Annotated in this window: 111 protein-coding genes and 2 pseudogenes (1 of these 113 cut by a window edge); 55 read left to right on the top strand and 58 right to left on the bottom strand. The window is 59.7% G+C overall.

What is annotated here, in order from left to right:
• Positions 1-318, bottom strand: the 5' portion of a protein-coding gene (locus tag AC07O1_RS13885; protein WP_495089097.1) for a DUF2796 domain-containing protein. The gene continues 288 nt to the left of window position 1, outside the view; the window shows 318 of its 606 coding nt (coding positions 1-318); the start codon lies at positions 316-318; its stop codon lies off the left edge, out of view.
• A 133-nt stretch (positions 319-451) separates the two neighbouring features.
• Between AC07O1_RS13885 and AC07O1_RS13880 the strand changes: the two genes are divergently transcribed.
• On the top strand, positions 452-799 hold the full coding sequence (locus AC07O1_RS13880; RefSeq protein ID WP_495012474.1) for a hypothetical protein: 348 nt from the start codon (positions 452-454) through the stop codon (positions 797-799).
• Between the two features lie 61 nt (positions 800-860).
• Here AC07O1_RS13880 and trxA read toward each other — a convergent pair whose 3' ends face one another.
• The 3 genes from trxA to AC07O1_RS13865 form a co-directional block, all read right to left on the bottom strand.
• Complete coding sequence (gene trxA, locus AC07O1_RS13875) at positions 861-1,733, bottom strand: thioredoxin (RefSeq protein ID WP_495012475.1); 873 nt, start codon at positions 1,731-1,733, stop codon at positions 861-863.
• A gap of 103 nt (positions 1,734-1,836) precedes the next feature.
• The gene (locus AC07O1_RS13870; protein ID WP_494994989.1) at positions 1,837-2,493 is read right to left on the bottom strand and encodes a class I SAM-dependent methyltransferase; all 657 of its coding nucleotides are present in this window, start codon (positions 2,491-2,493) and stop codon (positions 1,837-1,839) included.
• Positions 2,490-2,951 carry a hypothetical protein gene (locus AC07O1_RS13865; protein WP_495089096.1) on the bottom strand — a complete coding sequence of 154 codons (462 nt, stop codon included), beginning with the start codon at positions 2,949-2,951 and terminating at the stop codon, positions 2,490-2,492. Before AC07O1_RS13865 ends, AC07O1_RS13870 begins: the two co-directional genes overlap by 4 nt.
• 128 nt (positions 2,952-3,079) lie before the next feature.
• On the opposite strand from AC07O1_RS13865, the gene nrdR reads away from it, so the two are divergent.
• The 12 genes from nrdR (at position 3,080) to AC07O1_RS13805 (ending at position 11,921) form a co-directional block, all read left to right on the top strand.
• The gene (gene nrdR / locus AC07O1_RS13860) at positions 3,080-3,544 is read left to right on the top strand and encodes a transcriptional regulator NrdR (protein WP_489375050.1); all 465 of its coding nucleotides are present in this window, start codon (positions 3,080-3,082) and stop codon (positions 3,542-3,544) included.
• Entirely contained in the window at positions 3,541-4,674 is a 1,134-nt protein-coding gene (gene ribD / locus AC07O1_RS13855) for a bifunctional diaminohydroxyphosphoribosylaminopyrimidine deaminase/5-amino-6-(5-phosphoribosylamino)uracil reductase RibD (protein WP_495089095.1), read from the top strand. Before nrdR ends, ribD begins: the two co-directional genes overlap by 4 nt.
• Positions 4,675-4,720: 46 nt before the next feature.
• The gene (locus AC07O1_RS13850; protein WP_494994992.1) at positions 4,721-5,383 is read left to right on the top strand and encodes a riboflavin synthase; all 663 of its coding nucleotides are present in this window, start codon (positions 4,721-4,723) and stop codon (positions 5,381-5,383) included.
• Positions 5,384-5,399: 16 nt separating this feature from the next.
• Positions 5,400-6,491 (top strand): bifunctional 3,4-dihydroxy-2-butanone-4-phosphate synthase/GTP cyclohydrolase II, encoded by a 1,092-nt coding sequence (gene ribBA, locus AC07O1_RS13845; RefSeq protein ID WP_494994993.1) that lies wholly within the window; start codon positions 5,400-5,402, stop codon positions 6,489-6,491.
• A gap of 90 nt (positions 6,492-6,581) precedes the next feature.
• Positions 6,582-7,058 carry a 6,7-dimethyl-8-ribityllumazine synthase gene (ribH, locus tag AC07O1_RS13840; protein ID WP_028944446.1) on the top strand — a complete coding sequence of 159 codons (477 nt, stop codon included), beginning with the start codon at positions 6,582-6,584 and terminating at the stop codon, positions 7,056-7,058.
• Positions 7,055-7,555, top strand: a complete 501-nt coding sequence (gene nusB / locus AC07O1_RS13835; RefSeq protein ID WP_489073749.1) for a transcription antitermination factor NusB — start codon at positions 7,055-7,057, stop codon at positions 7,553-7,555. The genes ribH and nusB overlap by 4 nt, the downstream gene beginning before the upstream one ends.
• 175 nt (positions 7,556-7,730) lie before the next feature.
• Positions 7,731-8,696: a thiamine-phosphate kinase gene (thiL, locus tag AC07O1_RS13830; RefSeq protein WP_495089094.1), complete on the top strand. Its 966-nt coding sequence runs from the start codon at positions 7,731-7,733 to the stop codon at positions 8,694-8,696.
• Entirely contained in the window at positions 8,693-9,196 is a 504-nt protein-coding gene (locus tag AC07O1_RS13825) for a phosphatidylglycerophosphatase A family protein (protein ID WP_495089093.1), read from the top strand. The genes thiL and AC07O1_RS13825 overlap by 4 nt, the downstream gene beginning before the upstream one ends.
• Positions 9,197-9,206: 10 nt before the next feature.
• Positions 9,207-9,944: a substrate-binding periplasmic protein gene (locus AC07O1_RS13820; RefSeq protein WP_495089092.1), complete on the top strand. Its 738-nt coding sequence runs from the start codon at positions 9,207-9,209 to the stop codon at positions 9,942-9,944.
• 146 nt (positions 9,945-10,090) lie between these two features.
• Positions 10,091-10,708: a GTP cyclohydrolase II gene (gene ribA / locus AC07O1_RS13815; protein ID WP_494994997.1), complete on the top strand. Its 618-nt coding sequence runs from the start codon at positions 10,091-10,093 to the stop codon at positions 10,706-10,708.
• On the top strand, positions 10,705-11,124 hold the full coding sequence (locus AC07O1_RS13810; protein ID WP_495089091.1) for an MFS transporter: 420 nt from the start codon (positions 10,705-10,707) through the stop codon (positions 11,122-11,124). Before ribA ends, AC07O1_RS13810 begins: the two co-directional genes overlap by 4 nt.
• Positions 11,124-11,921: a cobalamin-binding protein gene (locus AC07O1_RS13805; RefSeq protein WP_495089090.1), complete on the top strand. Its 798-nt coding sequence runs from the start codon at positions 11,124-11,126 to the stop codon at positions 11,919-11,921. The genes AC07O1_RS13810 and AC07O1_RS13805 overlap by 1 nt, the downstream gene beginning before the upstream one ends.
• A 75-nt stretch (positions 11,922-11,996) precedes the next feature.
• Here the strand turns inward: AC07O1_RS13805 and AC07O1_RS13800 are convergent, their stop codons facing one another.
• The 5 genes and pseudogenes from AC07O1_RS13800 to AC07O1_RS13780 all read right to left on the bottom strand — a co-directional run.
• Complete coding sequence (locus AC07O1_RS13800) at positions 11,997-13,880, bottom strand: TonB-dependent receptor domain-containing protein (protein WP_495089089.1); 1,884 nt, start codon at positions 13,878-13,880, stop codon at positions 11,997-11,999.
• A gap of 170 nt (positions 13,881-14,050) precedes the next feature.
• Positions 14,051-15,949 (bottom strand): 1-deoxy-D-xylulose-5-phosphate synthase, encoded by a 1,899-nt coding sequence (gene dxs / locus AC07O1_RS13795; RefSeq protein WP_495089088.1) that lies wholly within the window; start codon positions 15,947-15,949, stop codon positions 14,051-14,053.
• A gap of 111 nt (positions 15,950-16,060) precedes the next feature.
• Positions 16,061-16,948 carry a (2E,6E)-farnesyl diphosphate synthase gene (ispA, locus tag AC07O1_RS13790; protein WP_495089087.1) on the bottom strand — a complete coding sequence of 296 codons (888 nt, stop codon included), beginning with the start codon at positions 16,946-16,948 and terminating at the stop codon, positions 16,061-16,063.
• Complete coding sequence (locus tag AC07O1_RS13785; protein WP_419116615.1) at positions 16,945-17,187, bottom strand: exodeoxyribonuclease VII small subunit; 243 nt, start codon at positions 17,185-17,187, stop codon at positions 16,945-16,947. Before AC07O1_RS13785 ends, ispA begins: the two co-directional genes overlap by 4 nt.
• 85 nt (positions 17,188-17,272) lie before the next feature.
• A pseudogene (locus AC07O1_RS13780) lies at positions 17,273-17,590 on the bottom strand (DUF4172 domain-containing protein); the annotation flags it as partial.
• A 249-nt stretch (positions 17,591-17,839) separates the two neighbouring features.
• Here AC07O1_RS13780 and AC07O1_RS13775 point away from each other — a divergent pair.
• Positions 17,840-18,210, top strand: a pseudogene (locus tag AC07O1_RS13775) (MFS transporter); the annotation flags it as partial.
• A gap of 320 nt (positions 18,211-18,530) precedes the next feature.
• Here the strand turns inward: AC07O1_RS13775 and AC07O1_RS13770 are convergent.
• The 9 genes from AC07O1_RS13770 to exaC all read right to left on the bottom strand — a co-directional run bounded on the left by AC07O1_RS13770 (position 18,531) and on the right by exaC (position 28,081).
• The gene (locus AC07O1_RS13770) at positions 18,531-19,277 is read right to left on the bottom strand and encodes a S24 family peptidase (RefSeq protein ID WP_494995082.1); all 747 of its coding nucleotides are present in this window, start codon (positions 19,275-19,277) and stop codon (positions 18,531-18,533) included.
• Positions 19,278-19,504: 227 nt separating this feature from the next.
• Positions 19,505-20,032 (bottom strand): inorganic diphosphatase, encoded by a 528-nt coding sequence (ppa, locus tag AC07O1_RS13765; protein WP_123423475.1) that lies wholly within the window; start codon positions 20,030-20,032, stop codon positions 19,505-19,507.
• A gap of 111 nt (positions 20,033-20,143) precedes the next feature.
• The gene (locus AC07O1_RS13760; RefSeq protein ID WP_494995004.1) at positions 20,144-20,956 is read right to left on the bottom strand and encodes a M90 family metallopeptidase; all 813 of its coding nucleotides are present in this window, start codon (positions 20,954-20,956) and stop codon (positions 20,144-20,146) included.
• Positions 20,957-20,962: 6 nt separating this feature from the next.
• Entirely contained in the window at positions 20,963-21,619 is a 657-nt protein-coding gene (locus tag AC07O1_RS13755) for a DedA family protein (protein WP_494995005.1), read from the bottom strand.
• A 365-nt stretch (positions 21,620-21,984) separates the two neighbouring features.
• Positions 21,985-22,443: a GNAT family N-acetyltransferase gene (locus AC07O1_RS13750; RefSeq protein WP_495012483.1), complete on the bottom strand. Its 459-nt coding sequence runs from the start codon at positions 22,441-22,443 to the stop codon at positions 21,985-21,987.
• 107 nt (positions 22,444-22,550) lie between these two features.
• Entirely contained in the window at positions 22,551-23,372 is an 822-nt protein-coding gene (gene eutC, locus AC07O1_RS13745; protein WP_495089123.1) for an ethanolamine ammonia-lyase subunit EutC, read from the bottom strand.
• An 11-nt stretch (positions 23,373-23,383) separates the two neighbouring features.
• Positions 23,384-24,778: an ethanolamine ammonia-lyase subunit EutB gene (locus AC07O1_RS13740; RefSeq protein ID WP_494995007.1), complete on the bottom strand. Its 1,395-nt coding sequence runs from the start codon at positions 24,776-24,778 to the stop codon at positions 23,384-23,386.
• A 164-nt stretch (positions 24,779-24,942) separates the two neighbouring features.
• Positions 24,943-26,313 (bottom strand): ethanolamine permease, encoded by a 1,371-nt coding sequence (eat, locus tag AC07O1_RS13735; RefSeq protein WP_495089086.1) that lies wholly within the window; start codon positions 26,311-26,313, stop codon positions 24,943-24,945.
• Positions 26,314-26,560: 247 nt separating this feature from the next.
• Positions 26,561-28,081 (bottom strand): acetaldehyde dehydrogenase ExaC, encoded by a 1,521-nt coding sequence (gene exaC / locus AC07O1_RS13730; protein WP_494995009.1) that lies wholly within the window; start codon positions 28,079-28,081, stop codon positions 26,561-26,563.
• A 346-nt stretch (positions 28,082-28,427) separates the two neighbouring features.
• Here exaC and AC07O1_RS13725 point away from each other — a divergent pair, with 346 nt between their 5' ends.
• The 4 genes from AC07O1_RS13725 to AC07O1_RS13710 all read left to right on the top strand — a co-directional run bounded on the left by AC07O1_RS13725 (position 28,428) and on the right by AC07O1_RS13710 (position 32,816).
• Positions 28,428-30,344: a sigma-54-dependent Fis family transcriptional regulator gene (locus tag AC07O1_RS13725; RefSeq protein ID WP_495012484.1), complete on the top strand. Its 1,917-nt coding sequence runs from the start codon at positions 28,428-28,430 to the stop codon at positions 30,342-30,344.
• Positions 30,345-30,560: 216 nt separating this feature from the next.
• Positions 30,561-31,910 (top strand): UDP-N-acetylmuramate:L-alanyl-gamma-D-glutamyl-meso-diaminopimelate ligase, encoded by a 1,350-nt coding sequence (mpl, locus tag AC07O1_RS13720; protein WP_495089085.1) that lies wholly within the window; start codon positions 30,561-30,563, stop codon positions 31,908-31,910.
• The gene (ubiX, locus tag AC07O1_RS13715; protein ID WP_495089084.1) at positions 31,907-32,539 is read left to right on the top strand and encodes a flavin prenyltransferase UbiX; all 633 of its coding nucleotides are present in this window, start codon (positions 31,907-31,909) and stop codon (positions 32,537-32,539) included. The genes mpl and ubiX overlap by 4 nt, the downstream gene beginning before the upstream one ends.
• Positions 32,532-32,816 carry a YceK/YidQ family lipoprotein gene (locus AC07O1_RS13710; RefSeq protein WP_494995013.1) on the top strand — a complete coding sequence of 95 codons (285 nt, stop codon included), beginning with the start codon at positions 32,532-32,534 and terminating at the stop codon, positions 32,814-32,816. Before ubiX ends, AC07O1_RS13710 begins: the two co-directional genes overlap by 8 nt.
• 64 nt (positions 32,817-32,880) lie before the next feature.
• Here the strand turns inward: AC07O1_RS13710 and AC07O1_RS13705 are convergent, their stop codons facing one another.
• The 3 genes from AC07O1_RS13705 to AC07O1_RS13695 form a co-directional block, all read right to left on the bottom strand.
• Complete coding sequence (locus AC07O1_RS13705; protein WP_494995014.1) at positions 32,881-33,522, bottom strand: oxidoreductase; 642 nt, start codon at positions 33,520-33,522, stop codon at positions 32,881-32,883.
• Positions 33,523-33,550: 28 nt separating this feature from the next.
• On the bottom strand, positions 33,551-35,269 hold the full coding sequence (locus AC07O1_RS13700) for a C13 family peptidase (protein ID WP_495089083.1): 1,719 nt from the start codon (positions 35,267-35,269) through the stop codon (positions 33,551-33,553).
• Between the two features lie 103 nt (positions 35,270-35,372).
• Positions 35,373-35,828, bottom strand: a complete 456-nt coding sequence (locus AC07O1_RS13695; protein ID WP_495012487.1) for a MaoC family dehydratase — start codon at positions 35,826-35,828, stop codon at positions 35,373-35,375.
• A 182-nt stretch (positions 35,829-36,010) separates the two neighbouring features.
• Between AC07O1_RS13695 and AC07O1_RS13690 the strand changes: the two genes are divergently transcribed.
• The 3 genes from AC07O1_RS13690 to AC07O1_RS13680 are packed head-to-tail and all read left to right on the top strand — an operon-like array spanning position 36,011 to position 37,687.
• Positions 36,011-36,373, top strand: a complete 363-nt coding sequence (locus AC07O1_RS13690; protein ID WP_494995017.1) for a CidA/LrgA family protein — start codon at positions 36,011-36,013, stop codon at positions 36,371-36,373.
• Positions 36,370-37,086: an LrgB family protein gene (locus tag AC07O1_RS13685; RefSeq protein WP_494995018.1), complete on the top strand. Its 717-nt coding sequence runs from the start codon at positions 36,370-36,372 to the stop codon at positions 37,084-37,086. The genes AC07O1_RS13690 and AC07O1_RS13685 overlap by 4 nt, the downstream gene beginning before the upstream one ends.
• A 10-nt stretch (positions 37,087-37,096) precedes the next feature.
• Positions 37,097-37,687, top strand: coding sequence for an LON peptidase substrate-binding domain-containing protein (locus AC07O1_RS13680; protein ID WP_494995019.1), 591 nt, complete (start codon positions 37,097-37,099; stop codon positions 37,685-37,687).
• A gap of 357 nt (positions 37,688-38,044) precedes the next feature.
• Here the strand turns inward: AC07O1_RS13680 and AC07O1_RS13675 are convergent, their stop codons facing one another.
• The gene (locus AC07O1_RS13675; protein ID WP_495089082.1) at positions 38,045-39,361 is read right to left on the bottom strand and encodes a bifunctional DedA family/phosphatase PAP2 family protein; all 1,317 of its coding nucleotides are present in this window, start codon (positions 39,359-39,361) and stop codon (positions 38,045-38,047) included.
• A gap of 116 nt (positions 39,362-39,477) precedes the next feature.
• On the bottom strand, positions 39,478-40,161 hold the full coding sequence (locus AC07O1_RS13670) for a DNA-3-methyladenine glycosylase (RefSeq protein WP_494995021.1): 684 nt from the start codon (positions 40,159-40,161) through the stop codon (positions 39,478-39,480).
• 175 nt (positions 40,162-40,336) lie between these two features.
• On the opposite strand from AC07O1_RS13670, the gene AC07O1_RS13665 reads away from it, so the two are divergent.
• The 13 genes from AC07O1_RS13665 (at position 40,337) to AC07O1_RS13605 (ending at position 52,846) form a co-directional block, all read left to right on the top strand.
• Positions 40,337-41,608, top strand: coding sequence for a glutamate-5-semialdehyde dehydrogenase (locus tag AC07O1_RS13665; RefSeq protein WP_495089081.1), 1,272 nt, complete (start codon positions 40,337-40,339; stop codon positions 41,606-41,608).
• 46 nt (positions 41,609-41,654) lie between these two features.
• Complete coding sequence (gene nadD, locus AC07O1_RS13660; protein WP_495089122.1) at positions 41,655-42,299, top strand: nicotinate-nucleotide adenylyltransferase; 645 nt, start codon at positions 41,655-41,657, stop codon at positions 42,297-42,299.
• 70 nt (positions 42,300-42,369) lie between these two features.
• Positions 42,370-42,795, top strand: a complete 426-nt coding sequence (gene rsfS / locus AC07O1_RS13655; protein WP_494995023.1) for a ribosome silencing factor — start codon at positions 42,370-42,372, stop codon at positions 42,793-42,795.
• A 9-nt stretch (positions 42,796-42,804) separates the two neighbouring features.
• A complete protein-coding gene (rlmH, locus tag AC07O1_RS13650; protein ID WP_007937439.1) occupies positions 42,805-43,272 on the top strand; it encodes a 23S rRNA (pseudouridine(1915)-N(3))-methyltransferase RlmH in 468 nt (155 codons plus the stop codon).
• 12 nt (positions 43,273-43,284) lie between these two features.
• Positions 43,285-45,180 (top strand): penicillin-binding protein 2, encoded by a 1,896-nt coding sequence (mrdA, locus tag AC07O1_RS13645; RefSeq protein ID WP_494995024.1) that lies wholly within the window; start codon positions 43,285-43,287, stop codon positions 45,178-45,180.
• A gap of 31 nt (positions 45,181-45,211) precedes the next feature.
• The gene (gene rodA / locus AC07O1_RS13640; protein WP_494995085.1) at positions 45,212-46,315 is read left to right on the top strand and encodes a rod shape-determining protein RodA; all 1,104 of its coding nucleotides are present in this window, start codon (positions 45,212-45,214) and stop codon (positions 46,313-46,315) included.
• Between the two features lie 17 nt (positions 46,316-46,332).
• Positions 46,333-47,343: a lytic murein transglycosylase B gene (gene mltB, locus AC07O1_RS13635; RefSeq protein ID WP_495089080.1), complete on the top strand. Its 1,011-nt coding sequence runs from the start codon at positions 46,333-46,335 to the stop codon at positions 47,341-47,343.
• A complete protein-coding gene (locus AC07O1_RS13630; protein ID WP_495012491.1) occupies positions 47,343-48,353 on the top strand; it encodes a septal ring lytic transglycosylase RlpA family protein in 1,011 nt (336 codons plus the stop codon). The genes mltB and AC07O1_RS13630 overlap by 1 nt, the downstream gene beginning before the upstream one ends.
• A 179-nt stretch (positions 48,354-48,532) precedes the next feature.
• Positions 48,533-49,690: a D-alanyl-D-alanine carboxypeptidase family protein gene (locus tag AC07O1_RS13625; protein ID WP_495012492.1), complete on the top strand. Its 1,158-nt coding sequence runs from the start codon at positions 48,533-48,535 to the stop codon at positions 49,688-49,690.
• Positions 49,691-49,769: 79 nt separating this feature from the next.
• On the top strand, positions 49,770-50,045 hold the full coding sequence (locus tag AC07O1_RS13620; RefSeq protein ID WP_495089079.1) for a DUF493 domain-containing protein: 276 nt from the start codon (positions 49,770-49,772) through the stop codon (positions 50,043-50,045).
• On the top strand, positions 50,045-50,692 hold the full coding sequence (gene lipB / locus AC07O1_RS13615) for a lipoyl(octanoyl) transferase LipB (RefSeq protein ID WP_054594204.1): 648 nt from the start codon (positions 50,045-50,047) through the stop codon (positions 50,690-50,692). Before AC07O1_RS13620 ends, lipB begins: the two co-directional genes overlap by 1 nt.
• 31 nt (positions 50,693-50,723) lie before the next feature.
• A complete protein-coding gene (gene lipA / locus AC07O1_RS13610; protein WP_495089121.1) occupies positions 50,724-51,722 on the top strand; it encodes a lipoyl synthase in 999 nt (332 codons plus the stop codon).
• A gap of 173 nt (positions 51,723-51,895) precedes the next feature.
• Entirely contained in the window at positions 51,896-52,846 is a 951-nt protein-coding gene (locus AC07O1_RS13605; RefSeq protein WP_495089078.1) for a S66 peptidase family protein, read from the top strand.
• Between the two features lie 125 nt (positions 52,847-52,971).
• Here AC07O1_RS13605 and AC07O1_RS13600 read toward each other — a convergent pair whose 3' ends face one another.
• The 5 genes from AC07O1_RS13600 to leuS all read right to left on the bottom strand — a co-directional run bounded on the left by AC07O1_RS13600 (position 52,972) and on the right by leuS (position 59,047).
• A complete protein-coding gene (locus AC07O1_RS13600) occupies positions 52,972-54,294 on the bottom strand; it encodes a lytic murein transglycosylase (protein ID WP_495089077.1) in 1,323 nt (440 codons plus the stop codon).
• Between the two features lie 61 nt (positions 54,295-54,355).
• A complete protein-coding gene (gene arfA / locus AC07O1_RS13595) occupies positions 54,356-54,517 on the bottom strand; it encodes an alternative ribosome rescue factor ArfA (protein ID WP_494995030.1) in 162 nt (53 codons plus the stop codon).
• Between the two features lie 150 nt (positions 54,518-54,667).
• Positions 54,668-55,705, bottom strand: coding sequence for a DNA polymerase III subunit delta (holA, locus tag AC07O1_RS13590; RefSeq protein WP_495089076.1), 1,038 nt, complete (start codon positions 55,703-55,705; stop codon positions 54,668-54,670).
• A gap of 39 nt (positions 55,706-55,744) precedes the next feature.
• The gene (locus AC07O1_RS13585; protein ID WP_495089075.1) at positions 55,745-56,350 is read right to left on the bottom strand and encodes an LPS-assembly lipoprotein LptE; all 606 of its coding nucleotides are present in this window, start codon (positions 56,348-56,350) and stop codon (positions 55,745-55,747) included.
• Between the two features lie 90 nt (positions 56,351-56,440).
• Positions 56,441-59,047 carry a leucine--tRNA ligase gene (gene leuS, locus AC07O1_RS13580; RefSeq protein ID WP_494995033.1) on the bottom strand — a complete coding sequence of 869 codons (2,607 nt, stop codon included), beginning with the start codon at positions 59,045-59,047 and terminating at the stop codon, positions 56,441-56,443.
• A gap of 270 nt (positions 59,048-59,317) precedes the next feature.
• Between leuS and AC07O1_RS13575 the strand changes: the two genes are divergently transcribed.
• Both AC07O1_RS13575 and AC07O1_RS13570 read left to right on the top strand, forming a co-directional pair.
• Entirely contained in the window at positions 59,318-59,638 is a 321-nt protein-coding gene (locus AC07O1_RS13575) for a hypothetical protein (RefSeq protein WP_494995034.1), read from the top strand.
• Positions 59,639-59,767: 129 nt separating this feature from the next.
• Positions 59,768-60,529: a YdcF family protein gene (locus AC07O1_RS13570; protein WP_495012496.1), complete on the top strand. Its 762-nt coding sequence runs from the start codon at positions 59,768-59,770 to the stop codon at positions 60,527-60,529.
• A 62-nt stretch (positions 60,530-60,591) separates the two neighbouring features.
• Here AC07O1_RS13570 and lnt read toward each other — a convergent pair whose 3' ends face one another.
• The 5 genes from lnt to miaB all read right to left on the bottom strand — a co-directional run bounded on the left by lnt (position 60,592) and on the right by miaB (position 66,031).
• Positions 60,592-62,115 (bottom strand): apolipoprotein N-acyltransferase, encoded by a 1,524-nt coding sequence (gene lnt, locus AC07O1_RS13565; RefSeq protein ID WP_495089074.1) that lies wholly within the window; start codon positions 62,113-62,115, stop codon positions 60,592-60,594.
• A gap of 8 nt (positions 62,116-62,123) precedes the next feature.
• Complete coding sequence (locus tag AC07O1_RS13560) at positions 62,124-62,963, bottom strand: CorC family transporter (RefSeq protein WP_494995037.1); 840 nt, start codon at positions 62,961-62,963, stop codon at positions 62,124-62,126.
• A gap of 5 nt (positions 62,964-62,968) precedes the next feature.
• A complete protein-coding gene (ybeY, locus tag AC07O1_RS13555) occupies positions 62,969-63,463 on the bottom strand; it encodes an rRNA maturation RNase YbeY (protein ID WP_494995038.1) in 495 nt (164 codons plus the stop codon).
• Positions 63,456-64,475 (bottom strand): PhoH family protein, encoded by a 1,020-nt coding sequence (locus AC07O1_RS13550; protein WP_495089073.1) that lies wholly within the window; start codon positions 64,473-64,475, stop codon positions 63,456-63,458. Before AC07O1_RS13550 ends, ybeY begins: the two co-directional genes overlap by 8 nt.
• A 227-nt stretch (positions 64,476-64,702) precedes the next feature.
• The gene (gene miaB / locus AC07O1_RS13545; protein ID WP_495089072.1) at positions 64,703-66,031 is read right to left on the bottom strand and encodes a tRNA (N6-isopentenyl adenosine(37)-C2)-methylthiotransferase MiaB; all 1,329 of its coding nucleotides are present in this window, start codon (positions 66,029-66,031) and stop codon (positions 64,703-64,705) included.
• A 133-nt stretch (positions 66,032-66,164) separates the two neighbouring features.
• On the opposite strand from miaB, the gene AC07O1_RS13540 reads away from it, so the two are divergent.
• A complete protein-coding gene (locus AC07O1_RS13540; protein WP_419116665.1) occupies positions 66,165-66,491 on the top strand; it encodes a DUF1820 family protein in 327 nt (108 codons plus the stop codon).
• 110 nt (positions 66,492-66,601) lie between these two features.
• Here AC07O1_RS13540 and AC07O1_RS13535 read toward each other — a convergent pair whose 3' ends face one another.
• From AC07O1_RS13535 to AC07O1_RS13520, 4 genes are all read right to left on the bottom strand, one after another.
• Positions 66,602-67,156: a tetratricopeptide repeat protein gene (locus tag AC07O1_RS13535; protein WP_494995041.1), complete on the bottom strand. Its 555-nt coding sequence runs from the start codon at positions 67,154-67,156 to the stop codon at positions 66,602-66,604.
• A gap of 232 nt (positions 67,157-67,388) precedes the next feature.
• On the bottom strand, positions 67,389-68,672 hold the full coding sequence (gene hemL, locus AC07O1_RS13530; protein ID WP_495089071.1) for a glutamate-1-semialdehyde 2,1-aminomutase: 1,284 nt from the start codon (positions 68,670-68,672) through the stop codon (positions 67,389-67,391).
• Between the two features lie 31 nt (positions 68,673-68,703).
• Positions 68,704-69,327: a thiamine phosphate synthase gene (gene thiE, locus AC07O1_RS13525; RefSeq protein WP_494995043.1), complete on the bottom strand. Its 624-nt coding sequence runs from the start codon at positions 69,325-69,327 to the stop codon at positions 68,704-68,706.
• A gap of 17 nt (positions 69,328-69,344) precedes the next feature.
• Positions 69,345-70,142, bottom strand: coding sequence for a hydroxymethylpyrimidine/phosphomethylpyrimidine kinase (locus tag AC07O1_RS13520; protein ID WP_495089070.1), 798 nt, complete (start codon positions 70,140-70,142; stop codon positions 69,345-69,347).
• A gap of 452 nt (positions 70,143-70,594) precedes the next feature.
• Between AC07O1_RS13520 and AC07O1_RS13515 the strand changes: the two genes are divergently transcribed.
• The 4 genes from AC07O1_RS13515 (at position 70,595) to AC07O1_RS13500 (ending at position 76,943) form a co-directional block, all read left to right on the top strand.
• Positions 70,595-72,985 carry a hybrid sensor histidine kinase/response regulator gene (locus AC07O1_RS13515; RefSeq protein WP_495089069.1) on the top strand — a complete coding sequence of 797 codons (2,391 nt, stop codon included), beginning with the start codon at positions 70,595-70,597 and terminating at the stop codon, positions 72,983-72,985.
• Between the two features lie 74 nt (positions 72,986-73,059).
• Positions 73,060-74,709 carry an acyl-CoA dehydrogenase family protein gene (locus AC07O1_RS13510; RefSeq protein ID WP_494995046.1) on the top strand — a complete coding sequence of 550 codons (1,650 nt, stop codon included), beginning with the start codon at positions 73,060-73,062 and terminating at the stop codon, positions 74,707-74,709.
• 21 nt (positions 74,710-74,730) lie between these two features.
• Entirely contained in the window at positions 74,731-76,230 is a 1,500-nt protein-coding gene (gene amn / locus AC07O1_RS13505) for an AMP nucleosidase (protein ID WP_494995047.1), read from the top strand.
• A 71-nt stretch (positions 76,231-76,301) separates the two neighbouring features.
• Positions 76,302-76,943, top strand: a complete 642-nt coding sequence (locus AC07O1_RS13500) for a pseudouridine synthase (RefSeq protein WP_495024830.1) — start codon at positions 76,302-76,304, stop codon at positions 76,941-76,943.
• Here AC07O1_RS13500 and AC07O1_RS13495 read toward each other — a convergent pair.
• Positions 76,938-77,147 (bottom strand): DUF2788 domain-containing protein, encoded by a 210-nt coding sequence (locus tag AC07O1_RS13495; RefSeq protein WP_494995049.1) that lies wholly within the window; start codon positions 77,145-77,147, stop codon positions 76,938-76,940. The two genes, AC07O1_RS13500 and AC07O1_RS13495, sit on opposite strands and share 6 nt — an antisense overlap.
• 232 nt (positions 77,148-77,379) lie before the next feature.
• A complete protein-coding gene (locus AC07O1_RS13490) occupies positions 77,380-77,859 on the bottom strand; it encodes an Lrp/AsnC family transcriptional regulator (protein WP_040071220.1) in 480 nt (159 codons plus the stop codon).
• 414 nt (positions 77,860-78,273) lie between these two features.
• On the opposite strand from AC07O1_RS13490, the gene AC07O1_RS13485 reads away from it, so the two are divergent.
• On the top strand, positions 78,274-79,446 hold the full coding sequence (locus AC07O1_RS13485) for a DUF6515 family protein (protein WP_495089068.1): 1,173 nt from the start codon (positions 78,274-78,276) through the stop codon (positions 79,444-79,446).
• Between the two features lie 10 nt (positions 79,447-79,456).
• Here AC07O1_RS13485 and AC07O1_RS13480 read toward each other — a convergent pair whose 3' ends face one another.
• Complete coding sequence (locus AC07O1_RS13480) at positions 79,457-80,350, bottom strand: cation diffusion facilitator family transporter (RefSeq protein ID WP_495089067.1); 894 nt, start codon at positions 80,348-80,350, stop codon at positions 79,457-79,459.
• A gap of 30 nt (positions 80,351-80,380) precedes the next feature.
• Complete coding sequence (gene pmcY, locus AC07O1_RS13475; RefSeq protein ID WP_495089066.1) at positions 80,381-80,800, bottom strand: periplasmic Zn2+ metallochaperone PmcY; 420 nt, start codon at positions 80,798-80,800, stop codon at positions 80,381-80,383.
• Positions 80,801-80,919: 119 nt separating this feature from the next.
• On the opposite strand from pmcY, the gene hrpB reads away from it, so the two are divergent.
• Positions 80,920-83,451, top strand: a complete 2,532-nt coding sequence (gene hrpB, locus AC07O1_RS13470) for an ATP-dependent helicase HrpB (RefSeq protein ID WP_495089065.1) — start codon at positions 80,920-80,922, stop codon at positions 83,449-83,451.
• Positions 83,452-83,546: 95 nt separating this feature from the next.
• Here the strand turns inward: hrpB and AC07O1_RS13465 are convergent, their stop codons facing one another.
• The gene (locus AC07O1_RS13465) at positions 83,547-84,626 is read right to left on the bottom strand and encodes an endonuclease/exonuclease/phosphatase family protein (RefSeq protein ID WP_495089064.1); all 1,080 of its coding nucleotides are present in this window, start codon (positions 84,624-84,626) and stop codon (positions 83,547-83,549) included.
• A gap of 84 nt (positions 84,627-84,710) precedes the next feature.
• The gene (locus tag AC07O1_RS13460; protein ID WP_494995055.1) at positions 84,711-85,376 is read right to left on the bottom strand and encodes a YciC family protein; all 666 of its coding nucleotides are present in this window, start codon (positions 85,374-85,376) and stop codon (positions 84,711-84,713) included.
• Positions 85,377-85,553: 177 nt separating this feature from the next.
• On the opposite strand from AC07O1_RS13460, the gene AC07O1_RS13455 reads away from it, so the two are divergent.
• The 3 genes from AC07O1_RS13455 to AC07O1_RS13445 all read left to right on the top strand — a co-directional run bounded on the left by AC07O1_RS13455 (position 85,554) and on the right by AC07O1_RS13445 (position 87,596).
• Positions 85,554-86,333, top strand: a complete 780-nt coding sequence (locus tag AC07O1_RS13455; RefSeq protein ID WP_495089063.1) for a DUF2076 domain-containing protein — start codon at positions 85,554-85,556, stop codon at positions 86,331-86,333.
• Positions 86,334-86,471: 138 nt separating this feature from the next.
• Positions 86,472-86,951: a LabA-like NYN domain-containing protein gene (locus tag AC07O1_RS13450; protein WP_494995057.1), complete on the top strand. Its 480-nt coding sequence runs from the start codon at positions 86,472-86,474 to the stop codon at positions 86,949-86,951.
• Between the two features lie 33 nt (positions 86,952-86,984).
• Positions 86,985-87,596: a 3'-5' exonuclease gene (locus AC07O1_RS13445; protein WP_495089062.1), complete on the top strand. Its 612-nt coding sequence runs from the start codon at positions 86,985-86,987 to the stop codon at positions 87,594-87,596.
• 43 nt (positions 87,597-87,639) lie between these two features.
• On the opposite strand, the gene AC07O1_RS13440 is transcribed toward AC07O1_RS13445, so the two are convergent.
• Complete coding sequence (locus AC07O1_RS13440) at positions 87,640-88,101, bottom strand: Lrp/AsnC family transcriptional regulator (RefSeq protein WP_494995059.1); 462 nt, start codon at positions 88,099-88,101, stop codon at positions 87,640-87,642.
• A 181-nt stretch (positions 88,102-88,282) separates the two neighbouring features.
• On the opposite strand from AC07O1_RS13440, the gene yedA reads away from it, so the two are divergent.
• Together yedA and rhlE1 are read left to right on the top strand one after the other, a co-directional pair.
• Positions 88,283-89,173, top strand: a complete 891-nt coding sequence (gene yedA / locus AC07O1_RS13435) for a drug/metabolite exporter YedA (RefSeq protein WP_494995087.1) — start codon at positions 88,283-88,285, stop codon at positions 89,171-89,173.
• A gap of 59 nt (positions 89,174-89,232) precedes the next feature.
• Positions 89,233-90,567, top strand: a complete 1,335-nt coding sequence (gene rhlE1, locus AC07O1_RS13430; RefSeq protein WP_494995060.1) for an RNA helicase RhlE1 — start codon at positions 89,233-89,235, stop codon at positions 90,565-90,567.
• 104 nt (positions 90,568-90,671) lie between these two features.
• Here the strand turns inward: rhlE1 and AC07O1_RS13425 are convergent, their stop codons facing one another.
• On the bottom strand, positions 90,672-91,925 hold the full coding sequence (locus AC07O1_RS13425) for a TIGR03862 family flavoprotein (protein WP_495089061.1): 1,254 nt from the start codon (positions 91,923-91,925) through the stop codon (positions 90,672-90,674).
• Between the two features lie 189 nt (positions 91,926-92,114).
• A complete protein-coding gene (locus tag AC07O1_RS13420; RefSeq protein WP_495089060.1) occupies positions 92,115-93,035 on the bottom strand; it encodes a histone deacetylase family protein in 921 nt (306 codons plus the stop codon).
• 86 nt (positions 93,036-93,121) lie between these two features.
• Here AC07O1_RS13420 and AC07O1_RS13415 point away from each other — a divergent pair, with 86 nt between their 5' ends.
• From AC07O1_RS13415 to AC07O1_RS13405, 3 genes are all read left to right on the top strand, one after another.
• A complete protein-coding gene (locus AC07O1_RS13415; protein WP_495089120.1) occupies positions 93,122-93,691 on the top strand; it encodes a GNAT family N-acetyltransferase in 570 nt (189 codons plus the stop codon).
• Between the two features lie 106 nt (positions 93,692-93,797).
• A complete protein-coding gene (gene tesB / locus AC07O1_RS13410) occupies positions 93,798-94,667 on the top strand; it encodes an acyl-CoA thioesterase II (protein ID WP_494995064.1) in 870 nt (289 codons plus the stop codon).
• Positions 94,664-95,257, top strand: a complete 594-nt coding sequence (locus AC07O1_RS13405) for an HAD family hydrolase (RefSeq protein ID WP_494995065.1) — start codon at positions 94,664-94,666, stop codon at positions 95,255-95,257. Before tesB ends, AC07O1_RS13405 begins: the two co-directional genes overlap by 4 nt.
• Before the next feature lie 103 nt (positions 95,258-95,360).
• On the opposite strand, the gene AC07O1_RS13400 is transcribed toward AC07O1_RS13405, so the two are convergent.
• From AC07O1_RS13400 to AC07O1_RS13375, 6 genes are all read right to left on the bottom strand, one after another.
• A complete protein-coding gene (locus tag AC07O1_RS13400) occupies positions 95,361-96,314 on the bottom strand; it encodes an adenosine deaminase (RefSeq protein WP_494995066.1) in 954 nt (317 codons plus the stop codon).
• Positions 96,315-96,395: 81 nt separating this feature from the next.
• Positions 96,396-97,361: a 2-oxoglutarate and iron-dependent oxygenase domain-containing protein gene (locus tag AC07O1_RS13395; RefSeq protein WP_495089059.1), complete on the bottom strand. Its 966-nt coding sequence runs from the start codon at positions 97,359-97,361 to the stop codon at positions 96,396-96,398.
• A 172-nt stretch (positions 97,362-97,533) separates the two neighbouring features.
• Positions 97,534-98,616, bottom strand: a complete 1,083-nt coding sequence (locus AC07O1_RS13390; RefSeq protein ID WP_495013476.1) for a BMP family ABC transporter substrate-binding protein — start codon at positions 98,614-98,616, stop codon at positions 97,534-97,536.
• 287 nt (positions 98,617-98,903) lie between these two features.
• Entirely contained in the window at positions 98,904-100,262 is a 1,359-nt protein-coding gene (locus AC07O1_RS13385) for an 8-oxoguanine deaminase (protein WP_495089058.1), read from the bottom strand.
• Positions 100,263-100,405: 143 nt separating this feature from the next.
• A complete protein-coding gene (locus tag AC07O1_RS13380) occupies positions 100,406-101,092 on the bottom strand; it encodes an SDR family oxidoreductase (protein ID WP_495089057.1) in 687 nt (228 codons plus the stop codon).
• A gap of 26 nt (positions 101,093-101,118) precedes the next feature.
• Positions 101,119-101,469: a MerR family transcriptional regulator gene (locus AC07O1_RS13375; protein ID WP_495089119.1), complete on the bottom strand. Its 351-nt coding sequence runs from the start codon at positions 101,467-101,469 to the stop codon at positions 101,119-101,121.
• Positions 101,470-101,551: 82 nt separating this feature from the next.
• Between AC07O1_RS13375 and AC07O1_RS13370 the strand changes: the two genes are divergently transcribed.
• On the top strand, positions 101,552-102,094 hold the full coding sequence (locus AC07O1_RS13370) for a hypothetical protein (protein ID WP_495089056.1): 543 nt from the start codon (positions 101,552-101,554) through the stop codon (positions 102,092-102,094).
• Here the strand turns inward: AC07O1_RS13370 and AC07O1_RS13365 are convergent.
• Genes AC07O1_RS13365 through AC07O1_RS13355 form a run of 3 tightly spaced genes read right to left on the bottom strand, consistent with a single transcriptional unit; the run spans position 101,984 to position 105,593 of the window.
• Positions 101,984-102,910, bottom strand: a complete 927-nt coding sequence (locus tag AC07O1_RS13365) for an ABC transporter permease (RefSeq protein WP_494995073.1) — start codon at positions 102,908-102,910, stop codon at positions 101,984-101,986. The two genes, AC07O1_RS13370 and AC07O1_RS13365, sit on opposite strands and share 111 nt — an antisense overlap.
• Positions 102,910-104,016, bottom strand: coding sequence for an ABC transporter permease (locus tag AC07O1_RS13360; RefSeq protein WP_495089055.1), 1,107 nt, complete (start codon positions 104,014-104,016; stop codon positions 102,910-102,912). Before AC07O1_RS13360 ends, AC07O1_RS13365 begins: the two co-directional genes overlap by 1 nt.
• 11 nt (positions 104,017-104,027) lie before the next feature.
• Complete coding sequence (locus tag AC07O1_RS13355; protein WP_495089054.1) at positions 104,028-105,593, bottom strand: ABC transporter ATP-binding protein; 1,566 nt, start codon at positions 105,591-105,593, stop codon at positions 104,028-104,030.
• 30 nt (positions 105,594-105,623) lie between these two features.
• Here AC07O1_RS13355 and AC07O1_RS13350 point away from each other — a divergent pair, with 30 nt between their 5' ends.
• Positions 105,624-105,899, top strand: coding sequence for a hypothetical protein (locus tag AC07O1_RS13350; protein ID WP_494995076.1), 276 nt, complete (start codon positions 105,624-105,626; stop codon positions 105,897-105,899).
• Positions 105,900-106,130: 231 nt separating this feature from the next.
• On the opposite strand, the gene AC07O1_RS13345 is transcribed toward AC07O1_RS13350, so the two are convergent.
• The 3 genes from AC07O1_RS13345 to AC07O1_RS13335 all read right to left on the bottom strand — a co-directional run bounded on the left by AC07O1_RS13345 (position 106,131) and on the right by AC07O1_RS13335 (position 108,399).
• Positions 106,131-106,712 carry an IMPACT family protein gene (locus AC07O1_RS13345; protein WP_495089053.1) on the bottom strand — a complete coding sequence of 194 codons (582 nt, stop codon included), beginning with the start codon at positions 106,710-106,712 and terminating at the stop codon, positions 106,131-106,133.
• Positions 106,713-106,725: 13 nt separating this feature from the next.
• A complete protein-coding gene (locus AC07O1_RS13340) occupies positions 106,726-107,376 on the bottom strand; it encodes a TetR/AcrR family transcriptional regulator (RefSeq protein ID WP_495089052.1) in 651 nt (216 codons plus the stop codon).
• Positions 107,377-107,478: 102 nt separating this feature from the next.
• Positions 107,479-108,399: a LysR family transcriptional regulator gene (locus AC07O1_RS13335; protein ID WP_495089051.1), complete on the bottom strand. Its 921-nt coding sequence runs from the start codon at positions 108,397-108,399 to the stop codon at positions 107,479-107,481.
• A gap of 124 nt (positions 108,400-108,523) precedes the next feature.
• Here AC07O1_RS13335 and aptA point away from each other — a divergent pair, with 124 nt between their 5' ends.
• Positions 108,524-109,873: an omega-aminotransferase AptA gene (aptA, locus tag AC07O1_RS13330; RefSeq protein WP_494995080.1), complete on the top strand. Its 1,350-nt coding sequence runs from the start codon at positions 108,524-108,526 to the stop codon at positions 109,871-109,873.
• Between the two features lie 140 nt (positions 109,874-110,013).
• On the top strand, positions 110,014-111,507 hold the full coding sequence (locus AC07O1_RS13325; RefSeq protein ID WP_494995081.1) for a CoA-acylating methylmalonate-semialdehyde dehydrogenase: 1,494 nt from the start codon (positions 110,014-110,016) through the stop codon (positions 111,505-111,507).
• The last annotated feature ends 178 nt before the right edge of the window (positions 111,508-111,685 follow it).

Below are 111,685 nucleotides of genomic sequence, written 5' to 3'. Positions count from 1 at the left end.
CAGTTCCTGCTTGGCAACCACGCAGCCGGCGGCTTTTGGCAGGCTGAACAGTACCAATGGTTTCTCAAGCTGGGCACGCACAGCGATGACTTTGGCTTTGTCCTCATCAGTGCTGGCGACGTGTTCGAAACCCACCAGGTTCATCGCCGGGCTTTCCAGTTCCAGCTCCAGATTCTGACCATCCAGCGCCGCGTTCAAGCGCCCGACGCCATGTTCGTGGGCGCCGAGGCTGCCGTGTTCATGCTCATGGACCTCGGCGGCATGAGCGATGGCCAGCGGCAGCAGGGCAAACGGCAAGGCGAGAAGCAGACGGCGCATAGCAAGTCTCCGGGAAAGAAGATGAATGTTTTGTTATGTGATCTTATAACAATAGTGGCGGGAGTTTGACCGCCTGCTTGGCGTTGCGCAAGACGCGTGGGAGCATGTTCGTCAGAAACTTGAGGGAAAACCTATGGTGCGGATACGTGGAAGCATCGGCGACTGGCCGGTGGACTTGACCCTGGAGCTGGACGAGGGCGATTGGGCGCAGTTAGGGGCGCAGTTGCAGGTGACCAGGCCCGAGAGCAATACCCCGCAGGCCAAACCAGTGAATCAGGACGATGCACTGTGGCAGATCGCCAAGGATCTGCTGCGCAAGGCAGGGCAGATGAGCGGGCCGGATTTGCTGGAGCAACTGGAAGGACTGACAGGAAGCGCGGCGTCGGGCAAACGCCTGTTGGTGCGCTTGCGCCATTGCGCGGATGTGAAAGTGGTGAGCGGCGGGGATACGCCGCTCTATAGCTGGGTTGACCCCGCGTAGGAGCACAGCTTGCTCGCGATGGCGATCTCAAGAATGCCATCGCCGGCAGCCGTGCTCCTGCTTAATACAACGCAGCAAACATCTTGCGGCGGTACGTGGTCACCAGCGGGTGATCGTTGCCCAGCAATTCGAACACCTGCAGCAAGGTCTTGTGCGGCAGGCCTTCGCTGTAGCTGCGGTTGCGGATGAACAACTTCAGCAACGAATCCAGCGCCGCGTCGTATTGCTGGCGAGCCAGTTGCTGAATCGCCAGTTGATAGACCGCTTCATCGTCCTGCGGGTTTTTCGCCAGGCGCGCCTTCAGGTCTGCCGCATCCGGCAAATCCTTGGCCTGGCCCAGGAACTGGATCTGCGCCTTGGCGCCGGCCAGGGCGGCCTTGTGTTCATCGGTCTTGACCGCGTCGAGCACGGTTTGCGCTTCACCCAGCTCGCCACGTTCGGTGAGGCAGCGGGCGTAGAGGATCAGCGCTTTCGCATTGGTGTTGTCTTCGCCCAGCAGCACTTTGAGGATGGCTTCGGCGTCGGCAAAACGGCCTTCATCGAACAACGCCTGAGCCTGCTCGAAGGGGTCGGCAGCGGCCGGTGGTGGCATCTGTACATGGGGCTCAAGCAACGCGCGGACCGCAGATTCCGGTTGCGCACCGGCAAAACCGTCCACCGGTTGACCGTCCTTGAACAGCACCACGGTCGGCAGGCTGCGGATACCGAAGCGCGAAACGATGTCCGGTTCGGCGTCGCAATTGACCTTGGCCAGCAACAGCTCGCCCTGATAGCTCTCGGTAATCTGCTGGAGCATCGGCATCAGCGCCTTGCACGGCGCACACCATTCGGCCCAGAAATCCACCAGCACCGGTTTGTGGAAAGAGTTCTCGATCACCGACTGGTCGAAATCGACAGTGCTGGCGTCGAAGATATACGGCGTGTCCTGACTCATGGGGCATCTCTTGAAAGCGTGAATGGGCTAACTATAAGGGCTTGAAGGCGCTTTGCGTAGCCGTTGCCGAAGGCTGCGTCCGGGTAACTGCTACAGGTGGCTTCTACCGTCTTTGCGCGTGGTACAGGCTCACATGACGAAACTCTTCAGGCTCGGCCAGATCCGGCAAAGTGAAGGCTTCCAGCATTTCCAGCCGTTGATACGCCGGATGCTGGAAATTGCGCACTCTGGAGTCCGCCACCAGAGCTTCCCGGCCACGACTCAAAAACTCATCGAGCAGCGGCAGGTTGCCGCGGTCGTACAGCACATCGGCCACCAGGATCAGGTCAAAGCGATCGGCTTCGGCGAAAAAGTCCGTCGAGTAGCTGAGCTGTACATCATTGAGTTCAGCATTCGCCCGGCAGGCCGCAATCGCCAGCGGATCAAGATCACAGGCCACCACTTCCAGCGCACCGGCCCTGGCCGCCGCAATACCGGCGACCCCGGAACCGGCTCCGAAATCCAGCACCCGTTTGCCTTCGACCCATTGCGGGCGTTCGGCGAGATAGCGCGCCAACGCCAGGCCGCTGGCCCAGCAGAAACTCCAGTAAGGCGGTTCATGCAGGATTCGCCGGGTTTCTTCCGGGGTGAAGGCGCGGTCCATGTTTTCGGCGTCGATCAACCAGAGCTTGAGCTCGGTCTCCGGCAATGTACAGGAGACAAGCTTTGCGTCACCGAGCAGCTCTCCCAGAGCCTCTTGCAAGTCGAGCGGTACGGTCATGGCGCTTTGAAAAACTGCAATTGACCCAGTGCCTGGGTGATCGGTTGATCAATGCGTCGCGAAGGCAAATGCAGAATCAGTTGTCCGGACTGGCTGGCGCGGCCGCGTAATTCGACGCGAGCCCCGACCGGAAAGGCTTCCGGATTGAAGCGCAGACGGAACGGCAGCACCTGGTTGTTGCCGATCAGGCTAGAGCTGGCCAGCAATTGTTGCGGCCGGCCGCGCTCGTCGATCACCAGCAGCGCCAGTTCGACTTCAGCACCGGCCGGCACGCCTAGCAGGCTACCGCTCAATTCGCGCTGAAAGGCCGGCAGCGGGCCGAGGGTGGCGGACTCCTGAGCTTTCTTCTGTGCCTGCTGTGGCGCAGGCCCTGGCACCGGTGGCGCGGGTTTGGGCGCACTGCTGCACGCGACCAGCAAGCTGACGAGGCTGAGCAATACGAGCGGTCGTAGCGACATGTGAAGCTCCAGCAAGACTAAATTCGGTGTGTATAAATAGTAGCCGGTCTATATACCGTAAAGCCTATGGCTTGTCTTGCCAGTGGGATGCGCTACCATGGCCCTCCCTTTTTTTGTTGCCTGCCACCATGCACTGTCCCTTCTGCGGTGCCAACGACACCAAGGTCATCGACTCGCGTCTGGTCGCCGAGGGCGAGCAGGTGCGCCGCCGGCGTGAATGCCTGGCCTGCGGTGAGCGTTTCACCACCTTCGAAACCGCCGAACTGGTGTTGCCGCGCCTGATCAAAACCGACGGCAGCCGTCAGCCGTTCGACGAAGAAAAACTTCGTGCCGGTATGCAGCGCGCCCTGGAAAAACGTCCAGTGAGCGTCGAGCGCCTGGAAGCTGCGCTGGCGCACATCAAGCACAAACTGCGGGCGACCGGTGAACGAGAGGTCAAGTCACTGGTGGTCGGTGAGCTGGTGATGGCCGAGCTGCAAAAGCTCGATGAAGTCGCCTACATTCGTTTCGCCTCGGTGTATCGACGTTTTCAGGATCTCAACGAGTTCCGCGAAGAAATCGATCGCCTGGCCCGTGAGCCAGCCAAAGAATGACTATGTCCTCTGAACAAACCGTCCTCGACGCCCACTACATGGCTCGGGCCCTGGAGCTGGCGCGCAAAGGCCTTTACACCACCCATCCCAATCCTCGAGTCGGTTGTGTGATTGTGCGTGACGGGCAGATTGTCGGTGAAGGCTGGCATGTGCGCGCCGGCGAGCCCCATGCCGAAGTCCATGCGTTGCGTGCCGCCGGTGAGAGCGCCCGGGGCGCTACCGCCTACGTGACCCTCGAACCGTGCAGTCATCATGGGCGCACGCCGCCGTGCGCCGATGCGTTGGTGAGTGCCGGTGTGGCGCGGGTCGTTGCCGCCATGCAGGACCCGAATCCAGAGGTCGCTGGCCGTGGCATGCAGCGTCTGGCGCAGGCGGGCATCGCAATCCATAGCGGCGTGCTTGAAGGTGAAGCGCGAGCTATCAATCAAGGCTTCCTCAAACGCATGGAACAGGGTCTGCCATTCGTGCGGGTCAAACTGGCCATGAGTCTGGACGGTCGCACCGCCATGGCCAGTGGCGAAAGCCAATGGATCACCGGCCCGGACGCACGTTGCGCCGTGCAGCGCCTGCGCGCCCAGGCCAGCGTGGTGCTGACCGGCGCCGACACGGTATTGGCTGACGGCGCCCGGCTGACGGTGCGCGCTGACGAACTGGGACTGGATGCCGAACAGACCGCGCTGGCGCTTTCCCGACCACCCTTGCGCGTGCTGATCGATGGTCGTCTGCGGGTGCCTCTCGACGCGCCGTTCTTCAAGGCCGGCCCGGCGCTGGTCGCCACCTGCGTCGCGGTGGAAGAACAGTATGCCGGTGGCCCGGAATGCCTGATCGTGCCCGGCTCCGATGGTCAGGTTGATCTGCGCAAGCTGCTGATCGAACTGGCTGCCCGTGGTGTCAACGAGGTGCTGGTGGAAGCCGGTCCGCGTCTGGCGGGAGCTTTCGCTCAGCAAGGCCTGGTGGACGAATATCAAATCTTCGTCGCGGGCAAGTTTCTCGGCTCATCGGCGCGGCCATTGCTGGACTGGCCGCTGGAGCTGATGAGTGAGGCGCCGTTGCTGAAAATCATTGAAATGCGCGCCGTGGGCGATGATTGGCGAGTCACTGCCATTCCTCTGCCACCAGCGAGCGTATAATTCTCGGCTTTCGCTAAGCGTCGGCCCTGTTCTCGAGGAGGACTCCATGTTTACCGGCATCATCGAATCCATCGGCAGTATCCGTGCATTGACCCCAAAAGGCGGCGATGTGCGGGTTTATGTAGAGACTGGCAAGCTTGATCTGGCTGACGTCAAACTCGGCGACAGCATCGCGGTCAACGGCGTTTGCCTGACTGCGGTGGAGCTTCCGGGCGACGGTTTCTGGGCGGACGTCAGCCGCGAAACCCTCGACTGCACGGCGTTCAACGAGCTGAAAAGCGGCAGCCGGGTCAACCTGGAAAAGGCCCTGACTCCGACCACTCGTTTGGGCGGGCATCTGGTCAGCGGTCACGTCGACGGTGTCGGCGAAGTGATTGCCCGGGAAGAAAATGCCCGGGCCATCCAGTTCCGCATCCGTGCGCCAAAAGATCTGGCCAGGTACATCGCCCACAAAGGCTCGATCACCGTCGACGGCACCAGCCTGACGGTGAACGCGGTCAATGGTGCCGAATTCGAACTGACCATTGTCCCGCACACGCTGGCTGAAACCATCATGGCCGACTACCGGCCGGGTCGGCAGGTCAACCTTGAAGTCGACTTGCTGGCACGTTATCTGGAACGCCTGTTGCTCGGCGACAAGGCTGCAGAGCCTAGCGCTGGCAACATTACCGAAAGCTTTCTGGCCGCCAACGGCTATCTCAAATCCTGACTCAAGGGGGTGCCGCGTGGCGCTCAATAGCATCGAAGAACTGGTCGAAGACATCCGCCTAGGCAAGATGGTCATCCTGATGGATGACGAAGATCGCGAGAATGAAGGCGACCTGATCATGGCCGCCGAGTGCTGCCTGCCTGAGCACATCAACTTCATGGCCAAGCATGCCCGCGGCCTGATCTGCATGCCGATGAGCCGCGAGCGCTGCGAACTGCTCAAACTGCCGTTGATGGCGCCGCGCAACGGTTCCGGTTTTGGCACCAAGTTCACCGTCTCGATTGAAGCTGCTGAAGGCGTCACCACCGGTATTTCCGCAGCTGACCGTGCGCGCACCGTTCAAGCCGCCGCCGCCAAAGACGCCAAGGCCGAAGATATCGTCAGTCCGGGTCACATCTTCCCGCTGATGGCCCAGGCTGGCGGTACGCTGGCACGCGCCGGCCACACCGAAGCCGCCTGCGATCTGGCACGGATGGCCGGTTTTGAGCCGAGCGGTGTGATCTGCGAAGTGATGAACGACGACGGCACCATGTCCCGTCGTGCCGAGCTGGAAGCTTTTGCCGTCGAACACAACATCAAGATCGGTACCATCGCCGACCTGATTCACTACCGGATGATCCACGAACGTACCGTTCAGCGGATTGCCGAGCAGCCATTGGACAGCGAACTGGGCCAGTTCAATCTGGTGACCTATCGTGATTCCGTGGAGGGCGATGTGCACATGGCGCTGACCCTGGGCACCATTTGCGCAGAAGAACCGACCCTGGTCCGCGTCCATAACATGGACCCGCTGCGCGATCTGCTGATGGTCAAGCAACCTGGGCGCTGGAGCCTGCGCGCGGCCATGGCCGCGGTGGCCGAGGCGGGCAGCGGTGTGGTGCTGTTGCTCGGTCACCCGCTCGATGGTGATGTATTGCTGGCGCACATCCGCGAAACCGCCGACCACACTGCGGTGAAGAAACCGACCACCTACAGTATCGTCGGTGCCGGTTCGCAGATCCTGCGTGACCTCGGTGTGCGCAAAATGCGCCTGATGAGTGCGCCGATGAAATTTAATGCGATATCCGGTTTCGATCTGGAAGTTGTAGAATACGTGCCCTCCGAATAAAGACCGGCTGTTCCGGCCTTTGATTCGCGGTTCAAATATCACTAAAGAGCGCGTACCGAACGCGCTCTGGCTCTTTAAGAGATTTGTCGAATGACCCTGAAGACCATCGAAGGTACCTTCATCGCCCCCAAAGGCCGCTATGCCCTGGTGGTCGGCCGCTTCAACAGCTTCGTTGTCGAAAGCCTGGTGAGCGGTGCTGTTGATGCCCTGGTTCGCCATGGCGTGAGCGAAAGCGACATCACCATCATCCGTGCTCCTGGCGCATTCGAAATTCCGCTGGTTGCGCAGAAAGTCGCTCAACAAAGCGAGTACGCGGCGATCATCGCCCTGGGCGCGGTCATTCGTGGCGGCACTCCGCACTTCGAATACGTGGCTGGCGAATGCACCAAGGGCCTGGCCCAGGTGTCCATGGAGTTCGGCGTGCCGGTTGCCTTTGGCGTGCTGACCGTCGACTCGATCGAGCAAGCCATTGAGCGTTCCGGCACCAAAGCCGGCAACAAAGGTGCCGAAGCTGCCTTGTCCGCTCTGGAAATGGTCAGCCTGCTGGCGCAGTTGGAGGCCAAGTGATTAGCGACGAAAGCGATCGTTTCAACCCGCGCGATCCGAAACCTGCGGACGCTGGCAAGCCATCCAAGAGCGTCAAGCGTCGCGAAGCCCGTCAGCTCGCGACTCAGGCGCTGTACCAATGGCACATGGCCAAAACTTCGCTGAACGAGATCGAAGCGCAGTTCCGGGTCGATAACGATTTCAGTGATGTCGATGCCGCCTACTTCCACGACATCCTGCATGGCGTGCCGGCGCACAAGACCGAGATCGATTCTGCCCTCGCTCCGTGCCTGGACATCACTATCGATGAGCTCGATCCAGTTGAACTGGCGGTCCTGCGCCTGTCCACCTGGGAGCTGCTCAAGCGCGTCGACGTCCCGTACCGCGTTGTGATCAACGAAGGGATCGAACTGGCCAAGGTCTACGGTTCCACCGACGGTCACAAGTTCGTCAACGGCGTACTCGACAAGCTGGCCCCGCGTCTGCGTGAAGCTGAAGTGAAGGCGTTCAAGCGCTGATTCGCGCTTGCAGTGTCCTGTCTTGCCAATACGTTCCTTTTTGGCGCGTGGCTGTTGTTGCCAGACAAGGCGCCGCGACAAGTCATAGCCTGCTATGGCGAGGAGCGACAACGCAGTATGGCGACAGCAGACGCCGCCCAAAAGGAACAGTATTGGTGAGACAGGACACAACGCCATGGGCGAGTTTGAGCTGATCCGTCATTACTTCGCTGCCGCGCCTTGTGCGCAGGCCGGCGTTGGCGTTGCGCTGGGGATCGGCGATGACTGCGCCTTGCTGACTGTTCCCGCTGGGGAACAGTTGGCTATCTCCACCGACACCCTGGTTGCCGGTGTCCATTTCGCAGACCCCTGCGACCCTTTTCTGCTCGGTCAGCGTTCGCTGGCGGTGGCGGTCAGTGATCTGGCGGCCATGGGCGCAACACCCCTGGCGTTTACTCTTGCCCTGACGTTGCCGACAGTCGATGCCGATTGGCTGCAAGCTTTTGCCCGTGGTTTGAACGCCATGGCGCAAAGCTGCGGCGTGCGGTTGGTGGGCGGGGACACTACGCGCGGTCCGCTGAGTTTGACCATGACGGTGTTTGGCCATGTGCCAACGGGTTTGGCCCTGACCCGCAGCGGCGCGCGGCCGGGTGATCTGCTGTGTGTCGGCGGTGAGCTGGGCAATGCGGCGGGCGCTTTGCCGCTGGTGTTGGGTGAGCGCACGGCGGAGCCGGCTGTTGCCGAGCCATTGTTGGCGCACTATTGGTCGCCCCAGCCGCAACTCGCGTTGGGTCAGGCGTTGCGTGGCAAGGCGACTTCGGCGCTGGATATCTCGGACGGTTTGCTGGCCGATTGCGGGCATATTGCTGCTGCTTCAGCGGTCGGCGTGCTGATCGAAAGCGAAAAACTGCCGTTGTCCAAGGCGCTGCTGACGTTTCTCGGTAAGCCTGCGGCCCAGGCTGCCGCCCTCAGCGGCGGCGATGATTATCTCCTGGCCTTCACTTTGCCGCCTGCCGAGTTGCCGCAGTTGCTGGCGGACGGCTGGCCGGTGCACGTGGTCGGTCGCGTCGTGGCCGGGCAGGGCGTCACGCTTTTGGCTGCAGACGGACAAGACATCACCCCGGCCACCCGGGGTTATCAACATTTTCAGGAGACCCCGTGACAGATCATCCCAAGCAGGTCCCGGCAGAGTCTGTGCCGCCTTCGGTCTGGCGTAATCCCTGGCATTTCCTGGCGTTCGGCTTCGGTTCGGGCACCCTGCCAAAAGCGCCCGGCACCTGGGGCTCGTTGGTTGCGCTACCCTTTGTCCCGCTGTGGCAGATGTTGCCCGGCTGGGGTTACTGGCTGATGCTCGGCATCACCACGCTGTTTGGCTTTTGGCTGTGCGGCAAGGTGGCGGACGATCTGCGGGTACACGACCACGAAGGCATCGTCTGGGACGAAATGGTCGGGATGTGGATAACCCTGTGGCTGGTGCCGCAAGGTTGGTACTGGTTATTGGCGGGCTTCCTGATATTCCGCTTCTTCGACATTCTCAAGCCATGGCCGATCAGCTGGATCGACCGGCATGTGCACGGGGGCGTCGGGATCATGCTCGACGACGTTCTGGCGGGTGTGTTTGCCTGGTTGGCTATGCGAGGGCTGGTGTGGTATTTCGCCTGAGGGACCAAGGATGAGTGGTCGCTGGCTGTTGATACTGCTTTGCGTATTGTCGTGCGCTGCGGTACGGGCGAGTGAATTGCCCACGACTCCCGCCCAGATTCGTCTGGCCAGTGAAGAATGGCGCGACTACACCGCCGCCGACGGCCATGGTCTGGCCTGGGATGTGCTGCGGGCAGTCTTCGAACCGGCTGCCGTTACGCTGCAGATCCGCACGGTGCCTTACACACGCTCGGTCGGACTGGTGCAGCGCGGTGAGGTGGATGCCTGGGTCGGCTCTTACCGAGATGAAGTCGGTGGCGTGCTCTATCCCCGTTGGCACTACGACTATGACCATATTTACGCACTGGGTCTGGCCAGCAGCCCGGCGCCAACCGTGGCCACGCTGGGGAACTCTCGCCTGCTCTGGGTACGGGGTTACCAGTATCAAAAATACTTTCCCAACATCCATAACTTCAATGAAGTCCAGCGTCGTAACGGGGTTTTGCCGATGCTGTTGCACGACCGTGCCGATTACTACATCGATGCGTTGACCGAGGTTGATTTCGTGCTCGGTGGGGCGCAGAACCCAGCGCAGTTCCGGCGAACGCATCTGGCCGAACTACCGGTTTTTCTGGGATTCGCCAACAACCCTCGGGGGCGGGCGCTGCTGGCGCTGTTCGATCAGCGCATGGAGTCGTTGGTGAAAAGTGGTCAGTTGCGACCGATCTTCGAACGCTGGAAACAACCTTACCCGTTCGAAAAAATGTAGCAGCTGGTGTTTGCTTGGCTTTACGGGGTAGAGATCAAACTTCTTGATCTTTATGGCCGATAATTCAGCCTAAGCGTCGGCAGGAACCTGCTGTTACAATGCCGCCTCTGCGAATCTCCAGTCCTCATACAGATCAGGAGCACACGGTGCCCGTCGTTTTCGTCGCTGCTTCCAAGCTGCCAACCCCTTTTGCGCAATTCACCATGCATGGCTTTCTCGATGAGGCCACTGGTCGCGAGCACGTTGTGCTCAGTCTGGGTGAGGTCGCCGATGGCTCACCGGTACTCGGCCGGTTGCACTCCGAATGCCTGACCGGCGATGCCTTGTTCAGCCAGCGTTGCGACTGCGGTTCGCAACTCGAGGCCGCCTTGCAGGCGATCGCCCGTGAAGGCCGCGGTGTGTTGCTGTATTTGCGTCAGGAAGGTCGTGGCATTGGCTTGCTGAACAAGATCCGCGCTTATGAGTTGCAGGACGGCGGCGCCGACACTGTTGAAGCCAACGAGCGTCTGGGCTTTGCTGCAGACCAGCGCGACTATGCCATCTGCCTGCCAATGCTTGAGCATCTGGGTGTGAAATCCTTGCGCCTGATGACCAACAACCCGCGCAAGGTCAAAGCACTGACCGAGATGGGCATCGTGGTCGCCGAGCGCGTCCCGCTGCACACTGGCCACAACCCGCACAACAAACTCTACCTGGCCACCAAAGCCAGCAAGCTCGACCACATGATGGGCAACGAGCACCAGGGCGAGGCTGATCGGGCGTGACCCGCGGTCAAGTACGGCGGCGATTGGCCGTCAACTGGTGGCAGTACCTGGCGCTGGCCTTGCTGCCGCTGTTGGTGATCAATGCGGTGTTCGGTCAGACCGAGGCCGTGTTACCGGTTCTGGCGATGCCGTTCTTTATCGCGGGCATGGCGTCGATGTTCGTCAGTCTGCGTTTCTTCGGTGGCTATAAATACGCCTTGATCGCCACCCAGAAAGCCCTCGATACGCCTGAAGAACCTGCTGCCTGGATTGCTTTGGCTGCCAAACGCCGTGCAGCGTTCCTGGCCGCCGGGCTACCGGCCTGGATCGGTGCGCTGGCGGTGTTTGTCGGCCTCGAAGCCGTGCCGCTAATCCTGCTGGCGCTGTCCACGACGGTGCTGTTCTACCTCTACCGTATTCCGCGCCAGCTCGGTTGATGCGTAGGTGGCTGGCGGTTCTGCTACTGGCCATCAGTGGCTCGGCGGCGGCCGTGGAGCGGGTGGTCAGCCTCGCACCGTCTCTCTCTGAAATTGTCGTTGAGCTGGGTTCTGCCGATCTGCTGGTCGGCGTGCTCGATGCCGGTGAGCGTCCGTCTGAGTTGAACGCCGTGCCTTCGGTCGGGCGTTATGGTCAATTGGACATGGAGCGCCTGCTCAGTCTCAAGCCTGATTTGCTGTTGCTCTGGCCCGGCAGTGTCGGCCCGACGCAGCGTGAGCAACTCAAGCGCTTGAATATCCCCACCTACGTTGCCGATCCCCACAACCTTGAACAACTCATCACACAGATAGACGCGATTGCCGGGCAACTCGGTCGGCCAGAGAGTGGCCGAACGCTGGCCGCAGACTTGCGCAGACAACTGGCGAATCTGCGCCAGCGCTATCGACGGGATGAGCCGTTGCAGGTGTTCTATCAGGTCTGGGATCAGCCGCTGTACACCGTTGGCGGCGGGCAGATCATCAGCGATGCGCTGGGAGTCTGCGGTGCACACAATGTGTTTTCCAACCTGAATTTACCGGCGCCGCAGGTCAATCTGGAGTCAGTATTGCAGCGCAATCCCGAGGTTATCCTGGCCGGTAGCCAGGCGCAGCTCAATGCCTGGAAAGCCTGGCCGCAGGTGAGGGCGGTGGCGCATGGGCAATTGCTGCTGGTGACGGATAAAGGGCTGGAACGGCCGAGTGGGCAGATGATTGCGGCTACGGCCAGGTTGTGTGAATTGATAGCGCCAGATCGCTGAGACCGAGGTGTATTCATCGCGGGCAAGTCGGATCGCCGCCCGCGATGGCGTCAGAGCAGGCAACAAAACTTTTGGCTAGATCTGCGGTGTCCAGGTCACGCCAAACATCCATGCCCGACCTTCTTCCCGATAACCATAGTTATTCCCGTCAAAGCTGTAGAGCGCACGGCTGTATGCCTTGTCCAGCAGGTTGTCGACCTTGAGCTCCAGCCGGATCTGGCGATTCAGAGCCCAACTGCTGCGCAAACCGAATAAGGCATAACCGCCTAACGGATCCTGGTTGTCCTCGTCGTCGTAGCTGCTGCTCACTGCTTGCCAGCTTGCTCCAAGGCTGAACCGATCGAATTGCCGATCCAGGTCCAGGCTCAAGGTGCGTCGGGCGCGGCGGCTCAGGGTGTGGCCGCTGTCGCGGTCTCGCGGGTCGATGATCGCCAGCCCGAGGTTGCTCTGCCAGCCGAACAGCTCTTGTTTGAGCGCGGCTTCGAAGCCATTGATCCGTGCCGAAGCGACGTTTTCCGGGCGAGAGCTTTTGCCGAAGATGATCGCGTCTTCAAGATCGGTTCGGTAGAGCGAGGCTTCCAGGCGGCTGGTCTCGCTCAACTGGCTGCGCCATTGCAGCTCGTAGCTTTTCGAGGTCTCGGGTTTGAGGTTCGGGTTGCTGAAATCGGGGTAGTACAGGTCGTTGAACGTCGGCGCGCGGAAGCCTTCGCTGTAGGTCAGCAGCACATCGTTGTCCGGGTTCAGCGGTAGGGTGAAGGTGCCGCTCCAGCTGTTCTGGCCGCCAAACTGCTGGTTCTGGTCGCGGCGCAGGCCCAGTTCAGTGGAGAAGCTTTCAGCCTGGAAACGGTGCTGAATAAAGGCTGCACGGTTCCAGCGGCTGTCTTCGTCGAATGCGGTGCTGCTGTTGATCCGGTCTTCGTACCAGTCTGCGCCGAGGATCAGGCTGTTGCTGTCGTCGAGCGTCAGGTCATTCTGCCAGTTGAGCGAATCGCGATAGGTGTTGAACGCGCTGCGCTCGTCACTGAGTTTGTCAAAGGTCTTCTCGCGGTTTTCGCTGTGGCCCAGTTCCAGCCGAGACTCCCACAGATCATTGATGCGCGCATCAACATAACTGCTGACGCTGTTCACTGTGAAATCGCTGTAAGGCTGTTGGCTGACGGTCTGGAGTGTATTCATGTCGAAGCGGCCAAACGGGCTGTCGAACTCGCTTTTGCCACGGTTATCCAGCAGGTTCAGGCCCACTTCGACGTCATCGCTTAAGGAATGGCCAAGGCTCAAACTCAGGGAGTTGTTGCGATACTCGTCGTGGTCGCCGTCGCTGGGGAAGGACTCATGGGTGCGATTGATCCCGGCGGTTTCATCGAGGCTGGCACCGAGGTTGAAACGGGTATGTTCATCGCCGCCGGACAACCCCAGGCTGCGCTCCCAGGTCCGGTTGCTGCCAAATCCCAGGTGCAGACGCGGCTGCAGGCCCTGTTCGGCACCGCGCCGGGTGAAAATCTGAATCACCCCGCCAATGGCGTCGCTACCGTAGATCACCGAGCGTGAACCGCGCAGGACTTCCACGCGCTCGATCTGATCGATATTCAGGTGTTGCAGATTGCTGTCACCGGAGGTCGAGCTGCCGATGCGCTGGCCGTCCACCAGCACCAGACTCTGCGCCGACTTGGCGCCGCGGATGTATATCCCCGGCAGGCTGCCACGCCCGCCTGCTTGCGCGACCTGCACGCCCGGCACACGGCTGAGCAGGTCAGTGACGCTGCTCGGTTGCAAACGGTGGATGTCTTCGCGGGTAAATACGGTATTGGCGGCGCTGCTGTCGTTGCGGGCTTCGACCTGGCGATTGGCGCTGATCAGCACGTCCGGCAGTTTCAGGGCTTGTTCACGTTCGAAGGTCTCAGCCAAAAGCTGTCCGGCTGGCCAAAGGGTCAACGTCAAGGCGAGGCGGGGGAGGTTCATGGGCAATCCATTGGCGTTTTGAAACGGATACAAATTCGAGGGGGGACGAAAAACCAATGTGGGAGCGAGCTTGCTCGCGATAGCGTTGTGTCAGTCGACGTTTATGTCGACTGTCAGTCCGCTATCGCGAGCAAGCTCGCTCCCACAGGGTTCTGCATGATTCCAGAGGTTTAGAGGCCCAGCAGCTGCAAGCGCTCGCGAACGGAAGCTTCGATACCCGCTTCGTCCAGGCCACACTCAGCGAGCATTTGCGCAGGTTTTGCATGCTCGACGTAAGCGTCCGGCAAGCCCAGATGCAGCATGGACTTGAGGATATTCTCTTGGGCGAGAAATTCGCTGACTGCACCACCGGCGCCGCCCATGATCGCGTTTTCTTCGATGGTCACCAGCAGCTTGTGAGTGTTGGCAATTTCCCGAACCAAGGCTTCGTCCAATGGCTTGACGAAACGCATGTCGACTACCGTCGCATCGAGTTTGTCCGCGACTTTCAGTGCTGCGGCCAGTTGCACACCGAACACCAGCAGAGCGACGTTGCTGCCCTGACGGCGAATCACGCCTTTGCCAATCTCAATCGGTTCGAGGTTTTTCTCGATGGGCGCATTCGGGCCGGTGCCGCGCGGGTAACGCACAGCGGCCGGGCCGTTGTAGAGGTGTCCGGTGCTGAGCATTTTGCGCAGTTGGTTCTCGTCGCTCGGGGTCATCACCAGCATGCCGGGGATGCAGCGCAGGAACGACAAGTCGAAACTGCCGGCGTGGGTCGGACCGTCTTCGCCCACCAGGCCAGCGCGGTCGATGGCGAACAGTACGTCGAGGTTCTGTACCGCAACATCATGTACCAGCTGGTCGTAACCGCGTTGCAGGAAGGTCGAATAGATCGCCACCACCGGTTTTGCGCCTTCGCAGGCCATACCGGCGGCGAAGGTCACGGCGTGCTGCTCGGCAATCGCCACGTCGAAATAGCGCAGCGGGAAACGCTCGCTGAAGGCCACCAGGTCGGAGCCTTCCTTCATCGCCGGCGTGATCCCGACCAGGCGCGGATCGGCGGCGGCCATGTCACACAGCCACTCACCGAACACGCTGGAATACTTCGGCCCGCCGGCTTTCTTCGGCGCAGCGGCCGGGGCATCCAGGGGGTCGAGTTTGGTGATGGCGTGATAGCCGATCGGGTCGACTTCCGCCGGGGCGAAGCCTTTGCCTTTCTTGGTGACTACGTGCAGGAACTGCGGGCCCTTGAGGTCACGCATGTTGCGCAGGGTAGCGATCAGCGTCGGCAGGTCGTGTCCGTCGATCGGGCCGATGTAGTTCCAGCCCAGCTCTTCGAAGAGTGTGCCGGGAACTAACATGCCTTTTGCGTATTCTTCGGTACGACGGGCAATCTCCCAGGCGCCGGGCAGGCGCGAGAGCACTTTCTTGCTGCCTTCACGCATGCTTGCGTAAGTACGGCTGGAAAGGATCTTCGCCAGATAATTCGACAGCCCGCCGACGTTGCGCGAGATCGACATGTCGTTGTCGTTGAGGATCACCAGCATGTTGGCGTCAACTTCCGGCGCGTGGTTCAGCGCCTCGAAAGCCATGCCCGCGGTCAATGCGCCGTCGCCGATGACTGCGATAGCCTTGCGGTCGCTGTTTTGCAAGCGGGCGGCAATCGCCATGCCCAGCGCTGCACTGATCGAGGTGCTGGAGTGACCGACGCCAAAGGTGTCGTACTCGCTCTCGGAGCGGCGCGGGAACGCCGCGATGCCGTCCTTCTGGCGCAGGGTGCTCATGCGCTCGCGACGGCCGGTGAGGATCTTGTGCGGATAAGCCTGATGGCCCACGTCCCACACCAGCCGGTCGTCCGGGGTGTCGAAGACGTAGTGCAGCGCAACGGTCAGCTCGATGACGCCAAGGCCGGCACCGAAATGTCCGCCCGTCTGGCCGACCGTATAGAGCAGCTCCTGGCGCAACTCATCGGCCAGGGTTTCGAGCTCGGCTTCACCTAACCGGCGCAGGCCGGCCGGCGTATCGGCACGGTCAAGCAGGGGCGTGGTTGGGCGTTTGCGGGGAATCTCATGAAACGTCGTGGGCATCAGGCGAATCGTTATAGGTATAGAAAGAGGCGGCAGTTTACCTTATGCATCGCAAGCTGCCCACGCAGAGCTTGGAAGTTGGCCGATATGCAGTCAAACAACGCGGCCGATTCAGCTGCGCCGCTCGACTATATAGCGCGCCAGGTCCCGCAACGGCTCGGCCGCCGCGTCAAACGGTCGCAGGGCGTGCAAGGCTTGATCGCGAAGTTCCAGGGCATAGGCTTTGGCCGCTTCAAGGCCGAGCAGGGCCGGATAAGTCGGTTTGTCCCGGGCGATATCGGCGCCCTGGCGTTTGCCAAGTGTCGCGGTATCGCTTTCGACATCGAGGATGTCGTCCTGCACCTGAAACGCCAAACCGATGGCCTGTGCGTACGTCTGCAAGGATTTCAGTTCGGCTTTTTCGGCACGGCCACTGGCCAATGCGCCCAGCTTGACGCTGGCTTCGATCAGCGCGCCGGTCTTGTGCCGATGCATGTATTCCAGCGCCGCTTGATCGAGCTTGAGGCCGACCGAACCGAGGTCGATGGCCTGGCCGCCGACCATGCCCGCCGGGCCTGCCGCCAATGCCAGGGTGCTGACCATGCTCAAACGGGTTTCGGCATCCGAGGTGCTCAGGCGGGGGTCGAGCAACGCACTGAACGCCAGGCTTTGCAGGCCGTCACCGGCAAGAATCGCACAGGCTTCATCGAACGCTTTGTGAGTCGTAGGCTGGCCGCGACGCAGATCGTCATCGTCCATTGCCGGCAAATCGTCATGCACCAGCGAGTACGCGTGTATCAATTCCACCGCACAGGCCGCGCCGTTGGCTTGCTCGGGCGCACCGCCAAGCGCTTCGCAGGCTGCGTAAGCAAGCAGCGGGCGTACACGTTTGCCGCCGTTCATCACGCTGTAGCGCATGGCTGCGTAAAGACGCGACAGCTCGGGGCCTGGAACGACGAACAGGATTTCCAGCGCAGCATTGACGCGGGCCTGGCTGCTGGCCTGATACGCGGCAATCATTCTGGCTGTTCCGCGTCGAAGGGTTCCTCGGTCAGCTCCCCGTCGCGTTCGAGCAACACCTGAACCTTCTGCTCGGCCTGGGCCAGAGCAGCCTGGCAATCGCGGGTCAGGCCGATGCCTTGTTCAAAGGCAGTCAACGAGTCTTCCAGCGACAGCTCGCCGTTCTCCAGACGCTCGACCAGTGTTTGCAGGTCAGCGAGGGATTGTTCGAAATCTAAGGCAGCTTTTTTGCGGGCCATGGCGGCTATCCCGGTTGACGTTAAACCGGCGCGACACTAGCAGACATAGGGGGTTGGGGCAAATCTGAGGGGTGACCCCGCCGGGTCAGGTTTCAGTGTCTCCCGAGTAATTGACCTGATATCGGGTGCTGCGACCACCGCCGGGCAGACGGATCAGACAGCCTTTGTCCAAAAGATCGATCAGATGACGGGTGGCAGTGGCTTTGGAGACCTTTGCCACGGCTTGGTACCGGGCCGCGCTGATGCCTTCCTCAAAACCGCTCTCACCACCATCGAGCAGGCGATTGAGTACTTTGACTTGTTCTGAAGACAGGATCTGCTGTCGATGCAGCTGCCAGAAACGAGCCTTGCCAAGCACCCGACCGATACGAGCCATCGCCTGTTGAAGGCTTTTCAATAGTGAGCCGTTTGTGTTGGGGGTTTAGCTCAGGGTCTAGTGTTTTGCTGAAACGCTACTCATTGAATTCCGAGGGGCGCGAACCAAAGTGCCTCGTCGGCCAACTTGGGCAGCAGGCTGCTTCATCGATGGCATTGGAGAAATTGCCAGGCAACGGCTGTTCAGATGAGTTATTCACAAATAAATCAGTCCCCTTTTCCAGGCAACGGCTGTTCAGATGAGTTATTCACAAATAAATCCCCTTTTCCCCTGCTTGGCGATGCGGCGTTCCAGATCCCCTTGGGCTGGCTCTCGGACAAATCTGGCGTGCGGCGTACTTTCGCTGATCATCGGGGTGTGCCTGCCGTGGCTGATGAACTATCCACTTCTGCTCTGGCCTGGTGGTTCTCGGGGCGATCGCCGGTGGGGTCTATACCCTGGCGATCATCCTGATTGGACAAGGTTTCAAGGGCGCGGACCTGGTGACGGCCAATGCCAGCGCAGGTTTTTTGTGGGGCGTGGGCAGCTTGCTCGGGCCTTTGATCAGCGGCGCGGCGATGTCTACCAGTACTCATGGTCTGCAGTTGGCGTTATCTGCTGCGGAGGCGCTGTTCAGGAGGGAGGTTCAGGTCAAAGTGCTTGACTGACAGAATGCCGCTTTTGGAATTGGGGGGGCACACGCTTGGGTGGCGAAAAACGTAGGACATTAAAAAGCCGGCTTGTGGCCGGCTTCTCGGGGACTGGCTTGGCTTATTTTTGGTAAGCCGCGCCAGCCTTCAAAACGTACATCCAGATCTGGCGTCTGGCTGTGGGACTTGGCGAGAAAATTATCTGCCGCGTCGGGGCGATCTGGCCGTTGGAAACGGTCGATGCGCAAATGTGGGGCGCAGCATACTGATTTTTTTGAAGAATTCCCAGCCCAAAGGGCGTTCCAGGGTGATCGCGTACTCGGTTACCGGGCCAGGAGCTATTTGAAAGGCACCGGTGGGCGGCGTTTGTGGAGTGTCGACCACCAGAATACCCAGCCCAGTATCTGAATGTTTTGCGCCTCAATCTGCTCGGCGCTGAACACTTCGTCCGGGTATTCGGCGCTGTTGTGGCTGCGCAGGCGCAAGGCCCCGGCGGGGAGGCGGTGGACGTATCTCAGCCGGAGCATGCCGTCGTGTTCGAGGGCGTAGATCTCGCCATCCACTATGTGGGTCAGGCCTCGGTCGATGGCGAGGATGGAGCCGTCCTGGATCTTTTCCGCCATGCTGTTGCCGATCATCGGTGCGCAGATGGCTTGGGCGGGATCAACGTCCAGGATTTCCAGGTGACGTCGCGGCAAGCGCACGCTCTGCCCGGGTATTTCAATGACCTGTGTTTCGCTGGAACCTGGAGCGGTGGACGCTTCTTTATAAAACGGGATTTCTACGTCTGCCAACTGCGCATTCACACTATAGGTGCAGTGAGTTTCCGCTGATTCAAAAGTGTTGCTTGAGGTATCGGCAAGTTGCAGGCGATTGGGGTATTTCGGACCTTCGCCGGTTCGCAGCCATTTGCTGTTGACGGATAACAACGCCGCAATCTCATCCATTCGGTAAGACGGTACTCCGCGGTTGTACCAGTTGTTCACGTGCTGCGGCTCTACGTTGCAGAACGCAGCAAATTCCGAGGATTTGATGTTCACCTCTTTAAGGAGCGCTTTAAAGCGAGAGCCGCATGTCGTTTTCATGGGTACGGAGTTTACGGGCGAGCGCCACGCGTTCAAATAAACAAGTAGTTCAATTTGTGAGGGTAAAAATTGCTGAATGCAGGATGTTTTTAGCGTTGTTTAAACCTTATTAAACAGGTCTGTCTATTTGTTATAGCCGTTCGCTTGATTTGTGTTTGTCCAGACATGAAAAACCCCGGATAACCGGGGTTTTTTGAAACCGTCAGTGGCGATCAGCCAATACCGTCTCAGCCTTTATAGGCAGCAACCGACTTCATGATCGCGGCGCGGGCGGCGTCTGCGCCGTCCCAGCCTTCGATCTTCACCCATTTGCCTTTTTCGAGATCCTTGTAGTTCGCGAAGAAGTGCTCGATCTGCTGAATCAGCAGCGGTGGCAGGTCGGTGTATTCCTTCACGTCCACGTACAGCTGGGACAGCTTGTCGTGTGGAACGGCGATGACTTTGGCATCGCCGCCGCCGTCGTCGGTCATGTTCAGGATGCCGACTGGACGCGCACGGATCACCGAGCCTGGAGCAACCGGGTAAGGGGTTACCACCAGCACGTCGAGGGGATCACCGTCGTCCGCCAGGGTGTTCGGGATGTAACCGTAGTTGGCCGGGTAGAACATTGGGGTGGCCATGAAACGGTCAACGAACAGGCAATCGCTGTCTTTGTCGATTTCGTATTTGATCGGCGCGTGGTTGGCCGGAATCTCGATCGCGACGTAGATGTCGTTCGGCAGGTCTTTGCCAGCCGGAATCTTGCTGTAGCTCATTGGGCGGTGCCCCCGTAAGTGGCCAAATGACTTGGCCGGATTGACCAAAAAGTGGCGGCGATTATAGGCATATTCCGCCGTCAACGCCACGTACCAGAGGTCGCGTAGACCTTAGTCGTATGTCTGGTAAGCCGGATGTGTGGCTTGCAGTTGCTTGAGCCTGGCCAGCGGGTCCTGACGGTAAAACAGCTGCAGTTGCTGATAGACCTGTGGGTAAGCCTGGTGCAGCAAATCCGGGGCGCTGAAGAAATATTCGCTGGTGACGGCGAAAAATTCGGCCGGATTTTCCGCTGCATATGGGTCGATGACGGAGTCGGCGTGCGGGTGGCGATCCAGTTGGCGATTGAGGTCGTCGTAGGCGTGTTGCATCACCTTCGCCCAGTCACTGACGCGCATGTCGCTGTGCAGCGGTGGCAGGCCGTTGGCGTCGCCGTTGAGCATGTCGAGTTTGTGCGCCAGTTCGTGGATCACCAGGTTGTAGCCTTCCCAGCCACCACTGGCCATTACGCCCGGCCAGGCCAGAATGATCGGCCCCTGTTGCCAGGCTTCACCGCTGTGCTCGCCGTCCCATTCATGGACGACGCCACTGGCATCGCGATGACGCTGCGGGCTGAGGAAGTCGTCGGGGTAAAGCACGATTTCGTGAAAACCCTGATACCAATTCAGATCGCCCAGATGCAGCAGCGGTAATTGCGCCTGTGCGGCGAGCAGCAGGCGTTGCTCTTGGTGAAGTTCAACACCCGACAACGTGGTCAGGTGTTTGTCTTGCAGGAACAACACGCTGGACTCGCGCAGCCATTGGTCTTCGGCGTCGCTCAAACCATCGAGAAAGCTCAGGTGCTGACGCACCCGCTGCCACATTTCAGGGGCAACGGGATGTTTGGCCAATGTGCGCCGCCGGCGCCAGGCGCTGAGCGACCACATGGACGTTCAGCGTGATTCGGCTTTTGAGGTCGAACGGTTGAGGCGGTTGCGTACGACACTGATGATCATCGGCAGCAGTGACAGCAAGATAATTGCGACGACCAGCAGCGAAAGGTTCTTCTTGATGAATGGCACGTTGCCGAAGAAATAGCCCAGGGTGACCAGCCCGCCGACCCACAGAATGGTGCCGGCAACGCTGAAAGAGACGAACCGCGAGTAAGGCATTTTGGCGACGCCGGCGACGAACGGAGCGAAGGTCCGAATGATCGGCAGAAAGCGCGCGAGAGTCACGGTCTTGCCGCCGTGCTTATCGTAGAAGTCGTGGGTTTGCTGCAGATAGTCGCGGCGGAAGATTTTCGAGTTCGGGTTGCTGAACAAGCGTTCGCCGGCTGTTCGACCAATTACGTAATTGGTGCTGTCACCGAGGATCGCCGCCAGCATCAGCAGTCCGCCCAGCAGCACCGGGTCCATACCGCCACCAGCGGCTACGGCACCGGCGATGAACAGCAGCGAATCGCCCGGCAGAAACGGTGTGACCACCAGACCGGTTTCGCAGAAGATCACCATAAACAGGATGGCATATATCCATGACCCGTAGTTGGTTACCAGCAAATCGAGATAGACGTCGAGATGCAGAATCAGGTCGAGCGGGTTGAAATCCATGGATGGCACCTGTGGTGATGGCCCGACTCAGCAGGCCTGTGCGAGGCTTTGGGCAATGAGACTACAGGAAGGTGTAGTTTTTCTTACGGCCCGGGAAGGTCGGCATTATACGATTTCAGATGTGAATTGCGTGTTGAGTTTGTAGCGGGGAATGTCGAGGATGCAACGCGGACTTCCGGGCATTTGACTATCTACCGTGGCGAGGGGCCTGCCGCCGCCAGTCGGTCCGCGCTCGGGCAAAACAGTCGTAAAACCGGAACACGGGTTCTGACCGAGCGAATTCATTGCCTGACTTCAGGACCGCTTCGCGGACGAGCGCGCCCCGGTCCAGCGGGAGCAAGCTCTCTCGCCACAGGGCTTGCGTTTCAATCTTCGCTGATGGGCAGTATGTAGCTCTTGAACTCGGTGTCTTCGCGAAAACCGATGGATTCGTAGGTTTTCTGCGCCACTTCGTTGTTGCTGCTGGTGGAGACCCGCATGCGTACGGCATGGGTTTCCTTGGCCATTTTTTTTGCGGTGCGGATCAGGTTGTCGGCCACCAGTTGTCGGCGGGCGTCTTCGGCGACATAAATGTCGTTGAGGATCCACACACGTTTTAGCGAGAGGGAAGAGAAGCTCGGATACAACTGACAGAAACCCAGCAACTTGCTGTTGTCTTCATCGGACAGGGCCAGGTAGATCACCGATTCCTTGCGCCGCAGACGTTTTTCAAGAAAGGCACGGGAGGAGTCGGGAAACGGTAGCGAGCCATAGAACTCGCGATATTTGACGAACAGTGGGGTCAGCAGGTCCAGATGTTCCAGGGTCGCTTGAGTAATCCGCATGATAAGCCTCAACTTCAAGTGGGTAGACGGCAAACAGGGCATTACTCGGGCAGCCGTGGTTCGATGCTGCCTAAGGCCTGTAAAAAGCGCAATCAGGATGCCGTCAATTACACCTGTTTTGGAAGTAGGAAGTTGCCATTTGAGTGTACGGCTGCGTCCGAATCCAATGTATGAACTTGTGCTTCGTCCTTTAAATTAACCCCCGACAGCTGACGGCGACAGGCCTCACGCATCAAATACAGCAAGCGATGGGCGGCCATTCCATAACTTAACCCTTCCAGCCGGACATTGGAGATGCAATTTCGGTAGGCGTCAGTCAGGCCGATCTTGGGATTATAGGTGAAGTACAGACCGAGACTGTCCGGCGAGCTGAGGCCCGGGCGTTCACCGATCAGAATGACCACCATTTTTGCACCCAGCAGTTCACCGATTTCATCGGCCACTGCGACCCGGCCCTGTTCCACCAGCATCACGGGTGACAACGACCAACCTTCGGCCAGGGCCTGCTCCTCCATGCGCGCCAGAAACGGCAGGGTATGCCGATGCACGGCCAGTGCCGAGAGGCCATCAGCCACCACCACGGCCAGATCCACGCCACCGGGGTGTTCCAGCGCATAATCTTGCAGATTTTGTGCCGACTCGTTGCTCAGTCGTCGGCCAAGGTCGGGACGTTGCAGATAGCTGTTGCGATCGGTGGCGGCACTGTGGAGCAACAAGCTGTCGCGCCCGCGTTCGGCCAGTTGCGTGCTGAGCCCGGCATGATCGAAGGGTAGATGCACCGCATCGCGGGCCTGGGCGTGGGCGTACTGGAAGTCCAGTTGCGCATCGGTCGGCAGGCTGGTGCCGGTGCGGCCGAGGGCGATCCGCGCCGGGGTCAGGCGACGCAGTTCCTGCCACGGATTCTGGCTATCGGTAGGCGGTTTATCCATCACTCGATCACTCATCCCAGTTGCGCCATAGCCTGGCGGAAGGCTGGCGGCAGGCTGTTGCCGAAATGCACCTTGCCATCAGCCTGAGTAAAGATGCCCATGTGCGCCAGCCATCGCTCGAATTCCGGTGCCGGCTTCAGGCCCAGGGTCTGCCGGGCATAGAGCGCGTCGTGGAACGAGGTGGTCTGGTAGTTGAGCATGATGTCGTCGGAGCCGGGGATACCCATGATGAAGTTGATCCCGGCCACGCCGAGCAAGGTCAGCAGGGTGTCCATGTCGTCCTGGTCGGCTTCGGCATGGTTGGTGTAGCAGATGTCGCAACCCATTGGCACGCCCAGCAGCTTGCCGCAGAAGTGATCTTCCAGCCCGGCGCGGATGATCTGCTTACCGTTGTAGAGGTATTCCGGGCCGATGAAGCCGACCACGGTGTTCACCAGAAACGGTTTGAAATGCCGTGCCACGGCATAGGCGCGGGTTTCGCAGGTTTGCTGGTCGATACCATGGTGGGCGTTGGCTGACAGGGCGCTGCCCTGGCCGGTCTCGAAATACATCAGGTTCTGTCCCAGCGTCCCGCGGTTCAGGCTCAAACCGGCGTCGTAGCCTTCCTGCAAGACATTCAGATTGATCCCGAAACTGGCGTTGGCCGCTTCGGTGCCGGCAATCGACTGGAACACCAGATCCAGCGGCACGCCACGGTTGATCGCCTCTATGGAGGTGGTGACGTGGGTCAGCACGCAGGCCTGGGTGGGGATTTCGTAACGCTGAATGATCGCGTCGAGCATTTCCAGCATGGTGCAGATCGAGGCGATGCTGTCGGTGGCCGGGTTGATGCCGATCATTGCGTCACCGTTACCGTAGAGCAGGCCGTCGAGGATGCTTGCGGCGATCCCGGCCGGCGCGTCGGTCGGGTGGTTGGGTTGCAGGCGGGTGGACAGGCGCCCGCGCAGGCCCATGGTGCCGCGAAACTGGGTCACGACGCGGATCTTCTGCGCCACCAGCACCAGATCCTGCACGCGCATGATCTTCGATACGGCGGCGGCCATTTCCGGGGTCAGGCCCGGCGCCAGGGCGCGCAGGCTGTGTTCGTCGGCCGCGTCGCTGAGCAGCCAATCGCGAAAGCCGCCGACGGTGAGGTGGCTGACCACGGCAAAAGCGGCGCTATTGTGGCTGTCGATGATCAGTCGGGTGACTTCATCGCTTTCATAAGGGATCAGCACTTCTTCGAGAAAATGCTTGAGCGGGATGTCAGCAAGGGCCATCTGCGCAGCGACCCGTTCGCCATCGTTGAGGGCGGCGACGCCGGCCAGAAAGTCCCCGGAGCGCGCCGGGCTGGCCTTGGCCATGACTTCTTTGAGGCTGTCGAAGCGGTAGGTCTGGGCGCCGACGGTATGGGCAAATGCGGCCATGGGCGGTGTCCTCCTGATTTCTGTGAAGTGTTCTCTGTAGGAGCGAGCTTGCTCGCGATTGCGGCCTGTCAGTCAACATTGATGTTGAATGTGACGGCCTCATCGCGAGCAAGCTCGCTCCTACATAGGGCATGCGCCGGGGATCCGCCCGGCGCAGGTGCATCTTAGATTCCTGTCAGCATGGCGTCAGCCGGGGCATCGGAACGTTGTTTGGCGGTCAGCTGGAAGTAAATGAAGCCTGCCGCCATGAAACCCAGGAAGATCAAACCGATCAGCGTATTGAACCAGGCCATCGCCACCAGACACACCACCGCCAGGAACAGCGCGATGGCTGGCACCAGCGGATAGCCCGGCGCACGGAAGGTACGCTCCAGCAGCGGCTCGGTTTTACGCAGTTTGAACAGGCTGAGCATACTGATGATGTACATCACGATGGCGCCGAACACCGACATGGTGATCATCGCCGCAGTCAGGGTCATGCCTTGCAGGTTGACCAGGCCATCGCTGTAGATCGCCGCGATGCCGATCACGCCGCCGGCCAGAATCGCCCGGTGGGGGGTTTGGAAGCGGTTGAGCTTAGCCAGCCCTGCGGGCAAGTAACCGGCACGGGCCAGGGCGAAGAATTGCCGCGAGTAGCCGAGGATGATGCCATGGAAACTCGCCACCAGACCGAACAGACCGATCCACACCAACATGTGCATCCAGCTGGAGTTGTTGCCGACCACGGCTTTCATCGCCTGAGGCAGCGGGTCGTTGATGTTCGACAGTTGGCGCCAATCGCCCACGCCGCCGGCCATCACCATTACGCCAATCGCCAGGAACACCAGGGTCAGAATGCCGCTGACGTAGGCCCGTGGAATGGTGCGTTTCGGGTCCTTGGCTTCTTCGGCGGCCATGGCCGCGCCTTCGATGGCCAGGAAGAACCAGATGGCGAAGGGGATCGCGGCAAAGATGCCGGGGATCGAGGCAGCACTGAATTCGCTGGAACCGGACCAGCCATTAAGCACGAAGTTGCTGAAGCTGAAGCCCGGCGCGACTATGCCCATGAACACCAGTAGCTCGGCCACCGCCAGAACAGTCACCACCAGTTCGAAGGTCGCGGCAATGCTGACGCCAAGGATGTTCAGCCCCATGAACACGAAGTAGGCGCCGACTGCGGCGACTTTCGGGTCCAGATCCGGGTATTGCACGTTCAAGTAGGCGCCGATGGCCATGGCGATAGCCGGTGGCGCAAAGACGAACTCGATCAGCGTGGCGATCCCGGCGATCAATCCGCCTTTTTCGCCAAACGCCCGACGGCTATAGGCAAACGGTCCGCCAGCATGGGGAATGGCGGTGGTCAATTCGGTGAAGCTGAAGATGAAGCAGGTGTACATCGTCGCCACCATTAACGCGGTGACGAGAAAGCCCAGTGTGCCGGCCGTACCCCAGCCGTAGCTCCAGCCGAAGTACTCGCCGGAAATCACCAGACCGACGGCAATGCCCCATAAATGCAGGGTGCCGAGTGTGGGTTTGAGCTGTGTGGTAGAAGTCATAAGTCCTCTCTGTATTTTTATTGTTGATCTGTTGGACTTTCAGTAGCGGTTGTTTGAGTCAGGGGACGCTGTTCACGCAGCGGTTTATCTGTAGATCAGGCACGCAATGCCCGTGCCAGAGCGGCAGGGCGATGTTCGTTGTGTCAATGGAGGCGCCATCGCTGGCAAGCCAGGCTCCTACTGATACGACCTGATCCTGTAGGAGCGAGGCTTGCCCGCGATAGCCGTTACGCGAAGCCGCGCCGGGTTAGAAGAAGCCCAGCGGATTGATGTCGTAGCTCACCAGCAGGTTTTTGGTCTGTTGGTAGTGGTCGAGCATCATTTTGTGGGTTTCACGACCGACACCGGATTTTTTGTAGCCGCCGAACGCGGCGTGAGCCGGGTACAGGTGGTAGCAGTTGGTCCAGACGCGACCGGCTTTGATCGCCCGGCCCATGCGGTACGCGCGGTTGATGTCGCGAGTCCAGAGGCCGGCGCCAAGGCCGAACTCGGTGTCATTGGCAATCGCCAGGGCTTCGGCTTCGTCCTTGAAGGTGGTGATGCTCACCACCGGGCCAAAGATTTCTTCCTGGAACACGCGCATTTTGTTGGTGCCCTTGAGCAGGGTCGGCTGGATGTAGTAACCGCTGGCCAGATTGCCTTCGAGTTTTTCCACCTTGCCGCCGGTCAGCAGCTGGGCGCCTTCGCCCTTGGCGATTTCCAGGTAGGACAGGATCTTGTCGAATTGCTGTTCGGACGCCTGAGCGCCGACCATGGTGTCGGTGTCCAGTGGGTCGCCGCGCTTGATCTGTTCGACCTTTTTCATCACTACTTTCATGAAATCGTCGTAGATCGACTCTTGCACCAGTGCCCGAGATGGGCAGGTGCAGACTTCGCCCTGGTTGAAGAACGCCAGCACCAGGCCTTCGGCGGCTTTCTCGATGAAGGTCGGTTCGGCTTGCATGATGTCGGCGAAGAAGATGTTCGGCGACTTGCCGCCCAGTTCAACAGTCGATGGAATGATGTTTTCGGCCGCGCATTTCATGATGTGCGAGCCGACCGGGGTGGAGCCTGTGAAGGCTATCTTGGCGATGCGTTTGCTGGTGGCCAGCGCTTCGCCCGCTTCTTTGCCGAAACCTTGCACCACGTTGAGCACGCCCGGCGGTAGCAGATCGCCGATCAGCTCCATCAGTACGGTAATGCCCAGCGGGGTTTGCTCGGCAGGTTTGAGCACCACGCAGTTACCGGCAGCCAGGGCCGGGGCGAGTTTCCAGGCGGCCATCAGGATCGGGAAGTTCCACGGGATGATCTGCCCGACCACGCCCAGTGGTTCATGAATGTGATACGCCACGGTGTTGCCATCGATTTCCGCGGCGCTGCCTTCCTGAGCCCGCAGGCAACCGGCGAAGTAACGGAAGTGGTCAGCGGCCAGCGGGATGTCGGCGTTCAGGGTTTCGCGCACGGCTTTGCCGTTGTCCCAGGTTTCGGTGACGGCCAGCAGTTCGAGGTTCTGTTCGATACGGTCGGCAATTTTCAGCAGGACCAGCGAACGGGCCTGAGCCGAAGTACTGCCCCAGGCCGCAGCGGCAGCGTGGGCGGCGTCCAGCGCTTTGTCGATATCTTCGGCGGTGGAGCGCGGGAATTCTGCGATAGGTTGGCCGTTTACCGGCGAGGTATTGGTGAAGTATTGACCTTTGACAGGCGCGACGAATTCGCCACCGATGTAATTACCGTATTTGCTTTTGAACGAAACGATAGCGCCTTCAGTACCGGGGTGAGCGTAACGCATGATGGGTATCTCCTTGGCTTTTGTGCTTATAAGGGAGGACGCGCTGTTGCGCTGCATAAGCCTAGAGCAAAGGTCGGGCCAGTGCTTTGCAGGCCAGGTAAATCAAGGGGGTGCGGGTTTTTCAGGGGCTGGCGGAACGAAGCTTGTGACAGAGGCGGTACAGGTCTTGTGACAGTTTGTACCGCTTGTGGCACAACCTGAGACTTGCCCGTCAGGCCGGCATTGCAATACTCGCGGCGCTGGAGGATGCTCGGCCTCACGCGATTGCCTTGCTTCGCCTTTGTAGCCGCAGCCTACGGCAGCTACTAGGGGAACGAACCAGGCCCTACGGGGAGAATAATAAGAAATGCAGAACAATCATCTGAGTCGGCACGCCCAGCAGGTGCTGACCGTGACTCAGGGCAAAGCCCACTTGCAGGGGCCGGGTAGCGATCCGTCCATTGCCCGTTCATGGCTGCGTTGCCTTGAGGACTATCACCTCGATCCGGCCCTGAGTATTGCGCCGACGGTGCTTGAGCATGGTCGCGTGCTGGAAAGCCGCGAGCGGTTGCAGCAAGTGCTGCAGATCGCCGGCAACGAAATGACCAGCCTCCATCAGCAACTCTCCGGTGCCGGTCATGCGGTGCTGCTCACCGATTCGCGTGGGGTGATCCTCAACTGCGTCACCGCGCCCGCCGAGCGCAAGATTTTCGAGCGCGCCGGCCTCTGGCTCGGTGCGGACTGGAGCGAAGCCTGCGAAGGCACCAACGGCATCGGCACCTGCCTGGTGGAGCGCCAGTCGCTGACCATCCATCAGGACGAACATTTCCGCGGTCGCCACACAGGGCTTACCTGCTCGGCGAGCCCGGTGTTCGACCCCCATGGTGAGCTGCTGGCGGTGCTCGATGTGTCGTCGGCGCGCCATGACGTCTCGCGTCAGAGCCAGTTCCACACCATGGCGCTGGTCAATCTCTCGGCGAAAATGATCGAGAGCTGTTATTTCCTGCGTTACTTCGACAACCAGTGGTTGCTGCGCTTTCACTTGCAGGCCGAGTCCGTTGGCCTGTTCAGCGAAGGGCTGCTGGCATTCGATGGGGAAGGGCGGATCAGCGCGGTCAACCAAAGTGCCTTGAATCTGCTGGGGCATGTGCGCGGCGGGCTGCTTGGCAAACCGGTAGAAGCCTTTTTCGATTGCTCTCTGGATGAACTGCTCGGTCGTGCCAGTGTGAACGCCAACGCCAGTTGGCCGCTGCGCACCCGTGACGGGCGCGGCTTGTTCGCGGTGTTGCGTGGCCAGCCGCGTAGTGTGCCGAGCCCGGTGATACAGACTCCGCCGGTGGCCGAGCGTGCGCGACTGTCTGGTATCTGCCTGGGCGATGCAGCGTTGCAAAACGATTTCCGCAAAGCCTTGCGGGTGTTCGAGCGCGATGTACCGCTGCTGATCAACGGCGAAACCGGTTCCGGTAAAGAAGCCTTCGCCAAGGCTGTGCATCACGCCAGTCAACGGGCGGATAAAGCCTTTGTCGCGCTCAATTGCGCGGCGATCCCTGAAAGTCTGATTGAGAGCGAACTGTTCGGCTATCGCGGCGGCAGTTTCACCGGGGCGCGCAAAGAAGGTATGCGCGGCAAGTTGCAACAGGCCGATGGCGGCACCTTATTCCTCGATGAAATCGGCGACATGCCACTGGCTTTGCAGACCCGTCTGTTAAGGGTGTTGGAGGACCGGTTGGTGGTGCCCATCGGCGGCGAGCCGCAGGCGGTGAACGTTCGGGTTATCAGCGCGACCCACCGTGACTTGCTCGAGCGGGTGCAGGACGGCAGTTTCCGCGAGGACTTGTATTACCGGCTCAACGGCCTGGAGATCGGCTTGCCGGCGTTGCGCGAGCGTAGCGACAAATCGCAGTTGCTGGACTTCCTGCTGGCCGAGGAGGCCGGCGAGCACAACGTATTGCTTGACGGGCCGGCGCGACAGGCGTTGCTGGACTTCGCCTGGCCGGGCAATGTGCGGCAATTGCGTAATGTGCTGCGCACCCTGGCGGCGCTGTGCGACGACGGGCGGATTGGTCTGCAGGATTTGCCGGTGATGATCAGGCAGAGTCGGCCAGTTCTGGCGCTAACGACGGTCGAAGAGTCCTCCGGGCATCCCCTTGATGACGCCGAGCGTCTGGCATTGCTCGACGTCCTGGAACAGCAGCGTTGGCACATGACCCATACTGCCGAACAGTTGGGGGTCAGCCGCAATACCCTTTATAGAAAGCTGCGCAAGCATGGAATAGCGCGCTAGCGAAAAGATGATCGTTCCCACGCTCTGCGTGGGAATGCAGCCCGTGACGCTCCGCGTCACATTCACGAGCGGACGCAGAGCGTCCATTGAGGCATTCCCACGCGGAGCGTGGGAACGATCAAGCGCCCTCGCCACAGGGGAACGATCAACGCTTACTAAAGAGTGCGATTTTTCCTACCCTACGCTAACCTGCCTCGATGTTTTACGAGGTTGACTATGCACATTCATATTCTTGGTATTTGCGGCACATTCATGGGCTCGTTGGCGGTACTGGCCAAAGAGCTGGGTCATCGCGTGACCGGCTCCGATGCCAACGTTTATCCGCCGATGAGCACTCAATTGCAGGCTCAGGGCATTGAGCTGACACAGGGCTACGATCCCGCCCAACTCGATCCGGCGCCGGATCTGGTGGTGATCGGCAACGCGCTCTCGCGTGGTAACCCTGCGGTTGAGTACGTGCTGAACAAAGGCCTGCCCTATGTTTCCGGTCCGCAATGGCTGGCCGACCATGTGCTGCAAGGTCGCTGGGTGCTGGCGGTTGCAGGAACTCATGGCAAAACCACCACCAGCAGCATGCTGGCCTGGGTGTTGGAGCACGCCGGGATGAGCCCGGGCTTCCTGATCGGCGGTGTGCCGCAGAACTTTGCCGTGTCGGCGCGCTTGGGCGGTACGCCGTTCTTCGTGGTCGAGGCGGATGAATATGACAGTGCGTTCTTCGACAAGCGCTCCAAGTTCGTTCACTACCGCCCGCGCACGGTGATCCTGAACAACCTCGAGTTCGATCACGCTGACATCTTTCCCGATCTGCCCGCCATCGAACGTCAGTTCCACCACTTGGTGCGGACCATCCCGAGCGAAGGTCTGGTGATCTATCCGACCACTGAACCTGCGTTGCAGCGAGTGATCGAAATGGGTTGCTGGACTCCGGTGCAAACCACCGGTGTTGGTGGCCAATGGCAGGTCAAGCTGCTCAGCGAAGATGGCTCGAAGTTCGAAGTCATGTTCGACGGTGTCGCCCAAGGTGTGGTCGACTGGAGTATGACCGGCCAGCATAACGTCGCCAACGCCTTGGCTACTTTGGCGGCTGCGCGACACGTCGGCGTAGTGCCGTCCATGGGCATCGCCGCGTTGAGCGCATTCAAAAGCGTCAAGCGCCGAATGGAAAAAGTCGCTGAAGTCCATGGCGTCACCATCTACGACGACTTCGCCCACCACCCGACGGCGATTGCCACCACCCTCGATGGCTTGCGCAAACGCATCGGTGACGCGCCGTTGATTGCGATCATCGAGCCGCGCTCCAACTCCATGAAACTCGGCGCGCACCGTGATGGTTTGCCGGAAAGCGTGGTCGATGCCGATCAGGTGATCTGGTACTCGCCGGCCAACCTCGGTTGGGATCTGGGCGCTACCGCAGCGTTGTGCACAGTGCCGTCGATTGTCAGCCATTCATTGGAAGGCATCATCGAACGGGTGAAAAGTCAGGCCAAACCCGGTACCCACGTGGTGATCATGAGCAACGGCGGCTTCGGTGGCCTGCACGGCAAACTGGCCGAGGCGCTGCAATGAGCAACAGCCCTGAACGCATCACACTGGCGATGACCGGTGCCTCCGGCGCGCAGTACGGCTTGCGCCTGCTCGACTGTCTGGTGCGTGAAGATCGCGAGGTGCATTTCCTGATCTCAAAGGCCGCGCAACTGGTGATGGCCACCGAGACCGATGTTTCGCTGCCGACGAAAACCCAGTTGATGCAGGCCTTCCTTACCGAATACACCGGCGCTGCCGCCGGGCAAATTCGCGTGTATGGCAAGGAAGACTGGATGTCACCTGTGGCCTCCGGTTCCGGTTCGCCCAGTGCAATGGTGGTGGTGCCGTGTTCTACCGGAACCTTGTCGGCAATCGCCACGGGCGCGTGCAACAACCTGATCGAGCGCGCCGCGGACGTCACCTTGAAGGAGCGTCGTCAGCTGATTCTGGTGCCCCGTGAAGCGCCGTATTCCAGTATCCATCTGGAGAACATGCTCAAGCTGTCGAACATGGGCGTGACCATCCTGCCTGCATCACCGGGTTTCTATCACCAGCCACAGACCATTGATGACCTCATCGATTTCGTCGTGGCGCGGATTCTCAACCTGCTGAACATCCCGCAAGACATGCTGCCACGTTGGGGCGAACACCATTTGAGCAGCGATGAATAAGCTATTGAGCATTATCCTCGCCCTGCAATTGGGTGGCTGTGCCACGGCGCGAACCCTGGATGCTGCCAAGCCGGGCGCGCCAGTGGTGTATTCGGGAACACGCCTGGACGTGTATGCGATGCAGGGCGGTTGCTGCGCCATGGACCGTTTCGGCGCCGAGGCCCCGAGTTACCCGGGCGTCGACCTGCCGGCCAGCGCCTTGCTCGACACCTTGTTGTTGCCGCTGTCGGTGTTGACGGTGATGGGGGTAGGGTTTCAGGCGACAGGTGGGTTGTAGGGGGGAGCACCGAACCCGCTTTCGTAGCAGCTGCCGCCAGGCTGCTGCTACGGGATCTGTGTTGTTACTTACCCAGTTTGCGCAACTCATCCGACTCGACGATTCGAACCCCATCCTGCTCTTCCAGCGCCAGGCGCCACATGGCTCGGGCCAGTTGGCAGGCTTCGATACCGTGGTATTTACCGGGGAGCAACTTGGAAAACGGTGCTGCCAGTTGTTCCACCAGACGCGGTTCCAGGCGATCGCCGATCAACAGGGAAGGGCGCACGATGGTCAGCTGCGGCCAGTTCTGAGCCTTCAAGGCATACTCCATTTCGCCTTTGACTCTGTTGTAGAGCACCGAGGACCTGCGATCGGCGCCGATGGCGCTGATCACGATCAGATGCCGCGCACCCATCTCCCGGGCGCGTTTGGCGAAGGCCACGACCAGATCGAAGTCCACCGCCCGAAAGGCTTGCTCGGAGCCGGCCTTTTTGATGGTGGTGCCCAGGCAGCAGTAAGCGATGTCGACGCGTCCACTGAGCTGTGGAAGAAAGACTTCCGGGTCACCCACCGGATTTTCCAGGTGGGGATGCTCGGCCAACGGCCGGCGTGAGGGCGCTAATACACGGTTGACTGTCGGCTCGTTGAGCAGCCGGTCGAGTAGATGTTCACCGGTCAGGCCGGTGGCTCCGGCAAGCAAGACATGCTGAGGCGTCAAGTACATAGTGTTTCCCCCTTGATACTGTTTCAGCTTAGTTGCTCTTTGTTACCTTGTTGTTCAAGGAGGCGCTTTCGAGAGCCTTTCGTGCTTGCTGTTTGCGCAACAACTGCCAGCGCGCGAGGACGCCCTTGGGCGCCCAGATTTGTGGCTCCGACGCTTCGAAGCCATCTGCCTGCTCGCGTGCGGCGACAGTCGCCTTGGCCAGTGCGAAGGCTTGCTGCAGGTCGTCGGTCTGGTTCAATGCCTGGGCGAACAGTGCGTCGCCGAAGTAGGTGAAGTCAGCTTCTTCCGAGCAGCCAAAGGACACCCTGTCAGCCCGTGAGGCCGTCATGATCATGGTTCTCTCATCTTTGAGCGCCGGGATAAAACCGCCGGAGTAACAGGCCGAGATCACAATGATCTTGTCGCGATTCTTCAGCGGTGCGAGCACTGCGGCCAACTCGTCGGCCGGCAGGTCGGCCAGCTCCAGACGCGGCTGGTCCAGCACCAGCTCGTGTTCGTGGGTGCCGTGACTGGTCAGGTAAATGAACAGCAAATCTTCCGGACCACTGCGCTCGGCCAGGGTCAGGACCGCACGCCGCAGACTCTCTCGGGTGGCCATGGGCCGATCACCAAGGTGGTCGCGGTGGTTGACCAGGCGGATCTGGCCATAGGCGCCAAAGCGGCTGGCGAGCATGTTGCTGACGTAGTCGGCCTCACGCAGGAACACACTTTGTTTGCCGTCACCGGCCAGCGTCAGGCTGTACAACTCGACCGCCGGGGTGGACGCGGGCACGTTGGCCAAGGCTTGCTCGAGCAGGCGACCTTGAGCCAGCAAGCCGAGTTCCAGCGTGTCCGGCAACAGTTTGCCGTCGGCATCACGCACCCGTTGGCCATTGACCCAATAACCGCTTTGCACGGTGCCATCGCGCAGCACCAGCGTGCCGTTGCCCTGATAGCTGTCGCTATCGAACTGGCCAATATAGAAACTGCCATCGCTGAGGTTCAAGCGGCCCAGGCCGGTGAAGCGCCAGTCACTGAACTGCCCGATGTAATGGCTGCCATCGACGCCGATCAGTTCCCCTTTGCCATTGAGTGCACCTTCTTTGAACTGGCCGATCCAGACATCGCCATCGGCGTTTTCGTAGCGGCCCTTGCCGTGCAACTGGTTCTGCTTGAAGCCACCGATGTACATGTCACCTTCGGCGCTACTGAAGGTGCCGTTGCCTTCCAGTTGACCATCGACGAAATGGCCAGTGAACTGGTTGCCGCTGGCATCGCCGCGCTGGCCTTCGCCATTGGGTTTGCCATGGGCGAACTGGCCCTGGTATTGACTACCGTCTTCGAGCTCCAGACGACCGAGCCCTGAATACTGGTCGGCCTTGAACTCGCCGCGGTAGGTCATGCCGTTTTCTTTGAGCGTGCCTTCGCCGTCGCGACGACCCAGCTTGAAACCGCCGGTGTAACTGCTGCCGCTGGTGGTCAGGGTGCCCTGGCCATCGAACAGGCCTTGCTGGAACTGCCCGCTGTAAACCTCGCCATTGCTGCCGTGCCATTCACCCTTGCCATGCCACTGACCCTTGTCGAACTGACCGGCGTACCAGCTGCCATTCGGGTAATCGACGCGGCCCTGCCCCTGCAATAAGCCGTTGACCACATCGCCGTGATAGCGCCCGCCATCTGGCAAGCGGGCATCGGGCGGCAACAGCGATTCGCCGTCGCCGCACGCGGTGAGCAACAGGGTTAAAACGAGGGGTGCAAGTGAGCGCATAGCAGGATCCGGGCAATTAGGCGACCGAGTATGCCGCAGCTATGTGTCTGATATATAGAGACGCGGTGCGAAACAGCAGGAACTGCTTCGCATCCGGGAGGGGTTAAACGAACGCCAGCGACAGCGGTTCAGCAATGTACGCCGGTTTTTCCGATCCTTCTATTTCCAGGGTGGCTGTGGCCTTGAGCAGCCATTGGCCGGGTTTCTTTTCGATGACTTCAGTCAGGTCGACCTTGAGCCGGACTTTGGAGTTGACCTTGACTGGCTGGATGAAACGCACGCTGTCCAGTCCATAGTTGACGACCATTTTCAGACCTTCAGGCAATACCAGAAGGTCTTCCATCAATTTCGGGATCAGCGACAGCGACAAAAAGCCGTGGGCGATTGTGCTGCCAAACGGCGTTTGCGCCGCCTTCACCGGATCAACATGGATGAACTGATAATCGCCAGTGGCTTCGGCGAACAGGTTGATGCGGTCTTGATCGATCGTGAGCCATTCGGAACGTCCGAGTTCCTTGCCGACATAATCTTTGAGCTCTGCAACTGGAACATAGGGCATTGAGACTCTCCTTGGGTTCATCGGTTTTATAGTTTTTTAAATGATGGGGTTGGCCCCCTGGCAACCACTTTAGATCATCATGGCCACTTGCTCCGGTCAACCACTTATGGTTTTTGCGAATGCCGGTTCATAGCACGCGGCATGCTTATAATGCCCGGCGCGTTTTTTGCGGGAGACGATGAATGTTGTTACGCGGCCTGACCTGGCTGGTGCTGTTTCAATTGCTCGGCACGGCCATCAATCACCTGTTTTTGCCGGTTCTGCCTGGGCCGATTGTGGGGCTGCTGCTGTTGCTGGCGTTTCTGATTTCGCGTGGCGAGGTCGCTGAACCGTTGAGCCTGGCGGCCAGCAGTTTGTTACGTTATTTGCCATTGCTGCTGGTACCGCCTGCGGTAGGGGTGATGGTTTATGCCGCCGACATTGCCGCGGACTTCTGGGCGATCGTCGGCGCGCTGGTGTTGTCGCTGGTGATCTCCATGGCTTTCGTCGGAGTGCTGATGAACAAGTTGGTCAAGCGCCAGGCGCGTCGGGAGGATACCCAATGACCTTCAATTGGCAGGGGGCCCTGGCGGCGGTCATTCATCACCCGTTGTTTGGCATAGGCATTACCTTGGGCGCCTACCAACTGGTGTTGGCGGCGTTCGAGAAAACCCGATGGATATTTTTGCAACCGGTGCTGGTGTCGATGCTGCTGGTGATCGGCGTACTGGTCGGTTGCGGTCTGACCTACACCGAATACCGCAAAAGTACCGAGATCCTCAGCATCCTGCTGGGGCCGGCAACGGTTGCCCTGGCGGTACCGCTCTATCTCAATCTGCGGCGGATTCGGCAGCTGTTCTGGCCGATATTTACTACGCTGGTGATAGGTGGTGTGGTGGCGACAGGCCTCGGTGTGTTTCTGGGCTGGTGGTTCGGCACCGGACACATGGTTCTGATGACCATGGCACCCAAGTCGGTGACCTCGCCAATCGCCATGTTGGTGGCTGAACAGATTGGGGGTGTCGCGGCATTGGCGGCGGTTTTCGTGTTGATCACCGGGGTGATCGGGGCGATTTTCGGTCCGGGTCTTTTGACTCGTTTAGGTGTCCATAGCCCTGAAGCCCGCGGTATGGCGTTGGGCATGACGGCGCATGCGGTCGGCACCTCGGTGGCGTTGCAGGAAAGTGAAGAATGTGGCGCTTTCGCCGCGTTGGCGATGAGTTTGATGGGTGTAGCCACGGCGGTGTTCCTGCCGTTGGCAGTGTCGATGGTGGTTTAAGGAAACCTTTATGAGTCTGGCGCTATTCCCTCTGAACACGGTGTTGTTTCCAGGGTGCATCCTCGACTTGCAGATCTTCGAGGCGCGTTATCTGGACATGATCGGTCGCTGCATGAAACAGGGCGGTGGCTTTGGCGTAGTGTGCATTGTCGAAGGCGATGAAGTCGGTGTCGCCCCCGAGGGCTATGCCCGGGTCGGGTGCGAGGCGGTGATCACCGACTTCAAGCAGCAGGACAACGGCCTGCTGGGGATTCGTGTGGAAGGCCGGCGTCGGTTTCGCGTGCTGAGCGCCGAGGTCCAGCGCGATCAGCTGACCGTGGCCGAGATCGAGTGGCTGGGCGAGCTGCCCGAGAAGCCCTTGCAGAATGAAGATGCCGACTTGATCGCTTTGCTCAAGGCATTGGCCGAGCACCCGATGGTCGAAGCGTTGAACATGGGTACCGAGGCAACGGGCCAGCAATCATTGGCCAATCAGCTGGCTTATCTGTTGCCCTTTTCCGAACTGGACAAGATCGATCTGCTGCAACTGGACGATCCGCAACAACGCCTGGACGCGATCCAGGCGTTGCTTGATGAATTGCAGGGGGAGTTGTTTGCCTAGCCTTTGACCCTGGTGTGATCGTTCCCACGCTCCTGCGTGGGAATGCCTTGCTCGACGCTCGGTGTCCGCTCTTGAATGTGACGCAGAGCGTCACAGGCTGCATTCCCACGCAGAGCGTGGGAACGATCGAACTCCACAACCAAGCGTATGGCTTCCGCTTTTTCCTCAGAGGTAACAACCCGATATCCCATGACGCTTCCTTAGGTCGACACTCCTACATCATGGTCCAAAAACATTGAGCCACAACAGCCTCGCTCCTACGGGTATTGCGCGGTCCTTGTAGCAGCGAGGCTTGCCCGCGAAGACGTCCTCATGGCTCGCATGGATTTCGATGGGAGCCCAATCCGCAAGCTCGTCTCAATACGCATACCGCGCCATCGCATAAGGCAAATGCCACAGCGCGAAGAAACCAAACAACGCTACCAGCGCCGGCAGTACCAGCCACCAGACTTTGCGCGGCATTACGCCCAAGGGGCGCTGGCGTTGGCTCAGGGCCAGGCTGGCCGCGCAGAAGCAGGCGGCGAGCATGGCGCCTGCCAGGATATCTGTCGGCCAATGGGCGCCGAGATACACCCGCGACAATGCGATCGACGCCGCAGGCAAACAACCCAGCAGCAGCCAGGTCAGGCGCATCCGCGGTGGCTGGCCGCGTCCGGCGAGTACCGCCAGAGTCAGGAACAGGGCGAACGAACCGGAGCTGTGGCCGCTGGGCATGCTGTAGCTGGTCAGCGGATCAGTCAGCACTTCCGGGCGCATGCGGGCGAAAAACCACTTGGTCGCGGTATTGGCCAGGGCGGTGCACAGTAGCGTGGCGCCGGCGAAGGTAGCGTGTCGCCATTGCCGGGTGGCCAGCAGCAGGATCGTCACCAGAGCGCTGGCCAGCAGCATCGTGCGAAATTCGCCGAGCTGTGTCAGGGCCACCATCACCTCATCCATCGACGAGCTGCGGTGTTCTTGTACCAGCGTCATCACGCCATGATCGAGCTGAGCCAAGTATGGATAGCCGATAAACAGTCCTGCCAGAATCATCAGGCTCAGGCCTGTTATCAGCAGCGTGACCTTGCGGTGGCGGCGCAGTGTACTGTTGATGCTCAGACCCACCAGCACCGCGATGCTGCCCGCGACGATCCCGGCTTGTGGCCAGAACCCTTCGGGCAACGGCAGGCGAATCGCTGCGCCAGTGGCCCAGCCTGGCAGCAAATAGGCAACCGTCCAGCCTGCTGCGGCCAGCACGCTGACGGCAATAAAACGTGGAAACGGCATGTCGAACATCCCGGCAACCATCGGCAGCATCGGTCGCAACGGGCCAATAAAGCGCCCGACCAGCAGGCTGGCGATGCCATAGCGCTGGAAATACGCCTCGGCGCCGCTGATCCACTCGGGGTGATGGCGCAGCCCCGGCAGGCGACGAATGTTCTGGTGGAAGCGTCTGCCGAGCAAATAAGACGCCGCGTCGCCAAGCAAGCCACCGAGAAAACCCATTAGCAGGGTCTCGCCCAGGGACAGCGCGCCACTGCCGGCCAGCACGGTGATGGCAAATAACAATACCGTGCCCGGCACGATCAGCCCGGCAATCGCCAGGCACTCCACGCACGTCACTATGAAGACCGCCGCGGCCAGCCATTGCGGGTTTGCCGTCAACCAGCCGGTCAGGCTATCGAGCCATGGGCCCATCGATTCAACTCCATTGGATTGGTGTCATATTGGCACTGCCTACGGCTGCGATCTTTTGATCTGGCTTTTGTACGTGCCAGAGAGAAGATCGCAGGCGTCGCCAGCCCCTACAGGTTTCAGATCAGAAAATAGTCGCAACCTTCGACCTGGCCACGGCGTAGCGGGTTTCGGGTGCAATAAGGCGCGTAGGCGGCATCGACGAAGCGGTACATCAAGTGTTCGTCGCGCCCGTGCGGGATGCCCAGACGAGTAGTTTGAATGACGTGCGCCGGTGGCGTGCCGACATCTTCGACAAACAGCAACTCATGATCGAAGCGTTTGGCATCCCAGGCGGGTACTTTCAGGCCGAGTGCCTTGCATAGCAGGGTCTGGCCGGCGCAGAGCTTCTGCGACGGGCGCGGTCGACCATTGGCGTCGGGGTTGTTCAAGAGCATTTGTGCCAGGCTCGCGGGGCCGGACAACTCGTCGACCCACGGATAGGCCGATTTGATCAGGACGGCATTACCCGGCCCGTGCGCACTGAAGTTCAGCGAATCGCCGCCACGGGCGTAGTACATATAGATGTGGCCGCCATCCAGAAACAAAGCCTTACGTTTTTCCGTGTAGCCAAGGGAGGCATGGCTGCCTTTCTCGGCACAGTAATAGGCTTCGGTCTCAATGATTCGCGCCGAAAGCCAGAGATTACCGACCCGATGGCGGATGACTTTACCCAGTAAATCGCGAGCAAGTATCTGAGCGTCTCGGTTGAAAAACTGGTCAGGCAGGGCGTTGGGCGGGTTCTCGGTGATCAGATTGGACATGATGGCCAAGGGCAATTCGGCTAAATGTGACCGAATGATAACAACTTAAGCCTTAATCGAGGCTGAACAGTGGGTATTTGCACCCCATTTCGACCATCCGCCCGTCACCGCTGTTAGTAGGAGAGCGCGACAGCTATAATCTGCCGCTTTCCTCTTTGCCAAGATCATAGAGACCATGACTGAGTCCGTTCTTGACTACATGACCCGTTTGGGTCGCGCTGCCCGCGAAGCCTCCCGCGTGATCGGCCGTGCCAGCACCGCGCAGAAAAACCGCGCGCTGCACGCTGCCGCCGCGGCTTTGGATGCCGCTCGCGCCGAGTTGACCACCGCTAATGAACTGGACCTGGCCGCTGGTCGGGCCAACGGTCTTGAGCCGGCCATGCTTGAGCGTCTGGCGCTGACTCCGGCACGGATCGACAGCATGATTGTCGGTTTGCGTCAGGTGGCCAGCCTGCCGGACCCGGTTGGCGCGATCCGCGACATGAGCTATCGGCCATCGGGTATTCAAGTCGGCAAGATGCGCGTGCCGCTGGGCGTCGTGGGAATCATCTATGAGTCGCGTCCGAACGTGACCATCGACGCCGCGAGCCTGTGCCTGAAGTCGGGCAACGCAACCATCTTGCGTGGTGGCTCGGAAGCCATTCATTCCAACCGCGCAATCGCCGCGTGCATTCAGCGTGGCCTGGCCGAAGCCGGGTTGCCGGCTGCCGTGGTGCAAGTGGTTGAAGTCACTGATCGCGCAGCCGTTGGCGCGCTGATCACCATGCCCGAATACGTCGACGTGATCGTGCCCCGTGGCGGCAAGGGCCTGATCGAGCGCGTCAGCCGTGACGCCCGCGTGCCGGTGATCAAGCACCTGGACGGCATCTGCCACATTTATGTCAGTGCCCACGCCGAATTGCCCAAGGCCCAGCGCATCGCGTTCAACGCCAAGACTTATCGTTATGGCATCTGCGGCGCCATGGAAACCTTGCTGGTCGATCAGGCGGTGGCCACCGATTTCTTGCCGGCGATGGCCGAACAGTTCCGCGCCAAGGGTGTCGAGCTTCGGGGTTGCGAGCGAACTCGCGCAGTCATCGACGTGGTCGCGGCAACCGAAGAAGACTGGAACACCGAATACCTGGCACCGATCCTGTCGATCCGCGTGGTCGACGGGCTGGATGAGGCCATCGAACATATCAACCATTACGGCTCCCATCACACCGACTCGATCGTTACCGAGCATCAGGGCGAGGCCCGGCGTTTTGTTGCTGAGGTCGACTCCAGTTCCGTGATGATCAACACCCCGACCTGCTTCGCCGATGGCTTCGAGTATGGATTAGGTGCGGAGATTGGCATTTCTACTGATAAGCTGCACGCCCGCGGTCCGGTGGGGCTCGAAGGTTTGACGTGCGAGAAGTACATCGTGGTCGGTGATGGCCAGTTGCGCGGTCAGGAGTCGGTCTGACTTGGCCGATAAACGCCAGTCAGCTACCGTGACCCCAAGCGAACCCCTGCCTCGACGCATTGGCGTGCTGGGCGGGACCTTCGACCCGGTACACATCGGCCATTTGCGCGGTGCACTGGAGGTTGCCGAATCGCTGGCGCTCGATGAGCTGCGTCTGACACCCAGTGCCAGGCCGCCGCATCGGGATACGCCACAGGTTTCGGCCCCCGACCGTCTGGCGATGGTCGAATATGCGGTAGCGGGCGTTGCACCGTTGGTGGTGGACGCTCGTGAGCTGCAACGGGACAAACCGTCCTACACTATCGACACCCTGGAACTGATGCGGGCCGAGTTGGCCGCTGATGACCAGTTATTTCTACTTTTGGGCTGGGACGCATTTTGCGGCCTGCCCACTTGGCATCGCTGGGAAGAGTTGCTCCAGTATTGCCACATCCTGGTGCTGCAACGCCCGGATGCCGACAGCGAACCGCCGGATGCCCTGCGCAACCTGCTGGCAGCGCGCTCGGTGAGCGACCCGCTGGCCCTCAAGGGGCCGAGCGGACACATTGCATTCGTCTGGCAGACGCCGCTCGCGGTATCCGCCACCCAGATCCGTCAACTGCTGGCCAGCGGTAAGTCGGTACGTTTCCTGGTGCCTGACGCGGTCCTGGCCTACATCGATGCGCACGGACTTTACCGTGCGTCGAACTGAAAAGGAGCGCTTCAAGGCACGAATAAACGTGTATTGAAGCGCCCGAACATACGAGCTGAACGAGTTTTATATGACGAACAAAGTACAAATTAGCGGCGAAGAAGTAGTCAAACTGACAGTAGCGGCTCTGGAAGACGTCAAAGCGGTAGATATCCACGTAATCGATGTGCGTGAAAAACACAGCATCACCGATTACATGATCATCGCGACCGGTACCTCTTCTCGCCAGATCAACGCGATGCTCGACAAGGTTCGCGAAGAAGTGAAAAAGCATGGCCTTAAGCCGTTGGGCGAAGAAGGCAAAGGCAACAGCGACTGGGTTCTGCTGGACCTGGACATCGTCATCGTGCACATGATGACCGCCTCTGCACGTCAGTTCTATGACCTTGAGCGTCTGTGGTCTGGCGCTGAACAGAGCCGTGCTCTGAACGCTGCTCACCACAGCCCGGAAAACTCCCACGAGCACTTCATCAAGCTCAACCGCGACCAGGAATAAGGGGCCGCTGTGCGACTGCGTCTGATCGCCGTCGGTTCCCGCATGCCCAAATGGGTGGAAGAAGGCTGGCATGAGTATGCCAAGCGTCTGCCATCCGAGCTGGCGCTGGAGCTGGTGGAAATACCGCTCAACACCCGTGGCAAGAACGCTGACGTGGCGCGCTTCATTCGCCAGGAGGGCGAAGCCATGCTGGCCAAGGTCGGCCCGAACGAGCGCGTCGTTACCCTCGAAGTGCACGGCAAGCCCTGGAGCACCGAGCAACTGGCGGTCGAGCTCGATCGCTGGCGGCTGGATTCGCGTACGGTGAATTTCATGGTCGGCGGCCCCGAGGGGTTGGCGCCTGAAGTCTGCGCGCGGGCCGATCAGCGCTGGTCGCTGTCGCCGCTGACCTTGCCGCATCCGCTGGTGCGGATTCTGATCGGTGAACAGCTGTATCGCGCCTGGACAGTGCTGTCCGGGCACCCTTACCACAAGTAGTTCAGCGCCCTCATGTCTCAGCCGATCCGCATCAAGGACCACGAGAAAGACGCCCGTCTGGTGCGTGGCCGGGTCGTGTTCGGTGCAATTGCGGTGGTAACGCTGATCGGTGTGCTGATCGCGCGGCTGTATTTCCTTCAGGTGATCCAGTACGAGTATCACTCCACGCTGTCGGAGAACAATCGCGTTCATGTGCAGCCGATTCCGCCGTCTCGCGGGATGATCTTCGACCGCAATGGCGTTGTGGTGGCCGATAATCGGCCCAGCTTCAGCCTGAGCATGACCCGCGAGCGTTCGGGTGACTGGAAGCAAGTGCTCGATGTGATCGTTGAAGTGCTGCAACTGACGCCCGAAGACCGGGTGGTCTTCGAAAAACGCATGAAGCAGGGGCGCCGACCGTTTGAGCCGGTGCCGATCCTGTTCGAGCTGACGGAAGAGCAGATCGCCCGGATTGCGGTGAATCAGTTCCGCCTGCCGGGCGTCGAAGTGGTTGCGCAGCTGGTGCGCCACTATCCGCAGGGCGCGCATTTTGCCCACTCGGTCGGGTACATGGGGCGGATCAACGAGAAAGAGCTCAAGACTCTGGATCCGGTGGGTTACAGCGGCACCCATCAAATTGGCAAAACCGGCATCGAGCGCTTTTACGAGCCTGAATTGCACGGTCAGGTCGGTTACGAAGAAGTCGAGACCAATGCCCGTGGTCGCGTGTTGCGGGTACTCAAGCGTACCGATCCGATTCCCGGCAAGGACATTGTCCTGAGCCTGGACATCAAATTGCAGGAGGCCGCCGAACTCGCCCTGGGCGGTCGACGTGGCGCGGTGGTGGCTCTGGACCCGAATACCGGCGAGGTTCTGGCGATGGTCAGCCAGCCGAGTTTCGATCCGAACCTGTTTGTCACCGGCATCAGCTTCAAGGCTTACGCCGAGTTGCGCGACTCCATCGATCGCCCACTGTTCAACCGGGTCCTGCGCGGTCTGTATCCGCCGGGGTCGACGATCAAACCGGCGGTGGCGATTGCCGGGCTGGACTCTGGCGTGGTCACCGCCTCGACCCGGGTCTTCGACCCGGGTTACTACATGTTGCCCAACTACGACCACAAGTACCGGAACTGGAACCGCACCGGTGACGGCTATGTGGATCTGGATACGGCGATCATGCGTTCCAACGACACCTACTTTTACGACCTGGCGCACAAGCTGGGGATCGATCGGTTGTCCTCTTACCTGGGCAAATTCGGCATCGGTCAGAAAGTTTCCCTGGACATGTTCGAAGAGTCGCCAGGGCTGATGCCAACGCGTGAATGGAAGCGGATTACCCGTCGTCAGGCCTGGTTCCCGGGCGAGACGCTGATTCTGGGTATCGGTCAGGGCTACATGCAGTCGACGCCGTTGCAATTGGCTCAGGCCACGGCGTTGGTGGCCAACAAGGGCAAGTGGAATCGCCCGCATCTGGCGAAAACCATCGAAGGTGAGAAACCGGTCGATGCGAACCCGATGGCGGACATCGTCCTGCGCGATCCGTCCGACTGGATGAAGGTCAATCACGGTATGCAGCAGGTGATGCACGGTGCCCGCGGTACCGCGCGCAAGGCTGCCATCGGCTCGCCATACCGGATTGCCGGCAAAAGCGGTACGGCCCAGGTGGTGGCGATCAAGCAGGGCGAGAAGTACGACCGTTCCAAGGTTCAGGAGCGTCACCGCGACCACGCCTTGTTCGTCGGTTTTGCTCCGGCCGATAACCCGAAAATCACAGTGGCGGTCATGGTCGAGAACGGCGAGTCCGGCTCCGGCGTCGCCGCACCGGTAGTGCGTCAGGTGATGGATGCCTGGCTACTGGGCCAGAACGGCCAGCTCAAGCCTGAGTTTGCCAGCCCTACAAGCGCGGAGGCTACGGCCCGTGAAGAGTAACTTTGATCGCATCCTCTCCAGTGAGGATGTGATGCGTCGCCGCGCGACGCTATTGCAACGCATGCACATTGATGGTCCCTTGCTGATCCTGCTGCTGACGCTCGCGGCGGGCAGTCTGTTCGTGCTGTATTCGGCCAGTGGCAAGAGCTGGGATCTGCTGATCAAACAGGCCACCTCGTTTGGCATCGGTCTGGTGTCGATGGTCATCATTGCTCAGCTGGAGCCCAGGTTCATGGCGCGTTGGGTGCCACTGGCCTATGTGCTGGGTGTCGTATTGTTGGTGGTGGTGGACGTCATGGGCCACAACGCCATGGGCGCCACACGCTGGATCAACATTCCCGGGGTGATCCGCTTCCAGCCCTCGGAATTCATGAAGATCATCATGCCGGCGACCATCGCCTGGTACCTGGCCAAGCGCACCTTGCCTCCGCAACTCAAGCATGTGGGTATCAGCCTGATGCTGATCGGGGTTCCGTTCATCCTGATCGTGCGCCAGCCCGACCTTGGCACCTCGTTGCTGATTCTGGCGGGCGGCGCGTTCGTGCTGTTCATGGGCGGCCTGCGCTGGCGCTGGATCCTCAGCGTGATCGCCGCAACCGTTCCCGTGGCGATCGCCATGTGGTTCTTCATCATGCATGACTACCAGAAGCAGCGGATCCTGACCTTCCTCGATCCGGAGAGTGACCCGCTCGGCACCGGCTGGAACATCATTCAGTCCAAAGCCGCCATCGGTTCAGGTGGCGTATTCGGTAAAGGCTGGCTGCTCGGTACCCAGTCCCATCTGGACTTTTTGCCGGAAAGCCACACCGACTTCATCATCGCGGTCATGGGCGAGGAGTTCGGTCTGGTGGGCATCTGTGCGTTGTTGCTGATCTATTTGCTGTTGATCGGCCGTGGGCTGGTGATTACCGCTCAGGCGCAGACATTGTTCGGCAAATTGCTCGCCGGCAGCCTGACCATGACGTTTTTTGTTTACGTTTTCGTCAACATCGGTATGGTCAGCGGCCTGTTGCCGGTAGTGGGGGTGCCATTGCCATTCATTAGCTATGGAGGAACTTCGCTGGTGACGCTGCTGTCAGCGTTTGGGGTTTTGATGTCGATCCATACCCATCGTAAGTGGATCGCGCAGGTTTGAATAAGGTGAAGATTTCAATGCAGGTAATGCGTCGCTGGGCTGCTCGATACGCTCCGTGGGTCGGTCTGGTAGGCATTCTTGGTGCGGCGCAGGAAGCGTTGGCCGGCGATTATGAAGGTTCGCCGCAAGTGGCCGAATTCGTCGGTGAAATGACCCGCGACTATGGTTTCGCCGGGGAACAGCTGATGGGCGTGTTCCGTGAAGCCGAGCGCAAACAATCGATTCTCGACGCGATTTCCCGGCCTGCCGAGCGGGTCAAGCAGTGGAAGGAATACCGCCCGATGTTCATCACCGACGCGCGCATCGCCCGCGGTGTGGATTTCTGGCGTCAACACGAAGCTGCCCTGGCCCGTGCCGAGCAGGAGTATGGGGTTCCGGCTCAGGTGATCGTGTCGATCATCGGCGTTGAAACCTTCTTCGGCCGCAATACCGGCAACTATCGGGTGATCGACGCCTTGTCGACCCTGAGCTTTGACTACCCGCCACGCGCCGAATTCTTCCGCAAAGAGTTGCGTGAGTTCCTGCTGCTGGCCCGTGAAGAACAGCTCGACCCGTTGACCCTCAAGGGCTCTTACGCCGGTGCCATGGGTTTACCGCAATTCATGCCGAGCAGCTTTCGCGCCTATGCTGTGGATTTCGACGGTGATGGCCACATTAATATCTGGACCAACCCTGACGATGCCATCGGCAGCGTTGCCAGTTACTTCAAGCGTCACGGCTGGGTCGCCGGCGAGACGGTGGTCAGCCAGGCCACAGTGCGTGGCGATCAGGTCGACGATGGGTTGAGCCCGGGAATCGAGCCGGTCAAAACGGTCGGGGAGTTGCGGGCGCTGGGCTGGTCAAGTCATGATGCGCTGCGCGATGATATGCCGGTCACGGCTTTTCGCCTGGAAGGCGACAATGGTCCAGAATACTGGATGGGTCTGAATAATTTTTACACAATCACGCGCTATAACCGCAGCGTGATGTACGCCATGGCCGTGCATCAGCTGTCTGAACTGCTGGTCCAAGCACGGGGCGTCAAGTAATGCGGGCAATGCCGATTCGTAAACCCCTGAAGCTGATGGCTTTCGCCGCGCTATCGTTGCTGGTGGTCAGTTGCTCGACCAGTCGCTCACCGCAGCAGAAATCATCGTCCGGCGTTCGCGCAATGCCCGGTCTGGATATCAATCGCGCCCATAAAGACGGCGCGCCGTGGTGGGATGTCGATATTTCGCGCATTCCGGACGCCACGCCTACCTTGCACCAAGGGCCCTACAAGGCCAACCCGTACACGGTGCTGGGCAAAAACTACTTTCCGATGAACGAGTCGAAGAACTATGTCGCCTCGGGCACGGCGTCCTGGTACGGCACCAAGTTTCACGGCCAGAACACCGCCAACGGCGAAGTCTATGACTTGTACGGCATGAGTGCCGCGCACAAGACCCTGCCGTTGCCGAGTTATGTCCGGGTGACCAACCTGGACAACAACAAGAGCGTGATTCTACGAGTCAACGATCGTGGGCCGTTCTACTCGGACCGGATCATCGACTTGTCTTACGCTGCTGCCAAGAAGCTCGGCTATGCCGAAATCGGCACCGCGCGGGTCAAGGTCGAGGGCATTGACCCTCAAGAGTGGTGGGCCCAGCGCGGCCGGCCGGCACCGTTGATGCTGAACGAACCGCAAGTGGCGCAATCTGCCGCGCCCGTGCTGACGGCTTCGGCCGGCACGGTCGAGCAATGGACGCCGCCACCACAGCAACATGCCGCGGCCGTTGTGCCCGCGCAGCTGGATGCGAAAAAAAGCGCTTCTGCACAAGCCTCTGGCCAGTATCTTCAGGTGGGCGCCTTCGCCAACCCGGACGCTGCAGAACTGCTGAGGTCGAAGCTGAGCGGGATGGTGCAGGCCCCGGTCTTCATCAGCTCGATCGTACGCAATCAACAGACGCTACATCGGGTACGCCTGGGGCCAATCGGTACTCAGGGTGAAATCCAGCAAGTGCAAAACAGCGTTCGACTGGCCAATCTCGGCCAGCCTAGCGTCGTAACAGCAGAATAAGTGACATCGGATTGAGGGCCTGGCCTTTGCAGGGTCGGGTTCCGGTTGTTGGCTCGTCGAACAACAAAAGCTCGTGAAGGGCCATAGAGTGAGCAACTGAACACGCGACAACCGGGTAACGGTTGTCAGATTAGTTTTGCCCGTGCGGGCAAGTTTCCATTAGCAATTTCGAGAGACGGATGAACATCACCACCTTTGCCAAACGCCTGTGCCTGCTTGTCCCGCTGATCATCACACCTGCTGCGTGGGCGGCAGAGATGATGCCGTCGCCACCGCAACTGGCTGCCAAGGCCTATGTGCTCATGGACGCCAGCAGCGGTAACGTGCTGGTCGAGAACAATGGTGACCAGCGCCTGCCACCGGCCAGCCTGACCAAACTGATGACGGCCTACATCGCGACCCTGGAAATCCGTCGCGGCCAGATCGGCGAAAACGATCCGGTGACCGTCAGCGAGAACGCCTGGCGTACCGGTGGTTCGCGGATGTTCATCAAGGTCGGCTCTCAGGTAACGGTCAGCGACCTGCTGCACGGCATCATCATTCAGTCGGGTAACGACGCCAGTGTTGCGCTCTCCGAGCACATCGCCGGTAGCGAAGACGCGTTCGCCGACATGATGAATAAAACCGTCGCCGATCTGGGCATGAGCAACAGTCACTTCATGAACCCGACCGGTCTGCCGAACCCGGAGCACTACTCGTCGGCCCACGACATGGCGCTGCTGGCCCGCGCGATCATCCACGAAGATCCGGCTCACTACGCGATCTACTCGCAGAAAGAGTTCTTCTGGAACGGCATCAAGCAACCGAACCGCAACCTGCTGCTGTGGCGTGACAAGACCGTCGATGGTCTGAAAACCGGTCACACCGATGAAGCCGGCTACTGCATGGTGTCGTCGGCAGTACGTGAGGGCATGCGTTTGATCGCTGTGGTGTTCGGCACCAACAGCGAAACGGCTCGTGCTGCTGAAACCCAGAAGCTGTTGACTTACGGTTTCCGTTTCTTCGAAACCCAGACCTTCTACCAGAAGGGCGCCGAGCTGGCTCAGGCTCCAGTCTGGAAAGGCACCACCAATCAGGTTAAAGCCGGTTTGGCTGAAGACCTGACCATGACCATGCCTAAAGGTCAGTTGAAGAAACTGGCTGCGAGCATGAGCATGAACCCGCACCTGGTTGCGCCGATCGCCAAGGGTGACGTGATTGGTAAAGTCGAAGTGAAACTGGACGATAAAGTCGTGCACAGTGCCGACCTGATCGCACTGGACGCTGTTGACGAAGGTGGTATCTTCCGCCGCATGTGGGATAGCATCCGTCTATTCTTCTACGGCTTGTTCAACTGATTAGTGTGGACCTGCATGGCTGCGTTCCAATCTGGAGCGGGGCCATGTCCGTTGCCACGGCTTACGAGGCCGTTACGCCATGACAGACACCGAAGTAAAGGCGCCAAAGATCGAATTTCCCAACGTTGATTATCCGGTTAAGGTGATCAGCGATACGGGTGTAGGCAACAAAGACAAGATCATCGAGATCGTCCAGAAACACGCGACGATCAACCATGACCGTGTGGATGAGCGCCAAAGCACCAACGGCAAGTACACCACGATTCAGTTGCACATCGTCGCCACCGACCAGGACCAGCTGTACAACATCAACAGCGAGTTGCGTGCGACCGGTTTTGTGCACATGGTGTTGTGATGTCCGAACCGCTGGGCTTTCGCGAGCTCGGCCAGCTGGCTTACGAGCCGGTCTGGCATGCCATGCAACGGTTCACCAACGAGCGCGGCAGCGACCGCGCCGATGAAATCTGGCTGGTCGAGCACCCGCCGGTTTTCACCCAGGGCCAGGCCGGCAAGGCTGAGCATCTGCTGCTCCCCGGCGATATTCCGGTGGTGCAGGTTGACCGTGGTGGTCAAGTGACTTACCACGGCCCGGGTCAGTTGGTGGCTTATCTGCTGCTGGACGTGCGCAAGCTGGGTTTCGGCGTGCGCGACCTGGTCAGCCGGATGGAGCAGTGCCTGATCGAGCTGCTGGCCAGCTACGGCGTAACCGCTGTAGCCAAGGCCGATGCACCGGGCGTCTACGTCAACGGTGCAAAAATCGCTTCTCTGGGTCTGCGGATCCGCCACGGTTGCTCCTTTCATGGCCTGGCCCTGAACGTGGATATGGACCTGGAGCCGTTTCGACGGATTAACCCCTGTGGATACGCCGGGCTGGCCATGACCCAGCTGCGCGATCACACCGGGCCGATTGAATTTGCCGAGGTAAGTGCCCGGCTGCGTGCGCAGCTTGTCAAGCACCTCGACTATGCTGAGCAGACGACCCTAACGGGCGGAATCGACTGATATGACTACTGCGCAAGACGCTGTGCAAACCATGATCCCGACGCTGGATGTTACCGAGCGCCCGGCCCCGCGTGCCAAAGTGGAAGCTGGCGTAAAGCTGCGCGGTGCCGAAAAGGTTGCGCGCATTCCGGTGAAGATCATTCCGACCACCGAGTTGCCGAAAAAGCCTGACTGGATCCGCGTACGCATCCCGGTTTCCCCGGAAGTCGACCGCATCAAGGCCCTGCTGCGTAAACACAAGCTGCACAGCGTCTGCGAAGAAGCGTCCTGCCCGAACCTGGGTGAGTGTTTCTCCGGTGGCACCGCGACCTTCATGATCATGGGCGACATCTGTACCCGTCGTTGCCCGTTCTGCGATGTTGGCCACGGTCGTCCGAAGCCACTGGACATCAACGAGCCGCAAAGCCTGGCCATCGCCATCGCCGACCTGCGTCTGAAGTACGTGGTGATCACCTCGGTAGACCGCGACGACCTGCGTGACGGCGGTGCCCAGCACTTCGCCGACTGCATCCGCGAAATCCGCAAGTTGTCGCCGGATGTACAGCTCGAAACCCTGGTCCCGGACTACCGTGGCCGGATGGACGTGGCGTTGGAAATCACCGCCGCCGAGCCGCCGGATGTGTTCAACCACAACCTGGAAACCGTACCGCGCCTGTACAAGGCTGCACGTCCGGGTTCCGATTACCAGTGGTCGCTGACCTTGCTGCAGAAGTTCAAGCAAATGATGCCCCATATTCCGACCAAGTCTGGCTTGATGCTGGGGCTGGGCGAAACCGATGAAGAAGTCATCGAAGTCATGAAGCGCATGCGCGAACACGACATCGACATGCTGACTCTCGGCCAGTACCTGCAACCCTCGCGCAACCACTTGCCGGTCCAGCGCTTCGTGCACCCGGATGTGTTCGCCTGGTTTGCCGAAGAAGGCTACAAAATGGGCTTCAAGAACGTTGCGTCGGGCCCGCTGGTGCGTTCCTCGTACCATGCCGACGAACAGGCGAAACTGGTTAAGGCCGAGTTGATGTCGTCCTGATCGACAATGCCCGCAAGGCTTACGCGTTGCGGGCATTTTTGTTCCCGGGCACTGACCACGGTGACACGTCACATTCAGTCATTTCCCGCCTCTTGCGAGGCGGCTGACCCTCTTTTGTTTGTTCCCGTTCCTGACTACTGTGTGTTGAAACATTCACGCAGGGAGAATCACGGATGACCACTCGCTCGACCCCTATTGTTTGCGAGCACGCTCCGGTCCCGGCATTGCCTGCCGAAGGGTTGATCGGCGTTATTGCACCGGCAGGGCCGGCGGCACTGGATACCGAAAAGGCCCTTCAATGGATGCATGCACGGGGGTATTCGCTACGGATTTTCCCGGGCGCCCTGGAGACAGACGGCTACCTGGCGGGCAGCGACGACGTTCGCCTGAAGGATCTGCATGATGCTTTTGCCGACACAGCCATCGATGCCATCCTCTGTCTGCGTGGTGGTTATGGCAGCCCCCGGTTGCTGGACCGAATCGATTTCGAGCTGCTGCGATGCAACGCAAAGCCGTTTGTCGGCTACAGCGACATCACTGCGCTGCACCTGGCCATCAGTCGCTACGCAGGTTTTGTGACCTTTCACGGGCCGATGCTCAATGCCGATCTGCTGGGGGACAAACAGCAGCCCACTGAGTCATCGCTGTTCAGCCTGCTCAGCGGGCAGCTGGAGGCCGGAAGCCTGTTGGCACACCCAATGGCCTACCCCTTGACGACGATCGAGCCAGGTGTCGCTCATGGACGTTTGCTGGGCGGCAACCTGTCGATGATCGCTGCGTCCATGGGCACGCCCTATGAGATTGATGCCGAAGGCGTGATTCTGTTCATCGAGGACGTCAACGAGCCGCTGTACCGCATCGACCGGTTGCTGACCCAGCTGCGCCTGGCCGGAACCCTTGGCAAGTTGCGTGGGGTGCTGGTGGGCGATGTGGCGGGGGTGGATGGCGAGGCGTTGGCGCGGTTGCTCAAGCAAACCTTTGAACCGTTGCGTATTCCGGTGTTGGCTGGCTGGTGCAGCGGCCATTGCGATCCCAACCTGACGCTGCCCATGGGCGCACTGGTCCGGCTGGATGCGGGGCGCAAGGAGCTGGTGCTGGAGCAGGATGTGGTAATCAAACCTTAAATTTTCGCTGTCTGGCAGGCCGCTATCGCGAGCAAGCCCGCACTCTTCAGCGAACACAGCGTTTGTGTGCGACCTGAATCCCGTGTGGGGGCTTGCTCGCGATGCGGTTGTAGCCATAAGGCTGACTAGCGGTTACGCAAACTTTCCAACAGCTTATGCGTCGGATAGCCATCAGCCGGCAAGCCAAAAGATTGCTGTGCGGTGCGAATCGCCTTGCGGGTATTGGCGCCGATGATGCCGTCGGCATTGCCTGCATCGTAGCTGTTGGCGCTCAGCAGGTTTTGCAGCTCGATCCGCTCGGAGCGGCTCAATGGCAGGTCATCTTTCGGCCATTCGCCGCTGATCAGGCCGGCACCGTTAAAACGCTCGGACAGCAGGCTTACAGCCAAGGCATAAGACGACGAATTGTTGTACTTGAGAACGGCGCGGAAGTTGTCGAGGATCAGGAACGCCGGACCGCGATAACCCGCTGGCAGCAACAGGGCTGCGGACAGTTGTTCGGAACCGAGCGGTACCTTCACACCGCTGGGGAGTTTAAGCCCCAATTGCAGCCACTCGGCGACTGTCTTGCGGATCGAGCCATCGGCCAGTGCATAGTCGAAACCGGGCGCCATTTGTACTTCGAACCCCCACGGCTGACCTTTCTGCCAGCCGGAGCTTTGCAGGTAGTGAGCGGTCGAGGCCAGGGCGTCGGTCGGGCTGCCCCAGATATCGCGTCGACCATCACCGTCGAAGTCCACCGCGTGGGTGTTGTAGGTGGTCGGCATGAACTGGGTTTGCCCCATGGCGCCGGCCCAGGAGCCGAGCATCTTCTCGGGCTCGATATCACCCTGCTGGAGAATCTGCAGAGCTGCCAGCAATTGGCTGTGGGCAAACTCTGGCCGCCGGCCTTCGTAGGCCAGGGTCGCCAGTGAACGGATCACCGACTTGTCACCCTGGAAGCTGCCGAAGTTACTTTCCATACCCCAGACCGCTACCAGTGCCTGGCGATCAACGCCATAACGTTGCTCGATGCTTTGCAGGATCCCGGCATATTGGTTGAGCAGTGCCTGGCCCTTACGTACTCGCGAGGCAGACAGTGCGCCGTCGAGGTATTCCCAGACCGGACGAGCGAATTCCGGTTGGCTGCGGTCGGCGCGGATTACGCTCATGTCCGGCGTGATACCCGCGAAGGCCCGGTCGAAAAGGTCGGGGTTGATGCCAGCGGCCAGGGCGTCTTTGCGAAAGGCTGCCAGCCATTCGGCGAAAGTCTGCGCTGGCTGAATGTCCAGGTCCTCGCCAGTCTGGGCGATTGGAGGAGTAACGGCGGGAGCGGGGGCAGCAGGAGCGGTCTGAAGCGGTTGGGCGTCGGCGGCGGTCGGTTTTTCCGCGCAGGCGACTAACAGAACAAGGCTGGAGGCAGCAATCAATTGGCGTAAGTGCCAACGACGGGAAATACAAAAGGGCATGCACAGGTCCAGAGAATACGAATCAGGTGTCGACCTTATCACGCCGAGGGATTCTCTGCCTTCAAGCGGCCAGAAAGTAAGAAGCCTCCCAGCTTTTAGACTGGAAGGCTTCGCGGCGGTAGCTGCCTTTGCCCTTGCCGGCTCGTTCCTGACGGCTGCGGAACAGTGGCTGGGCGATGATGGATTTGGCCTTGTTGGGGCCATGCTTTGATGGCTTGCTCATGGTGAGTTCTCTACTGTGGATGGCTTTTGCGGTGCAGATCATCGGACAGAGTCGAGATTCTGTCCAGCCCCTACAATGTGTAGGACCATTCGTCCGTTTCCGAGCGCGGACCGGCCCGGCGGGAGCAAGCTCCCTCGCCACTATGTCCGATCACTCGGCCGGCAATGCCAACCGCTGGCCGGCCATCAACAATGACAACCGACTCAGGCTCATCCACGGTGAGCCCGCGGCCTGACCTTTGATCTGCGCATCGATACGCTGGGCATCGAGCAGCAGTTGTCCCCAACGCTGGGCTGAGTGACGTTGCAGGGCTTTGCTCATCAGGGGCCTGCGTTTGTCCCAGACCGGTGGCCGCGCCAAGCCGAAGGCTTTGTCCAGCGGCACCCCTTGGCTGTATTGCAGCGACAGGTTGGCCAGCAGGCGCAGCTCTCGGGCCAGGGCCCAGAGAATCACCGGCGGTTCGACGCCTTCGCCGCGCAGGCCTTCGAGCATGCGCAAGGCGTGGGCGGCTTCACCGTTGAGAATCGCATCCACCAGCCCGAAGACATCGAAGCGTGCACTGTCGGCAACCGCGGCTTGCACCGTATCGACGGTGATCTGACCACCTTCAGCCATCAGTTTGAGCTTTTCAATTTCCTGCGCGGCGGCCAGCAGGTTGCCTTCCACTCGCGCGGCAATCAGTTCGACAGCGTCCTGGCTGGCGGAAAGACCGGCCTGAGACAAGCGTTGACGAATCCATTGTGGCAGCTGGCTGGCATCCACCGGCCAGATCTGCACGAACTGGGTTTGCTGGCCTTCGATCAGCGCTTTGCCCCACTTGGTTTTCTGCGCACTGGCGTCGAGCTTGGGCAGACTGATCAGCAGCAGGGTGTCTTCGGCAGGGCGTGAGCAGTATTCAATGAACGCAGCAGCGCCTTTATCACCGGGCTTGCCAGAAGGCAGGCGCAGTTCCAATAAGCGCTTTTCGGCGAAGAGCGACATGCTGGCGCCCGCTTGCAGCAGCGTGCCCCAATCGAAGCTGGCATCGGCGCTGAACACCTGGCGCTCATCGAAGCCTTGCTGGCGGGCAGCAGAACGGATGGCATCGGCGGCTTCCTGGCACAGCAACGGGTCATCGCCACTGATAATGTACACAGGCGCAAGGTTGCCTTGCAGATGTTTGGCGAGCTGGGCGGGGGCAAGTTTCATAAGAAGAGGCGAACGGGGCGCTGGAGCGCCCCGTAAGGCTTACTGGTTCTGCAATTGCAGAGGCGATTGGCGAGGCGTTTCCGCTTCAGCCTTTTGTGCCGCTTTCAGTGCTTCGGCGTCAGCCTTGGCTCTGGCATCCGCGGTTTGCTGCAGTTTATCCAGTTGTTCCGGGCTCAGCTGTTGCAGACGCAGCACCATGCGCTGTACGAGGTCACGACGCATTTCCTGACGTGTTTCGGCCGCTTCCTGGTCGGAACCTACCAGGTTGTTACCGTCGTGGAGGAAGACTTTCTGCACTTGCAACTTGTCACTGAGTAACGACAGATTATCGTGACCCTGAATATCGTAGTACAGCACGGTGGTCAGCTCGTATTCGGCCGAGCGGCCTGCACCGGCATAGCTGAGGGCGCGCTGGGATTCCTGTTCATCAGTCAGCGTCAGCTTGTACGGCGCGCCGGCGTAGACTTTGACGCCGCTGTTCTGAAGTACCTGATGCAGTTGCGTGACGGTCTCACCGTAGGCGTTGCGGGCATTCAAGTCGAGTTCTTTGATAGCGAGCTCGGTGGTGCCGGTGCCGCGCAGCTGGAAGCCGCAGGCGCTCAGCAGTACCGCGAGGCCCATAACCAGCAGATTGCGTTTGATCATCTTGGTGCTCCCCTTCAAACCATGTGGGTCGACTGTGCGGCCCTGGAGGATTTGTTCGGCGCCAGGTCAGCGACCTGGCGCCTGATCCAATTAGCTAGCGACGATATTGACCAGTTTGCCGGGCACTACGATCACTTTACGAATAGTCAGGCCTTCGGTGAAACGCAGCACGTTTTCATTGGTCCGCGCAGCGGCTTCAACTTCTTCGCGGCTGGCGCTGGCAGGCATTTCGATCTGACCGCGCAGCTTGCCGTTGACCTGAATCACCAGTTGCAGGCTGTCCTGCACCAGCGCGCTGTCATCCAGAACCGGCCAGCCGGCGTCGATCACTGGATCGGCGTGACCCAGTCGATGCCACAGTTCATGGCTGATGTGCGGCGTGATGGGCGCCAGCAACAGGGCAACGGTTTCCAGGCCTTCGTGAATCAGCGCGCGATCCTGATCGGTGCCTTGCGGGGCTTTTTCCAGCACGTTCATCAGGGTCATCACCTGAGCGATGGCGGTGTTGAATTTGTGGTACTGGCCGACGTCCTGGCTGGCCTGTTTGATTGCCAGGTGGATAGCCCGACGAATGACTTTTTGTTCGTCGTTCAGCGTACCGAGATCCAGTGCGCCCGGCAGGCCTTGGCCAACGTGGGTCTGCGCCAGGCGCCAGACACGCTTGAGGAATCGGTGCGAGCCCTCGACGCCGGAGTCGGACCACTCCAGGCTCATGTCGGGCGGCGAGGCGAACATCATGAACAGGCGGCAGGTGTCAGCGCCGTACTGGTCGATCATCGACTGCGGGTCAACGCCGTTGTTTTTCGACTTGGCCATCTTCTCGGTGCCGCCGATTTCGACGGGCAGGCCGTCGCTGATCAGCTTGGCACCAATGATCTTGGCCTTGCTGTCGCGCTCGAGTTCAACGTCCGCCGGGTTGTACCAGGTGAAGCTGCCATTGGCTTCGCGACGGTAGTAAGTCTCGGCGATCACCATGCCCTGGGTCAGCAGGTTCTTGAATGGCTCGTTGGAGCTGACCAAGCCTTCGTCGCGCATCAGTTTGTGGAAGAAGCGCGCGTAGAGCAGGTGAAGAATGGCGTGTTCGATGCCGCCGATGTATTGATCGACCGGCAGCCAGTGGTTGGCAGCAGCCGGGTCGACCAAACCACCTTCGTAATGCGGCGAGGCGTAACGGGCGTAGTACCAGGACGACTCGACGAAGGTGTCCATGGTGTCGGTTTCACGCTTGGCCGGTTTGCCGCATTTCGGGCAGCTGCATTCATAGAACTCGGGCATGCGCGCCAAAGGCGAACCGGCGCCGTCGGGTACGACGTCTTCGGGCAGCACGACAGGCAGCTGGTCTTCCGGTACCGGCACGTCACCGCAGGTATCGCAGTGGATGATCGGGATCGGGCAGCCCCAGTAACGCTGACGGCTGATGCCCCAGTCGCGCAGACGGAACTGGGTGCGCGAGGCGCCGAGGTTTTTCTTGATCAGGGCAACTTCCATGGCGTCGAACGCGCCAGCGAAGTCCAGGCCGTCGAATTCACCGGAATTGATCAGCGTGCCGTATTCGCCGTAGGCGTCTTGCCATGGGGCCGGGTTCTCGTCGCCTGCGCTGGTGCGCACCACGGATTTTATCGGCAGACCGTACTTGGTGGCGAATTCGAAGTCACGCTCATCGTGAGCCGGCACAGCCATAACCGCACCATCGCCGTAGTGCATCAGCACGTAGTTGGCGACCCAGACCGGCAGCTTTTCGCCGGTCAACGGGTGCTCGACGAACAGCGAGGTCGGCAGGCCTTTTTTCTCCTGGGTGGCAACGTCGGCTTCGGCCACGCTGCCGCCTTTGCATTCAGCAATGAACGCTTGCAGTTCAGGGTTGTTCTGCGCCGCCAGGGTCGCCAGGTGGTGCTCGGCTGCGACGGCAACGTAGGTCGCGCCCATCAGGGTGTCCGGACGGGTGGTGAAGACTTTCAGTGCGCCGGCTTCGCCAATCGAGTCGACGTTGTATGGGAACTGCACTTCCATGCCGCGGGATTTGCCGATCCAGTTGCGCTGCATGGTTTTGACTTGCTCAGGCCAGCCTGGCAAATCGTCGAGACTCTCCAGCAACTCGTCCGCGTAGGCGGTGATCTTGAAGTAGTACATCGGGATTTCGCGCTTCTCGATCAGCGCGCCGGAACGCCAGCCGCGACCATCAATCACCTGTTCGTTGGCCAGAACGGTCTGGTCTACCGGGTCCCAGTTGACGGTGCCGTTCTTGCGATAGATCACGCCTTTTTCGAACAGGCGAGTGAACAGCCATTGTTCCCAGCGATAGTAATCAGGTTTGCAGGTGGTGACTTCGCGCGACCAGTCGACCGCCAGGCCCAGGCTTCGCAGCTGGGTCTTCATGTAGGCGATGTTTTCGTAAGTCCACTTGGCCGGTGCGACGTTGTTTTTCATCGCGGCGTTTTCTGCCGGCATGCCGAAGGCATCCCAACCCATGGGTTGCAGGACGTTTTTGCCTTGCATGCGCTGATAGCGGGAAATCACGTCGCCGATGGTGTAGTTGCGCACATGCCCCATGTGTAGCTTGCCGCTGGGGTAAGGGAACATCGACAGGCAGTAGAACGTCTCCTTGCCTGGCTGTTCACTGACTTCAAAGGACTTTTGCTCGTCCCAGAACGACTGGGCGGCGGCTTCGATTTCACGGGGCTGATATTGTTCGTGCATGGCTACTTTTGAACTGAATAGGGGTGGCCTAATCCTCTTCAATGCGACGCTGGGCGGTGACGACGCCAAATGTGGCGTTTTCGGTGCCCAGTCGAGCTGGAAGTGGAGTTACAGGAAGCGCCGTAGCATACATGACCGCGCTCTACCGAGGGAAACCCTGATTGCACCCGGCAGGGCCTCAGGGGCCGTTGGTCGCGGCAGCAGGCCGGTTTTCTCAGTGGGACTAAGCTCTTAAAGGGGAGTGAGTCTTATGTTCAATGAGGTGAACGGATGGTTGAGTCGCAGCGAAAAGAAACAAAACCCGAGTTGTACGAACGGCTGATTGATCGTCTTGGTCTGGCCCTGGATGCGGCAAGAACGGCAGGCCAGTTGCGCGATGAACGTCCTGTCGAGTTGGAGTTGCGTGGTTTGAGTCGCGCTGAGTTTGAGTTGATCAAGGCCTATCTGGACCGCAGCATACGTGAGGCACATTCAAACGTGTTGGAAGCCGTAAAACATAAAGAAGTACCACATACGGCCAAAATCATCTGGTTGAGAGGCAAAGCACCTGTTGGGGACGCGGCAAAACTCCGGTCCCAGCTGTTCAAATAAGAGTCTGCAGCCCCGCTCAAGTGCATTGCATGACGTCACACGTTCAGGCTTTTCGATTGAAATGCCTACAGAACCTGTTGTTGCTTTGCTTCAACCCACTTAGGCTTCGGGCATCTTTGGAGATGCTCGATGCCTTTTCGTTATTTCGTCAAACAACTTTTTTTGCCGCCCGGCATTTTTTTGCTGTTGCTTCTGGCTGCCTGGTGGTTCCGTCGCTCCCGACCCCGCTTGGCAGGCGCTTTTTTTGCGCTGGGGGTTGGTGGTTTCTGGTTGATGAGTTTGCCGGTTGTCGTGGAATGGAGTGCTCGGGCGCTTGAGCGCGATCCGCCACTGGCCCGTAGCGAATGGGCGACGCTGGCCGAGCGCGCGGATGCGATTGTGGTCTTGGGCTCGGGCCGGGAACGGGGCGATCCGGCGTGGGGCTCTGACCAGCCTACCGGCGTGGGGCTGGAGCGCGAGCGTTACGCGGCCCGCCTGGCCAAGGCATCGGGTTTGCCGGTGTTGACCAGTGGCGGCTTGCATTACGGAACGCCGCCCACTGAGGCGGCAATGATGGCCGAGTCCATGCAAGATGATTTTGGTGTGGCGGTCAGTTGGCAGGAAGGGCGCAGTCGCACGACCTGGGAGAACGCTCAGTTCAGCGCTGAGGTGCTTGTGCCGCAGGGTATCAAACGGGTGGTTGTGGTGACCCAGGCCTGGCATATGCCGCGTTCGGTGTGGAGTTTCGAACGGGCAGGTTTCACCGTCGTGGCTGCACCGGTGGGCTTTTTGGGTGTTGATAATGCCCAGCCGTTCGGAGGCTGGATGCCCGAGTTCAAGTCGATTTGGCAAAGTGGCCTGTTGCTGAATGAGGCCGTAGGGCAGATCGGTTATTCGTTGTTCTACCGCTGAAAGTCAAAAGATCGTCCGAACGCGTTCGGACGATCTTTTTGCGGGCACCCGGATCCTGGGTGTTAAACCGTCTTGGCAATCCGGCTGGCCAGTAGCGCCCAACCGAACAGCAGCATGCACAGAATGATCAGCGGCCACGAACGCCATTGCAGGTAAGGTGTCAGGTTGTGCATTGGCACCACTTCGCCGTAGAGGATGCCGCGTTCGAATTGCGGGATTTGCACGGTGATCTTGCCAAATGGGTCGATCAAACCAGTGACGCCGTTATTGGTGGCGCGAATCATCCAGCGTCCGGCTTCCAGGGCGCGCATCTGTGCCATCTGCAAGTGTTGCAGCGGGCCGATGGAGGTGCCGAACCAGGTGTCGTTGCTGATGGTCAGCAGCAGGTCGCTGCGGGCCGAAAGGCTGGCTGCGAATTCCGGGTAGACCACTTCGTAGCAGATGAATGGTGCAATCTGATAGCCCTTGGCTTGCAGCAACGGCTGATCAGCCGGACCACGGGCGAAATCCGACATTGGCAGGTCGAAGAACGCAATCAGGCCTCGCAGCACTTCTTGCAGCGGTACGTACTCACCAAACGGCACCAGTTTCTGCTTGAGGTAAGTACCGTCGCCTTCGCCTACCACGGTGATGCCATTGAAGTAGCGTTTTTCGTGGCGCACTTGCTGGCGGATCGGCACACCGGTAATCAGTGTCGAGTTACGTTCGGCGGCGAAGCTGCCCATCATGTTCAGGTAGCCCTCGGCAGACTCCTTGAGCACCGGGACCGCGGTTTCCGGCCAGATTAGCAGGTCGACGCGTTTGGAGCTCAAGCTCATGTCGCGGTACAGCGCCAGCTGCTTGTTGAGCTGCGCCGGGTCCCACTTCATGCTTTGTTCGATGTTGCCTTGAATCGCCGCGACGCTCAGCGGGTTGCCCGAAGGGCTGGTCCAGGCGTGGCCCTTGAGCGACAGGCCGATGACCCATGGTGCGGCCAGCAACAGCAGGCCTGCGACGATAAACCCTTTGCGTCCGGCCTTGATCAGGCTTGGCAGGTTGTACACAAGCGCGGCGGTCAGCGCCAGGCTGAAGGAAATCAGCCACATGCCTCCCAATGGTGCGAGCCCGGCCAGCGGGCCATTGAGTTGGCTGTAGCCGGAATAAAGCCACGGGAAACCGGTCAGAAACCAGCCACGGAACGCTTCCTGGGCCAGCCACAACGCGGCAAAGGCCAAGGCATCGGCCAGCGGCGCTTCGTTACGGCGCAGCCAGCGCGCCCAGAGCCAGGCGGGCAGGGCGAAGAACCAGGCAATCGCAGCGGTGAAAGCCAGCATCAGCAACCCGGCCAGCAGCACCGAAGCGCCGCCAAAGTTGTGAATGCTGTAGTAGATCCAACTGGTGCCGGCGCCAAACAGGCCAAAGCCGAAACACCAGCCACGCCCCAGCGCCTGACGGGGCGTCAGTTCACGCAAGCCGGCATAGAAAAAACCGGCAGCCAGTAATGCCAGTGGCCAGATATCGAACGGCGCCAACGCCAGGGTGGTGAGTGCACCGGCCGCCACGGCCAGCAGGTTACCGGGCCAGCCGGGGCGGGTGATCCAACGCATTTCAGTCCTTAACGGGCAATAGGAGTCAGGCGCAGCAGGTGAATCCGGCGGCTGTCGGCATTCAGAATGCGGAAGCGATAGGCGCCAATTTCGGTAATTTCATTGCGTTTAGGCAGATGCCCGAACGCGCTCATCACCAGGCCGCCGACGGTGTCGAATTCATCGTCGGAGAATTCACTGTCGAAGAACTCGTTGAAGTTCTCGATCGGGGTCAGCGCCTTGATCAGGAAGTCACCGCTGGGCAGCGGCTTGATGTAGCTGTCTTCCTCGACGTCGTGCTCGTCTTCGATATCGCCGACGATCTGTTCCAGCACGTCTTCAATGGTCACCAGGCCAGCCACGCCGCCGTATTCGTCGATGACGATGGCCATGTGATTATGGTTGGCGCGGAATTCGCGCAGCAGCACGTTCAGGCGCTTGGACTCGGGGACGAAGGTCGCCGGACGCAGCAAATCCTTGACGTTGAAGCTGTCGCCGTTTTCCTGAAGGATCAGCGGCAGCAGATCCTTGGCCAGCAGGACGCCCATGACGTCGTCGTGGCTTTCGCCAATCACCGGGTAGCGCGAGTGCGCGGAATCGATGACTGCCGGGAGGAATTCGCGGGGTGTATGGGCCGCCTTGATGCTGATCATCTGCGAGCGCGGAACCATGATGTCCCGTACTTGCAGGTCAGCGACCTGGATGGCACCTTCCACGATGGCCAGCGCTTCGCTGTCCAGCAACTTGTTCTGATGGGCTTCGCGCAACAGCTCCAGCAGCTCCTGACGGTTTTTCGGCTCGTGGGCAAAAGCCTGGGTCAGTTTGCCCAGCCAGGACTTTTGCCCGCTGCTCGATCGGTCTTCGCTCATAGCGATTACTCTAAATCCTTGGTTATTACAGTTGGAGGTTCGCAGGTTTCGTCATCTGCGTACGGGTCAGGATGACCCAGTTCAGCAAGCAACGTTCGTTCCAGTGCTTCCATTTCTTCGGCTTCGTCGTCATCTATGTGGTCGTAACCCAGCAGATGCAAGCAGCCGTGAATGACCAGGTGTGCCCAATGGGCGTTGAGTGCCTTGCCTTGTTCGGCTGCCTCGCGGACAACCACGGGCACGCAGATCACCAGATCGCCGAGCAGCGGGATGTCCAGCAGCTCGTCCGGCACATCGGCAGGGAAGGACAATACGTTGGTGGCGTAATCCTTTTGCCGCCAGGTGTGGTTCAACTCACGACCTTCTGGCTCGTCGACCAGGCGGATGGTCAGCTCGGAGTCGGCGGTGCGTTGTCGCAGGGCCAGCCCGCACCATTGGCGGAACTCGGCTTCGCTGGGGGCAGGGGCGTCGGTTGCCAGTTGCAGATCAAGCTCAAGCATCGCGGCGACTGTCCTTCGCAGAGGAAAATTTGACCGGCTCGCCTTCAGCGCGATGCTCGAAACGCTCGTAGGCTTCGACGATGCGTTGCACCAGCGGATGGCGCACGACATCTTTGGAGGTGAAATGGGTAAAGCTGATACCCGGGACATCCTTGAGCACATCGATCACGTGGGTCAGACCCGAGCGCGTGCCTTTGGGCAAGTCGATCTGGGTGATGTCGCCGGTGATGACCGCAGTGGAGCCGAAGCCGATCCGGGTCAGGAACATCTTCATCTGCTCGACGGTGGTGTTCTGGCTTTCGTCGAGAATGATGAAGCTGTTGTTCAGCGTTCGTCCGCGCATATAGGCCAGCGGCGCGATCTCGATCACTTGACGCTCGATCAGCTTGGCGACGTGTTCGAAACCCAGCATTTCGTACAGCGCGTCATACAGCGGACGCAGATACGGGTCGATTTTCTGTGCCAGATCGCCGGGCAGGAAGCCGAGTTTTTCGCCGGCCTCGACCGCTGGACGCACCAGCAGGATGCGGCGTACTTGCTCGCGCTCCAAAGCGTCGACCGCGCAGGCCACCGCCAGATAGGTCTTGCCGGTACCGGCCGGGCCGATGCCGAAGTTGATGTCGTTGCCGAGAATTTCCTTCACATAGCGCTGCTGATTCGGGCCGCGAGGGCGAATCATGCCTTTTTTGGTGCGCAATGCGACGGCGGGTTCGGCGGCCGGAAAGCTGTCCAGCTCTTCCACCGCAGATTCCTGCAGGAACAGGTGAACCATGTCCGGCGACAGCTCGGTACCCTTGGTTTCCCGGTACAGACGGCGCAGGAGGTTTTCCGCAGAGGTGGTGTGTTTGGGTTCACCGATCAATTCGAACTGGTTTCCGCGGTTGCGGATCTCGATGGTCAGGCGCTGTTCGATCAGGCGCAAATGCTCGTCGAATTGCCCGCACAGATTGGCGAAGCGTCGAGCCTCAAAGGGCTCGAGGATGAAACGATGCGGTTCTATGGGTGCGTTCAAGGTCGTTTTTAGCCGCCCTAAGGCAATTGATATGGAATCAAGGATAACGCCAGTGGCCTGGGTGCGAAAGCTCTTAAATGGATGAGCGCGTCCTCAAGAACAACGCAGTTACGATGTGGGAGCGGGCTTGCTCGCGATAGCGGTGTATCAGGCAACATCAATGTTGAATGAAAGTCCGCTATCGCGAGCAAGCCCGCTCCCACATTTGATCTCCAGTGTCTTGACGATTACCGCAGCAGCGAACCACGCAGCGAGTGCGGTTGCGCGGCATCGATACGCACGTCAGCGAACTGGCCGATCAACGTGGGATTGTCGCAGCGGAAGTTGACGATACGATTATTCTCGGTGCGCCCCTGCAGTTCGCCCGGGTCTTTCTTCGAATAATCGGTCACCAGAATGCGCTGGGTGGAGCCAACCATTTGTCGGCTGATCTCGAAGCCTTGCTGGTTGAGACGATGTTGCAGGGCGTTCAGGCGCTCTTTTTTCAGCTCTTCCGGAGTCTCGTCGGGCAGATCCGCGGCCGGGGTGCCCGGGCGTTGGCTGTAGACGAACGAGTAGGAAAAGTCGAAACCGACGTCTTCGATCAGCTTCATGGTCTGCTCGAAGTCTTTTTCGGTCTCACCGGGGAAGCCGACGATGAAGTCCGAACTGATGCAGATACCCGGCACGGCGGCCCGCAGCTTGCGCAGTTTGGACTTGTATTCCAGTGCTGTGTGGTTGCGCTTCATCGCCGCCAAAATGCGATCCGAGCCTGATTGCACCGGCAAATGCAGATGTTTGACCAGCTCCGGGACTTCGGCATGGGCCTGGATCAGGCTGTCGGAGAACTCCAGCGGGTGCGAAGTGGTGTAGCGAATACGTTCGATACCATCGACGGCGGCGACCACGCGGATCAGTTCGGCCAGGTCCGCCAGACGACCGTCATGAGTCTGGCCGCGATAGCCGTTGACGTTTTGCCCAAGCAAGGTGACTTCACGTACGCCGTTTTCGGCCAGGTGAATGATTTCGGCCAGCACATCGTCGAATGGCCGGCTGACTTCTTCGCCGCGGGTATAAGGCACTACGCAGAACGTGCAGTACTTGCTGCAGCCTTCCATGACCGAGACGTAGGCGCTCGGGCCGTCGATACGCGGTTCTGGCAGATGATCGAATTTTTCAATTTCCGGGAATGAAACGTCAACTTGCGGCAGCTTGGTGGTCCGCGCGGCATCGATCATTTCCGGTAGGCGGTGCAGGGTCTGCGGGCCGAAGACCACGTCGACATAGGGTGCGCGGTCGCGGATTGCCGCGCCTTCCTGGCTGGCCACGCAACCGCCGACGGCGATGACCATGTCCGGGTTGGCCAGTTTCAACTCGCGCCAGCGGCCGAGCTGGGAATACACCCGGTCCTGGGCGCGTTCGCGGATCGAACAGGTGTTGAGCAGGATGACGTCCGCGTCTTCGGCGCGTGCGGTGACTTCCAGGGCCTGATGTTCACCCAGCAGATCGACCATGCGCGAGCTGTCGTACTCGTTCATTTGGCAACCGTGGGTTTCGATGTAAAGCTTCTTGGCCATGGGAGTTCATCAAGTGATTCAAAGAACCGCACATTATAGTGGTCACGACCCGAGGTTCCTAGCGTTGTGCATCGGGTGGCTATGCTATAGTTTGCGCCCTCTTTTATATCCCCCGATTTGTTACCCGCCCACCATGACCAAACGTGAAGCTCCAATCTACAAGGTGATTTTCCTCAACCAGGGCCAAGTGTTCGAAATGTACGCCAAGCAGATCTATCAAAGTGATCTGTGGGGCTTCCTGGAAGTGGAAGAGTTCGTCTTTGGCGAGCGCACACAGCTGGTCGTCGACCCCGGCGAAGAGAAGCTCAAGGCGCAGTTCGAAGGCGTGGTGCGCAGTTTTGTGCCAATGCATTCGATCGTGCGCATCGACGAAGTCGAGCGTCTGGGCACGCCGAAGATCACTGAAGCCCGCGGTATGAGCAATGTCATGCCGTTTCCGATGCCGATGCCGGAGAAGTAACACCCGAGACCGAGTCGCAGCCAATCGCGGGCAAGCCTTGCTCCTACGGATCACATACAACCGTAGGAGCGAGGCTTGCCCGCGATGGCGTCAGAAAGGCGATGCAGAGCTTAAGGCAGTGGCGAAAACGGTGAGCGCCCGTCGGCGCTTTGCAGTTCCAGCAGGTATTTGCGGAAAATCTGCCCGAGCACCTGCGTCGCGACTTCCAGCTCGTCACGCTGCATGTGTTGAGCGACTTCGTCGGCAGTGTCCAGAGCATCCTCGGCGCCATTGACCGCCGCCATCTTCAGTACGATATACGCCTGAATGTTATTGGCCGGAACGCCTTCTCCGTGGAAAAACATGGTGCCGAGTTTGAATTGCGCCTGGGCATGGCCTTGCAGAGAGGCTTTTTCGAAGTAGCTCAGGGCTTGATTGAGGTCACGCGGCGCATTTTTGCCCTCGTAATAGAATTCACCCAACTCGTATTGTGCTTGCGCATCCCCGGCATCCGACGCTTTCTTGCAGGCGGCAAGCGCCTCTGACTGGTCTTGTGGCTGAGTATTGAGGGTGCAGCGACCCATCGCTGGGATCAACAACGAGTTGCCGCCTGCTTGTGCTTGCGCGAGCAGGGGCTGAAGGAGCAACAGGCAGCCCAATGCAAGGGCGCGGCCGGTGCGGTTCATGGGAATCGACTTACCTCTGAGGGGCGCGCGGACCCATCGAGGGATCCAATAAGCGCGCATTATGAAATAAGCAGGGCCAACCTTACAAAGTCTTTACTCGTTTTTCTGCTGCGTGGCCCTATATCGTCCGGTTTGTAGGAAATTTCGTGCCTTGAAGGGCGGAAAAGAGACGTAAAGACCTGGGAAAAATCCGGACGCCGCGCAAGCAGCGTCAGATTGGTCATTGGTCGGCTTATTTCAAAGCAGCAAATGCACGCTCAGCAGCATCCAGAGTCAGTTTCAGCTCGGTATCGCCATGGGCTATCGAAGTGAAACCGGCCTCAAAGGCACTCGGTGCCAGGTAAACGCCGCCTTCGAGCATCAGGTGGAAGAAGCGTTTGAACAGGCCAGCGTCGCTGGACATGACGTCGTCGAAGGTCACGATATCGTCAGCACCGCTGAAGTACAGCCCGAACATGCCGCCGGCCTGAGTGGTCACGAACGGAATACCGGCTGCGTCGGCGCGCTGTTGCAGGCCATCGAGCAGGCGAGTGGTGTAGTCGCTCAACTCTGCGTGGAAGCCTGGACGGCTGATCAGGCGCAGGGTGGTCAGGCCCGCAGCCATGGCCAGGGGGTTGCCGGACAGAGTACCGGCCTGGTAGACCGGACCCAACGGGGCAATGTGCGACATGATTTCGCGTTTGCCGCCGAAGCAGCCCACCGGCATGCCGCCGCCAATGATTTTTCCGAAAGTGCTCAGGTCCGGGGTCACACCATAGTGCGCCTGGGCGCCACCGAGGGCGACGCGGAAGCCGGTCATCACTTCGTCGAAAATCAGCACCACGCCATGTTTGTCGCAGAGCGTGCGCAGGCCTTCGAGGAAGCCCGGCGCCGGTGGTACGCAGTTCATGTTGCCAGCCACTGGCTCGACAATGATGCACGCCACTTCCTGACCGACTTCACTGAGCATTTGCTCGACTGCGCCGATGTCGTTGAACGGCAGGGTCAGGGTATGTTTGGCGAACGCGGCGGGTACGCCGGCAGAGCTTGGAACGCCTTGGGTCAGTGCGCCGGATCCGGCTTTGACCAGCAGACTGTCAGAGTGGCCGTGGTAGCAGCCTTCGAACTTGATGATGCTGTCGCGGCCGGTGAAGCCACGGGCCAGACGGATCGCGCTCATGGTCGCTTCAGTGCCGGAGCTGACCATGCGGACCATCTCCATCGATGGCACGATGGAGCAGACCAGATCGGCCATCCGGGTTTCCATCTCCGTCGGGGCACCATAGGACAGGCCGTGTTCGAGCTGCTTGCGCACTGCATCGAGCACCTCCGGGTGGCTGTGGCCGAGGATCATCGGGCCCCAGGAACCCACGTAGTCGACATAGCGTTTGTCATCCTCGTCCGTCACATAGGCGCCTTCGGCGTGCTTGAAGAACAACGGCGTGCCGCCGACGCTCTTGAAGGCACGAACGGGCGAGTTTACGCCGCCGGGAATGTGTTTCTGGGCATTGGCAAACAGGGTTTCGGAACGAGACATGATCGGGCTCTCTGAATCAGGATTCGGCTATTTAGATATGAAGCAGGGCTTTGAAGGCACGGGCGCGACGCGTCACTTCCTGGGTGTTCTCGGCGCCGAACAGGCCGTGGACCACGGCCAGCAGATCAGCGCCGTGGGCCACCAGTGGGGCGGCGTTTTCCAGGGTGATGCCGCCAATCACGCAAATCGGCAGGTGCAATTTGGTCCGGGCCTGGTCAAGCAACTCAAGGGTTGCCGCCGGCGCGCCGGGTTTGGTGTTTGAGTTGAAGAAGCGACCGAAGGCGACATAGCTGGCGCCTTCTTTGGCGGCTTGTTCGGCGAGTTCGAGCTGACTGTGGCAGGTGGAGCCGATGATTGCCGTGCGCCCGAGCAGTGCCCGGGCCGGTGTCAGCGGGCCGTCGGTCTGGCCCAGGTGTACGCCGACGCCAAGGCGCGCAGCCAGTTCGGCATCGTCATTGATGATCAACTGGGCGTTGTATTGCTCGCACAAGGTGCGCAGGGTTTCGGCTTCGCGTAGCCGACGGGCTTCGTCGCTGCTCTTGTCGCGGTATTGCAGCAGCGTGACGCCGCCATCCAGCGCCGCTTCCACATAGGGCAGAAATTTGCCGGCCAGCAGTTGGCTGTCGGTAATGGCGTACAGGCCACGTAGTTTCATCGAGCAAGCCTCATGCGTTACGAGCAAAAGTCCAGCGGCAGACGGCGCGGGACGAACTGGCCTTTGCCAAGCTGTTCGGCATCACGCAGGGTGCGCCAGGTGTAATTCAGAGCGGATTGCACGGCACTGGCGAGGTTTTCGCCCAAAGCCAGGCGACCGGCCAAGGCGCTGGCCAAGGTGCAGCCCGAGCCGTGATAACTGCCCGGCAAGCGCTGACAGGTATAGGTTTGACGACTGCCATCGCGGCTGTAAAGGCGATTATGCACTTCATGTTCATCGCCATGGCCGCCGGTGATCAGCAGGTGTTCGCAGTAGGCCAGGAGTTTCTCTGCGCACTCGTCAGGAGAGCCTTGCGGCAGTTCAGCGAGGATGCGGGCTTCGGGAAGGTTAGGTGTCGCGATAGTCGCCAACGGCAACAGTCGTTCGCGCATGGCGTAGCCGACTTCATCTTTACCCAGACGACCGCCGCCACCGGCACGCAATACCGGGTCACAGACCAGCGGCAGATGCGGGTGCGCCTGGAGCAGTTCAACCACAGTGTCGACCATCTCCAGCGAGCCGAGCATGCCCAGCTTGACCGCCGCGACGGTCGAATCGTTGAGCACGGCGTTGGCTTGAGCCAACACCCACTCGCGATCCAGGACGCGGAAATCGCTGACGTTGACCGTGTCTTGCACGGTCAGGGCGGTAACGGCGGGAGCCGCATGACAACCCTGAGCGAGCAGGGCTTCGATATCTGCCTGCAAGCCGGCGCCACCACTTGGGTCGTGGCCGGAGAGACAGAGGACAACGGGGCGAGAGCTATAGATATTCATGGTGCGCGAGCTTACCACCAAACGCTTTTTTCCGGGGCAGTGGCCGGCCCTATAAAGATGGCGGGCGAATGCAAAACCGTAGGAGCAGCCGGTCGACGCTCGATTGCTCGCGATGGACTTGAAGCTGACGCATTTCGTCAGGAAGCACGCGTAATCGTTAACGACCATCGCGAGCAATCGAGCGTCGACCGGCTGCTCCTACAAAGGCATGTAGCGACAGTTGCTTGCACGGGCCTTATCACAACCTGATCAGACAAACAGCTCTAGATCAACTTATTTCACTGAGAGGCCCGTTCTAGAGCCTTTAAACTAAAGTTTTCAATGGTGTTCAATGGCCATCAACGGCTATGCTAGAGTGGATCCAAACCAATAACAGGTAATGCCGGTTTTACGTCTACTCAAAGGGAATGGGGGGCTTCCTGACACAACCGGACAGGCCACGCTGGGGCTTTATGCGCTATTTGCTGATGTTGCTGTTGAGCTTGCCGATGCTGGCTTGCGCGACCGAGTTTGATGAGTTCACTCAAAGCCTCCCGTTGGGCCGGGTGATGCAGGTGTTCGAAGATGTGGGCGGCGAGGCCAGTATTGACGATGTCAGTTCGCAGGCGCTGGCCGGCAGCTTCAAGACTCACGATAAAGCCACCCTCAATGCCGGTTACTCTCACTCGGCATTCTGGCTGAAAATTGATTTGCATTACCGCCCGAACAACCCTGCCGCTCAGCGCAACTGGTTGTTGGAATTGGCCTATCCGCCCCTTGATCACCTCGACTTGTACCTCCCCGATGCTGCAGGCCGCTATCAATTGGTCCAGCGTACGGGCGACGCCTTGCCGTTTTCCAGCCGGCAGATCCGCCAGAATAACTATCTGTTTGACCTGGATTTCGCGCCGGATCAGCACAAAATCGTGTATCTGCGCCTGCAAAGCCAAGGCTCGATCCAGGCTCCGCTGACCCTTTGGTCGAGTACCGCCTTTGTGGAAGAGCAACCGGTGCGTCTGTATGTACTGGGCCTGATCTATGGTGTACTGCTGGGCATGCTGGTCTACAACCTGTTCATCTACCTCGCTGTACGTGACACCAGCTATCTCTACTACATCCTCTATATCGCTTCGTTCGGTTTGTACCAACTGTCGGTGAATGGTGCCGCGGTCGAGTATTTCTGGCCGAACAACCCTTGGTGGGCCAACGCCTCGACACCTTTCTTCATCGGTGCTGCGGGTTTGTTCGGCAGTCAGTTTGCCCGCAGCTTTTTGCAGATGGCCCGCCACAGCCGCTGGCTCGATCGGCTGCTATTGCTGCTGATCGCGTGCAGCGCGGTGGTGGTTGCACTGTCGTTGATGACCAGCTATGCCCTGGCCTTGCGTCTGGCGACGACGTTGGCGTTGGCCTTTACCGTGACGATCTTCGCAGCAGGGATTTTTGCATGGTGGCGCGGTCTGCGAGTGGCGCGGTATTTCATCATCGCCTGGTCGGCGTTTCTGTTTGGTGGCGTGATCAACACGCTGATGGTGTTGGGTTATCTGCCCAATGTGTTCTTGACCATGTACGCCAGTCAGATCGGTTCGGCAATTGAAGTGGCATTGCTGTCGCTGGCGCTGGCCGATCGTATCAATTCGATGCGCGAACAGCAGGCCCAGACTTTGTTCGATGCCGGTCAGAAACTCGAAGTGTTGAACCAGGCGTTGGCCCACAGCAACCGGCTCAAGGATGAGTTTCTTGCGACCCTGACCCATGAGTTGCGCACGCCAATGAATGGGGTGATCGGTTCATTGGAACTCATGCAGACCATGGATATGGAACCGGAGCTGGAGCAATACCAACAGACTGCCGCCGGCTCGGCGCGGGACATGATGCGCATGGTCAATGGCATCCTGACCCTGACGGAGTTGCAGGCTGGCAGGCTCAAGGTGCAAACGGAAGGTTTCAGCCTGCGTGGCGTGCTCGACAGGCTGCGAATGCAGTTCGCCGCCAATGCCATGAGCAAGGCGCTGGATATTGAGTTCGAGGTGGCGACGGGGCTGCCAGACCGCCTGCAAGGTGACAACACAAAGCTGATTCAATGCCTGGAGTGCTTGTTGGACAACGCCATCAAGTTCACCCGCGTGGGTGGGGTGGTGCTGCGGGTGACCGGAAAATCGGCGGACGAGGGTCGGATGGCGCTGTCCTTCGCAGTGATCGACACTGGTATCGGGTTCACCGATCTGGATGAAGCCACCCTGTATCAGCGATTCTTCCAGCTCGACGGTTCGATGACTCGCGAATACGGCGGGCTGGGAGTCGGTCTGGCAATTTGTCGGCAGCTGATCGAACTGTTGGGCGGGCGTTTGACCCATCAATCGGAGCCGGGACGCGGCAGTCGTTTCCAGTTGGACGTCGAGTTCGATGTTCGCAGCGTGCAACCGTCCCCGGCTGAGCAAGCCATCAAAGGGCGTGCGCCGATTGTTCGTCGTGTGCCTCAGGAGTGCACAGTGTTGTTGGTCGATGACAACAGCATCAATCAGTTGGTGGTGCGTGGCATGCTGCTCAAGTTGGGTTATCGAGTGCGCACGGCGGACAGTGGTCGGGCGATGCTGGAGCTGTTGCGGCGAGAATCCTTTGATGCGGTGTTGCTCGATTGTCAGCTGCCGCAGCTTGATGGCATCTCGATCTGCGGCCAATTGCGCGCTCTGCCAGGTAGCGCAGAGCTGCCGGTGCTGGTGGTGGCCCAGAGTGCCGAACGCGAGCATTGCCAGGCGGCCGGGATGACGGATTATTTGAGCAAACCGGTGAAGTTCGAGGAGCTACAGGCGGTTTTGTATTGCCGGGTGCTGTGTCCTGGGTATGGTGAAAGCGCCGATATTTAGGCGTATATGCCACTTTGTTCGGGCGGGGGGCGGTGCTTAACTGGAGTTCTGGTCCACCCCCAAGGAGCCCCGTCATGAACCTGCATCAGTTCGCCGAAACCCACGAGGTCACCAATCAGCCGCCACCGCTGGATGGCACTAACCTCTATCGTATCGACCTGCCGCTACAGGAGTGGGCGCGGCGATTTGGCGCTGGCTGGGCCGAAGCACGGATTGATGGCTATGGCGCGCTGGCCGGTGGGCCGTTGATGGCGGCGGGTTTTCTGGCCAATCAGAACAAGCCCGTGTTCTCGAGTCATGACCGTTATGGCCATCGCATCGACCTGGTGGAATTTCACCCGGCCTACCATGAACTGATGCGTACGGCAGTCGAACATGGCCTGACCTCATTGCCCTGGACCGATCCGCAGTCCGGCGCACACGTGGCCCGAGCAGCCATGAGCTATCTGCACAGCCAGGCCGAGGCCGGCAGCGGTTGCCCACTGACCATGACCTTCGCCTCTGTGCCGGCGCTGCGACTGCAACCGGACATCGCCGAGCAATGGTTACCGAAAATTCTTGCCACCGAATACGACCCACGCAACGTCGGTATCGCCCATAAGGCCGGCGCCACCATCGGCATGGCCATGACCGAAAAGCAGGGCGGCACCGATGTGCGGGCCAATACCACCAAGGCTTATCCGGTAGGGGCTGCAGGTCCGGGCCAAGCCTATGAACTGGTCGGACACAAATGGTTCTGTTCCGCGCCGATGTGCGATGCGTTCCTGACCCTGGCCCAGACCGATAAGGGATTGACCTGTTTCCTGCTGCCGCGCCACCGTCCGGATGACACCCGCAACCAGTTCTATATCCAGCGCCTGAAAAACAAACTCGGCAATTGCTCCAACGCCTCCAGCGAAGTGGAGTTTCGTGGTGCTCTGGCCTGGATGGTCGGTGAGGAAGGGCGCGGTGTGCCGACCATCATCGAGATGGTCGCCATGACCCGTTTCGATTGCATGGTCGGTTCCAGCGCGCTGATGCGTCAGGCGCTGACTCAGGCTGCTCATCATTGTGCGCATCGAATGGTCGGCGGCCGTTTGCTTAGTGAACAACCCTTGATGCAAAACGTACTGGCCGATCTGGCGCTGGAAAGTGAAGCTGCATTGGCCTTGAGCATGCGCATGGGCCGCGCTCTGGATCATCTCGACGACTCACAGGAAGCCAGGTTCGCCCGGCTGGTGACGGCGGTGGGCAAATACTGGATCTGCAAACGTGCACCCGCCATGATCAACGAAGCCGCTGAGTGCATGGGCGGTGCCGGTTACGTCGAAGACAGCATCCTGCCGCGTCTGTACCGTGAGGCGCCGGTGAACTCGACGTGGGAAGGCTCCGGAAACGTGCAATGCCTTGACGTGCTGCGGGCCTTGTCGAAAGAGTCGGGCGTGCTCGACGCACTCTTTGCCGAATTGGGCGATGGTCATGGCGACAAGCGCCTGGCCGGGCATATCGCCCATCTGAAAGCCGCATTTCAGGACTTCAGCGACATTCAATACCGCGCTCGGCAGCTGACAGAAGACATTGCGCTGGGCTTGCAAGCCAAGCTATTGCTGGAAGCGGGCAATGCCAGTGTCAGCGATGCTTTCATTGCCAGCCGCCTGGGTACCGCCGGTCGAGTCTATGGCACGTTGCCGCGAGGCCTGGACGTGCAAGCGATTGTCGCGCGTTCTACACCTCAGGGCTTCTGATCGCGCTGACTTGCAGGCAAGATGAAGGCCTGCAAGTCAGAACACAGGATGCTTATCGTGACCGAAGCCTTTATTGTCGTTCAAACCGCCGAGCAGGCCGTGGATCGGCTTGCCGCTCTGCACGAGCGTGCCACCACCGCACTGAGCCAGGCCCTCAAACGCTACCTGAAGGATCGGGTCGAGCCCGATGCCGAGCAGCGCGCCTTGTTTCGTTACCCCGAATTGCGCTTGACCTACCTCTGCCAGGGCGAAGTCCCGCAGACCACTCGGGCTTACGCCAAAGTCCAGTTGCCAGGCACCTACAGCGTGACCGTGACCCACCCGGCAGCTTTTCGTAACTATCTGCTGGAGCAACTGGTGCCGCTGATGCACGACTTCACCGTGACGGTGGAAGTGGGTGTCAGCGAGCAGAACATTCCTTATCCGTACGTGGTTGAGCAGGGCGATGAGCTCGGCGGTTCGGGTGTCACCGCTGCGGCGCTGGCGCGGGTGTTCCCGAGTACCGATTTGTCGGCCGCCAGCGACGGTATCGCCGATGGCCTGTACGATTGGGAAAACACCGATCCGCTGCCGTTGGCGCTGTTCGACGCGGCGCGGGTCGACTTCTCGCTTCGTCGTTTGGTGCACTACACCGGCAGTGACTGGCGGCATGTCCAGCCGTGGATCTTGCTGACCAACTACCACCGTTACGTCGACCAGTTCATTCTTCATGGCCTGGAGCAATTGCGCACTGATCCGCGCTTCGTGCGCATGGTGTTACCGGGTAACGTCATCATTGAAAAGAGCATGGATCACGGCGAAGCCTCGGCGATTGCCGCTGGAGTGGTCTGGCATCGCTACCAAATGCCGGCCTATCACCTGCAAGCCAGTGACGGTCATGGCGTGACCCTGGTGAATATCGGTGTCGGCCCATCCAACGCGAAAAACATTACCGACCATTTGGCCGTGCTGCGTCCGCACTGCTGGCTGATGATTGGCCACTGCGGCGGCTTGCGTCAGTCGCAGACCATTGGCGACTACGTGCTGGCTCACGCCTATATGCGTCGCGACGGGATTCTTGACCGGGTCGTGCCGCCGAATATTCCAATCCCGGCCCTGGCCGAGGTGCAGTTGGCGCTTCAGCAAGCAGCAGCCAACATCACGGGCGAGAAGGGCGAGGATCTGAAAAAACGCCTGCGTACTGGCACTGTGTTGACCTATGACGACCGTAACTGGGAACTGCGTTGGGCTCAGGAGCGCCCGCTGATCAACCTGTCGCGAGCCGTGGCGGTGGACATGGAAAGCGGCACCATCGCTGCCCAGGGTTATCGCCTGCGAGTGCCTTACGGCACCTTGCTGTGTGTTTCGGACAAGCCGTTGCACAGCGAAATCAAACTGCCGGGTTCGGCCAACGCGTTCTACGAACGTGCGGTCAGCCAGCATTTGAAGATCGGCATTGCTGCGGTGGATCTGCTGCGCACCGAGCTCAATTCGCTGCACTCACGCAAACTGCGTAGCTTCGACGAACCGCCGTTCCGCTGATCGTTGCGATGGTCATTTGACGGTCAGGGCACTAGCATTGCCAGTCCTGACCGTTAGATGTTCTTTTTGCCATGTCTCGTCCAACTCGTCCCGCTTCCCGCCGCCCTGGCGCGAATAACCCGCAATCCTCCCTGGCACCACGCCGTGTCGCCAAAGCGCCGCCGGCCGAGCCGAAGCTGATTGTGTTCAATAAACCGTTCGACGTGCTGACCCAGTTCAGCGACGGCGAAGGGCGGGCGACGCTCAAGGATTTTATCGACATTCCCGGTATCTACCCGGCGGGTCGACTCGACCGTGACAGCGAAGGCTTGCTGCTGCTGACCAACGACGGCCAGCTACAGGCGCGGATATCTGACCCAAAACACAAGTTGGCCAAGACGTATTGGGTTCAGGTGGAGGGGGAGCCAAACGCTGAGCAATTGCAGCGTTTGCGCGACGGCGTCGAGTTGAATGACGGCATGACTTTGCCCGCCGAGGCGCGGCAACTTGAAGAGCCGCAGCTGTGGCCGCGCAATCCGCCGGTGCGGTTCCGTAAAAGCGTGCCAACCAGTTGGCTGGAACTGGTGATTCGCGAAGGGCGCAATCGACAGGTGCGACGCATGACGGCCGCGGTGGGGTTGCCGACGCTGCGTCTGGTGCGCGTGCGAATCGGCGACTGGACGATTGAAGGGCTTGATCAGGGTCAGTGGCGGGAAGTGCCTGCCAGCCTATGAGGAGCCATTCTCGATATAAGCGATGACAACGCTTTTGATGATGAACGCGAGAATGCCCAGGCCCAGTACAAAGAACAGAATAAAGGTACCGAACTTGCCTGCCTTGGATTTTTTCGCCAGATCCCAGACGATGAAGCCCATGAAAATGATCAGGATGGTCACCAGACCGGTCATCATCCACTCTTCGAATACTGCAGGATCCATCGAAACTCTCCAGCGCAGGCAGGGCAAAAAAGGCCAGGAGAGTATACGCCAAGGGTGATTGCCGGTGCATTGACCTGTGTCGGCTGTAGCAGCTGCCGGCAGGCTGCGTTCGGCGGCGCAGCAGCCGTGAAAGGCCAGACCGCGTTATCCAGCAACGATCGAGTTGTCTGGATTGCGACTGCTTCGCAGCCAAACGTAGGCTACGCCAACTGCTACGGGTCTTGTTCTGCGTTCAGCTGCGAAGGTGAGTCAACGGCAACTCGGTGCTGTTGAGCACCTGATTCAGCACAAAACTCGACCTCACGCTGGTCACGCCTTCGATGCGGGTCAGGTGGCCGAGCAGCAGCTTCTGGTAGTGATCCATGTCCGGCACCACCACTTTGAGCTGATAGTCGGCGTCCATTCCGGTCACCAGGCTGCATTCGAGCACTTGTGGCAGACTGCGAATCGCCGCTTCGAAGTTCTCGAAGCGCTCAGGCGTGTGGCGGTCCATGCCGATCAGTACGTAAGCAGTCAGGCTCAACCCAAGCATCTTGCGATCGAGCAAGGCGACCTGGCGCGAAATATAACCGTCGTCTTCCAGCTGCTTGACCCGTCGTGAGCAGGGCGACGGTGACAGGCCGATGCGTTCGGCGAGCTCCTGATTGGAGATGCGGGCGTCACGCTGCAATTCCGCCAAAATGCTCAGGTCGTATCGGTCTAGTTTGCTCATGGATCAGGCCTTTGTCGTAACTATTGCGGCTAATTATCTATCCTTAGTTAAAAATTGCGCAAGCCATGTTTATTTGAGCAATCTTCGCAATCCTCTGCCGGCGCCTTGAGCCTATTCTTATTACCAGAATCACTGCCCGGACAAACAGTCCAGTGCGGCTCGCCGAATCAGGCCAGCTGCGGTCGCCAATCCCACAGGGTTGAGTCGGCCCCCGGGCTACACACTGTCCAGAAGACGGAGTGAGGTGAGCCGGCGTCATAAGCGTCGAGCACGGACGAAGTTCTCAAGGGGAGGCCGACGGGTTTCCCTTTTTTATTGCCTGCGAAATAAGTCTCGTGACTGATAACCTGTTGCAGAACCGGCCTACGCTTTTTCAGTCTTATGAGTAGGTCCTGAACCGCAGTGAGGAATAGCATGAAGTCGCGCATCTGGCGTGTGGCAGGTGTTGGATTGCTTTGCATGAGTGTCAGCGCGCAATTGCTGGCAGAGGCGCGAGATGATCCGCTGCAACCTCGCCAACATAATGGTCAAAATGGCGGGGGACAACATGAGCATGGCCCTGAAGGGCGTCCGGAAAATAATCAACCGCGCCCGGAAATGAATCAGCCACGTCCACAAGTCGTTCAACCGCGCCCGGAAATGAATCAGCCGCGTCCACAAATCGTTCAACCGCGCCCGGAAATCAATCAGCCACGTCCACAAATCAATCAAGCGCGACCAGAAAACAATCAGCCTCGCCTGCAGAATGAGATTATTCGCGGCGACAACAGCCGTCAGTTCGAACACAACGGCCAGAATCAGGGGCAGGGCGGCCAGTGGCAAAACCGTCCGCAGCATGATCCGAACGGGCAGGGTTGGCCGGCGCCGCAGCCGAGCATCAACCTGCCGATTCAAAGCCGACCGGATACCGTCCGCCAGACCCAGGAGCCACAGCGTGGCTACTATCAGGACGTTCCTCGGCGTAACGATCGCGATCAGAACTGGCAGGTCGGTGGTGCCGGTATGCGTGGTGATTTCGACCGCCATAATGACCATCGTTGGCCGGGTCGTCCGGAGGGGCACGGCAACGGTTGGGGCCCAGGCCCGCAGTATCGGCCTGGCTACGAGACCGATCGGTTCCCTGATCGTGAATTCCGCGTGCCATATCGCGGCGAGGATTACTTCTTCTCTGGCGGTTACTGGTATCGCCCACATGGGGTGCGTTATGTGGTGGTAAGGCCTCCTCATGGCATCCGCGTGAGTTACCTGCCCGACTTCGCGCAGGAAGTGTGGATCGGCGGTGCACTGTTCTTCCTCGCGGCCGGCGCGTATTACACGTATGAAGAGAGCACCCAGCAGTACGTAGTGGTCGATCCACCTCAACCACAACTCGCCAGTAACGGCTATGACGTGGTCGCTTACCCGGCCAATGGACAAACGCCTGAGCAGGTCGACCAGGATCGCTACGATTGCTATCGCTGGGCGGTTGAGCAAAGCGGCTTCGATCCCGCGGCCGTCACCTACCAACCGGCGCCTGCGGTGGTGCAAGCCTACCGTCAAGCGCAGGGCGACTGCTTGAGCAGTCGCGGTTATCAGGTTGCCTATTAGATCGAAGCACTCAGGCCTTCGCGCCTGTCAGCACTTCTTGCGGGTCGGCGTGCACCAGCACCTCGGCCCGTGGGTAAGCGGCGTTGATCGCCTCGGCAGCGCGATCGCTGATGCCGTGAGCGACGGATAACGTCAGCTCCCCCGGCAACTCCAGATGCAATTGCACGAACCAGTGGCTGCCGGAAATGCGTGTGCGCAGGTCATGGGCACCCAGTACGCCCGGTACGCTGCAGGCCAGCTCTAGCATGTGCTGGCTGACGTCTGGCGGCAGTTCTTCGTCCATCAGCACCGCCACACTCTCCCGAGCGATTTGCACCGCGCTCCAGAGGATGTACAGGGCGATTGCCAGACCAAACCAGGCATCCAGTTGTTCCCAGCCGAAACTGGCCAATACCAGCGCTACCAGGATGCTGGCATTGAGCAGCAGATCGGAACGGTAATGCAGTGAGTCAGCGCGTACCGCAGTCGAGCCGGTTTCGCGGATCACCCGATGTTGCAGCATCAGCAGGGCGACCGTCAGTGCCAGCGACAAGAGCATCACGCCGATGCCGATCCAGGGGGCTCCCAGTGGCTCGGGGTGTTTCAGGCGTTCGATCGCTTGCACGGCAATCAACACCGCACTCACCGCAATAAACAACGCTTGCGCCATACCCGACAGCGACTCGGCTTTGCCATGCCCGTAACGATGGTCATCATCCGCCGGGCGTAGCGCGTAATGCACGGCCAGGAGATTGAGAAACGATGCCGCGCCGTCGAGCAGCGAGTCGGTCAGGCCGGCCAGCAGGCTGACCGATCCACTCAACCACCAGGCAATGGCCTTGGTCACGATCAGAATGCTCGCCACCGCCAGCGAGGCGCGTGTCGCCAGACGCAACAGGCGAGCGTGTTCCGGGCTACTGGTCATAGGCGTTTGCGTTCCTTGGAATACACGCGATCAAGCGGCGGGTTGCAGACCGTACATGGCAAGTTGCTGGACGCTGCCTTTGTATTGAATCAGACGCGGATCATCCAGCGCAAAGCTGCGGCCCAGTTCGCTTTCGAGAATAGCCTGCAACTTGCGGTTATCGACCTTGCCGTCAGCATCGATGGCTTGCCGGAGTTTTTCCGGGGCGACCTGGACGGTCTTGCCCGGTTCCAGGTAAATGGCGCCGGTGGCGAAGTCCACGCCGAAAGCGATCAGCCCCGGAATGATATAGAACAACAGGCCTACAGCGTCGAGGGCGGCTACCACCGGGTCGATTTTGCCTTCGATCTGGCCACGACGATCCGGGAAGAAGATCGAGCCGCAAGCGGTCATTTGGGTCAACAGGGTGGCGAGCAGAACGCCGCCAACAATACGGGAGGGAATACACATGTGAATCTCCTGATCAAATTCGAAACGAAACGATGAAAGAGCGTCGCTGGTATCAGTTCAGACCGTGATTAACGCCAGGCAGTTCGCCGTTATACTCGTGCCTCTGTTTTGGAGCCAGCATGATTTCTTTGCCGATTGATGAAGTTTTACCTGCGCTGCGTGAAGCCTTGGCGACACGCCACGAAGCCGTGCTCGAAGCACCGCCCGGCGCTGGTAAAACCACCCGCGTGCCCTTGGCTTTATTGAATGAGCCATGGTTGGCCGGCCAAACCATCTTGATGCTAGAACCGCGTCGACTCGCTGCACGGGCTGCAGCCGAGAGGCTGGCCAGTGAGCTGGGGGAAAAGGTCGGTGAAACCGTGGGCTATCGCATTCGCCTCGACAGCAAAGTAGGGCCGAACACCCGCATCGAAGTGGTCACCGAGGGGATTCTCACCCGACGTCTGCAAGATGATCCGGCGCTGGATGGCGTCGGATTGCTGATCTTTGACGAATTCCACGAGCGCAGCCTCGACGCTGATCTGGCGCTGGCATTGAGCCTCAATGGCCGCGATCTGTTTCGTGACGATCAGCCGCTGAAAATTCTCTTGATGTCGGCGACCCTCGAAGGCGAACGTCTGGCGGGGTTGCTGGATGACGCACCGATTTTGCGCAGCGAAGGGCGCATGTACCCGGTGACGATGCGTTGGGGCCGGGCGTTTCAGCCGGGAGAATTCATCGAGCCGCGCTTGGTGCAGACCATCCTCGAGGCCTTGAACGACGAAAGCGGCAGTCTCCTGGTTTTTCTGCCGGGACAAGCGGAGATTCGTCGGGTGCATCAGCAGCTGGCTGATGCGTTGGGTGAGCGCACTGAGGTATTGCTTTGCCCGCTGCACGGCGAACTGGACCTGGCAGCACAGCGCGCTGCCATTGAGCCGGCACCCGCCGACAAGCGCAAAGTGGTGCTGGCCACCAACATCGCCGAGACCAGTCTGACTATCGATGGTGTGCGGGTGGTGATCGATGCCGGGTTGGCGCGGGTACCGCGTTTTGATCCGGGCAGCGGCATGACTCGCCTCGATACTCAACGGATCTCCCGCGCCAGCGCTACACAACGTGCCGGGCGAGCGGGGCGTCTGGAGCCGGGCGTGTGTTATCGCCTGTGGTCGCAAGACCAGCATGAACAATTGGCCGCTTATGCCAGTGCAGAGATTCTTTCAGCCGACCTCGCCGGCCTGGCCTTGCAACTGGGTCGCTGGGGCGTAACGCCCGGGCAATTGGTCTGGCTCGATGTGCCACCGACGGCGGCTTATGCACAGGCTCAGGATTTACTTGAGCGATTGGGCGCGCTGGAGGGCAAGACCGCAGATGACTGGAAACTGACCCGTCATGGGCAGGCGATGGCCGAACTGCCGGCGCATCCGCGTATTGCACATTTGTTGTTGCGCGGGCAGGCGCTGGGGTTGGCGGACATGGCCTGCGACGTCGCCGCGCTGCTGGGCGAGCGGGACATTCTGCGCGGCGCCGGCGCGGATCTGCACAGCCGGCTGGTGCTGTTGTCGGGCGAAGAGCGAGCGGCTCGCGGTGCTCAAGGTGGCGTTCAGCGGGCCCGGCAACTGGCGCGGCAGTACCGCGGCTATCTGCGGGGCAAGGCACTGGAACCGGTCAGCGATCCCGATCATCCGCGCTGGCTGGGTGCGCTGCTGGCCCTGGCCTATCCGGATCGCGTCGCACAGCAGCGGCGTGCCGGTGGAGCGGAGTATCGCCTGGCCAACGGTCGCGCCGCGCTGTTCGCCGAGGCCGATAGCTTGATGAAACAACCCTGGTTGGTGATTGCTGATTTGGGCAGCCGTCAGGGGCAGCGTGAAGAGCGGATTTATCTGGCTGCGGATTTCGATCCGGCGCTGTTTGATTCGGTGCTGGCTGAACAAGTGCGCAACGTCGATCAGCTTGATTGGGACGAGCGCGAAGGCGTGCTACGAGCCGAGCGGCAGCGCAAGGTTGGTGAGCTGATACTCAGTCGAGAGCCGTTGACCGGGCTGGATGAAGCGGCACGCAGCCAGGCGCTGGTCAATCTGGTGCGACGTAAAGGGCTCGAGTTGCTGCCCTGGACGCCGGAGTTGCGCCAGTGGCAGGCTCGGGTGGCGTTGTTGCGTCAGCTGGATCTGAGCAGCCTGGGGCACAGCGAATGGCCGGATGTCAGCGATGCGGCGCTGCTGGCAGGCCTGGAGCATTGGCTGTTGCCGTATCTGGGGCGGGTGTCGCGACTCAGTCACTTCGCCAATCTGGAACTGGCCAGCATTGTCCATAACCTGCTGCCGTGGCCATTGCCTCAACGCCTGGATGAACTGGCGCCGCACCATTTGACGGTACCTTCCGGATCCTCGGTTCGACTGGACTACAGTGAGCAGCCGCCGATTCTGGCGGTGCGCTTGCAAGAGTTGTTCGGGCTGGCTGAAACCCCGCGCATCGCTGGCGGCCGGCAGGTGGTCAAACTGCACCTGTTGTCACCGGCCAGGCGGCCAGTGCAGGTGACGCAGGATCTGGCGAATTTCTGGCGCAGCACCTACGCCGAAGTGAAGAAGGATCTGAAGGGGCGTTACCCGAAACACTACTGGCCGGATGACCCGCTGGTGGCCGAGGCGACAGCGCGGATCAAGCCGCGTAAGTAAGTCGGCGAGCCTGTTGGCGATCGTTCCCACGCTCTGCGTGGGAATGCCTCACTGGACGCTCCGCGTCCGCTTCTATTGGCCGCGAAGCTTTTGACCTACGGTGCCGCAGGCAGCAGAAACCGTGCAATCACCGGCAGATGATCAGATATACGCAGCGTGTCGTCCTGCCTCACCTGAGCCTCAACCCGTTTGATCCGCGGGCTATAAAACAGGTAGTCGACGGTCCGGTCCGGGCCGCTGAGGGCCGGGTCATTGGGGTAGTGGGTCAGCCATTGCTCGCGGTCGATGCCACCGGCTTCGTTGTTGGCAGGGATCATCGGGTACTTGTCCCAGAGCACATGCAGCGCGCTGTCGACGGAGTAGGGCGCGCGCTGCTGGGGATCGAGGCGCTGATACTGGCCCAGCGGCAACAGGTTGAAATCGCCGCCGATCAACCACGGCGTACCCTGACGTTCGAATGTGTCGAGCACCCTGGCGGTCTCCGTCACTTGCTGTTGCGGCGTGTCATCAGGCTGAGCCGGTCGGTCCAGGTGGGTATTGAGTACTGCCATTTGCCCACCGTCGCTCAGCGGCAGATAACTCACCAGCAGCGCGTTTTTCGGCTGGAATTGACTGCTGATGAGATTGGCCGGTGCTTGCGGTAATTGCAGGCGTTCGGCGTGTGCGATCCGATAGCGGCTCAATGTCGCCAGTTGTCGGCCGACACTGCCGAAAATGTGCGGCTCGGGAACGAAGTCAGCCTTCCAGTCGAAGGCATGGGTGCTGCACGGGTAAAGGTCGGTCAGACGCTCGCGGAGCAGTTTTAGCTGGTCTTGATAATCGCTGGCTTTGGCGCCGTCATCCAGTTCTTGCAGCAGGACGACATCCGGCTGCTCATCGCGAATCACTCGTGCGACTTCATCGAGGCTGAAGGCCATATCTTCGGCTGTGGGGGTTTCGTCATCGCCATGGGCCAGGTCGTTCCAGAATACGTAGCGTTTTCCCGCCAGGTACTGGACGTTCCAGGTCATCACCTTGAGCGCCTGGCCGGGCACCAGGGGCGGTGCCTGGGCGCTGCAGCTGACGGGTATTTGCTCCTTGGCGTCCGGGCGCCAGGTCAAACTGTAGATCAGCGCTGACAAAAGGCCGGCGATCAGCAGCAGGCCCAGCAGGGTATAACGCAGTAGACGGGTCATCGGCTCGGCTTATAGCGTTGCAGGATTAAGCCCGAGCATACCCGAGAGCAGGTCAGACCCCAAGACCGGGCCTGTCAGAGCGTTTTATCGATTCTTGTCGGTGGCTTCGCTGATCAACATGAACAGGCGAAACAGCACCACGCTGGTAAAGAGTTGCAGAAAACTGTGGGCGCTTTCGATCAACAGTGCCAGTACCGGGTTTTGTGGTTCTGGGTAAACCGCAAGGCTTGCGCCCTTGAGTAGCCACAGCGGGCCCATCACACACAGAATGCAGACCAGGATGCGCAGGAAGTGCCCGCGGGTCAGGCGAAAGCTCTCCTTGATGGCCGCCAGCGGTTGCAGGCCTCGCAGGACCAACAGGTACTCGGCAAAGGCCAGTGTCACCATCAGCCACAAACCTGGCAGGAAATACAGCGACAGGCCAAGCAGGATCAGCAGGGTATTGATCGCTGTCAGCAACGCGAACCTGGGCCACAGGCTGGCAGACATCGCCAGCAGATCACGGGTTCGTGGCGATTCGCCACGGCTGCGCGCATCCAGAAAAAGAATCAGCGCAGCGGTGTACAGTGGATAGATCAACAGCCCGACGATCACGCTATAACCGGGAAAAGCATCCGGGCCCTGGGCGTTATCGACCAGTTGCTGGATCAGTGCCTCAAGCACCACCAACGGCAGGCACAGCGGAATAATCCGGCCCAGGTTGCGCTTAAAGAAATACAAAGAGTCGCGGAGCACTTCTAACGGATTCATGGGTCGATATCGCAGGTAAAAAGCAGTTCGACACTTTAACCGATGCAGCGCCCCTGCGAGCAAACGTAAACGTTAGGTAAAGGCCATTGAAACGGCCCGTAATAACCCCATTACTGGTGTGCACCTTCTCCACAACGGAAAGGGCAACGATTTTTCCGGCAATCTAACGAGGTCGCCATGAACAGCGAAGAACAAACCCTGATCGATGGACTGTTTTCACGGCTGCAGCAAGCCGAAACGGATTCAGCCCCGCGCGATGCCCTGGCCGAGGCGCGGATCAAGGAGCACCTGGCTCGCCAGCCTGCGGCGGGGTATTTCATGACCCAGGCGATTCTGGTGCAAGAGGCGGCGATCAAAAGCCTCGACGAACAGAACAAACAGCTCACTCAGCAAAACCAGCAGCTGCAAGCTGAACTGCAGCAAGCCAGATCCCAGGCAGCGGCGCCTGCTCCGGCACCAAGCAGCGGTGGCGGCGGTTTCCTGTCGAGCATCTTCGGTGGCGGTTCCCGTGATTCGCAACCGGCCCCAAGCGCTCCGGCCTCGACTGGCGGTGGCTGGCGTGAGCCGGCGCGGCCTTCGTTCAATACTCAGCCGGGTGTGGCGCCACAGCAAAACTTCGGTGCCCCGCAACAGAACTACGCGCCACCACAGCAACAGGCTCCGGCCGCAGCCGGCAGCAGCTTCCTGGGCGGCGCCTTGAAAACCGCGGCCGGTGTGGCCGGTGGTGTGATGCTTGCGCAAGGTATCAGCAGCCTGTTCCACAGCAATCAGCAGCCGCAGGAAATTGTCGAAGTCATCAAGGAAGAACCTGCGCAGGTCAATGACAAAAGCAATGACAACGACGACCAACGTATGGTCAGCAACGATTCCTATGGCAATGACCAAGGCGGGTTTACCGACGCCGACTACAGCGATGACAGCTCATCGCTCTTCGACGACGACGATTCCTTCGTCTGATGCACCATTCGTCCGGGGCGCTATAGCGCCCCAGACTGATTATTCGCGGAAATTTCCTTCTGGCTGGCATACTGGGCGACTTTTCAGGTCTTGTACTTGATCAATTGCCTGCGCGCGTCTGCGCCATGAGGATTTACGGTGAAAAAAATCGCAGTGTTCGCCGATGTCCAGAACCTCTACTACACCGTGCGCCAGGCTTACGGCTGCCACTTCAACTACGCCGCCCTGTGGGCTGATATCAGCCAGCGCGGGCAGATCGTCGAGGCCTACGCCTACGCCATCGATCGTGGCGACAGCAAGCAACAGCAATTCCAGCAGATCCTGCGCAACATTGGTTTCACCGTAAAACTCAAACCCTATATCCAGCGCAGCGATGGCTCGGCCAAGGGCGACTGGGACGTGGGCATCACCATCGATATCATGGACGCCGCCTCTCATGTCGACGAAGTGGTGTTGGCGTCCGGTGATGGTGATTTCGACATGCTGCTTGAACGCATCATCAATAAGCACGGTGTTGAAGCCGTCGCCTACGGCGTCCCTGGCTTGACTGCCAACTCATTGATACGCGCCGCCAGCCGCTACGTGCCGATCGAAGGCGCGTTGCTGCTTAAAAACTGAAATTGATTACTTTTTGACGGAGTTGGAACAGGTTTGGAACGGATAGCGGTCATCGACTTTGAAACCACCGGGATCTCCCCGAGCAGCACCTGCCGGGCCACGGAAATTGCCGTGGTGATTCTTGAGCAGGGACGCATCGTCGAGCGTTACCAAAGCCTGATGAACGCCGGCGTGCGGGTCCCGGCTTTCATCGAAAGCCTGACCGGCATCAGCAATGCCATGCTGCGCACCGCACCGTCTGCCGAACAGGTGATGAACGAAGTCAACGAATTCGTCGGTACGACACCGCTGTTGGCCCACAATGCCGCGTTCGACCAGAAGTTCTGGGACTACGAGCTGGGGCGAATCAAACGTACACGGTTGCAGAACTTTGCCTGCTCCCTGTTACTCGCCCGGCGCCTGATGCCGGCCGCACCCAATCACAAACTCGGCACCCTCACCACGTTCGCCAAACTGCCCCACACCGGCCAGGCTCACCGAGCCATGGCCGACGCCGAAATGGCCGCTAACCTGACTGCGCATCTGGCCCGGGAACTGCGGCAGCGGCATGGTTTGCGGGAGTTGTCTCATGATCTGCTGTGTTCGCTGCAGAAGGTTCCGGCGGCGAAGATCAATGAGCATTTGAAGCGATATCGCGGATTTTAAGTCCCCGATCGTTCCCGCGCGGGAGCGTGGGAATGATTAACACCTACCCACCATTCTTGCCATTACTCTCCAACTGCCCCAGCGGCACACGCTTTTCTATCGCGCTGGAGAGCACGATCGAGGTTTTGCTGAACCCGAACTGGGCGATGCGGTTGATCAGTTCTTCGAGTTCCGGCATTGAGCCGACGGCGGCCTGCATGATGACGCAGGGGTCGCCGGTGACTCGGTGGCATTCGGTCAGTTGCGGGATTTTGATCAGTTCATCGTAGGATTTCTGGCTGCCGTGGCGGCTCAGTCGTAGTTCGATGACGCACTGGATCGGCAGGCCGACCTTGGTCATGTCGACCTTTGCCTGGTAGCCGGTAATCACCCCACTGGTTTCCAGTTTTGCCACGCGCTCGGCCACAGCCGGCGCGGACAGGTTGACCTTGCGCGCCAGTTCCGCATACGAGGCCCGGCCGTTTTCCAGGAGTGCACTGAGGAGCATGCGGTCGTATTTATCCATGATTCGGCTCCTGAAATGCATAACTTTCGAAAGCACGGTTTATAGCTGTGATCTCCATGCTTTGAAAAGTGTACGGGCGCTATAAAGAGGTTTTGTAACTTAAATTTCGCCCGAGAGCTTTCTAAAATAGCGCTCCCCTTATCCAGTCTTCGAGCGTTCCATGTCTGCCATCGAGCTTTCCGTGCCTGGCCCACGGCGTTTTCCGTTACAGCTGGTGGGTGCCTTTTTTGCGTTGTATGTGATTTGGGGATCGACTTATCTGGTGATTCGAATCGGTGTGCAATATTGGCCACCGCTGATGCTCGGCGGGATTCGTTTTATCATCGCCGGGACCTTGATGTACGGCTTCCTGCGCTGGCGCGGAGTACCGGCGCCGACCTGGTCGCAATGGCGGGCGGCGGGGATGATCGGCATCTTGCTGCTGAGTGTGGGTAACGGCGCGGTGAGTGTTGCCGAACATATCGGTGTGGCCTCCGGGGTCGCGGCGTTGGCGGTGGCGACGGTGCCGCTGTTCACCTTGCTTTGCGGCTACTTCTGGGGCGCGCGCAACACCCGTCTGGAGTGGGCCGGGATCGTGCTCGGACTGGTTGGCATTGCCATGCTCAACCTCGGTTCCAACTTGCAGTCGAGCCCGTTGGGCGCGGTGTTGCTGGTGTCTGCGGCAGCAGCCTGGGCTTTCGGCTCGGTCTGGAGCAAACACTTGCCGCTGCCACAAGGGGCGATGGCCAGCGCTGCAGAAATGTTGGTGGGCGGCGTGGTGCTGTTGATCGGCAGCGCGCTGAGCGGTGAGCATCTGGACAGCTTGCCGCCTGTCGAGGGCTGGGTTGCTTTGGCCTATTTGATTGGCTTCGGCTCGATCATCGCCTTCAACGCCTATATGTACCTGCTGAAAAACGTCCGCCCGGCGGCTGCGACCAGCTACGCCTACGTCAACCCGGCGGTGGCGGTGCTGCTGGGGATCGTCTTTGCCGGCGAAAGCATCGGCATCGCAGAGTCCCTGGCGATGGCGGTGATCATCAGTGCTGTAGTGTTGATTGGCTTGCCGCAGTGGCGCAGGCAGAAACCGGCTTGATTTAGGGTAAACTGCGGCGCATTGCACACATGCGCTGACATTTCCCTACGGTACCCCCCATGACTTTCGCCACTCTTGGCCTGATCGAACCCTTGCTGCGCGCCCTTGAGACGCTCGGTTACCAGACCCCGACGCCGGTTCAGGTGCAAGCCATCCCTGCGGTGCTGGCCGGTCGCGACTTGATGGCCGCGGCCCAGACCGGCACCGGCAAGACCGCCGGTTTTGCCGTGCCGCTGTTGCAGTTGCTGGCCATGGAAGGGCCGAAGGTCAGCAGTAACTCAGTGCGCGCGCTGATTCTGGTGCCGACCCGCGAGCTTGCCGAACAGGTTCACGAGAGTGTTCGCCAATACGCCGAACACCTGCCGTTGAGCACCTATGCGGTGTACGGCGGCGTCAGCATCAACCCGCAGATGATGAAGCTGCGCAAGGGTGTTGACCTGTTGGTAGCGACCCCGGGCCGTTTGCTCGACCTGTATCGGCAGAACGCGCTCAAGTTCAACCAGCTGCAAACCCTGGTCCTTGATGAAGCCGACCGTATGCTCGACCTTGGATTTTCCGAAGAGCTGCGGGATATTTACAAAGCCTTACCGAAGAAACGTCAGACACTGTTGTTCTCCGCGACCTTCTCCGATGCGATCCGCCTGCTGGCCGGGCAAATGCTCAATGATCCGCTGAGCATCGAAGTCAGCCCGCGCAACGTCGCCGCCAACACCGTCAAGCAATGGGTGGTGACGGTGGACAAGAAGCGCAAGCCGGAACTGTTCAGCCACTTGTTGCGCAAAAATCGCTGGAAGCAGGTGCTGGTGTTCGCCAAGACCCGTAACGGCGTCGACCAACTGGTGGAAAAACTCCAGGGCCTGGGCGTGAATGCCGACGGTATTCATGGCGACAAACCCCAGGCTACTCGCCAGCGTGCGCTGGACCGGTTCAAGGCCAGCGAGATTCAGATTCTGGTAGCCACCGACGTGGCAGCCCGTGGTCTGGATATCGAAGACTTGCCGCTGGTGGTGAACTTCGACCTGCCGATCGTTGCTGAGGATTACATCCACCGTATCGGCCGTACCGGTCGTGCGGGGGCTACCGGCGAGGCGATTTCGCTGGTTTGCGCTGATGAAGTGAATTTGCTGTCGGCTATCGAAATGTTGACCCGTCAGACGTTGACTCGTCATGAAGAGCAGGATTTCGAACCCGAGCACCGTGTGCCGGACACCGATGCCAGCGGCCAGGTTATCAAGAAACCGAAAAAACCGAAGAAGCCCAAAGTCTCCGGTGGCGGCAAGCGTAACCTGGGCAAGTGGGTGGACAGCGGTGAAGTGGCGGCTGAAGCACCGGCGATCAAGCCTGTGCGTAAGGTGCCGGTGTTCAACACCGGACCGCGCAAGCGTAAGCCTTAAGCCCGACTGAACCCGAGATCGTTCCCACGCGTGGGAACGATCAAAAAAATCACGGTCAGGCATTTCACGACCGCTGCGCGCTCGAACGCAGGCTTCTCCAGCTGCTACAGAAGCTTTCCGCGGTGCGCTTGTAACCACTCCAGCATCCCCAACCCCGCCGCTCGGCCACTGGCAAAGCAGGCGGTGAGCAGATAGCCGCCCGTCGGCGCTTCCCAGTCGAGCATCTCCCCGGCACAAAACACGCCGGGCAGTTGCTTGAGCATCAGGCTTTCATTCATCGCTTCGAACGGCACGCCACCAGCGCTGCTGATGGCTTCGTCCAGAGGGCGGGTTTTCACCAATGTCAGGGGCAGGGCCTTTATTGCTTTGGCCAGCTGCACCGGATCAGCGAAGCATTCAGCGGGCGTTAGTTCGCGCAGCAAGGCGGCTTTCACGCCGTCGATGCCGAGTTGACTGTGCAGGTGTTTGGCCATCGAGCGTGAACCACGAGGCTTGGTCAGCGCTGTTTGAATCTTGTCGAGGGTTTTTCCCGGCAACAGGTCCAGGTGAATGGTCGCCGAGCCGCTTTGAGTGATGGCTTGGCGGATCGCTGCAGACAGGGCATAGATCAAACTGCCCTCGATGCCAGTGGCGGTAATCACGCATTCGCCCAGACGCGGCACGTCGTCATTCAGGCCAATAGCGATGTTCTTCAGCGGTGCGCCAGCGAACTTGCTGCGCATCAGGTCACTCCAGGCGGTTACCTCGAAACCGCAATTGCTGGGTTGCAGCGGTGCAAGGCTGATGCCGCGCTGTTCCAGCAGAGGTAACCAGGCGCCGTCCGAACCCAGGCGCGCCCAACTGGCCCCGCCAAGGGCCAGCAGCAAGGCATCGGTTTGCAGGGCTTTTTCACCTTCCGGGCTGTCGATTCGCAGGCTGGCGTCGTTATTCCAGCCGAGCCAGCGGTGACGGGTGTGGATAACTACGCCCGTGTCGCGCAGGCGTTTAAGCCAGGCACGCAGCAGGGGCGCGGCCTTCATGTCGGTAGGAAACACTCGGCCGGAACTGCCGACAAAAGTTTCGATCCCCAATTCATGAATCCATTGGCACAGCGCTTCGGCGCCGAATGCACGCAGCAGTGGGGCGATTTGTGGTGCCCGCTCGGCATAGCGCGAGAGAAACGCCGGGTAGGCTTCGGAATGCGTGATGTTCATACCGCCGACGCCGGCCAGCAGAAACTTGCGACCCACGGAGGGCATGCCGTCGTACAACTCGACCTTGATTCCAGCCTGGCTCAGTACTTCGGCCGCCATCAAACCGGCAGGGCCGCCGCCGATGATGGTGACGTGAGGCAGGAGGTTGGCGGAGGATCGGGTCATGGTTTGAGCTGCGGTTCGGCGGAATAAGCCGGGCATTCTATCAGCACAATCGAGGTACGCCCGCGAAGCTTTTAGCTGATTAAAAAACGCACAGTGCTCTGAAGGCTATACAGTCTGTGGCCTGTAGGTCCTTTCACTCAGGTTATCCACAGGCAGTTCCACAGGCATTGTGGGTAAAGCATCCACAACTCAGTGACAACCTGATGACTCCCAGACTCGCTGCGCGCTGTGATGAAGAATGCCATGGCGTCGCGCCAAGGCTTTACGGTCCTTGCTGTAACCACCCCCAATCACCCCGACCACCGGGATGTCCCGCCCCAGGCAGTGACGCATCACGCTTTCATCACGAGCGGCGACGCCTTGGTCGGTCAGCTTGAGGTAGCCCAGAGCGTCATCTTTATGCACATCCACCCCGGCGTCATACAGCACCAGGTCCGGCTTGTAGAGCGGCAGTAGATAGCTCAACGCATCGTCGACCACGTTGAGATAGTCCGCATCGCCCATGCCCATCGGCAGCGCAATATCCCAATCGCTTTGGGCTTTACGCGCCGGAAAATTTTTTTCGCAATGCAGGGAAACGGTTACTGCGTCCGGCGTATCTTCCAGAATGCGTGCAGTCCCGTCGCCTTGATGCACGTCGCAATCAAAAATTAATACTCGCCCCACCCGACCGCTTTCCAGCAGATAGCGGCTGATTACCGCCAGGTCATTAAAAATACAGAATCCCGCCGGATGATCGTAATGGGCGTGATGGGTGCCGCCGGCCAGATGGCAGGCCAGCCCGTGTTCCAGCGCTTGCTCGGCGGCCAGCAGCGAGCCGCCGACCGCACGCACGGTGCGTCGGGCCAGTGCTTCGCTCCAGGGCAGGCCGAGGCGCCGCTGGTGTTCGCGGGACAACTCGCCGCCCATATAGCGTTCGATATACCCAGGGTCATGAGCCAGGGCGAGAATGTCCGGCGGGCACAGTTGCGGGCGCAACAGCTCGGGATCGCGGGTCAGACCGCTGTCCACCAGGTGATCGCGCAGCAGGCGAAACTTGTCCATGGGGAAGCGATGTTCCGCCGGAAATTCGGGGCTGTAGTCTTCGTGGTAGATCAGCGGCAGGGGCATGGCAGATTTATCTAGGAAGGCATGTAGGAATGAATGAAGGATCCTACCAGCGATGTAGACTTGCGGCATGGAAACGGAGGGGCATGATGGAGCCGATACTGGAACTTGAGAGCGCGCGGCTGCTGTTGCGTCAGTGGCGCGATGAGGATTTGCCGGAATTTGCGGTCATGTGTGCCGATCCTCAGGTCATGCGTTATTTTCCGGCGCCCTTGAGTCGTCTGCAAAGCGCGGCATTGATCGGGCGTATACGCGGCCATTTTGCCGAATATGGCTTCGGCCTGTGGGCGCTGGAGCGTAAGGACACCGGGGCGTTTATCGGTTTTACCGGGCTCGGCGTGGTGGGGTTCGATGCACCGTTTACCCCGGCGACCGAAATCGGCTGGCGTCTGGCCCGCGAGCATTGGGGGTTGGGGTATGCCAGCGAAGCGGCCTGGACCGCTCTGCGTTGTGGCTTTGACCGGTTGGCGCTGAAGGAAGTCGTGGCGTTTACCACCGCTGCCAATCAGCCGTCGCAGAAAGTCATGCAGGCGATCGGCATGCAACACGACCCGGCGGCCAATTTCGAGCATCCGAAGCTCGGCAGCGATGATCCATTGCGCCATCATGTGCTGTACCGCATCAGCCGTGAACAATGGTTGGAAACCTTGCATGGATAAGCCTGCCCGGACGTTTACAATGTGTCCCTAGTTGGCTCGGGCCAAAAACTGAATCGACCGCCGCAGCCAAGACTGCGCGGCATTGCTCTTTGTGAGGAGAGTCTGAATGAGCCATGTACTGGATGATCTGGTCGACCTGTTGACCCTGGAACCGATCGAAGAAAACCTTTTTCGCGGTCGTAGCCAGGATCTGGGTTTCCGCCAGTTGTTCGGCGGTCAGGTACTCGGCCAATCGTTGTCGGCGGCCAGCCAGACCGTAGAAGAAGCGCGCCATGTGCATTCGATGCATGGTTATTTTCTGCGCCCTGGCGATGCCGGTTTGCCGGTGGTTTATCAGGTTGATCGAGTGCGCGATGGCGGCAGTTTCAGTACCCGTCGCGTCACGGCGATCCAGAAGGGCAATCCGATCTTCACCTGCAGCGCGTCGTTCCAGTACGACGAAGAAGGTTTCGAGCACCAGCAGCAGATGCCGCAAGTGGTCGGCCCGGAAAATCTGCCGTCGGAACTGGAGATCACCCAGCAGAGCGCGCACCTGATTCCGGAACACATGCGTGAAAAGCTACTGTGCCCCAAGCCGATCGAAGTGCGCCCGGTGACGGAAAAAGACCCCTACAACCCGCAACCCGGCGACCCGATCAAATACGTGTGGTTTCGGGCTGACGGCACCTTGGCCGACTCGCCGGCGCTGCACAAATACCTGCTGGCTTATGCGTCGGACTTCGGTTTGCTGACCACTGCCATGCTGCCCCACGGCAAGTCGGTCTGGCAAAAGGACATGCAAGTCGCCAGCCTCGACCATGCGCTGTGGTTCCACGGCGACCTGCGCGCCGATGATTGGCTGCTGTACGCGATGGACAGTCCATGGGCCGGAAATTCTCGTGGTTTTTCCCGGGGCAGTGTGTTCAATCGTGCCGGGCAACTGGTGGCGTCGGTCACTCAGGAAGGCTTGATTCGTCACCGCAAGGATTGGGCATGAGTCTCTCCGAGGTGCGGTACTGGGTGTTCGACATGGACGGCACGCTGACAATTGCCGTGCATGACTTCGTGGCGATCCGCGAGGCGCTGGCGATTCCCGCTCAAAGCGACATTCTGACCCACCTCGCCGCGCTGCCTGCTGATGAGTGCGCGGCCAAACATGCCTGGTTGCTCGAACACGAACGGGATCTGGCGCTGGGCTCCAGGCCTGCGCCCGGCGCGGTGGAGTTGGTGCGGGAACTGGCGGGGCGCGGCTATCGTCTCGGCATCCTGACCCGCAACGCCCGTGAGTTGGCCCACGTGACCCTGGAGGCAATCGGCCTGGCGGACTGCTTCGCGGTGGAGGATGTGCTGGGCCGCGATGAAGCCCCGCCAAAACCTCATCCGGGTGGTTTGCTGAAACTGGCGCAAGCCTGGGATGTGGCGCCGAGCGAGTTGGTGATGGTCGGAGATTATCGCTTTGACCTGGATTGCGGTCGGGCGGCTGGAGCGCGGACGGTGTTGGTTAACTTGCCGGATAATCCGTGGCCGGAGTTGACGGATTGGCATGCGCAGGATTGTGTGGCGTTGCGGCAAATGTTGTCCGTTTGAGGCCCCATCGCGGGCAAGCCTCGCTCCTACAGGTTTGGTGTCGATCACAATGGTGTGTGGTTCGACATGGCCCTTGTAGGAGCAGGGGGCCGCAATAGAGGTATTACGGCTTGACCAGTCGCGCATCCAGACTGTTCTGGGCCAGGCGCTTTGCCTGGTCCTGTGTCATACCAAGATGGGTGTACAGCGCGTGGAAGTTCTCGGTGACGTAACCGCCGAAATACGCCGGATCATCCGAGTTCACCGTGACCTTGACGCCACGCTCAAGCATGTCGAGGATGTTGTGCTTTGACATGTCGTCGAACACGCAAAGCTTGGTGTTGGACAATGGGCAGACGGTCAGCGGAATCTGCTCGTCGATAATCCGCTGCATCAGACGTTCATCTTCGATGGCGCGCACACCATGGTCGATACGCTGAATTTTCAGCAGGTCGATGGCTTCCCAGATGTACTCGGGCGGGCCTTCTTCACCGGCATGGGCGACGGTCAGGAAGCCTTCGTTGCGGGCACGATCAAACACGCGCTGGAACTTGCTCGGCGGGTGGCCCATCTCTGAACTGTCGAGGCCGACGGCGATAAACGCATCGCGGAATGGCAACGCTTGATCAAGGGTTTTCTCGGCTTCTTCTTCGCTCAAATGACGCAGGAAACTGAGGATCAGCCCGCTGGTGATGCCCAGCTGGTGCTCGCCATCTTTCAGCGCGCTGGCGATACCGTTGAGCACCACTTCGAACGGCACACCACGGTCGGTGTGGGTTTGCGGGTCGAAGAACGGTTCGGTGTGAATCACGTTCTGCGCCTTGCAGCGCAACAGGTAAGCCCAGGTCAGGTCATAGAAGTCCTGAGACGTGCGCAGTACATCAGCACCCTGGTAATAGAGGTCGAGAAACTCTTGCAGGTTGTTGAAGGCGTAAGCCTTGCGCAGGGTTTCGACGTCGTCCCACGGCAGGGCGATCTTGTTGCGTTCGGCCAGGGCGAACAGCAGCTCAGGCTCCAGCGAGCCCTCCAGGTGCAGGTGCAGTTCTGCCTTGGGCAGGGCGTTCAGCCAGTCGTACATTATCGAACTCTCATCAGGTGCAATGGTGGCATTCTACAGGTCGACGCTCAAATATATGGCAAAACCTGACCAATCGGTTCATCACACAGCTTCCCGTTCTCGCCGATAAGCGTAGGTGTCGGCAAAGCGCGACAGCAGGAATTCGGCGCAGGTAGTGGTCGGGTATTTCGCCGGGTTTTGACTGTCCTGGCAACCGGGCAGGCATTCGATGCGCGTATCAGGATGCGGTTCGGCAAAGAACGGCATGGAATAGCGATCAACTCCCCAAGGGCTGATGACCCGGTGCGGCGTCGAGAGATAACGGTCGTTGCTCCAGCGCGCCATCATGTCGCCGAGATTGACCACGAAAGTACCCTCGATCGGCGGGGCATCGATCCATTCGCCGTGGACGTTGCGTACCTGCAAGCCACCGGCGGCGTCCTGATAGAGCACAGTGATGCAGCCGTAATCGGTGTGGGCGCCTGCGCCCTGTTGCGCTTCGCAACTGGCGGTGTGACGTGGCGGGTAGTGAATCATCCGCAACACGCTGACCGGCTCGACGAAACGCTGATCGAAGAAGTCGCGCTCGATCCCCAGCGCCAGGGCCATGGCCCGTAGCAAGGTTTGGGCGAGGCCCTGCATATCGATGTAGTGCTGTTCCATCAGGCTTTCCCAGCCCGGCAGGTCGGGATGCCGATTGGGGCCGCGCAAGGGTTTCTCCGCCAGCACTTGCGGGTGATCGGCCGGCAGGTGCAAACCCATGTCGAAGGTTTCTTTCAGGTCGCTGGGTTTGTTCGGGTCGAGTTGCTCGGTGGCGATGGCGCCATAGCCGCGATGGTGGCGGGTCTGGGTGATATCGATCTTGAGCTTCTCAACGACCGGCAAGGCGAAGAACTGTTTGGCGCAATCGAGCAATTGGCCGATGCGTGTCGCGGTGATCGGGTGGCCCTTGATATAGAAGAAGCCCCATTCGCGGCAGGCGCGGTCGATCTGGTCGGCGACCTCTTGCCAAGCGGTTTGCTCATCGCTGTAGAGCGGGCCGATGTCTATGATCGGAAGTTGGTTCATGTTGCGGTCCTGAAGAGCACCGAAGATCCATTGTGGGAGCAGCCGGTCGACGCTCGATTGCTCGCGATAGCGGACTGACAGTCAACATAAATGCTGAATGTTATGGACTCATCGCGAGCAATCGAGCGTCGACCGGCTGCTCCCACAGGGGAGGTGTGTTTGGTTTGAGGGATTACTTCGGCATATCCGCCTTCATACCTTCGACGTAATAGTTCATCGACGCCAGCTCGGCATTGCTGGCAGTCACACCTGCCGCCAGTTTCTCTACGCCGGCCTGATCCTTGATCGGCCCGGTGAAGGGGTGAAATTCACCGCTCTTGATATGGCTGATGATCTGCTCGGCTTCAGCCTTCACCTCGGCCGGCACCACATCACTGATCGGTAGTTCAACCGTGCCTTCTTTCAAACCGCCCCAATAGTCCTGGGATTTCCAGCGATGGTCGATCACGCTTTGGGTCGCCTGAACATAGTGTGGCCCCCAGTTGTTGACGATGGAGGTCAGCACCGCTTTGGGCCCGAAGTGCGCCATGTCAGAGGCATAGCCCACCGCATACACGCCACGACGCTCGGCCGCCTGAATCGGTGCCGGGCTGTCGGTGTGCTGGAACACAACGTCCACGCCCTGATCGATCAGGGCGTTGGCGGCGTCAGCCTCTTTGCCCGGATCGAACCAGGAGTTGACCCACACCACTTTGATCTCGGTGCCCGGGTTGTATTTGTTCAGGGCCAGTTGGATGGCGTTGATGTCGCGGATGACCTCCGGAATCGGGAAGGAGGCGACGTAGCCGATTTTTTTGCTCTTGGTCATTTTTGCCGCGAGGAAGCCGCCGACATACCGCCCCTCGTAAGTGCGCGCCAGGTAGGTGCCGAGGTTCTTGTCCTGCTTGTAGCCGGTGGCATGTTCGAAGGTCACGTTGGGAAATTGTCTGGCGACCTTCAGTGTCGGGTTCATGTAGCCGAAGGATGTGGTGAAAATCATGTCGTACTTGTCCTTGGCCATATTGCGGATCACTCGCTCGGCATCCGCGCCTTCGGCCACGTTCTCGACGAAGTTGGTGGTGACCTGATCGCCGAATTTTTCCACTAACGCCTTACGGCCTTGTTCATGCTGATAAGTCCAGCCATGGTCACCAATCGGACCGATATAGACGAAGCCGACTTTCAACGGGTCAGTCGCACTGGCAGCCAGGCTGGCGCTCAGGCCAATGGCCGCTGCAACGGCGCACAGCAGCTTCTTCAACGGACGTGCATGCATGAATTCGAACTCCATTTTGTTGTGAGGGTTGGCTGGGCTCAAAGGCTTGAGCAGCTCAATGCAAATAACTGACCAACAAGACAACAAAATGCCGGATGGCGCATTACTGTGGGAGCGGGCTGACCGGTGAAGGGAATTGTATGAACACAGCAAGAACCAAGGCAGTGCAGCCCTGCAAGCTCATGCCTGCCACTGGTGCGCCAGGGCTTTGAAAGCATCGCGGGCAAGCCTTGCTCCTACGGATCGCATGTACCCGTAGGAGCGAGGCTTGCCCGCGATAAGATTGATCAAACGCCGCTAATCAACTGCCTGGCCGCCTGACTGTGGTCGGCAATCAACCCCTTCAAATCAAGCCCTTCAACCTGCCCATCGATCACCCGCCATTTACCGCCAATCATCACCCGATCCGCCCTGTCCGCGCCGCACAGCAATAGCGCCGACAGCGGGTCATGGCTGCCGGAGAAGCGCAGCTCATCGAGTTTGAACAACGCCAGATCCGCCTGCCTGCCCACCGCCAGTTCACCGATATCGGTGCGCCCGAGCAGTTGCGCCGAACCGCGTGTGGCCCAGCCGAGCACTAACTCGGGGGTGATCTTTTCCGCGCCGTAGCGCAGGCGTTGCAGGTACAACGCCTGGCGGGTCTCGAGGATCATGTTCGATGCATCGTTTGAGGCCGAGCCATCCACACCCAAACCCAGCGGCGCCCCTGCTGCGATCAAGTCCAGCGTCGGGCAAATGCCTGAAGCCAGGCGCATATTGGAGCTAGGGCAATGGCAGATGCCGGTACCGGCCGCGCCCAGACGGGCGATTTCATCAGGGTTGAAATGAATGCCATGGGCCAGCCAGGTGCGCGGTCCGAGCCAGCCGACGCTGTCCAGATAATCCACGGTGCGCAGGCCGAAGCGTTGCAGGCAGAAGTCTTCTTCGTCGAGGGTTTCGGCAAGGTGAGTGTGCAGACGCACGTCCAGTGTATTGGCCAGTTCCGCGCTGGCCGACATGATTTGCGGCGTGACGGAAAATGGCGAGCAGGGTGCCAGAGCAATCTGGATTTGCGCGCCGTCGCCGCGTTCGTGGTACTCGGCGATCAGCCGCTGGCTATCGGCGAGAATCACTTCACCCTGCTGCACAGTCTGTTGCGGCGGCAACCCGCCGTCGGCTTCACCCAGGCTCATCGAGCCACGGGTAAGCATCGCGCGCATGCCCAGTTCGCGAACGCTCTGGACCTGCACATCAATGGCGTTTTCCAGACCTTCGGGAAACAGGTAATGGTGATCGGCCGCCGTTGTACAGCCAGACAGCAGCAACTCGGCCAAAGCGACTTTTGTCGCCAGCGCCAACTTTTCCGGGGGCAGGCGAGCCCAGACCGGATAGAGGGTTTTCAACCAGGGGAACAACGGCTGATTGACCACCGGCGCCCAGGCGCGGGTCAAGGTTTGATAGAAGTGGTGATGGGTGTTGATCAGCCCGGGAAGGATCACATGCTCGCGAGCATCGAAGACTTGTCCACAGGCAGTGGCCGGTTGTTGCCCTATACCGAGCACTTCGACGATCAAACCGTCTTGCAGCACCAGGCCGCCACGGGCATCGAGCGCGTTGGCAGTGAAAATGGCCAGGGGGTTTTTTAACCAGATACGGGTCGCAGGCATTGGCCGGCTCCTCTGAAAAATGGGTTCAGGTTCGCCAGCTCAGTGTTGCCCTGTCTGCTGATCCAGGGTCGCCGGGGAGGGCGAAGTGCAGAGTTTACTCACATATTTGGTCGGCTACATAGGGCCGCTGATCTACCGATGAATTACCAGGGAATTGTCTCGCCTCTATAGTTCACAAAATGATGCCCGCCTTTACCCGCGTAAGTATTCACCTGCTCGATCAACCCACGTGTGCTGGTCTCGACATCGATGTCCGCACCTTCACCGCCCATATCGGTTTTCACCCAGCCCGGATGCAACGATAGTACAGTCATTTTCTGCTCGCCCAACTGAGTGACGAAGCTGTTGGTCATGGAGTTCAAGGCGGCTTTGCTGGCCTTGTACAGCGCCAGTTCCGGCGAGTCGGGCATGGTCACGCTGCCGAGCACTGAACTCATGAACGCCAGCACACCGCTGTCCGGGCGAATCTGGCCGATGAAGCGCTGAGCCAGATTGATCGGGGCTACGGCGTTGGTGAAGAACAATTGTCCAACCTCGGCGAGGGTTGCGTTGCCGGGGGTCTGATCATCCGGTCCTTTGACCCCGGCGTTGACGAACAGCAGGTCGAAGACCTGGCCTTTGAGCCGTTGGCTCAGGGCGATGACGGCTTGCTGATCATCCATGTCCAGTTGCTCGATCCGGACGTTACCCAATGCCTGCAAGGCCTCGGCTTTCTGCAGATTGCGCACGGTGGCGGTGACTTGCCAGCCGTCGGCCAGCAAGCGTTGTACCAGACCGAGGCCCAAACCACGGGAGGCGCCGATGATTAATGCGTTTTTTGCAGCGTTCATAAACGGGCTCCTTCGTAAAAAGGGGATCACGGTCTTAATGGACAACTCTGCCTGAGCCGTAGCTGTAACTCCTGGCGCAGCTCGCCGAGTTCGTCGATGCGGGTTTCGATCAGGCTCAGTTTGTCTTGCAGCAACCGGGTCACGGCGCTGTCAGGGTCTTTGGCCTGCCACAGCGAGGCCACACTACTACCGATTTCGCCGAGGCTGAAGCCCAGGCGTTGGGCGGTCTTGATGTAGAGCACCAGTTGCACCATCTCGGCCGGATAGTCGCGGTAACCGTTGGCGCTGCGTTGGGCGGCGATCAATCCCCGTTGCTCGTAAAAGCGCAGGGTGTCGCGGCTGACGGCGCTGGCCTGGGCTAATTCACCGATACGCATCTTGAAGACTCTTTGAGGCTTGACCATTGAGCATACTCCAGGCTTTAGCCTGCGTGCTCCCTGAATAAATGGAGACGCCTCAATGTGGACTGCAAGCCAATACCGTCAACTGGTTCGTGCGAGCGGCTGGTACGACTTGCTCGTGACCGTCGCTTTCGTCACCCCCTGGAGTTTTATGGCGCTACACGGGTTGATGCTGAGTCTTTCCCGGACATTCAATCTATCTGGTGAACTGCCGCCGTTCGAACCGATGCACATGCTGATGGCCAATCTGTTGGGCTCGATCGTTTGCGTCTGGTCGGTGCTACGGATTCGTGACCCGCAGCAAGCGTTCGGCCGCTATGACGCAGCCGGACGGTTTTTGTTCGCGACGTGGCAGATCTATGCCCTGGCCCACGGCGCCAGCTCATTGCTGGCGGTTTTCCTGGTCTTCGAACTGGCGTGGGGCGTTGCACAGTTGTTGCCGGTCAAGCATCTCGCAGATGACCGAAGAGCAAGCTGTTCCAGGCAGAACCTAATGCCCCGCCTGCCACGGCTGCCCCAGCGAAACCGGTGCGTACAAGCGCGTTCGCAGCGCGTTCCGCGACAGCAGCACCAACACCAGAATGGTCGCGGCATAGGGTAGCATCGCCAGCAGGTTCGAAGGGATCGCCAGCCCCAAGCCTTGGGCGACCAGGTGCAAGATGCTTGCGAGCCCGAACAGGTAAGCGCCCAGCAGCAAACGCCATACGCGCCAACTGGCAAACACCACTAGCGCCAGGGCAATCCAGCCACGGCCGGCGCTCATGTTCTCCGCCCACATCGGTGTATAGGCCAGTGACAGATAGGCACCGGCCAACCCGGCCATGGCGCCACCGAACAGCACCGCCAGTGTGCGCACGCCAAGCACCGGCAATCCCATGGCGCTGGCAGCGTCCGGATTTTCCCCGACGGCCTGAACGATCAGGCCTACGCGGCTTTTCAGAATCGCCCAAGCCACCAGCGCAAACAGCGCGAATGACAGATAGACCAACAGATCCTGAGCAAACAGCATCCGCCCGATCAGCGGGATCTCGCTCAGAAAAGGAATCGCCACTGGCTCGAAACCCGCCAGCGGCTTGCCAACCCAGGCCGCACCGACAAAGCTCGAAAGGCCGACGCCAAAGATAGTCAGCGCCAGCCCGGTCGCCACCTGATTGGCGTTGAACACCAGCGCCACCAAGGCAAACAGCGTCGACAGCAACATACCGGCGAGCACCGCCAGCAACACGCCGAGCCAGAGGTTACCGGTGCTCAAGGCGACGATAAAACCGATCACCGCGCCGAACAGCATCATGCCTTCCTGACCGAGGTTGAGGACGCCGCTTTTTTCGCAGATCAGTTCACCCAAGGCCACCAACAGCAGCGGCGTGCCGCAGCGGACCATGGCGTAGAAAATATTACTCAGCAGATCGATATCCATCACAGGGCTCCAACGCGTTCAGAGGTGGTCGAGGAGCGCCGTGCCCAGCGCAGGTTAAGGCGCGGGCGGTAGAGAATCAGCACATCACTGGCGAGCAGAAAAAACAGCATCATGCCCTGGAACAATTGGGTGATCGCCTGCGGCAGGTTAAGGCTCATCTGCGCGCTCTCGCCGCCGATGTACAGCAGCGCCATCAGCAGGCTGGAAAACACAATACCGATGGGATTCAGTCGGCCAAGAAATGCCACAGTGATCGCCGCGTAGCCATAACCGGGCGATACCTGCGGCACCAGTTGTCCGATCGGCCCGGTGACTTCGCAAACGCCAGCCAGCCCCGCCAATCCACCGCTGATCAACAGCGCGAGCCAGATCAGCCGCTTCTCGCGAAAACCAACGAAACCGGCGGCGCGCTTGTCCAGGCCGAGCACCTTGATTTGAAAACCGACAAAACTCTTGTGCAGCAGCACCCAAACGGCAACCAGCGCCAGCAGGGCGAAATACACCCCGGCATGCACGCGGCCGTCCTCCAGCAACAGCGGCAAACGGCTGGCCTCGCCGAACATTGCCGATTCCGGGAAGTTGAAGCCGGCCGGGTCCTTCAGCGGCCCGTGGACGCAGAACAGCAGCAGGTTCAGGGCGATGTAATTGAGCATGATGCTGGTGAGGATTTCATTGGCGTTGAACCGCGTGCGCAGCCATGCCGTCAACCCGGCCCAGGCAGCACCGGCCAGCGTGCCGATCATCAGGATTGACACCAGCGCCCAGCGACTTTGCACATCGATGATATTCACTGCCAGTGCACTGCCGGCCAGAGCGCCAAGCAACAACTGACCTTCGGCGCCGATGTTCCAGATCCGCGCTTGATACGCTACCGCCAGACCCAACGCACACAGCAGAATCGGCAAGGCTTTGACCAACAGCTCAGAGACGCCATACAGGTCACTGATCGGCGCAATCAACAAGGTATGCAAGGTCATCAAAGGGTCGTGACCGAGGGCAATAAACAGCAGCGAGCCACAACCCAGGGTCAACGTTGCGGCAAGTAGCGGCGAGCACCACAGCATCAGGCGCGATTGCTGGCCACGGGGTTCGAGAGAAAGCAGCATGTGAAACTCCGTTAAACCGGCAAAGGCGTGGATTGGTGAGACGTGTCGAACTGGCCCGCCATCCAGCCACCGACTGCGATCAGGCTGGTTTGCGCGGTCGGTTTGAGCGTCGACAGTCGACCGCTGCATAGCGCCGCCAGCCGATCGCTGATCTGGAACAACTCGTCGAGGTCTTCGCTGATCACCAGGATCGCGGCACCCGCATCGCGCAGGGCAATCAACGCGCGATGGATCACCGCCGCGGCACCCACATCCACGCCCCAGGTCGGGTGCGCCGCGATCAGCAGTTTCGGTTGTTGAAGGATTTCCCGGCCGAGAATGAATTTCTGCAAATTGCCGCCGGACAGGCTGCGAGCACAGGTTTCAGTATTCGGTGTCTTGACCCCGAAGCGGCGGATGATCTCTTCGGCCAATGCCTGGACTTTGCCATGCTGAATCAGGCCATTGCTGACCAGCCCTTGCTGAAAAGCGGTCAGCAAGGCGTTGTCTGCCAGACTCAATTGCGGCACTGCCCCGTGGCCGAGGCGTTCTGCCGGCACAAATGCCAGGCCGAGGCCGCGTCTTGCATCGGGGCGTAAATGAGCGACCGGTTGCCCGGCGAAACTGATGGTCGCGGCGTCATTACGTGCAAGGCATTCTTCGCCGCTGAGCAGGGCCAGCAATTCGTCCTGACCATTCCCGGCGACACCGGCGATCCCAACGATTTCGCCGCTGCGTACTTCAAGGTGGATATCCCTCAGTGAGCAGCCGAACGGATCCGGGTTATGCCAGGACAGCTTTTGTATCTGCAAGAAAGTTTCGCGGCCGCCGACCTTCGGATAATCAGCGATCAACCCCGCCGCATCACCCACCATCAACTGAGCCAGTTGCTGATCCGTGCACTCGGCTGGAACGCAATGTCCGGCCACTCGACCACCGCGCAGCACCGTGGCCTTATGACACAGCGCCCGAACTTCGCCGAGCTTGTGGCTGATAAACAGAATGCTGCAGCCCTCGACGGCCAATCGACGCAGGGTGACGAACAACTCGTCCGCCTCTTGCGGAGTCAGGACCGAGGTTGGCTCATCGAGAATCAGCAGGCGAATGTCCTGCATCAGGCAGCGAATGATCTCCACCCGCTGACGCTCGCCAATCGACAAACTGTGCACCAGCCGTTCTGGCTCCAGCGCCATGCCATAACGTTGCGAGACTTCACGAATGCGCGGCTCCAGTTGCGTGGGTGTGCCTGCCGCAGCGCCCATGGCCAGGGCAATGTTCTGCGCCACGCTCAAGGTTTCAAACAGCGAGAAATGCTGGAACACCATGCCAATCCCCAGACTTCGCGCCTGGGCCGGGTTGCGCATGGTCAAGCGTTGTCCTTGCCAGATCATCTCGCCCGAGTCGGCATGGGTCACGCCGTAGATAATTTTCATCAGAGTGCTTTTCCCGGCGCCGTTTTCACCGAGCAGGGCGTGGATCTCACCGGGTTGAATACTCAGGTCGATACCGTCATTGGCCAGGCAGCCGGGATAGCGTTTGCTGATTCTGCGCAATTGCAGACGCGGTGTTTGATCAGGGATCGGCACGGGATTTGGCATGACAGGCTCGGGACAATTGAAGTTGTGCCTGTGGATAAAGCAATTTCCTGGCCATTGAGTCAGGAAAACCCGGTGTCGTCGTTGTTCTGCCTGCTGCGCAGCCTCTCGCGCAATATACTGATCCCTGCTCCGGCACCACTTCAGGGCAAGCCTGTCGATAAGGCCCCGGTTTCGCCCGTATCGAACTGGTTAAAAAATGAGCAGCCGACGGAGAGCGTTGCCGCCTATGCGACTGAGCCAGCCTTGCACGGGTTATCCACAGATTGCTCCACAGTATTTGTGCGCAAGCCAAAAGCCCAGGCATAAGCACTGAAAGGCTTTCTTCTAAAGGCGATAAACCGCTCTAACTGATTGTTTTTCGGTGGGATTAATCCCGAAGAAGGGCGATTGGACGAAAAATGAACAATGGCCGCAAAGCCACGTTGCAGAAGGGGTTGCGGGGAATGTGCTCAGGTTATCCACAGTCGGGTGCACAGCAGATGTGGGCAAGTCGTGGAAACACTTGGATTAAGTCTTGCCCCAAAAGATCGCAGCCTTTTACCGCTGCAACAGAATGCGTCCGCGACTCAGATCGGCCAGTTGCGTTTGCAGGATCTGGATCTGTGCTTCACCTACGGCCAGGTGCAACTCCACGCCATTGGCGGTGAAGGTTTCTTCCAGCATCAGGCCCCCGAGTTCGGCCACCCGTAGTTTGACCAGCGCCAATTCGCCGAAGCCGCAGGCGCAACGCAACGGCACCCGGCTGATCAGCGCAATTCGTTCAGCGGTTTGCAAGCACTTGTTGGCACTGCCGCCATAGGCCCGAGCGAGTCCGCCGGTACCTAACTGAATGCCGCCGTACCAGCGAATCACCACTACCGCTACTTGATCACAATCCTGCGCTTCGATGGCCGCCAGAATCGGCCGTCCGGCAGTGCCGCCCGGTTCGCCGTCGTCGCTGCTGCGGTATTGATCGGCGAGCTTCCAGGCCCAGCAATTGTGCGAGGCATTCAAGTCGCTGTGCTGCTCGATGAACGCCTGAGCATCAACGGCGCTGCTGATCGGCGCAGCGAGGGCGATGAAGCGGCTTTTGCGAATTTCTTCGCGGTATTCGCAAAGGCCGGCGAGGGTAAAAGGCATGTGCGAGGATCTTTTAAAGGGTTGGCTTGAGGCCGCAGCCCTTGAGAATGATACGGATCAGGTTGTTACCAGCGTCTTCCATGTCCTGCCTGGTCAGCTTGGTGCGGCCTGTCACGCGACAAATCTGTGTGGCGAAGTCGGCGTAATGCTGGGTGCTGCCCCACAACAGAAAGATCAGGTTTACCGGGTCGACCGGGTCCATCTTGCCAGCGTCGATCCAAGCCTGAAATACACCTGCACGGCCCTGGAACCAGACGCGATAGTCCTGGCTGAAATGCTTGCTCAGGCATTCCCCGCCGCTGATGATCTCCATGGCGAAGATCCGTGAGGCTTGCGGTTGGCGGCGGGAAAACTCCATCTTGGCGCGGATGTAGCGCGTCAGCGATTCGGCCGGATCGTCTTCGGCGGTTAATGTGTTGAAGGTGCTGTCCCACAACTCGATGATGTTGCTCAGCACCGCCACATAGAGCCCGAGCTTGTTGGTGAAGTAGTAATGCAGGTTAGCCTTGGGCAGTCCGGCATTCTGCGCAATGGTGTTCATGCTGGTGCCTTTGAACCCGTGACGAGCGAACTCGTCTTCGGCGGCCTTGATGATTGCGTCTTCGTTTTTTTGGCGAATTCGGCTGGCAGGTTTGCCGGTGTGGGCTGGGACTTCAAGGGTCATGGACGTTTCCGAGCAGTTCTGTGGGTGCAACCAATGCGTTGATAGCGCACCCACAAGAATCAGACAAGCCTTGTCACCATAAAAGCCTCGAAGCCGTTCGGTTTACCGCGTGGCCTCCAGGCTTTCCAAGAAGCTTTCCAACACCAAATGAGGGCGACGTCCCTTGCGGGTGACCGACGCCAGGCTCAGGTCATAGAAGCGCGCCTTGGGTTTCAAAGCGCGCAATCGGCCTTGCTGCACCCAGAGGCTGGCGTAATGGTCCGGCAGATAGCCGATATAGCGTCCGGTCAAAATCAGAAACGCCATGCCTTCCCGATCCGACGCGCTGGCGGTGCAATTGAGTGCCTGATAATGCGCCTGGATCTCGGACGGCAAACGGAAGGTCGGTGCGATGGCGTCCTGACTGTTGAGCCGCTGGTCATCCAGTTGTTTGTCATCGACATAAAACAGCGGATGTCCGACCGCGCAGTAGAGCAGCGAACGCTCGCTGTACAGCGGCTGGTATTCCAGGCCCGAGAGTGCGCTGGCCTGAGGCACCACACCGACATGTAAACGGCCGTCGAGTACACCTTGCTCCACTTCGTTGGGGGCGATCATGCGGATTTGAATCTGTACGTCCGGGCCCCGCTCCTTCAACTGTGCCAAAGCATGGGTGATGCGCATGTGGGGGAGGGTGACCAGGTTGTCAGTCAGACCGATGGTCAGCTCACCGCGCAGATGTTGGTGCAGGCCGTTGACCTCGGTGCGAAAGCTTTCCAGCGCACTGAGTAGTTGCAAGGCCGACTGATAGACCTCGCGGCCTTCCTCGGTCAGAGAAAACCCTGCGCGACCGCGTTGGCACAGACGCAGGCCGAGGCGTTGTTCAAGGTCGCTCATCTGCTGGCTGATGGCGGAGCGGCCGATCCCCAGCACGGTTTCCGCTGCGGAGAAGCCGCCGCATTCGACCACGCTGCGAAATATGCGCAGCAGGCGGATATCAAAGTCACTGACTTGCGCCAGCGGATCGGGGCGGCGGCTGCTCATAGTTTAGTGATGGCCTGACTGAAGGTTAGAAAAGTTGGATTTCACCGACTTTATCCCCGTGGCAATTTAGCTGCAAGAACGCTTTTGATCCCTACGCCGCTTATTGCCCTGCGAGGTTTTGCTCATGAACTTGCCTGAAAACGCTCCGGTCTCCCTGGCCAGCCAACTCAAGCTCGATGCTCACTGGATGCCTTACACCGCCAACCGCAACTTCCAGCGCGACCCGCGACTGATTGTTGCCGCAGAAGGCAGCTACCTGATCGACGACAAGGGCCGCAAGGTCTATGACTCGTTGTCCGGTCTGTGGACCTGTGGTGCGGGGCATACCCGCAAGGAAATCCAGGAAGCCGTTGCAAAACAGTTGGGTACCCTCGATTACTCGCCGGGCTTTCAGTACGGTCACCCACTGTCTTTCCAGCTGGCAGAGAAAATCACCGAGCTGACCCCAGGTAACCTGAATCACGTGTTCTTCACCGATTCCGGCTCCGAGTGTGCTGACACCGCAGTGAAGATGGTGCGCGCCTACTGGCGTCTGAAAGGTCAGGCGACCAAGACCAAAATGATCGGTCGTGCCCGTGGCTACCACGGCGTGAACATCGCCGGCACCAGTCTGGGCGGCGTCAACGGCAACCGCAAAATGTTCGGTCAGGCAATGATGGATGTCGACCATCTGCCGCACACCTTGCTGGCGAGCAATGCTTATTCCCGTGGGATGCCGGAGCAGGGCGGTATTGCCCTGGCCGATGAGCTGCTCAAGCTGATCGAGTTGCACGATGCCTCGAACATCGCCGCCGTGTTCGTCGAGCCGCTGGCCGGTTCCGCTGGTGTGCTGGTTCCGCCTCAGGGTTACCTCAAGCGCCTGCGCGAAATCTGTGATCAACACAACATCCTGCTGGTCTTCGACGAAGTGATTACTGGCTTTGGTCGTACCGGCTCGATGTTCGGTGCTGACAGCTTTGGCGTGACCCCGGACCTGATGTGCATCGCCAAGCAAGTCACCAACGGCGCAATCCCGATGGGCGCGGTGATTGCCAGTTCCGAGATTTATCAGACCTTCATGAATCAACCGACGCCGGAGTACGCGGTGGAATTCCCCCACGGCTACACCTACTCGGCGCACCCGGTGGCTTGCGCGGCTGGTTTGGCTGCACTGGATCTGCTGCACAAGGAAAACCTGGTGCAGAGCGTGGCTGAAGTCGCGCCGCATTTCGAGAATGCCTTGCACGGTTTGAAGGGTTCGAAGAACGTTATCGACATTCGTAACTATGGCCTGGCCGGCGCGATTCAAATCGCCCCGCGAGATGGCGACGCGATCGTGCGTCCGTTCGAAGCCGGTATGGCGCTGTGGAAAGCTGGTTTCTACGTGCGCTTCGGCGGCGACACCTTACAGTTTGGCCCAACCTTCAACAGCAAGCCGCAGGATCTTGATCGCCTGTTCGACGCGGTCGGCGAAGTGCTGAACAAAGTCGACTGATCCAGCCTGTAGGAGCCGAGCTTGCTCGCGATGGGCCTCAAGGACGCCATCGCTGGCAAGCCGTGCTCCTGCAAAAAGCCATCTTTATTTAGCAGGTGCCCCATGTCGGGCACCTGTGGACAACTTTTCAGGAGCCCCGCATGAGTCTTATCCAGCATTTGATCAACGGCGAACTGGTGACCGACAACGGTCGCAGCGCTGATGTGTTCAACCCGTCCACCGGCCAGCCGATTCACAAGGTCCCTCTGGCCAGTCGCGAAACAGTGCAAAAAGCCATCGACACGGCCAAGGCTGCTTTTCCTGCATGGCGCAACACACCGCCGGCCAAGCGTGCTCAGGTGATGTTCCGCTTCAAACAACTGCTCGAGCAGAACGAAGCGCGTATCGCACAGTTGATCAGCGAAGAGCATGGCAAGACCCTGGAAGACGCCGCCGGCGAACTGAAGCGCGGTATCGAGAACGTCGAATACGCCTGCTCGGCTCCGGAAATCCTCAAGGGCGAGTACAGCCGTAACGTCGGCCCGAACATCGATGCCTGGTCCGACTTCCAGCCGTTGGGCGTGGTTGCCGGCATCACGCCGTTCAACTTCCCGGCCATGGTTCCGCTGTGGATGTATCCACTGGCGATCGTTTGCGGGAACTGCTTCATCCTCAAGCCTTCCGAGCGTGATCCGAGTTCAACGCTGCTGATCGCCCAGCTGCTGCAAGAAGCCGGCTTGCCCAAAGGCGTGCTGAGCGTGGTGCACGGCGACAAAGGTGCGGTGGATGCGTTGATCGAAGCGCCAGAGGTCAAAGCGCTTAGCTTTGTTGGATCGACTCCGATTGCTGAATACATCTATGCCGAAGCCACCAAGCGCGGCAAACGTGTGCAAGCATTGGGCGGGGCGAAGAACCATGCGGTGCTGATGCCGGATGCAGACCTGGACAACGCAGTCAGTGCCTTGATGGGCGCGGCCTATGGTTCTTGCGGTGAGCGTTGCATGGCGATCTCGGTGGCCGTGTGTGTCGGCGATCAGGTGGCGGATGCATTGGTTGCCAAGTTGGTGCCGCAAATCAAGGCGCTGAAAATCGGTGCCGGCACTTCCTGTGGTCTGGACATGGGCCCACTGGTGACCGGTCAGCATCGCGACAAAGTCAGTGGCTATATAGAAGACGGTGTTTCTTCCGGCGCTGAGTTGGTGGTCGATGGCCGTGGTCTGAGCGTAACAGGCCATGAAGAGGGCTTCTTCCTCGGCGGCTGCCTGTTCGATCGCGTCACTCCAGAGATGCGCATCTATAAAGAAGAGATCTTCGGCCCGGTGCTGTGCATCGTGCGAGTGAACAGCCTTGAAGAGGCGATGCAACTGATCAACGATCACGAGTACGGCAACGGCACCTGCATCTTTACCCGTGACGGTGAAGCGGCCCGGTTGTTCTGCGACGAGATTGAAGTGGGGATGGTGGGCGTCAACGTACCGCTGCCGGTTCCAGTGGCGTACCACAGCTTTGGCGGCTGGAAGCGTTCGTTGTTCGGTGACCTGCATGCTTATGGCCCGGATGGTGTGCGCTTCTATACCCGCCGTAAGGCAATTACCCAGCGCTGGCCGCAACGTGCCAGTCACGAAGCTTCGCAGTTCGCTTTCCCTAGCTTATAAGTAGAAGGGTAAAAAGGCCGGCTCCCTTATTTGAAAAAGGTGCCGGCCTTTTGCTTTTCAGGGTCTTTTTGACTCATATGACAGAATTGTGAAAATAGAGGTTGACGGCAGAATCTGGAAGCCTATAATTCGCCCCACTTCCGGCGCAGTCGAAACGGAAAACTCCTTGGTAAACAAA

It is taken from the genome of Pseudomonas sp. GW821-FHT07G10, assembly GCF_059418545.1.
The sequence above is the reverse complement of the archived record's forward strand: the minus strand, read 5'-3'. Positions and strand labels throughout refer to the sequence as shown.

Excerpts from the sequence above, each read along its gene's own strand:
- AC07O1_RS13880 (WP_495012474.1), top strand. The coding sequence starts at position 452 with ATGGTGCGGATACGTGGAAGCATCGGCGACTGGCCGGTGGACTTGACC.
- trxA (WP_495012475.1), bottom strand. The coding sequence starts at position 1,733 with ATGAGTCAGGACACGCCGTATATCTTCGACGCCAGCACTGTCGATTTC.
- AC07O1_RS13870 (WP_494994989.1), bottom strand. The coding sequence starts at position 2,493 with ATGACCGTACCGCTCGACTTGCAAGAGGCTCTGGGAGAGCTGCTCGGT.
- AC07O1_RS13865 (WP_495089096.1), bottom strand. The coding sequence starts at position 2,951 with ATGTCGCTACGACCGCTCGTATTGCTCAGCCTCGTCAGCTTGCTGGTC.
- nrdR (WP_489375050.1), top strand. The coding sequence starts at position 3,080 with ATGCACTGTCCCTTCTGCGGTGCCAACGACACCAAGGTCATCGACTCG.
- ribD (WP_495089095.1), top strand. The coding sequence starts at position 3,541 with ATGACTATGTCCTCTGAACAAACCGTCCTCGACGCCCACTACATGGCT.
- AC07O1_RS13850 (WP_494994992.1), top strand. The coding sequence starts at position 4,721 with ATGTTTACCGGCATCATCGAATCCATCGGCAGTATCCGTGCATTGACC.
- ribH (WP_028944446.1), top strand. The coding sequence starts at position 6,582 with ATGACCCTGAAGACCATCGAAGGTACCTTCATCGCCCCCAAAGGCCGC.
- thiL (WP_495089094.1), top strand. The coding sequence starts at position 7,731 with ATGGGCGAGTTTGAGCTGATCCGTCATTACTTCGCTGCCGCGCCTTGT.
- AC07O1_RS13820 (WP_495089092.1), top strand. The coding sequence starts at position 9,207 with ATGAGTGGTCGCTGGCTGTTGATACTGCTTTGCGTATTGTCGTGCGCT.
- AC07O1_RS13805 (WP_495089090.1), top strand. The coding sequence starts at position 11,124 with ATGCGTAGGTGGCTGGCGGTTCTGCTACTGGCCATCAGTGGCTCGGCG.
- AC07O1_RS13800 (WP_495089089.1), bottom strand. The coding sequence starts at position 13,880 with ATGAACCTCCCCCGCCTCGCCTTGACGTTGACCCTTTGGCCAGCCGGA.
- dxs (WP_495089088.1), bottom strand. The coding sequence starts at position 15,949 with ATGCCCACGACGTTTCATGAGATTCCCCGCAAACGCCCAACCACGCCC.
- ispA (WP_495089087.1), bottom strand. The coding sequence starts at position 16,948 with ATGATTGCCGCGTATCAGGCCAGCAGCCAGGCCCGCGTCAATGCTGCG.
- AC07O1_RS13785 (WP_419116615.1), bottom strand. The coding sequence starts at position 17,187 with ATGGCCCGCAAAAAAGCTGCCTTAGATTTCGAACAATCCCTCGCTGAC.
- AC07O1_RS13770 (WP_494995082.1), bottom strand. The coding sequence starts at position 19,277 with ATGAAAACGACATGCGGCTCTCGCTTTAAAGCGCTCCTTAAAGAGGTG.
- ppa (WP_123423475.1), bottom strand. The coding sequence starts at position 20,032 with ATGAGCTACAGCAAGATTCCGGCTGGCAAAGACCTGCCGAACGACATC.
- AC07O1_RS13760 (WP_494995004.1), bottom strand. The coding sequence starts at position 20,956 with ATGTGGTCGCTCAGCGCCTGGCGCCGGCGGCGCACATTGGCCAAACAT.
- AC07O1_RS13755 (WP_494995005.1), bottom strand. The coding sequence starts at position 21,619 with ATGGATTTCAACCCGCTCGACCTGATTCTGCATCTCGACGTCTATCTC.
- AC07O1_RS13750 (WP_495012483.1), bottom strand. The coding sequence starts at position 22,443 with ATGCGGATTACTCAAGCGACCCTGGAACATCTGGACCTGCTGACCCCA.
- eutC (WP_495089123.1), bottom strand. The coding sequence starts at position 23,372 with ATGGATAAACCGCCTACCGATAGCCAGAATCCGTGGCAGGAACTGCGT.
- AC07O1_RS13740 (WP_494995007.1), bottom strand. The coding sequence starts at position 24,778 with ATGGCCGCATTTGCCCATACCGTCGGCGCCCAGACCTACCGCTTCGAC.
- eat (WP_495089086.1), bottom strand. The coding sequence starts at position 26,313 with ATGACTTCTACCACACAGCTCAAACCCACACTCGGCACCCTGCATTTA.
- exaC (WP_494995009.1), bottom strand. The coding sequence starts at position 28,081 with ATGCGTTACGCTCACCCCGGTACTGAAGGCGCTATCGTTTCGTTCAAA.
- AC07O1_RS13725 (WP_495012484.1), top strand. The coding sequence starts at position 28,428 with ATGCAGAACAATCATCTGAGTCGGCACGCCCAGCAGGTGCTGACCGTG.
- mpl (WP_495089085.1), top strand. The coding sequence starts at position 30,561 with ATGCACATTCATATTCTTGGTATTTGCGGCACATTCATGGGCTCGTTG.
- ubiX (WP_495089084.1), top strand. The coding sequence starts at position 31,907 with ATGAGCAACAGCCCTGAACGCATCACACTGGCGATGACCGGTGCCTCC.
- AC07O1_RS13710 (WP_494995013.1), top strand. The coding sequence starts at position 32,532 with ATGAATAAGCTATTGAGCATTATCCTCGCCCTGCAATTGGGTGGCTGT.
- AC07O1_RS13705 (WP_494995014.1), bottom strand. The coding sequence starts at position 33,522 with ATGTACTTGACGCCTCAGCATGTCTTGCTTGCCGGAGCCACCGGCCTG.
- AC07O1_RS13700 (WP_495089083.1), bottom strand. The coding sequence starts at position 35,269 with ATGCGCTCACTTGCACCCCTCGTTTTAACCCTGTTGCTCACCGCGTGC.
- AC07O1_RS13695 (WP_495012487.1), bottom strand. The coding sequence starts at position 35,828 with ATGCCCTATGTTCCAGTTGCAGAGCTCAAAGATTATGTCGGCAAGGAA.
- AC07O1_RS13690 (WP_494995017.1), top strand. The coding sequence starts at position 36,011 with ATGTTGTTACGCGGCCTGACCTGGCTGGTGCTGTTTCAATTGCTCGGC.
- AC07O1_RS13685 (WP_494995018.1), top strand. The coding sequence starts at position 36,370 with ATGACCTTCAATTGGCAGGGGGCCCTGGCGGCGGTCATTCATCACCCG.
- AC07O1_RS13680 (WP_494995019.1), top strand. The coding sequence starts at position 37,097 with ATGAGTCTGGCGCTATTCCCTCTGAACACGGTGTTGTTTCCAGGGTGC.
- AC07O1_RS13675 (WP_495089082.1), bottom strand. The coding sequence starts at position 39,361 with ATGGGCCCATGGCTCGATAGCCTGACCGGCTGGTTGACGGCAAACCCG.
- AC07O1_RS13670 (WP_494995021.1), bottom strand. The coding sequence starts at position 40,161 with ATGTCCAATCTGATCACCGAGAACCCGCCCAACGCCCTGCCTGACCAG.
- AC07O1_RS13665 (WP_495089081.1), top strand. The coding sequence starts at position 40,337 with ATGACTGAGTCCGTTCTTGACTACATGACCCGTTTGGGTCGCGCTGCC.
- rsfS (WP_494995023.1), top strand. The coding sequence starts at position 42,370 with ATGACGAACAAAGTACAAATTAGCGGCGAAGAAGTAGTCAAACTGACA.
- mrdA (WP_494995024.1), top strand. The coding sequence starts at position 43,285 with ATGTCTCAGCCGATCCGCATCAAGGACCACGAGAAAGACGCCCGTCTG.
- rodA (WP_494995085.1), top strand. The coding sequence starts at position 45,212 with ATGCGTCGCCGCGCGACGCTATTGCAACGCATGCACATTGATGGTCCC.
- mltB (WP_495089080.1), top strand. The coding sequence starts at position 46,333 with ATGCAGGTAATGCGTCGCTGGGCTGCTCGATACGCTCCGTGGGTCGGT.
- AC07O1_RS13630 (WP_495012491.1), top strand. The coding sequence starts at position 47,343 with ATGCGGGCAATGCCGATTCGTAAACCCCTGAAGCTGATGGCTTTCGCC.
- AC07O1_RS13625 (WP_495012492.1), top strand. The coding sequence starts at position 48,533 with ATGAACATCACCACCTTTGCCAAACGCCTGTGCCTGCTTGTCCCGCTG.
- AC07O1_RS13620 (WP_495089079.1), top strand. The coding sequence starts at position 49,770 with ATGACAGACACCGAAGTAAAGGCGCCAAAGATCGAATTTCCCAACGTT.
- lipB (WP_054594204.1), top strand. The coding sequence starts at position 50,045 with ATGTCCGAACCGCTGGGCTTTCGCGAGCTCGGCCAGCTGGCTTACGAG.
- lipA (WP_495089121.1), top strand. The coding sequence starts at position 50,724 with ATGATCCCGACGCTGGATGTTACCGAGCGCCCGGCCCCGCGTGCCAAA.
- AC07O1_RS13605 (WP_495089078.1), top strand. The coding sequence starts at position 51,896 with ATGACCACTCGCTCGACCCCTATTGTTTGCGAGCACGCTCCGGTCCCG.
- AC07O1_RS13600 (WP_495089077.1), bottom strand. The coding sequence starts at position 54,294 with ATGCCCTTTTGTATTTCCCGTCGTTGGCACTTACGCCAATTGATTGCT.
- arfA (WP_494995030.1), bottom strand. The coding sequence starts at position 54,517 with ATGAGCAAGCCATCAAAGCATGGCCCCAACAAGGCCAAATCCATCATC.
- holA (WP_495089076.1), bottom strand. The coding sequence starts at position 55,705 with ATGAAACTTGCCCCCGCCCAGCTCGCCAAACATCTGCAAGGCAACCTT.
- AC07O1_RS13585 (WP_495089075.1), bottom strand. The coding sequence starts at position 56,350 with ATGATCAAACGCAATCTGCTGGTTATGGGCCTCGCGGTACTGCTGAGC.
- leuS (WP_494995033.1), bottom strand. The coding sequence starts at position 59,047 with ATGCACGAACAATATCAGCCCCGTGAAATCGAAGCCGCCGCCCAGTCG.
- AC07O1_RS13575 (WP_494995034.1), top strand. The coding sequence starts at position 59,318 with ATGGTTGAGTCGCAGCGAAAAGAAACAAAACCCGAGTTGTACGAACGG.
- AC07O1_RS13570 (WP_495012496.1), top strand. The coding sequence starts at position 59,768 with ATGCCTTTTCGTTATTTCGTCAAACAACTTTTTTTGCCGCCCGGCATT.
- lnt (WP_495089074.1), bottom strand. The coding sequence starts at position 62,115 with ATGCGTTGGATCACCCGCCCCGGCTGGCCCGGTAACCTGCTGGCCGTG.
- AC07O1_RS13560 (WP_494995037.1), bottom strand. The coding sequence starts at position 62,963 with ATGAGCGAAGACCGATCGAGCAGCGGGCAAAAGTCCTGGCTGGGCAAA.
- ybeY (WP_494995038.1), bottom strand. The coding sequence starts at position 63,463 with ATGCTTGAGCTTGATCTGCAACTGGCAACCGACGCCCCTGCCCCCAGC.
- miaB (WP_495089072.1), bottom strand. The coding sequence starts at position 66,031 with ATGGCCAAGAAGCTTTACATCGAAACCCACGGTTGCCAAATGAACGAG.
- AC07O1_RS13540 (WP_419116665.1), top strand. The coding sequence starts at position 66,165 with ATGACCAAACGTGAAGCTCCAATCTACAAGGTGATTTTCCTCAACCAG.
- AC07O1_RS13535 (WP_494995041.1), bottom strand. The coding sequence starts at position 67,156 with ATGAACCGCACCGGCCGCGCCCTTGCATTGGGCTGCCTGTTGCTCCTT.
- hemL (WP_495089071.1), bottom strand. The coding sequence starts at position 68,672 with ATGTCTCGTTCCGAAACCCTGTTTGCCAATGCCCAGAAACACATTCCC.
- thiE (WP_494995043.1), bottom strand. The coding sequence starts at position 69,327 with ATGAAACTACGTGGCCTGTACGCCATTACCGACAGCCAACTGCTGGCC.
- AC07O1_RS13520 (WP_495089070.1), bottom strand. The coding sequence starts at position 70,142 with ATGAATATCTATAGCTCTCGCCCCGTTGTCCTCTGTCTCTCCGGCCAC.
- AC07O1_RS13515 (WP_495089069.1), top strand. The coding sequence starts at position 70,595 with ATGCGCTATTTGCTGATGTTGCTGTTGAGCTTGCCGATGCTGGCTTGC.
- AC07O1_RS13510 (WP_494995046.1), top strand. The coding sequence starts at position 73,060 with ATGAACCTGCATCAGTTCGCCGAAACCCACGAGGTCACCAATCAGCCG.
- amn (WP_494995047.1), top strand. The coding sequence starts at position 74,731 with ATGAAGGCCTGCAAGTCAGAACACAGGATGCTTATCGTGACCGAAGCC.
- AC07O1_RS13500 (WP_495024830.1), top strand. The coding sequence starts at position 76,302 with ATGTCTCGTCCAACTCGTCCCGCTTCCCGCCGCCCTGGCGCGAATAAC.
- AC07O1_RS13495 (WP_494995049.1), bottom strand. The coding sequence starts at position 77,147 with ATGGATCCTGCAGTATTCGAAGAGTGGATGATGACCGGTCTGGTGACC.
- AC07O1_RS13490 (WP_040071220.1), bottom strand. The coding sequence starts at position 77,859 with ATGAGCAAACTAGACCGATACGACCTGAGCATTTTGGCGGAATTGCAG.
- AC07O1_RS13485 (WP_495089068.1), top strand. The coding sequence starts at position 78,274 with ATGAAGTCGCGCATCTGGCGTGTGGCAGGTGTTGGATTGCTTTGCATG.
- AC07O1_RS13480 (WP_495089067.1), bottom strand. The coding sequence starts at position 80,350 with ATGACCAGTAGCCCGGAACACGCTCGCCTGTTGCGTCTGGCGACACGC.
- pmcY (WP_495089066.1), bottom strand. The coding sequence starts at position 80,800 with ATGTGTATTCCCTCCCGTATTGTTGGCGGCGTTCTGCTCGCCACCCTG.
- hrpB (WP_495089065.1), top strand. The coding sequence starts at position 80,920 with ATGATTTCTTTGCCGATTGATGAAGTTTTACCTGCGCTGCGTGAAGCC.
- AC07O1_RS13465 (WP_495089064.1), bottom strand. The coding sequence starts at position 84,626 with ATGACCCGTCTACTGCGTTATACCCTGCTGGGCCTGCTGCTGATCGCC.
- AC07O1_RS13460 (WP_494995055.1), bottom strand. The coding sequence starts at position 85,376 with ATGAATCCGTTAGAAGTGCTCCGCGACTCTTTGTATTTCTTTAAGCGC.
- AC07O1_RS13455 (WP_495089063.1), top strand. The coding sequence starts at position 85,554 with ATGAACAGCGAAGAACAAACCCTGATCGATGGACTGTTTTCACGGCTG.
- AC07O1_RS13440 (WP_494995059.1), bottom strand. The coding sequence starts at position 88,101 with ATGGATAAATACGACCGCATGCTCCTCAGTGCACTCCTGGAAAACGGC.
- rhlE1 (WP_494995060.1), top strand. The coding sequence starts at position 89,233 with ATGACTTTCGCCACTCTTGGCCTGATCGAACCCTTGCTGCGCGCCCTT.
- AC07O1_RS13425 (WP_495089061.1), bottom strand. The coding sequence starts at position 91,925 with ATGACCCGATCCTCCGCCAACCTCCTGCCTCACGTCACCATCATCGGC.
- AC07O1_RS13420 (WP_495089060.1), bottom strand. The coding sequence starts at position 93,035 with ATGCCCCTGCCGCTGATCTACCACGAAGACTACAGCCCCGAATTTCCG.
- AC07O1_RS13415 (WP_495089120.1), top strand. The coding sequence starts at position 93,122 with ATGGAGCCGATACTGGAACTTGAGAGCGCGCGGCTGCTGTTGCGTCAG.
- tesB (WP_494995064.1), top strand. The coding sequence starts at position 93,798 with ATGAGCCATGTACTGGATGATCTGGTCGACCTGTTGACCCTGGAACCG.
- AC07O1_RS13405 (WP_494995065.1), top strand. The coding sequence starts at position 94,664 with ATGAGTCTCTCCGAGGTGCGGTACTGGGTGTTCGACATGGACGGCACG.
- AC07O1_RS13400 (WP_494995066.1), bottom strand. The coding sequence starts at position 96,314 with ATGTACGACTGGCTGAACGCCCTGCCCAAGGCAGAACTGCACCTGCAC.
- AC07O1_RS13395 (WP_495089059.1), bottom strand. The coding sequence starts at position 97,361 with ATGAACCAACTTCCGATCATAGACATCGGCCCGCTCTACAGCGATGAG.
- AC07O1_RS13390 (WP_495013476.1), bottom strand. The coding sequence starts at position 98,616 with ATGCATGCACGTCCGTTGAAGAAGCTGCTGTGCGCCGTTGCAGCGGCC.
- AC07O1_RS13385 (WP_495089058.1), bottom strand. The coding sequence starts at position 100,262 with ATGCCTGCGACCCGTATCTGGTTAAAAAACCCCCTGGCCATTTTCACT.
- AC07O1_RS13380 (WP_495089057.1), bottom strand. The coding sequence starts at position 101,092 with ATGAACGCTGCAAAAAACGCATTAATCATCGGCGCCTCCCGTGGTTTG.
- AC07O1_RS13375 (WP_495089119.1), bottom strand. The coding sequence starts at position 101,469 with ATGCGTATCGGTGAATTAGCCCAGGCCAGCGCCGTCAGCCGCGACACC.
- AC07O1_RS13370 (WP_495089056.1), top strand. The coding sequence starts at position 101,552 with ATGTGGACTGCAAGCCAATACCGTCAACTGGTTCGTGCGAGCGGCTGG.
- AC07O1_RS13365 (WP_494995073.1), bottom strand. The coding sequence starts at position 102,910 with ATGGATATCGATCTGCTGAGTAATATTTTCTACGCCATGGTCCGCTGC.
- AC07O1_RS13360 (WP_495089055.1), bottom strand. The coding sequence starts at position 104,016 with ATGCTGCTTTCTCTCGAACCCCGTGGCCAGCAATCGCGCCTGATGCTG.
- AC07O1_RS13355 (WP_495089054.1), bottom strand. The coding sequence starts at position 105,593 with ATGCCAAATCCCGTGCCGATCCCTGATCAAACACCGCGTCTGCAATTG.
- AC07O1_RS13345 (WP_495089053.1), bottom strand. The coding sequence starts at position 106,712 with ATGCCTTTTACCCTCGCCGGCCTTTGCGAATACCGCGAAGAAATTCGC.
- AC07O1_RS13340 (WP_495089052.1), bottom strand. The coding sequence starts at position 107,376 with ATGACCCTTGAAGTCCCAGCCCACACCGGCAAACCTGCCAGCCGAATT.
- AC07O1_RS13335 (WP_495089051.1), bottom strand. The coding sequence starts at position 108,399 with ATGAGCAGCCGCCGCCCCGATCCGCTGGCGCAAGTCAGTGACTTTGAT.
- aptA (WP_494995080.1), top strand. The coding sequence starts at position 108,524 with ATGAACTTGCCTGAAAACGCTCCGGTCTCCCTGGCCAGCCAACTCAAG.
- AC07O1_RS13325 (WP_494995081.1), top strand. The coding sequence starts at position 110,014 with ATGAGTCTTATCCAGCATTTGATCAACGGCGAACTGGTGACCGACAAC.